This window comes from Rhodococcus sp. Chr-9 (assembly GCF_000801125.1).
GTDB classification, from domain to species: domain Bacteria; phylum Actinomycetota; class Actinomycetes; order Mycobacteriales; family Mycobacteriaceae; genus Rhodococcus; species Rhodococcus pyridinivorans.
In genome coordinates this window covers 1-114,343 of the sequence record NZ_JTIZ01000131.1, presented here as the reverse complement: position 1 = coordinate 114,343, position 114,343 = coordinate 1, and the positions used below count along the sequence as shown (strand labels likewise).

The window sequence follows — 114,343 nt, the reverse complement described above, 5'->3', positions numbered from 1 at the left end:
CGCCGGTTATCTGGCCGAGCATTTCGGTCTGCGCCCCGCACCCTTCCTGCTGGGGCTCGCGTACACCGCCCTGGCGTTGGTGTTGTCGGGTTTCTTCGTGAAGGAGACCCGGGATCACGCGTTGCTCGACGCCGGGCAACATGTGGCCCGCGCCGACGGAATCCACGATCACCTTCACGCCGACCTGACCGACCGTGAGATCGTGGTCCAGACCAGTCTTCGGGAACCCGCTCTGTCCTCGGCGAGTCAGGCGGGATTGGTCAACAACCTCAATTTCGGTCTCTCGTGGGGGTTGTTCCCCCTGTTGTTCGCCACCGCGGACCTCACCGTTGCACAGATCGGCCTGCTGTTCGCCCTTTATCCAGGAGTGTGGGGCGCGGGACAATTGGTCACCGGAGCCCTTTCGGACCGGATCGGCCGGAAGCACCTGATCACCGCGGGAATGGCCACGCAGGCGGTCGCCCTGGCGGTCATCGCGCTGAGCGACGCATTCGCGGGCTGGGCGACCGGCACCGTACTGCTGGGTGCGGGCACCGCCATGGTCTATCCCACCCTGCTGGCCGTGATCGGCGACGTCGCCCATCCGGTCTGGCGAGGCCGGGCCGTCGGCGTCTACCGCGTCTGGCGCGATCTGGGCTACGCGGTCGGGGCAGTCCTCGGCGGGATCGTCGCCGACCTGATGGGTCTGCACGCCGCGGTCGGAGTCGCTGCGGCCGTCAGCGCAACCTCCGCGCTGATCGTCGCTCTCCGGATGTACGAAACACACCGGCCGATGGACGCTGCTCGGTAGCAGTCAGGGCGAGCCGGGCACGTCCGATGACGAGTCGGCAGAGATCTCGGGCCCCGAACCGGTGGGGGCGGAGGCCGCGATACCGGCACGGTCGAGGGTGTCTTCGGTCAGTGAGCGACCCAGCGCGATCATGTCCGCAGCCTTGTGGAAGTCGAGGCTTCGACACGCGGTTCGTGGCACCTCGACGAGGATGTCGGGCGGATAGGCCGCCAACTGGAACCGGGACAGCGCCGACTGCATGATGTCGAGCGACCGGTTCATCACCGCGACGCGTCCGAACTTCGGGACGAGCGCATCGTCGGTGTCGACATCTCCGGCGTCCTCGGCAGCCACCTCCGGTGGCTCGTCGCTCGCCGCACCGGTCGAGAACCGGTTGACCACCGACCGCACGATGTCGGTGTCGAGCATCTGGTTGGCGCTGCGCCGGAAACGTGCCTTCCATTCCTCGATGGGACGTGCTTCCGAGCTTGCGTTCTCGGGTGAGTGCGCCGCGCCGTGTTCCTCCCCACCGAGACTGACCCCGATCGTGAGGTCGGCGGGCATGCCGACCGTCGGTGCGATCGGCAGAGGCGACAGGGTGCCGCCGTCGGTGAGGACACGGCCGTTGAGTATCACCGGCGTGATGACGCCGGGTATCGCGATGGACGCCCGGATCGCCGAGTGGACGGGACCTCGCTGGAACCAGACAGCGCGACCTGCGGCGAGATCGGTGGCGACCGCGGTGAAGGGAATCGGAAGTTCTTCGATCACCGCGTCGCCGAGGATCTCCCGCATCTTGGACAGGATCCGCTCCGCGCGGATCGCGCCGGGAGCCGAGACGGACAGGTCGAGCAGGCGCACGACATCCATCTGGGACAGGCCGGTGGCCCATTCGGTGTACGGGTCCATCGCGCCTGCCGCATAGACACCACCGACCAGCGCACCCATCGAAGCGCCTGAGACTCCGACGATTTCGAGACCGCGTTCCTCGATCGCCCGGATGGCGCCGATGTGGGCGTACCCGCGGGCGCCGCCACTGCCGAGGGCGAGCGCCACGCGTGTCCGTCCGGCCATGGGTCCGATGGTACGCAGCACCCTCGTCGATATCCGACGGGAACGCAGTCGTCGTGTCGCACACGGTGCCGGACTTCGGGAGGAATGTTCGGCGGTCGCACCGCACACTGGAACCCGTGGGGTGGATGGACGACATCGTGCCCGTACCTACCAGCGAAGGAGTCGCATGCGTTTCGGACTGTTCGTTCCTCAAGGTTGGCGCCTGGACCTCGTCGACATCGATCCCTCCGACCATTGGCGGGTGATGCGCGATCTCGCCGTCCGTGCCGACGCCGGGCCGTGGGAATCGATCTGGGTGTACGACCACTTCCACACCGTCCCTGCGCCCACCGATGAGGCCACCCACGAGGCATGGAGCCTCGTGTCGGCCTTCGCTGCCGTCACCGAGCGGGTGCGCATCGGCCAGATGTGCACCGCCATGGCCTACCGCAACCCCGCCTATCTCGCGAAGGTCGCCGCCACCGCCGACATCATCTCCGGTGGGCGCATCGAGATGGGGATCGGTGGCGGATGGTACGAGCACGAATGGCGTGCATACGGTTACGGTTTCCCGTCGGCGGGTGAGCGACTCCGCCGGCTCGACGAGGGCGTGCAGATCTTCCGCCAGGCCTGGACCACGGGTTCCGCGACACTCTCGGGCAGGCACTACACCGTCGACGGAGCCATCGTCCGTCCGCTTCCGCTGCAGGAGGGCGGCATTCCGCTGTGGATCGCCGGTGGCGGCGAGAAGGTGACCCTGAAGATCGCCGCGAAGTACGCGCAGTACACCAACTTCGACGGCACACCCGAAGGATTCGCGCGCAAGTCCGAGATCCTGCGCGAGCACTGCGCCGAGGTCGGCACCGACTTCGGCGCCATCGTGCGATCGGCCAACTACAACGTGGCGATCGGCCGCACCGAAGCCGAGGTGCAGGACCGGCTCGAGGCACTGCGGGCCCGTCTCGAACCGATCGTCGGAGCGGAGAAGGCCGACGGGGCGCTCGACGCCTTCCGGGGGATGCCCGCCGTCGGCACTCCCGAGCAGATCGTCGAGAACCTCACCGCACTGAAGAAGCAGGGGCTCGAGTACGCGATCTTCTACCTTCCCGAGGCCGCCTACGACACCTCGGGGCTGGAACTGCTCGAGAAGGAAGTGCTCCCGCACCTCGCGTGATCCCCACGGCCCCCGAGGGCCACAGCGCTGAGAACTACAGCGCCCGAGGACTACAGCGCCCGAGGACTACAGCGCTGAGAACTACAGGGGCCAGCCGTCCACGGGTCCGGGTGGGTCGTCGGCCGACAGTCCGGCGACCCACACGTCCCGCAGCACGCCCCGCTGGAGCAGGCCGTTGCGGGCAATGCCCTCGTACCGGAACCCGACCCGTCGCGCGACGAGCGCCGAGGCGTCGTTCCCGACGAATGCGCGCCAGGCGACCCGCGGGACGTTCATGCCGTCCTGCGCGAAGGCGAAGCCACATGCCAGTCGCACCGCGGCCGTCGCCGTACCCCGGCCTCGGGCCGTCGGTGCGATCCAGTAGCCGATCTCCGGATCGGCACTCTCACGCGGGACGAATCCGACCATGCCGCAGAACATCCCATCCGCGGAGCTTCGTACGGCCCAATCGGGGAAACCGTTCGCCCACTTGGCCGGAACGACGTCCTCGACGAAGTGCAGTGCGTCGGCCCGGGTGTAGGGGGAGGGCACGGTGGTCCACCGGGCGATCAGAGGATCCCGGCACGCCTCGGTGATGGCGTCGACGTCGGCCGGACCCGGTGGCGAGAGCACCACCGCACCGTCGGTCAGCGTGCGTACTTCCATGTCACCGCAGTCCTGTGTCACCGCAGCTCGGGCGGCAGTTCCTTGCTCGCCAGTTCGAGGCGACGCTCGTCGTTGGCGTCGACCTGGTCCACCATCTTCAGCTTGTCCTTCAGCACGCGCCACTCCACTTCGGGGATCTGCGCGACCGCGTCGGCGATGACCTTCTGATCACGGGTACCCCAGGCGATCGGCATGGGGCCGACCATCTGCCACACCCCCGAGTCGTTGCGGGTCGTGCGGTCGGAAAGGACCGCGGCACACGGCACGCGCTCACCGATCGCGATCCGGTGACCCGGCACCGCCTCCACGTTGCGGGTGACCAGGGCGAAGTGCCGGCCGGACGTCTCGGGCTTGGCGATGTCGACGAGCGCGAGCAGCGTCAGCCCGCGGGCACGCTCGGCGGCGACGACGGCCGGGACGAGAGGGCTGTCGCGGTAGAGCTGTTCGATGGTCCCCACCTTGCGCGGCGCCCACAGCGCCACCCACACCGACGTCGCGGCCGCGACCGCCAGCACGGCGGCGACGATGTACGCCCAGGCTTCGCCGAGCAGGAACAGACCCGCCGCACCCGCGACGCACACCAGGCCGACGAATATCGCCGACCACCGCAGACGACGGACATCCGCGAGGGTCTGGTTCACGGCCTTGGCATGGGGCAGGTCCACAGGGAAGTCGAAGCGGCGCACGCCGCCAGCTTATTGGAGCCCTTGGGCCGACCACTGTCGGCCTCCGGCGGCGAGCCCGACCACGACGGGCTCGAGCAGAATGCGCACAACGGCGCTTTCGCGCGCAACGGTGACTCGGTGAGGGACGTGGCCACACACTCTGCTGTAGCAGAGATCACACAACCCTCACGGCTTCGAGCCGGACCCCCACACCAGACCTCCGGTCGCGCCCGCGACCCGTGGTCGACGTGTGCCCGGACCGGCCCCGATCACGTCAGAAAGTGGGCACCGCCATGCTCGTCGTCCTCGGCTTCCTGATGGTCGCCACGTTCATGTACCTGATCATGTCGAAACGGGCCACCCCGGTCGTCGGCCTGATCCTGATCCCGGTCGCGTTCGGCCTGATCGCCGGAGCCGGCACCGACATCGGCGACATGATCGTCGACGGCGTCGAAAGTCTCGCCCCCACAGCGGCGCTGCTGTTCTTCGCGATCATCTTCTTCGGCATCATGATCGACGTCGGCCTGTTCGACCCCCTCGTGCGGCTCATCCTGCGGCTCGTGCGCGACGACCCGGCACGACTGGTGATCGGAACCGCTGTGCTGGCGATGGTCGTCTCCCTCGACGGGGACGGGTCCACGACGTTCATCATCACCACCTCCGCACTGTTGCCGCTCTACCTGAAACTGAAGGTCAGCCCGGTCGTCCTCACCGTCGTCGCGGGCCTGGCGAACGCCACGATGAACATCATCCCGTGGGGCGGGCCGACGGTCCGTGCAGCCAGCGCGCTCGGGTTGTCCCCGTCCGACGTGTTCGTCCCGATGATCCCGTCGCTCGTCGTCGGACTCGTGGTCGTGCTGGGCTTCGCTGCTCACCTGGGCTTCGTCGAACGTCGCCGTCTCGGAAAGCTCACGTGGAAGCCCGACCTGATGCCGCTCGGCGCTGGTCCGTCCGGAGTGGGTACGACGGTCGGAAAGGGCACCGATACGACCGACGGGGAGGTCGGTCGGTTGGCTGCCGGACTCGACCCCGACCGTCCGACCCTGCGTCCGCGTCTGCTGCCCTTCAACGCGATCCTCACGGTGGCGCTGCTCGTCGTCCTCGGCCTCGACATCCTGCCGATCCCCGTGCTGTTCATGATCGCCGCCGGTATCGCGCTGGCCGTGAATTTCCCTCGCGTCGTCGATCAGTCCGCCGCGATCGCACGCCATTCGTCGAGCATCGTGTCGGTCGTCGCGATGGTGTTCGCCGCCGCCGTCCTGACCGGCGTGTTCCAAGGCACCGGCATGGTCGAATCGATGGCGTTGTGGCTCACCGGCGTCGTCCCCGACGCACTCGGCCCGTTCCTCGCCGTCATCACCGGCCTGCTCAGCATCCCGATGACCTTCTTCATGACCAACGACGCCTTCTACTTCGGGGTGCTCCCGGTGCTGGCGGAGACGGCAGCGCAGTACGGCATCGAACCGGTCGAGATGGCGCGCGCATCGATCACCGGACAGCCCGTCCACATGCAGAGCCCGCTGGTCCCGGCGATTCTGCTGCTGGTGACCCTCGCCGGGGTGCCACTGGCCGACCATCACCGCAAGGTGCTGTGGCGCGCCGGAGTGGTGTCGGTCGTGATGCTCGTCGTCGGGGTGGTACTCGGGCAGATTCCGTTCGGATGAGATCGGCCCCGGGCCACACTGGACGGATGGGACGAACGGGAGCGACGCCGTGAAACTTCGCACCCAGGTACTTCTGCTCCAGTCCGCGGTGGTGGCGGTGGCACTCGGCATCGGATTCACGGTGTTCGCCACCACCACCGAGGACCGAGTCACCGACGAGCACGGTCAGCGGGCGCTCGCGATCGCACGGTCGGTGTCCGCGGACCCGACCGTGCGGGACGAGGTCGCACGCTATTCGGCCGCCGACGACGGGGTGGTTTCTCCGGACAACCCGGAACTCGCATCCGGTGCGGTGCAGGAGGCCGCCGAGGCCGTCCGCACCGCCACCGGAGCGTTGTTCGTCGTGGTCACCGACGACCAGGGACTCCGGCTCGCGCATCCCGATCCGGAGCAGCTCGGCCGGAGGGTGAGCACCGACCCCACCGAGGCACTCGCCGGACGGGAGGTCGTGACCAGCGAGTCGGGCACGCTCGGCGATTCGGTCCGGGCCAAGGTGCCGGTGAGCGATCCCGTCTCGGGCAGGGTGGTCGGGGAGGTGAGCGTCGGCATCGCCACCGACCGGGTGCGCGCCGACCTGCGCAGCGACCTCGCCGATGCCGTCCTGATCGCGCTCGCAGCACTCGTGTGCGGTGCTGTCGGATCGTTGCTGCTCGCCAACCGCTGGAAGCGGCTCACTCTGGGACTCGAACCCGAGCAGCTCACCGAGCTGGTCCGCGAACAGGAGGTCGTGCTGCACGGGATCTCCGACGGGGTCGTCGGCACCGACGCCCGCGGTATCGTCACCGTCGTCAACGCCGAGGCGCGTCGCCTGCTCGATCTCGACGACGGAATCGGTCGCAGTGTCGACACCCTCGGAATGACCCCGCGGTTGCTCGACGTGCTGCGCTCCGCGGAGGGCATCCCGGTCGCGGCGACCACCGGCGACCGGGTCGTCGTCGCCGTTTCGCGGCGTGTGGTGCGCGACGGCCGGGATCTCGGCACGGTGATGTCGGTGCGGGACCGGACCGACATCGAGGCGCTCACGCGCGAACTCGACGCGGTCAAGGCGATGAGTACGGCACTGCGGGCCCAACGGCACGAGTTCGCGAACCGGCTCCACCTGCTCGACGGACTGCTCCGCCGGGGGCATGCGGAGCAGGCGCTCGAGTACATCGAACAGATCCTCGGTTCGGGTCCGCTCGGTGAACAGCTCGAGGACATCGACGCGATCACCGACCCGTACCTGCACGCCTTCCTCGTCGCGAAGGCCGCGCATGCGCGCGAGCAGGGAGTCACGCTCGTGCTCGGCGAGAACACGTGGGCGCACGCCACCGTGCGGGCACCCGTCGACGTCACGACGGTGCTCGGCAACCTGCTCGACAATGCGATCGAGGCGGCACGCACGAGCGGGCGCGCTCCGGCCGAGGTCGAGGTGGAACTGATGGAGGACGGTGCCGACCTGCACGTGAGTGTCGCGGACACCGGCGACGGCGTCGATCCCGCGCTGCCCGACGTCTTCGCCGAGGGCGCAACGACCCGCAGCGATCCGACGGTGCCCGGTGGCCGGGGAATGGGGCTGGCGCTGGCACGGCGCATCGCGCGGCTGCACGGCGGCGACGTCGTGCTGGCGGACCGTGGCGGGCAGCGCACGCCGGAGAATCCGACCGGGGGTGCGGTCTTCCTGGCGACGCTGCCCGGGATGCTCGACGAAAGGGACACGGGATGGGCGGAACGGATCTGAAGGTCCTCGTCGTCGACGACGACTTCCGGGTCGCCGAACTCCACGCCTCCGTGGTCTCGGGTGTGGCGGGATTCGAGGTCTGCGCGGTCGCCGGGAGCATCGCGGCGGCCCGGGACGCCGTTCGGGCCGGTCCCGTCGATCTCGCCCTCGTGGACGTGTACCTACCGGACGGCTCCGGGATCGACCTGATCCGGAGCCTCGAATGCGACAGTTTCGTGCTCGGTGCCGCCGGCGAGGGCACGACGGTGCGCGCGGCACTCACCGCCGGTGCGCTGGTGTATCTGGTCAAGCCGTTCGCAAGCACCGAACTGGCCCGGCGGCTGGCGGCCTACGCGCAGTACCGCAGGGTCGTCGCGGGGGAGGAGCTCACCCAGACCGAGATCGACACGGCGCTGGCCGCACTGCGGCCGGTGTTGCCGGCCGCCCGCCCGGCACCCTCGCGTTCGATGACCGAAGAGCTCGTGATGCAGGCGCTCCGGGAATCACCGGAACCGATGTCGGCTGGGGAGGTGGCCGTGACGATCGGGGTGTCGCGCGCGACCGCACAGCGCTATCTCGCGGCGCTCGTCGCGAAGAAACGCCTGCGGATGCAGTTGCGCTACGGCACCACCGGCCGCCCCGAACAGGAATACCGGCCGCAGTGACACGAAGTCCCTGTGACGCGTCGCGCAGGGACGCTCCGCGTCAGCCGATCTGCGGTCCGAGCAGGTCGTCGGCGTCGGTGATCCGGTACGCGTAACCCTGCTCGGCGAGGAACCGCTGGCGATGCGCGGCGTATTCGGCGTCGAGGGTGTCGCGCGAGACCACGGAGTAGAAGTGGGCCTGCCCGCCGTCGTGCTTCGGACGCAGCAGCCGCCCGAGACGCTGGGCCTCCTCCTGACGCGAGCCGAAGGTGCCCGACACCTGGATCGCGACCGAGGCCTCCGGCAGGTCGATGGAGAAGTTCGCGACCTTCGACACGACGAGCACCTTCAGCTCGCCCGACCGGAACCGGTCGAACAGCGCCTCGCGTTCCTTCGTCTTCGTCGAACCCTTGATGACCGGGGCGTCGAGCGCTTCACCGAGCTCGTCGAGCTGATCGATGTAGGCACCGATGATCAGTGTCGGGGCGTCCTGGTGCTGCTCGAGGATCGACTTCACGACCGGGATCTTGGTGCGCGCGGTCGAGCACAGCTTGTACCGTTCCTCGGGCTCGGCGACCGCGTACGCCATGCGCTCGGCGTCGGTGAGGGTCACGCGGACCTCCACGCAGTCGGCGGGGGCGATCCAGCCCTGGGCTTCGATGTCTTTCCACGGCGCGTCGAACCGCTTCGGGCCGATGAGCGAGAAGACGTCGCCTTCGCGTCCGTCCTCGCGCACGAGGGTCGCGGTGAGACCGAGGCGGCGGCGGGACTGCAGGTCTGCGGTCATACGGAAGACCGGCGCCGGCAGCAGGTGCACCTCGTCGTAGATCATCAGCCCCCAGTCGCGGGAGTCGAACAACTCGAGATTGCGGTATTCACCCTTCGACTTGCGGGTGATCACCTGGTAGGTGGCGATGGTGACCGGGCGGATCTCCTTCTTCTCGCCCGAGTACTCGCCGATCTCGTCCTCGGTGAGGGAGGTGCGGGCGATCAGCTCGCGCTTCCACTGGCGCCCGGCGACCGTGTTCGTCACGAGGATGAGCGTCGTCGCGCCGGCCTTCGCCATCGCGGCCGCGCCGACCATCGTCTTACCGGCACCGCACGGCAGCACCACGACACCCGAGCCGCCCGACCAGAACGAGTCGGCGGCCAGTTCCTGGTAGTCGCGCAGGTGCCAGGGGTTCGTCTCGAAGTCCAGCGAGATCGAATGGGCCTCGCCGTCGACGTACCCCGCGAGGTCCTCGGCCGGCCAGCCGATCTTCAGCAGCATCTGCTTGACGCGTCCGCGCTCGCTCGGATGCACGATCACGGTGTCGTCGTCGATGCGCGCACCGAGCATCGGGGCGATCTTCTTGTTTCTCAGGACCTCGGCGAGCACCGCCCGGTCGAGGCTGACCAGGGTCAGGCCGTGGGCGGGGTTCTTGACCAGCTGGAGGCGCCCGTAGCGGCCCATGGTGTCGACGATGTCGACGAGCAGGGCCTGCGGGACGGCGAACCGGGAATGCGAGACCAGCGCGTCGACGACCTGCTCGGCGTCGTGACCGGCGGCACGGGCGTTCCACAATGCCAGCGGCGTCACCCGGTAGGTGTGGATGTGCTCGGGGGCGCGTTCGAGCTCGGCGAACGGTGCGATCGCCTGCCGCGCCTCGTTCGCCCGGTCGTGATCGACCTCGAGGAGCACGGTCTTGTCGGACTGGACGATGAGCGGTCCGTCGGCCACGAGTGCCTCCTGTGGATGGAAAGTAGAACTTTCCCATTCTCCAGGTTCGGGCCGTACCGCGCCACCACGACGGTGTACGGCCGTGCGTTCCCCCGTGGCGGGAACGCACGGCCGACCGGTTTCACGGCGTACTCACCGTGCGAGCGACTGCCGCACCTCCATCACGCACACCAGCGCCTCGGAGATACCGGACCGGTAGCCGGCGTCTTTCTCGGAGGTGGGAGGTCTCGAATCCAGCTCCGATTCGAGTCGTTCCTGGATCTTGTCCAGGGCATGCAGCGTCCGCTTCATTCCAGTACCGATTTTCTCTTTTCTCAGGCCGGCTGTTTCATCGCGCCGGCACGCTCGTCGAGAACGAACACCCGTGCACGCGCCAAGGCGGCGCGATATCCGTGCCGCTGTGCGTCGGTGCCCGTTTCCCGACCGGACAATCCACTTATCTTGTCGTACAGCGCTTCGAGCGCTGCGATTTCGAGATCCATGGCCTGCAACCGGATTCAGCTCCGCTTCCGCTTACGAATGAACTCGCCGGCTTCGGCGGCCTTCTGCCGCTTCTCCTGACGACGTTCCTTCAGGGACTTCGCTGGCTTCTTCGAATTCTTGCCCTTGTCGGCCATTGTCACTCCATCTTCGATGAACAACCACTCGACAAGACCACACCATACGTCATTTCCCGGAAAAAGCCAGTCGCTCGAATTATTCTGTGCGCCATCCGAACACGGCGCTGAAATGTTCCGTACTCCGGTGTCCGGAGTTGATTTCACCGTGCGCTGATCCCTGTCGGGAAGTTCCGCGCGGCCGATACCGTCACCGGCGATGCTGTGCAGACAGAGGACGTCCACAGCCCGGGCGGACGGGGGAGAGCGATGGGCCGGACCGTGATCGCAGGCCGCAGTGCCTCGCGTCGCGAACACCGTGGGTGTCGTGTCGTCCACCGATCGCGGTTCCGTGGCTGTCCGCACTGTCGCTGTTCTCCGTACCGTGACCGCTGATTTCGGGACTGCGGTTTCCGGGACTGCTGTCCTCGCGGTCGGGCCCGCGCTCGGGTTCCCGCTCGTCTTCCGGTGGCGCACGTCGGCGTATTCGCGCGATGTCGCGCCCCTCACTTTCGCAAGGAGTTCTCATGATCGTGTCCTCACTCGTGCGCTCTCGAAGATTGCGCGCTCCGATCGTCGTCGCGGCCGCACTGAGCGTCGTGCTCACCGGGTGCGCCGGCGGTTCGACCGGGGGATTGTCCGCCGACGCCGAAATCCCCGAGGAGATTCCACCGGGGACGTCGTTGAGCATTGCCGTCAAGCCCACCCGTATCCAGCTCGAAGCGACCGGTCGTATCGACGAGTTGCCGTTCACGGTGTCGGACTGGCCCGACGTCTCGGCCGGTCCCGACGTCATCCAGGCGTTCCGCGGCGACGCCGTCGACCTCGCGGTCAATGCGGCGATTCCTCCCATCCAGGCCCGTGCCACCGGGCTCGACGCCAGGATCGTCGCCGTACGCGAGAAGGATTCGCCGCAGTACTCGCTCGCGACGGCACCCGGTACAGACATCGATTCGTTGGACGACCTGCGCGGCAGGAAGATCGCGTTGTCGCCGGGGCAGGCCCAGGGTGTCGTCGTGCTCCGGACGCTGAAGTCGGCCGGAATCGGTCTCGACGAGGTGGAATTCGTCGAACTACCGAGCACGCAGTTCCTCACGGCGCTCCAGGCGAAGCAGGTCGACGTCGCACCGCTGGCGGAACCTACCCTCACGAAGTACCTGAACCAGTACGAAACCGAGGGTGCGCGAGGGGTGTTCACGCCCGAGGTCGACGCGTTGAGTGTTCTGTGGGCTCCGGTGTCCGTGCTCGAGGATCCCGCGAAGGTCGCGGCGATCAAGGAATTCATCCCTTTGTGGGCACAGGGTGACGTCTGGGCGTGGGAGAACCGGGACGAGTGGATTCGGAAGTACTACGTCGAGAGCGAGGGGGTGTCGTACGAGGACGGCAGGCGGATCGTCGAAACCGTCGGCCAGAAACCGGCATATCCCACCGACTGGGACTCCGCGATCGAATGGACGCAGGAGACCTCGGAACTGCTCGATGAGGCCGGATGGTTCGACGAGTTCGACGTCGAGCAGATCTTCGATCGCAGATTCGAAACGATTGCCGCGGAGTCGGTTCCGCAGGAGTACCGGAAGGGGTCGGATTCGTGACCGGCACACTGACACGGCCGGTGGAGGTCGGCGCCCGCCCACCGGACCCCACCGATCAGCCACCGACGGAGGGGATCAGGCCGCTCCGGCGGCTCGGTCTCCGCAAGGCCGTCCCGTTCTCGCGCATGACCGGCGTGGTTCTGCTGCTCGTCGTGTGGGCGATCGGGTCGGGTGCCGGATGGATCGACGACCGCAAGCTCTCCGCTCCCTGGACCGTGGTGACCAGCGCGGTCGAACTCGTCGCGGAAGGAACTCTGCAACAACACATCCTGGCATCGTTGAGCCGTGCCGTGCTGGGCTTCGTGATCGGATGTGTCATCGGCACCGCGCTCGCGCTCGCATCCGGCCTGACGCGCACCGGTGAAGCACTGATCGACGGCCCTGTGCAGTTCAAGCGTGCGATCCCGACGCTGGGTCTCATCCCGCTGCTGATCCTGTGGCTCGGCATCGGCGAGACCTTCAAGATCACGGTGATCGCACTCGGGACGGTCGTGACCATCTACATCCAGACGCACAACGCTCTCACGGCCCTCGAACAGCGCTACGTCGAACTCGCCGAGGTCCTCGCTCTCACTCGCGCACAGTTCGTGTGGAAGGTGGTGCTGCGAGGAGCGCTGCCCGGATTCTTCCTCGGTCTGCGCCTGGCGGTGACCGGTGCGTGGCTCACCCTGATCGTGGTCGAGAGCATCAACGCCGTGAGCGGCCTGGGCAAGATGATGTTCAACGCCCAGAACTACGGTCAGCCGGACGTCATCCTCGTCGGATTGCTCGTCTACGGCATCTTCGGTCTGGCATCCGACGCCGGTCTCCGGTTGGTCGAGCGTCGGGCGCTCGTCTGGCGGAAGACGCTGGGCGGATGAGCGCCGTACGCATCCGCGGCCTGATCCGCGGCTTCGGCGACCGGAACGTGCTCGACGGGCTCGACCTCGAGATCCCCGACGGACAGTTCGTCGCCCTGCTCGGCAGGAGCGGATCCGGGAAGTCCACCCTGCTGCGTGCGCTCGCCGGCCTCGACTACGACGTGGAGATCCGGGGCGGCGCCCTCGCGGTACCGGAGAAGGTCTCCGTCGCCTTCCAGGACTCCCGCCTGCTGCCCTGGCTGCGCGTGCTCGACAACGTCACGCTCGGGCTCGACAGGCAGGGCAGGAGCCGGGGATCCGAGATGCTGGCCGAGGTCGGCCTGGCCGGGCGCGAGGACGCCTGGCCGCTCGAACTCTCGGGCGGGGAGCAACAGCGTGTCGCGCTGGCCCGGGCCCTGGTGCGGGAGCCGCAGTTGCTGCTCGCCGACGAGCCGTTCGGCGCGCTCGACGCCCTGACCCGCATCAGGATGCACGGACTGCTCGACGACCTCGTCCGCGCGCACCGTCCCACCGTGCTGCTCGTGACTCACGACGTCGACGAGGCGATAGTGCTCGCCGACCGGATCGTCGTGCTGGACGAAGGGCGCCTCGCCGTCGACTGCCACGTGGATCTCGACAAGCCCCGTTCCATCACGGATCCCGGTTTCCGGGACATCCGTGAAGACCTCCACACCGCCCTCGGTGTCATCACGCAACTGTGACGAAAGACCTTTCACGACAGGAGAAGACATGACCGATCGTCGATTGCACCTCAACGCCTTCCTCATGCCCGTCGGCCATCACGAAGCGGCCTGGCGTCTGCCGGAGAGCGACCCGAACGCGAATCTCGACATTCAGCACTACATCTCGCTCGCCCGCACCGCCGAGCGTGGCAGGTTCGATTCGGTGTTCCTCGCCGACAGCCCCGTGCTGTTCGCGAATCCCGAACGGCGTCCGAGCGGCAAGCTCGAACCCACGATCATCCTCACCGCGATCGCGACGGCCACCGAGCGGATCGGTCTCATCGGGACCGCGTCGACGACCTACAACGAGCCCTACAACCTCGCGCGTCGATTCGCATCGCTGGATTTCGTCAGCGGGGGACGGGCCGGCTGGAACATCGTCACTACCGCCGGTGACGACGCCGCTCGCAATTTCGGTCTCGACGGCGTGCCGGCGCACAAGAGCCGCTACGCGCGGGCCGCCGAGTTCGTCGAGGTGTCGACCAAGCTGTGGGACAGCTGGGAGGACGACGCGATCGTCGCCGACAAGGAGGCGGCGATCCACGCCGACTCCGCGAAGGTCCACACCTTCGAACACGAGGGAGAGTTCTTCTCGGTGGCCGGGCCGCTCAACGTGCCGCGGTCGCCGCAGGGCTATCCGCTGCTCGTGCAGGCGGGCTCGTCGGAGAACGGCAAGGACTTCGCCGCGCTGTACGCCGAGGCGATCTTCACTGCTCAGCCCACCTTCGAGGAGGGCAAGGCGTTCTACGACGACGTGAAGGATCGGGTCGGCAAGGTCGGCCGCGACCCGCGGCAGGTGCTGATCCTCCCGGGCATCGTGCCCGTCATCGGCGATACGGAGAATGAGGCACGCGAACTCGACGCCGAACTGGCCCGGCTGATCTCGCCCGAGTACGCGCGCCACCAGCTCGCCGACCGGTTCGGGTTGCGGCCGGAGCAGCTTCCGCTCGACGAGCCGCTGCCGGAGAACCTGCCGTCCGAGGACGAGATCGAGGGAGCCAAGAGCCGGTACACGCTCATCGTGCAGCTCGCGCGACGGGAGAACCTCACGGTGCGGCAGCTCATCGAACGACTCGGCGGCGGTCGCGGCCATCGAACCTTCGCGGGCACGGCCGAGCAGGTGGCCGACACGATCGAGCACTGGTTCCACAGCGCCGCGGCCGACGGCTTCAACATCATGCCCGCCGTGCTGCCGTCGGGGCTCGAGAAGTTCGTCGACGGTGTGGTGCCGATCCTGCAGGAGCGCGGTCTGTTCCGCACCGAGTACACCGAATCCACCCTGCGTGGGCACTACGGGCTCCCACGGCCGGAGAACCAGTTCACCGTCGGCGGGGCGTTCGTGGGGTTCGCGACGCAGCGCTGAGCCTCTCCGCCCACGGGCCGGTGGTGGGCGGTTCCAGGCGATGCTCGATCAACCGCACCCGGGTCCGTCGTCAGTCGACCAGCGCCACCGACGTGACGCGGTGCAGGACGAAGCTGCGCACCGAGCCGGTCGCCGGGTCGAAGGCCTGCACCTGCCCGCCGCCCACCGACACCGGGTCGACGATGCGGCGCGTCGCCACACCCTGAGCGTCGACGTAGCCGAGGGTGACGCTGCGCTTGCCGTGCACGGCCAGTTGCAGCAGCGCGAGCGTCGCCGCACCGCCGGACCGGCTGCCGTCACCACGTGCCGAGGCCGTCGGTGTCGCGGACTCCGCACGGTCGCCGGCGCGCAGCGTGCGCACGAGGGTGTCGAGCTGCTCGTCGCTCGGCGCGGTGGGCCCGGCATAGCGGGCCCGGGCACGCGGCATCGCGACGCGGGCACCCCGGGGCCGTAGATCCACGATCGCTCCCGATGCGTCCTCCCCGGCGGGAGCGAAACCAGCGGCGCGCAGCTCGGTGAGCACCTCGGCAAGAGGCGCCTGCGAGATCGCGACGGTCGGGGCGACCGCGCGCAGGGCGAGCGTGGCGGCGACCGGGGCGGACAGTACCTCGGTGAGCAGAGCCGGATCGTCGGCGCGGACGAAGGACGTCGCCACACCGGCCCGCAGGCGTCCGTGGCGACGCGCGACGTCGTCGATCAGGTAGGTGAGCGACTGCGGCACCGGGGTGCGCGAATGCGTCGCGAACAGGCCGTGCAGGTCGCTCGCGCCGAGCCCGGCGTCGAGCGCGCGCCGGATACTGCTCTCGCCGATCCGGTAGACGGTCGCGGCACCGGCCGATTCGACGTCGGCGACGAGCGCGATCCGCTCGCCGAGTTCGGGGACGAGCGGTCCGGGGGCGACGACCGTGAGGTCGGCCTGGACGAGCACGTAGTCGACGGGTTCGGGGAGCACCGCTGCCATCTCGGCCTCGGCGTCGCCGCCGTGCAGCAGCGCCTTGCCCGGCGACGCGAGCATGCCGTGCGCGACGAGACCGAGTGTCGTCGCCTCGCGCACGGTCTCCACGACGCTCGTCGTGTCGAAGCGACTCGCCCAGCGAGGACGACGCCACGCCGCAGCGGTACGCAGGTCGGCGACGTCCGTGCCCGCCGCCGGCACGTCGGAGAGGGCGTCGAGCAGCAACCGTCGGTCGCGGGCGGCAGTAGGGGACTTCACCTCGTCGGACAGCGCGGCGACCGGCTTGTCGTTCTGGTCGCGCCGGCCGATCAGCCAGGGCCGGCGCGGCAGATCGAGCCAGGCACCGGCGAGCACGGCCCAGCGGTAGGCGGGGGAGGACGCGAGCCACGCGTCGGTGGCGGTGGTCGGTGCCCAGTGATCGTCGTCCCCCGGTGTCGGCGGATCGGGGAGGCCCCGCGCGATCAGACCGGCACCCGCGAGGACCTCGACGACGAGCGCCGTCTCGTCGTCGTCGAGTCCGACCGCCTTCCCGATGCGATGCAGTTCGCGGACACCGAGCCCACCGGCCTTGAGGACGGGGGCGGCTTGCGCACCGAGGGTGTCGAGAACGTCTTCGCAGTGCCGCAGCAGTTCGAGGGCGGCGCCGCCGGCGGTCGCATTGACGTCGGCGGTCGATCGGGTGGGTTTCGGTGCGCGCGGGGGAGCGAGCGCCGCCGGATCGAAGGGAGCGTCGTCGCGCAGTGCCTGGCCCACCCGGTGGGGGAGTTCGACGGTCTCGTCGTCGATGCGGAAGAGCAGTCCGGCGGCGAGCAGTTTCTGCACGGGCCGGTCGGCGGGGGTGTCCGGTGCGGCGTCGCGGGTCCGACCGATCGGGGACGTACGCGACAGGGTGTCGAGGATGCTGCGCTGCTCGGGCGGAAGAGCCGCGAGGAGGTCGTCGAGCTCCTGCCGGGACGGTCCGGTGACGTCGCCGGTGCGTCCGACGCGCCACGGAACGGCGTCCACGGCGGCGGCGACGAGACGCAGTTCGTCGGTGGACCCCCACACGAGCAGCAGCGAGCGCAGGGTGGACAGGATCCGGTCGAGATTCCTCGCGCTGATGCGGCCGGAGACCTCGTCGAGCACGGCGGCGCGGGAGACGGGGGTGTCCACCGCTCCGAGACGGGCCAGCACCTCGATGATCCCGAAGGCGGCGGTGTCGAGTTCGTCGGCCGCACGGAACACCGAGGCGCGTTGCTGAGCCCGGCTCGCGAGCACGTTCATGCTCGCCGGTGGCGGCACTACGAGATCCGGACGGGCGCGCAGCGTGGCGGCCAGATCCGTGTCGCGTCGACCTGCCAGCCAGCGGGCGAGGGAGTCCGAGGCGGTGTCGGGAGCGGGCGTGGTCGGGGACATCCCCTCCAGATTAGAGACCTGCGGTAGCAGGCCCCGAACTCACCTGCCAAAATGAGCGCATGGCTACCTCTTCGAAAAAGCATTACGTCGACCACGGATGGCCCGAGCTGGCCGACGGTGAGCACGCTGTCACCGAACTGTCGTCCACGCGTTCCGGTCCGCTCTCCCCGTACGGTGAGGACACCGTGTTCCCGTTGCCGGTCGAGGACCTGCCCTACACGCATCCGAAGACGGTGATCAACCGCTGATCCGATCGCGGATCACCGAACAGACTCTTCCGTACGGCGCCCGGTCCCTTCGTGGGGGCCGGGCGTCGTCGTGTGTGAGGGATGAACGAAGGTCGTCCGCATATGCGGAAGGGCCTCGCACCGTGAACGGTGCGAGGCCCTTCCGGGATGTTCGGGGTGTTACTGCGGGAGCACCGCGCGAACGGCGTCCAGGATGTTCGGGTCGAGCTCGACACCGGCGTCCTGGAGTGCGGTGACGCCCTGCTCGAAGCCGGCCAGGATGCCCTGGACCTCGGCGGGGACAGCGGGGGTCTCCGGAAGCTGCGGGACAGCGTTCTGGATGGCCGGCGCAGGGGTCTCGGCGGGCGCTGCGTCGACGGAGCGCTGCGTGGGCGCGCTCGACAGGCCGAGGCTCGACGAGCAGGAGGGCCATGCGCCCCAGCCCTGGCCGGCGAGGACACGCTCGGCGACGGCGATCTGCTGCTCGCGGCTGGCCTGGCTGGCCGAGGCGGCGTATTCCTGGCCGCCGTAGGCGTTCCAGGTGCTCGGCGAGAACTGCAGGCCACCGTGGTAGCCGTTGCCGGTGTTGATTCCCCAGTTGCCGCCGGACTCGCACTGTGCGAGGCGGTCCCAGTCGGAGTCGGGGGCGGCAGCGGCCGTGCCGCTGAACGCGACACCCGTGACGCCGAGGACTGCGCCCGTCAGCGCGAACTTCGCGACGGTACGACCGGTATTGGTGGGCTTGCGATGGCGTCCGCTCATGTCGGTTCCGTGTTCCTCTCCGTACGCACCTACGAGGTCAGCTGTCGGGTTCGGGCTGAAGAGGTCGCCCGGCCGTGTCGCTCCGTTGGGAGCGCCTTCGGCTTCACCCCGAGGACCGTCGCACTTGCGTCGGCCCGGGCCTCCTGGACACCGTCCGGCTGTGGGCCGATCGGTTCCTGGGAGACCGGTGGGTCCCCCGTTTCCTGTCCCCTGTGGATCGTTCGTCGGGACTTCCGGAACCACGGGACAGGAATTTGGCGCGGCGGTTCCGGACCGGTCGAGCCAGGCGGTTCGACCGGACATGACGGTAACGGTTCCGAGGGCGAAGTGTCACCAATTGATAACGCGCCGATTCGTGTGGCGACAGACGTGTGTGGCGCGGACCGGGGAATGAAGTCCCAGGTAGTGGGGTCCGGGTACCCGAAATTTCGTTTCGAGTCCTGCTCGTTATCGGCTCGTTATGTGAGAAAGATCACATGTAACTCGGACGGGCATCCACATGAACGATCTCCTTCCCCAGGGGCATCAGGGAGATCGGGATCATCTTCAGGTTGGCGACGGCGAGCGGGATGCCGATGATCGTGACGGCCATGGCGAGCGCGGTTGCGATGTGGCCGAGGGCCAGCCAGATACCGGCCACCAGGATCCAGATGACGTTGCCGATCAGCGACATGGTGCCGGCCGTCGGCTTGTCGACCGTCGTCTTGCCGAACGGCCAGAGCGCGTAGATACCGATCCGGAACGACGCGATGCCGAACGGGATGGTGATGATGAGGATGCAGCAGATCAGACCTGCCGCGAAGTAGCCGAGCGCGAGCCACAGCCCGCCGAAGATCAACCAGATGATGTTGAGCAGGATCCTCATGTCCGGTCTCCGTTCCGAGCGCGCCGGCCCGAGCGCAGCGCGAAGGCGATGGCGAGGGCGAAACCCAACGGCCATGCGAGGGTCAACAGATACAGCGCGAGTCCGGGCGTGCCGTCGGTGACCGCCGGAATGAGGAAGATGGCGACGACCGCCACCACACCGACGACGAAGCAGGCGATCGCGGCCTTCAGGAGGCCGTTACGCGGGGCGGCAGACGAATCCGAAGATGAAGTACCCACGTGACCACGGTAGTCGCCGCAAGGACGGACGGTGACGTCCGGGAGCGGGAAGACGATTCGGGGGCGGACCCACCTCTGCGGGTACACTGACAGGTGTCTACGCGTCCCGCTCGACCGAGCGGGGCGCGTTGTTTTGCATGGTAAACGGGTTGCCCCACTGTGGGGCACAGCTTTCGAGGAGCAGGTGAGCGCGGTGCCGACCGGCAAGGTGAAGTGGTACGACGTCGAGAAGGGCTTCGGCTTCCTGTCCCAGGACGAGGGTGAGGACGTCTACGTCCGCGCCTCGGCACTGCCGGAGGGAGTGGAAGCGCTCAAGCCCGGTCAGCGCGTCGAGTTCGGTATGGCGGTGGGCCGCCGGGGTCCGCAGGCGCTGAAGGTCGAGCTCCTCGAGCAGCCCACGTTGCGGCAGGGTCGCCGCGAGGCTCCCGCCCAGCAGAAGCGCCGCGCGCCGGACGAACTGCACGGCATGGTCGAGGACATGATCAAGCTGCTCGAAGCAGCGGTCCAGCCCGATCTGCGGCGCGGGCGTTACCCCGACCGCAAGACCGGGCAGCGCATCTCCGAGGTCATGCGGGCGATCGCGCGCGAGCTCGATCACTAGGGACGAACCACGACGGGCCGTCCTCGCCGTGTGCGAGGACGGCCCGTCGTCGTATGCGGGGTCGGGACTCAGAACGTCTTGACGGCCCACACGGCGTGCGCGATCGGTTCACCGGCCTCGTCGACGACGGCCGACGGCAGCTGGATCTCCACTCCGAGCAACTGCAGCTCCGGGGAGCTCTCCACGGTGAGGGTGCGGCGTGCACCGGCCTCGAACATCGCGCCGTCGATGTAGGTCTGCCCGGTCTGCGTGTCGCCGTAGACGGTGAGGATGCGCCACGGAGCATCGGCGATCTCGTTCGGAAGCGACAGCTGCAGCGGGTAGCCGGCCGGCACGTCGAGCTGACCGATCGGGTTCTCCACGCAGTCCTCGAGATAGAGATTGCAGTGCTGCGCGGGATCGACCGTCACGGTCTTTCCCCGTGCGTACGCGGTGATGGTGGGGAGCGTGGGCTCGGCCGAATCGACCAGTTTCCACACCGTGGCGGCGACTCCCGCTACCACGACCACCAGGGCCACCAGCAGCAGCGCGAGAGTCTTCTTCGTCCGGGCCTGCAACTCAACTGTTCCAATCTTCGGTGGGGGATCCACCGGCGCGCCTCCGCCCGGCAGCCGTCTCGGTGGAGACGCGTTCGGGTCGACGGCCGCCGAATCCCGGCAGCAATGTCCCCCCACGGTATGTCAGCACCGTCTGCGCGAATCCGAGAACCAGCACGACGGAGACCACAGCGAACCCGAGCCACAGTTCGGTCGGCAACAGCACACCCATCGCTCCGCCGAACACCCAGCTGAGCTGGAGAACCGTCTCGGACCTGCCGAATCCGGACGCGATGGACTCCTCGGGAAGGTCCTGCTGGAGCGATGCGTCGAGCGAGACCTTGGCCAGCGCGCTGGCGCACGCCGCCACGAGCGCCGCCAGCGCGGCGGCCAGGACGTTGCCGGTCGCAGCGACGACGGCGGACACGACGACGACCGCGGCAGTGCACCGCACGACGATGAGAGCGGGCCGTCCGAGCGCGAGTCGCGCTCCGGTCGCGTTGCCCGCGAAGTTGCCGACCGCGGCGGCGGCACCGACACCACCGAGCATCGCGGCCTGCATGAGCGGATCCTGTCCGGTGGTGTTCTTCGCGACGAACGCCATGAACAAGGTCAGGAAGCCGGTGAGGATGCGGATCGTGCCGTTGCCCCACAGTCCGGTCACCACCGCCCGTCCCAGCGGCTGCTTCCGTTTCCCGGACTTGGTGACGATCACCTCGGTCACGGTGTCGGCGTTCAGCACCTCGGTGCGCGCGTCGGAGCGGTGGTACGACAGCGTCGCCGGCACCTCACCCTCGGTGACCTCGACCCAGGCGGGGATACGCATGCTCAGATAGGCGCCGAATGCGGTAATCCCGGCGCACAGCCACAGTGCGCCCGACGAACCGAATGCCCATGCCGCGGCCGCCGCGATCGCGCCGGCACCGATCGTGCCGCCGACCAGGCCGAAGACCGTCAACCGGGAGTTCACCCGCACCAGATCGATCTCCGGTGGCAGGACTCTGGGTGTCACCGCGGATTTGAGCACCGCGAACGATTTGCTCAGCACCATCATGCCGAGCGCCGCCGGATACAACAGCCAGCTGTCGAAGTTGAACACCAGCACTACCGCGAGCACCGTGCGCAGCGCGAAGGACGTCGCCAGCGCGACGCGACGACCGTGCTGCAACCTGTCGAGCAGCGGCCCGATGAGCGGGGCGATGATCGCGAACGGCGCGATCGTGATGAGCAGATACAGCGCGACCTTCGTCCTGTCCTCACCGGTGGCCGCCGAGAAGAACAGGGTGTTCGCGAGCGCGACGGCGATGGCCGCGTCGGAGGCGAAGTTCGCCATCGTCGCGTAGGTGAGCGCCGTCAGGCCCGACTTGTCGGCGCCGTCGGCCGTGGCCGCTCGGCGGAAGGTCGCGATGCCCTTCGAGGTGAGTTCGCGGCTGCGCAGGGCCGCGACCCGCGTCACCGTCAGTTTCCGCGGCATGCGCGGAGCGCGCGGTGAGTCGGTCTCGGACGAGGACTCCGCCCGACCGGCCGCCGACGCACCCGGCGGTCGGCGCGGATGGTCGACGGGATGCAGGGGCGGCAGGGGAGTGCGACGGCCCGAGACGCGGCGCGGAGGCGGATAGTTGCTGTACCCCGGATGCTGCGAACCCGGGACACGGCCGTCCGCTCCCTCGGGGGCGGGTCGCTCGTCCGGTTCGGTCACGTCTTCGATTCTTCCCCACGCGATAGCGGCTGTAACACAAGGGCGGCACGTGGCCCGAGTGACGCGTGCCGCGATCGGTATGCCACCCGGATCACTCCACGAAACGCACTTCGAACAGCGTCGGCCAGTACTTGCCCGTCACCAGGAACCGATCGGTCCCGGGGATCCGTGCGATGCCGTTGAGGACGTCCACATCGGCTCCCGCGGGCAGCCGATCACGCAGCGGAGCCGCGTCGACCCGGGCCTCCACACGGCCCGAGGCCGGATCGATCAGCACGATCTCGTCCGTCTGCCACACGTTCGCCCAGACCCTGCCGTCCTCGGCGCACTCGAGTTCGTTGAGCTTCGACACGGCACGTCCGTCCCGGTGCACGGTGACGCGCCCGAGTTCGTCGAAGGTGACGGGGTCGCGGAAGATCAGCTCGGCCGAGCCGTCGCTCATCACCAGACGGCCGGGTTGCGCGCACAGCCCCCAGCCCTCGCCGTCGTAGTCGACCCGGCGCTTCTCGAGCAGGGTGTCGCGATCGCGGAGGACGGCCGTGCCGTCCTTCCAGGTCAGCTGCCACACCTCGTCGCCGACCACGGTGATGCCCTCACCGAAGAGGTCGTCGAGGACGGGTTCGCGGGTGCGCTCGGTCTCGGCGAGGGTGACGGTCCCGCCGTCGAGGTCGACCTCTCGGGCCGACACCCACGAGCGCCCGGCCCGGCCGGTGCCTTCGAGCAGTTCGCCCTCGTCGATCTCGAGGCCCTGGGTGAACGCCTCCGGATCGTGGGGGTGCGTGGCGACGACTTCCACACCGAGTTCGGTGGCGGGTGGACCGGGTTCGGCGACGAGATCGTCGCCGCATCCGGCGGTGGTGACGCAGACGACCGTCGCGACCGCGGCCGAGAGGAGAAGACGGGGCACGCGCCCATCCTGCACCTCGCGTGTGAGCGGTGCCTGTACGACCTTCCGCGACCCGCAGGCGCCGGAGCAGACAGGTCAGGCAGAATGGGGGTCGTGAGTGTTGCCTCTGCTTCCACTTCCCGAGGAACGAACCCCGTGGTCGATCCGGCGGTGCGTTCCGTGCTCGCCGACGCCGTCGACCTCGCTCGGGCCGCACTCGACGAACTCGGAGACGGTGGAGTCGGCGCCTATCTGGGCGTGACGCGCGAGGACGAGTGCTCGGCCACCCATCGTTTCGCCTCGGAGCTGCCGGGTTACCGCGGTTGGCAGTGGGCCGTCGTCGTGGCCGCCGCCCCGGATTCGGATCGGGTGACTGTGAGCGAACTCGTGCTCCTGCCCGGTCCCGACGCGCTCGTCGCCCCCGCGTGGGTGCCGTGGAGCGAGCGGATCCGTCCCGGCGATCTGGGTCCCGGCGACCTGCTGGCTCCCGCTCCCGACGACGTGCGCCTGGTTCCCGGCTACATGCTGTCCGGCGACCCCGAGGTCGATGAGACCGCCCTCGAGATCGGGCTGGGCCGCAAGCAGGTCATGAGTCTGGAAGGTCGCCTCGAGGCAGCGCAGCGCTGGTTCGACAGCGAATACGGTCCCGACTCGGAGATGGCGAAGGCCGCTCCGTCCTCGTGCCGCCTGTGTGGTTTCTATCTTCCGCTCGCAGGATCGCTGCGTGCGGCCTTCGGCGTCTGCGGCAACGAGTTCGCCGCCGACGGTCACGTCGTGCACGCCGAGTACGGATGCGGCGCGCATTCCGACACGACCCTGCCCACCGGCGCCGGTTCGCCGATCTACGAGGCGTTCGACGATTCGGCAGTGGAGGTCGTCGAGGTCGGACCGGCCGGCTCGGCGCCTGCGGAGTCCGCGACCACGGAGGTCGTGAGCACCGAGGTCGTGAGTACCGAGGTCGTGAGCACCGAGTCCACGCCGACCGATTCCACGGACGAGCTCGCCCCCGAGTCGTCCGCGTCCGAGCCGTCCCCGTCCGAGTCGGAACAGACCGACTGACGTGACCCGGCCGGACCCCGCGGATCCGTTCGGGACCGCGGCGTTACGCGAAGGGATCCTCGCGGCCTGGTCGTCGTCGCCCACCCGTCTGCGCGAGGACGCGGCGACCGAGGCCGATCATGTCCGCGCGGGTTACCGCGACCGCGTGTTGACCGAGCTCGCCCAGAACGCCGCCGACGCCGCCGCGCGTGCCGATGTACCGGGTGAGCTGCGTGTCTGGTTCGCCGACGGCCGTCTCCACGTCGCGAACATCGGTGAGCCGCTCCACGAGGGCGGTGTCCACGCGCTGACCGCACTGCGCTCGTCGAACAAGACCGGCGCCGGATCCACCGTGGGGCGGTTCGGTGTCGGCTTCACGGCGGTGCTGTCGGTCTCCGACGACATCGAGGTGCGTTCGCGCACCGGTTCGCTCCACTTCTCGGCCGAGCGCACCCGCGCGGTGCTGGCCGAGCGGAACCTGCCCGAGCCGGAGTCGGGTGTCCCGGCGCTGCGCCTCGTGTGGCCGACGGAGGCCCCGCCGGCGACCGGCAGCGACACCGAGGTCGTGCTGACCCTGCGCCCCGGGGTGGACCCGGTCGCACTGCTCGACGCCTTCCGATCCGAGGCCCACGACATCCTGCTCGAACTCCCGGGCTTGCACACCGTCCTCGTCGCCGACGACGAATTCACCCGTCACCGGCGCGAACTCGACAGCGGCCTGTGGGAGGTGCGGATCGGCGATCGCACCTGGTGGGAGTTCACCGGAGCGTCGGCGCGATGGCTGGTGCCCGTCGTCGACGGGCGGGTCGACCCGGTCCGCAGCGATGTCCTGCGTGCCCCCACCCGCTCCGACGAGGAGCTGTCACTTCCCGCGATCGTCGTCGCCGACGTCGCCATGCAACCCGACCGGAGGCGCGTGCTTCCCGGAGCCCACGTCGAGAACGTCGCCCGCGGATACGCGCGGTTCGTCGCGGCTCTGCCCGCCGAGCAGCGACTCGACCTCGTGCCCCTGCCGGGTTTCGCGCGCAGCGAGGTCGACGAACGCATCCGCGAGGCGATCCTCGACGAGTTGGCCGCCGGCGCGTGGCTTCCCGCCGCCGACCGCAGCGCCGATCTGGTGCCCGACCGGGCCGTCGCACTTCCCGGTCTCACCGACGACCTCGCCGACGTCCTCGGCGAGGTGGTCCCGGGGCTCGTGATCCCCGAGTTGTGCGGGCCGCGACATGCGTCCGCGCTGTCCGCCGTCGGCGTGCACCGGCTCGGTCTCGCGCGACTGGCCGAACTGCTCTCCGGGCACGAACGCGATCCGAAGTGGTGGAACCGCCTGTACGAGGCGCTCACTCCGCTCGTCGTCGACGCGGTCGCGGCCGAGGAACTCGCATCGCTGCCGGTTCCGCTGTCGGACGGACGGACCGTGACCGGCCCGCGTACGGCCGTTCTCGCAACGCAACTGCAGGATATCGGCCCGGTGTCCATGCCCTGGGTGCGTCTCGTCCATCCCGACGCCGCGCATCCGCTGCTCGCCCGGCTCGGAGCCGGCACCGTGACGGTCGAGGACCTGCTCGCCGACCCGGCGCTCGTCGCGGCCGTCGAGGACACCGATCCCGACGACCTCCACCCGGAGGGCGACCTCCCGGCCGGTGAGCTCGCCGACGTCGTGCTGCGACTGGTGCCGCTCGTGTCGCCCGCGGCCGTGCCCCGCGAACTCGGGGCGCTGCTGCTGCCCGACACCCACGGCGACCTCGTCCCCGCCGACGAACTCCTGCTTCCCGGTGCACCGCTCGCAGAAGTACTCGTCGAGGACGCGCCCTTCGGCACCGTCGACCCGTCCGTCGTCGACCGGTACGGGGCCGACGCCCTGCGGGCGATCGGTGTGGGCTGGGGATTCACGGTCCTGCGTGCGGAACTGCCGACCGGCCCCGACCACGATCTGCCCGACGAACACCTGTGGTGGGAGCGGCTCGACGACGATCCCGAGGTGCTCGTCGCGGTGCGCGACCTCGATCTCGTCGACGATCGCCGCTGGTCGCGGGCGTTGACCCTGCTGGCCGCCGAGCCCGCGACGGCCGAAGCGATCGCCGACCCCGCCGGATATACGGCGTGGTATCTGCGCACCCGCGCGTCGCTCGACGGCCGGCCTCTGGGCCACTACCGGTTCGCCGACGACACCCTTTTCGAAGGTCTGCTCGATCCCTGTACCCACCCCGACGCATCGGCCTTCCGCAGCGCCCTCGCCGGAACGCGGATCGACGACATCGAACTGGCACAGACACTGCTCGACCGGCTCGCGGACGACAGCAGGTCGCCGGGGCCGGCCGCGATCGTCGCCGCGCACGACGCGCTCGCCGCGGCGTTCTCGTCGGGTGGTCTCGATCCCGAGTCGGTCACTCTGCCCGACGGGGTGCGCAGCCTGTCGGGTGTCGTCGTCGACGCAGCCGACGCTCTCGTACCCGACCGTCCGTGGTTCGCGGCCGCGATCCCGCACGACCGCCTCGTCACCGGCGGCAGGGGAACCGCCCACGCGCTCGCGGACGTGCTCGACATCGCCGTGGCGTCCGCGGTGGTCGACGCCGAACCCGTCGAGCAGGGGAGGAGTTCGACGTGGGAGCGCGAACCGGCCGCGGTCCTGGCCGGAATCGTCGCCGGGGTGCCGCTTCCGCGCGGCGTACTCGCGCTGCACGACCGACTCGTCCTCCGCTGCTCCGGAGCCCTGACCGGTGAGGTCGAGGTCCCGTGGTGGGTCGACGCGGCCGGCACCGTCCACAGCACACCGATCGGCCTGGCCGCGGCACTCACCGCGCTCACGGCTCCGGACGTGAGAACCGAACCGTGACGCTCGATGCCGCGGTGCTCGACTGGATGGTGTCGCTCCGCGAGCCGTGGCTGACCACCGCGGTGACCGCACTCACCCACACAGGCGGGGGAGTCGCGACGAGCCTGATCGCCGCGGCGACGACGCTGCTGCTGGTGCGGGCCGATCGTCTGTCCGACGCCGTCCTCGTCGCCGGAGCGGTCCTCACGGGCTGGCCGTTGATGGTGTTGCTCAAGAATCTGTTCGGCCGTGTCCGGCCACCGGAACCCGAACGGCTCCTGGCCCTGCGCACCGAGTCGTTCCCGTCCGGACACGCGATGACCAGCGCAGTTCTGGCCACGGTGCTCGTCGCGGTCGTCGTGCGCACGTGGCCGCGCGGCGATCGCCGCCGGACCGCCGCGACGATCGCGCTCGCCGGTTACACCGTCGTGATCGGGCTCTCTCGCGTCTACCTCGCGGCGCACTGGTTCACCGATGTCGTCGCAGGCTGGATCTTCGGGATCACATGGGCCCTGCTGTGGGTGTGGTTGATCACTCGGGTGCGGATCCGTCGCTGACACCGCTGTGGGCTTGTCGCGGACGGCCGTGGGCGAGGGTCAGTCCAGCCCCGCCTGGGCACCCCGGTCACCGCGTCGGGCGGCGCGACGCTGCAACAGGAAGAGCGCAGTTCCCAGCAGCCCCACCACGATTCCCGCCACGCAGACCGGAAGCACATCGTCCCGGAGTTCGCCGCCCACCACCGCCACGACGACGGTCGCCACCACCCACAGACCGGTTCCCACGGCAAGCGCGGGGCGAGGGTCGGCGAGGCGTCGGATGCGGACTGCGACGAGCTGGGCGGGTTCCACGGTTTGCAGATTAGTTCCTTCGCGCTGCAATAATCGGTTCCCGTTGCGACGCCCCGTACTCGACGAGCGGATTTGTGGACATGGCCGTAGGCACCGACTCCAAGCGAACGTCCTTCCTGGACACCTATTTCAAGATCACCGAACGCGGTTCCACCGTGTCCCGAGAGGTGCGTGGCGGCATCGTCACGTTCTTCGCGATGTCGTACATCGTGGTCCTCAACCCGCTGATCCTCGGTAGCTTCTCCGCCGAGGACGCGAGCGCGAAGATCGACGTGATGGGCAACATCCTGCCCATCAACCAGGTCGCCGCCGTCACCGCGCTGGTCGCCGGCTTCATGAGCATCGTCTTCGGTGTGGTCGCCAACTATCCGTTCGCCATCGCCGCCGGCCTCGGCATCAACAGCCTGCTGGCGGTGACCATCGCGCCGCAGGTCACCTGGCCCGAAGCGATGGGCCTGGTGGTCATCGACGGCATCATCATCGTCGTGCTGGCCCTGACCGGTTTCCGCACCGCGGTCTTCAACGCGATCCCGGCAGAACTCAAGGCCGCCATCGCTGCCGGTATCGGCGCCTTCATCGCCATGATCGGCCTCGTCGACGCCGGCTTCGTCCGCCGCATCCCCGACGCCGCCGGCACCACCGTCCCTGTCGGCCTGGGCATCGACGGCTCCATCGCGTCGTGGCCGACCTTCGTCTTCGTCGTCGGTGTGCTGCTCATGGGTGTGCTCGTCGCACGCAAGGTGCGCGGCGGACTGCTGATCGGCATCGTCGCCACGACGATCCTGTCGATGATCATCGAGGCCATCGCCGACGTCGGCCCGTCGCTGGGCACCAACCCCAAGGGCTGGAACCTCAGCACCCCCGACGCCCCCGACTCCTTCTTCGGCATCCCGAACCTGAGCCTCGTCGGCAACGTCGACCTGTTCGGCGCGTTCACCCGCATCGGCGTGATCGCCGCGACCCTGCTCGTGTTCACGCTCGTCCTCGCGAACTTCTTCGACGCCATGGGCACCATGACCGGCCTCGGCAAGGAAGCCGGCCTGGCCGACAAGAACGGCACCCTGCCCGGCATCGGCAAGGCCCTCGTCGTCGAGGGCACCGGCGCCATCGTCGGTGGTGGCGCTTCCGCCTCGTCGAACACGGTGTTCGTCGAATCGGCCTCGGGTATCGCGGAAGGAGCCCGCACCGGCCTGGCCAACGTGGTCACCGGCGTGCTGTTCCTGCTCGCGATGTTCCTGACCCCGCTGTACGAGGTGGTCCCGATCGAAGCGGCCGCTCCGGCTCTCGTCGTGGTCGGTGCCCTGATGATCGGCCAGGTCCGCGACATCGACTTCTCGGTGTTCGCTGTGGCGCTGCCGGCCTTCCTGACCATCATGGTCATGCCGTTCACCTACTCGATCGCCAACGGCATCGGCGTCGGCTTCATCACCTGGGTGATCCTGCACGCCGCGAGCGGCAAAATCCGCACCATCCATCCGCTGATGTGGATCGTCGCAGTGCTGTTCGCCCTGTACTTCTCGGTCGATCCGCTCACGGAACTGCTCACCTAGGCAGCCGACGCGTGTTTCGGGCGATGTGACGTATTCTGCACGCCATGATCTCGGATACACGCGCACTCGCCGGTGACCTCTCACTCGCCGTTGTGCGTCTGACGCGTCATCTGCGGGGGAGACGCACCGATTCCCGAGTTTCTCTGACCCAGATCTCGGCAATGGCCACCCTCGCGCAGGAAGGTGCGATGACCCCGGGGGCACTGGCAGCGCGCGAACGCGTCCAACCACCCTCGATGACCAGGGTCATCGCGTCTCTGCACGAACTCGGTCTCGTCGAGCGGACGCCGCACCCGACGGACGGACGACAGATCATCGTGACGCTGTCCGAAGCCGGGAGGGAATTGCTCGCCGACGAGGCGCAGGCACGCGAAGTGTGGCTGACCGAACGGCTCGACAAACTCGATCCCGACTCGCTCGCCACATTGCGCGACGCCGTCGGAATCCTCACGGCGCTCGTCGCTGAAGACGACTGACCGCACCGCGGTCGATGACGACCGACCGCACCGCGGTCGATGACGACTGACCGCACCGCGGTCGTGACGACCGACCCGGTGCGGGAGGGTGCAGGGCCGCTGGGAGAATGACCCGGTGGTTCACGTCATCGACATCGACGATCCTTCCGACCCCCGGGTGGACGACTTCCGCGATCTCAACTCCGCGGACCGTCGGCCCGACCTTCCCGGTGGCAAGGGTCTGGTGATCGCAGAGGGTGTGCTGGTGGTCCAGCGCATGCTCGACTCCCGGTTCGCTGCGACGAGCCTGCTCGGCGTGAGTCGGCGGCTGGACGAACTCGCCGACGACCTGCGTGACGTCGACGTGCCGTTCTACCGCACCGATGCGGCGACCATGGCGGAGGTCGTCGGCTTCCACCTCAACCGCGGGGTGCTCGCCGTCGCGCACCGGCCCGAACCGCTCTCGCTCGACGACGTCCTCGACAAGGCGACCACGGTCGCGGTGCTCGAAGGGGTCAACGACCACGAGAACATCGGCTCGATGTTCCGCAACGCCGCCGGACTCGGCGTCGACGGTGTGCTCTTCGGGAAAGGATGCGCCGACGCTCTGTACCGGCGTGCGGTGCGCGTGTCGATGGGGCACGTCCTCCGGGTCCCCTTCGCGCACGTCGACCGGTGGCCGTACGACCTGGATCTGTTGCGCAGCAGAGGATTCCAACTGATCTCCCTGACCCCGGACCCACGGGCGATCCCGCTCGCCGAAGCGATGACGGGGGAAAAAGTCGCGCTCCTGCTCGGCGCCGAGGGGCCGGGCCTGACCGAACATGCGATGCGGGCGACCGACGTGCGTGCCCGGATTCCCATGGCTGTCGGCACGGATTCGCTGAACGTGGCCACCGCTGCGGCGATGGCGTTCTACGAGCGGGTGCGGCTTCCGCGATGAGCCGGACTCGCGGCCCCGTGCCCACACCCTGGGCGACGGGGCTCACGCTGACGGCATTCTCCTTCGTCGCCACCGTCATCACCGTCGTCGCCTGCGGGCAGGTGCTCGGCCGGATCCATCCGGCCCTCGCCGTCGTCGTCAATGTCGTGACGGTCGCGGGAGTCGCGCCGACCGTGTGGTCGTGGCTCCGGGTGCAGGTACTGCGCTGGCTCGCCGCCGGTTTCGTGGCCGGTGTGCCGTTCGGCTGGCTCGCGCTGCTCGTGTCCTGACCGCCTCCGCCGGAGAGTTCCTCCACTGGAGGCATTCCGCAGAACGCCTCCGAAGCGCACACTCGGAAATGTCGGGTGGGCCGGAAGGAGAGTCATGTCCCACGGTGCGAATGCCGAGCGGGAGCACATGTCGGTCGGTCAGGGTCTGGCGGCCGGAATGGCGGTGGGAGCCGCGATCATCCTGACCTTGATCGGGACGCTGCAGATCCTCCAGGGGATCGCTGCGGTCGCCGACGACGAGTTGCTCGTCGCCGGGCCGGAATACACGTTCGCGTTCGACCTCACGACGTGGGGTTGGATCCACATCGTCGTCGGCGTCGCGATGGCGGTGGTGGGAATCTCGTTGATCGCCGGCGCGACCTGGGCGCGGGTGGTGGCGATCGTCATCGCCGCACTGTCGATCGTGCTGAATTTCCTGTGGCTTCCGAACTATCCGGGCTGGGCGATCCTGATCATCGCGTTCGACGTGATGGTGATCTGGGCGATCTCGGCATGGAACCCCCGAGCGATCTACTCCTGAACGACCCGGTCGTGCACCGGGCGCACGATCAGCGAAAACACGTGCCCTCCACTCGTGATGGGCGTATGGTTTATGCGTTCCTTNTAGCGAGACCCGCCGACACCGGAGTCGGACAGATGCCACGGATTCGTTCCGGTGTCGAGCGGATGGGCCATGACTGGTGGTGGTGTCGGCAACGGCACGCCGCAGGGGACACAGGATTCGAGATCTTCAATCACCGGGCGGTTTCGCGGGCATCGTTCCGTCCCCCGGTCCGGCCGAGGAGGTTCGGCTATGGATTCATTCTGGGACTACGTGTGGTACACAGTCGTCGTATTCGCATTCGTGGCATACCTGATTGTCCTGTTCCAAATCATCGTCGACCTCTTTCGTGATCACTCCGTGTCCGGCTGGGTCAAAGCGATGTGGGTCATCGGACTGGTGATCCTTCCGTACCTCACGGCGCTGGTCTACCTGATCGCTCGAGGCCGCGGGATGGCACTGCGGGCGCAGCAGGCCCAAGCGGAGGCGAAGCAGGCCACCGACGAGTACATCCGGACCGTGGCAGTCGGGAAATCCCCGGCCCAGCAGATCGCCGACGCCAAGGCCCTGCTCGATTCGGGTGCGATCACACCCACGGAGTACGAACACCTCAAAGCGCAGGCGCTCGGCAACGTCACGACCGGACGCGACGGCGTGCCCATCGCGTGAACCATCGGTGCGGGAAGGGCATCCCGGACGGGTGCCCTTCCGTGGTCGGCTCGTGCGATCGTTGTATCGCGTCGGGGTAGCCGACGGTTGAAAGTATAAGGGCGTCAGCGTAACCCGTAGCGTCCTTGCTCCTCCGAATCGGATCGTGACCGCTCCTCGCGAGGGCCGGCGCACGACCGATGTCTCCTTCGTACACGAGAGGATCGTCATGTCTCATGACGTACGTCCCGACAGGGACGGAATGAGTGTGAAACAGGGCATCGCCGCAGGCACCTCGATCGGGGCCGCGATCATCCTGGCAACGGTCGGCGTCGTCCAGCTCTTCCAGGGCATCGCCGCGGTGGCCGAGGACGAAGTCTTCGTGCGGGGCGTGGAATACACGTTCAAGTTCGACTTCACCACGTGGGGATGGATCCACATCGTCCTCGGTGTCGTGATGCTGGTCGCCGGTCTCGCGTTGATGAGCGGCGCCACCTGGGCCCGTGTCACGGCGATCGTCCTCGCTGCGTTGTCGATCATCGCGAACTTCCTGTGGTTGCCGTACTACCCGTGGTGGTCGATCCTGATCATCGCGTTGGACGCGGTCGTGATCTGGGCGATCTCGACCTGGCAGCCACGCGCCGACTACTACTGACGCGACCGTGCAAGAAAACGGCCGCAGCGTCCGGGGTGATCCGGGTGCGAACGTCGCGACCGATGTTCCCCGATCGCGGGCACGGCGGTGGGCACTGCACCTCACACTTCCCGGGTGTTGGGGTGCAGTGCTTTTCGCGTGCCTGTCGTTCACCCCGTCGTTGCTTCCGCGCGGCGGGATCCTGCAGGGGATGATCTGCGGGATCACTGCCGCGATCGGATACGGCCTCGGCGTGCTCCTCGCGTTCGTGTGGCGCGCCTTCGCCGACCGGCCTCCTCGGTCTCCCAAGGCTGCGTCGTGGTGGATCTTCGGCGCCTGCGGGGCGGTCCTCTTCGCGGTCTTCTTCGGGCTCGGCCAGTACTGGCAGCACGAGATCCGTACTCTGATGGGGGTTTCCGAGTACAACCTGGCACTTGCGGTTCTCTCCCCGCTCGTCGCGGTCGTGATGTTCGCTGTGCTGCTGGCGATCGGACGTGGTATCCGCGCCCTGTACCACTGGGCGGCACGGACACTCGACCGGTGGATCGGGCAGCGGGCCGCGAACGTCGTGGGGTGGGTTCTCGTCGCGGGACTCGTGTACGCGATCGTCTCCGGAGTGCTCCTCGCCGGCTTCATCGACGCCGCCAATGCGGCGTTCTCGGCGCGGGACACGAGAACCGAGGAAGGTGTGCAGCAACCGACGACCGCACTCCGCTCCGGTGGACCGGATTCGGTCGTTCCGTGGGATTCTCTCGGGTGGCAGGGGCGGATCTTCGTCGGGCAGGGGCCGACCACCGAACAACTCGGTGAGTTCACCGAAGGTCCTGCCCTCGAACCGATCCGGATCTACGCCGGCCTGGCATCGGCGGACGACACCGAGGATCGTGCGTCCCTCGCTGTCGAGGACCTCACCCGGGCAGGAGGATTCGAGCGGAGCAACCTGGTCGTCGTGACGACGACGGGGAGCGGCTGGGTGGACCCGGCCCTGGTGGACTCCGTCGAGTACCTGACCGGCGGCGACGTCGCGACGGTCGCGATCCAGTACTCCTATCTGCCCTCGTGGATCTCCTATCTCGTCGATCAGTCGAAGGCGCGGGAATCCGGACGCGACCTGTTCGACGCGGTCTACGACGTCTGGTCGAAGCTTCCCCAGGACGCCCGCCCCCGACTGCTCGTGGCTGGGGAGAGCCTCGGTTCGTTCGGCGGGGAGACCGCCTTCAGCGGCGAGTACGACCTGCGCAATCGCACGTCGGGCACGGTCTTCGCCGGACCTCCGAACTTCAACGTCCTCTTCCGGGAGTTCAGCGATCGCCGGGAGGCCGGCAGCCCCGAGATCGAACCGGTCTTCCGGGACGGCCGCACGGTGCGGTTCACGAACGACCCACAGGCGGAGATCCCGCCGACGGACGAGCCGTGGGAGGGGAGTCGGGTGCTGTATCTGATGCACCCGTCGGACCCGATCGTCTGGTGGAGTCCGCACCTGATCACGAGTGAGCCGGACTGGATCGGCGAAGCCCCCGGCCGCGACGTGCTCGAGGACATGGTGTGGATCCCGTTCGTGACCTTCTGGCAGGTCACGGCCGATCTGCCCTTCTCCACGGGTGTCCCGGCCGGGCACGGCCACAAGTACAGCACCGAGTACGTCGACGCCTGGGCTCTCGTCCTGCAATCCCCGGAGATCACACCCGACGACATCGACGAGGTGAAATTCATTGTCGGAGCAGAGGAGTGACGAGTCCGACCGGGAGCGTCGCTCGACGGCACGTCAGTGCGCCGCGCGTCGCCGCCACCAGGAGGTCTTCGGTGCGGGGACGGAGATCTGCGGGACCGGGGTGCGCAGCGTGAAACTCCAGGTGTCGATGTTCCGCGGGTCGAGTTCGTCGTCGCGGCGCCCGACATAGCGGAACCCGAGCCACGCGCCGTGGGCCTCCTCGACGAGCTTGCGAGGGTGGAAGGGCAGGGACTCCGGGGGAGGGGGTACGTTCGGCGGCCAGCGGAGCGGATGCTCGCCCGCCCAGAACGGCCGCTCCCATACGAACGGGATTCCCTGGTCCTCGAAGAACTCGACGGTGTTCGCTCCGAAGCCGCGGCGCAGCCGGCCGCACTCCCACACGGCGAACGATCCCCACGCACCGGCCGGATCGGATGCCAGCAGGCACGTGCGTTCGGCGGCGGGCGTGCGCAACCACATCGTGGGCAGCTCCGAGGGGTGGCGTAGTGCGAATCGGGGGCTCGACACCACCGTCACACCGGGATAGCTACCGACCCGGAACTGTTCGGCGCCATCGTCCTCGCCGGTGCCCCCGGCGTCGGCGAGCGGTACCCGCGCGCCGGGATCGACCTGGAACTCCGGGAACAGACGCGACAGAAGTGCTCGCGCCGCATCGCGGTCCGGAGAGAACTCGCGCAGCACCGCTACGGGATCGGGTGCGTCGACGTACCAGAGCGTCGACACTGTCGCCGACATCGTCGACGACTTCCTCAGACGCGTCCGTTACTGCGCACACCGAGCAGCACGTCGTCCCACGAGGGGAGCGCGGGCTTGCCGCGCTTGTCCTTCGCGGGAGCCTGCGACGCGCGCGATGCATCGGCGTCGTCGGGCACCGTGACGGCGACGGTGGTCTCCTCGTCGGCGACCGGCTCCGGAGCCGGTTCGTCGGAAGCGGGAGCCTCCAGCGCGATCGGGGCGTGATGGTCGGCGTTCTCCACCTCAGTGGAATCGTCGACGTCGCGCGCCGAGTAGACCGGGGTCAGGTAGCGCAGGGGACGGCCGCAATCGGGATCGACGAGATCGGCGGCAATGTCGTCGAGCGCGGTGATCGTGCCGCCGTGAGCGTCGGGCTGGTAGCGCCAGTGCGCGCGGTTCGTGGAACGACCGGCGTGCCACCGCAACTGCGCGACCCAGAAGCCCTCGTCGTCGCGCCAGGCGTCCCACTCGGCTTCGTCGAGGCTGTGCCCGCGAGCGCGGAAGGCCTGCGTGACGATCTCGTGGAGGGTCTCGACGGCGGGACCGTCGGGGCGGACGGGATGGCCTTTCTTGGCCATGTCGGCGGCCCGGGACCGCTCGAGCAGGACGGGATAGGCGAACCGTTCGACCTTGGCGACCGGGACGCCGGCCTCGTCGGCCACCTGTTCGACCGAGGCGCCGCCGCGGATGCGGGCCTGGATCTCGCGAGGGCGGAGCTGGCTGGTCGTCTCGATCTGGATCTGGCCGAGACGGGCCAGATCTCCGCGAGCGGCCGCGCGCAGGGTGTCGTCGACGGGAATGCGGAACTTGTCCCCCGTCGTGGGATCGGCGAGCACCACATGCTTAGCATCGGGCTCGAGACCGACCACTCGAAGCTCTCGCACCTTGACCTCCTCGCGCCGATCGCGATTGACCCGCCCGACTGTAACCGACCTGGATATTTTTCGTGGCCGGACACGCCGCGCCACGCCGAGCGACATCGCAAGAAATCCGACGCGGCGCGTTATCGTCCAGGGTTCGCCGAAATGTCTCGATGCGGGGTCGAGACTATGACAACAACGGGGCCGGATCCGACATCGGACCCGGCCCCGCTGTGCGGCGTACTCAGAGCTGGGAGACGACCCAGTCGATGCACTTGGTCAGCTGCGTGACGTCCTCGGGATCGATGGCCGGGAACATACCGATGCGCAGCTGGTTGCGGCCGAGCTTGCGGTACGGCTCGGTGTCGACGATGCCGTTGGCCCGCAGAATCTTCGCGACTTTCGCCGCGTCGACGGAGTCGGCGAAGTCGACGGTGCCGACGACCTGCGAACGCAGCGACGGATCGGCGACGAACGGCGTCGCGTACTCGGAGGCCTCGGCCCACTCGTACAGGCGCGAGGACGAATCCTTCGTGCGCGCCACGGCCCAGTCGAGACCGCCGTTGCCGTTGAGCCACTCGATCTGGTTCGCGAACATCAGCAGGGTGGCCAGTGCCGGGGTGTTGTAGGTCTGGTCCTTGCTGCTGTTGTCGACGGCGATCGGCAGCGACAGGAACTCGGGGGTGAAGCGACCCGATTCCTTGATCTCGGCGACACGCTCGAGCGCTGCCGGGCTCATCAGCGCGATCCACAGGCCACCGTCGGCGGCGAAGCACTTCTGCGGGGCGAAGTAGTACACGTCGGTGTCGGAGATGTTCACCGGCAGGCCGCCGGCACCCGAGGTCGCGTCGATCGCGATCAGGGTGTTGTCGGAATCGGCGGGACGCTGTACCGGAACCGCGACACCCGTGGAGGTCTCGTTGTGCGCCCAGCCGATGAGGTCGGCCGATGCGTCGGCGACGATCTCCGGAGCCGAGCCCGGCTCCGAACCCACGACGATCGGATCGCCGATGAACGGGTTCTTCTTCGCGACCGTCGCGAACTTCGACGAGAACTCGCCGTAGGTGAAGTGCTGCGAGCGCTCCCGGATCAGACCGAAGGCCGCAGCGTCCCAGAAGGCGGTGGTGCCGCCGTTGCCGAGGACGACCTCGTAGCCCTCGGGCAGGGAGAACAGGTCGCGCAGACCCGAGCGGACACGGGCGACGACGTCCTTGACCGGCTTCTGCCGGTGGCTGGTGCCGAACACCGAAGCGCCGACATCGACCAGCGACTGCAGCTGCTCGGGACGAACCTTGGACGGGCCGCAGCCGAAGCGGCCGTCTGCGGGCTTGAGGTCGGCGGGAATGATCGGTGACGCGTCTGCCATCGGAATGCGTGTCCTAAGAGTCGAGGGACATGGTGCACAGGCAGTCTAGACCGCCCCCTCGGAGCCTCCGCCGGGCGCTGGTCGGCCCGGCCGAGGAAGAGGCATCAGCGATGCGTGATCGAATCCCAGCCCGTGACCTCGGAGGCAGGGCGTGGATCGGGGCCGGTGTAGATCGCCGCGGGACGCACGAGCTTGCCCAGACGCTTCTGCTCGAGGATGTGGGCGCACCAGCCGGCGGTCCGTCCGCAGGTGAACATCGCGGGCATCATCGCGGCGGGGACCTCGGCGAAATCGAGGATCACCGCAGCCCAGAACTCGACGTTGGTCTCGATCGCCCGGTCGGGACGACGCTCGCGCAGCTCGGTGAGGGCGGCCTGCTCGAGCGCGGCCGCCGCCTCGAAGCGCGGAGCGTCGAGCCGCTGGGCGGTGCTGCGCAGCACCCGGGCGCGGGGGTCCTCGGCGCGGTAGACGCGGTGACCGAAGCCCATGAGCTTCTCCTTGCGGTCGAGGATGCCCTTGACCAGACCGCGCGGATCGCCGGTGCGTTCGGTCTCCTCGATCATCGGCAGCACGCGGGCCGGCGCACCGCCGTGCAGCGGGCCGGACATCGCGCCGACCGCGCCGGAAAGCGAGGCGGCCGCGTCCGCGCCGGTCGAGGCGATGACCCGGGCAGTGAACGTCGAGGCGTTCATGCCGTGCTCGGCCGCCGAGACCCAGTAGGCGTCGATCGCCTCGACGTGCTTGGGATCCGGGTCGCCCTTCCACCGCACCATGAAGCGCTCGGTGACGGTGCTCGCCTCGTCGATGCGCTGCTGCGGCACGGCGGGCTGGTAGATGCCGCGGGCGGACTGCGCCACATAGGACAGGGCCATCACCGCGGCGCGGGCGAGATTGTCGCGGGCCGTGGCGTCGTCGATGTCGAGCAGCGGACGGAAGCCCCAGATGGGTGCGAGCATCGCCAGACCGGCCTGGACGTCGACACGCACGTCGCCGGTGTGGATCGGCAGGGGGAACGGCTCGGCCGGGTACAGGCCGCGACCGAACTCGCCGTCGACGAGCAGGGCCCACACGTCGCCGAAGGTCACTCCCTTCTCGACGAGCTCTTCGATGTCGACGCCGCGATAGCGCAATGCGCCACCGTCCTTGTCGGGCTCGGCGATGTCGCTCGTGAAGGCGACCACGCCTTCGAGTCCTGCGACGAAATCCTCGGGAACTGACGCGCGCGCTGCCATGACGGTTGGGCTCTCCTCGTTCGAGCACGGCCCGGTCCGAGCCGCGCTGCCGGTGGAATGAGGTCACCGTCAGGTGTGATCGGCGCCCCACTCGGGTCGTCGGGAAAACTGTAGCGCCCGTGGTCCGAGCGTCGCTGCCCGGATGCCGGGAGTACCGTCGTCGTTCGTGCCGTCCGACTTCCCGTTGCCGCGCCCCGAGGGTGACGACCTCGCGCGTATGCGTGTCGACTACAGCCCGTCCGGGCCGACCGACGAGTCCTCGGCCGACCGCGATCTCACCCCCGGCGATGTCGCCGAGGGCTGGCTTCCGCTGGTGCGTACGTGGTTTGCGAACGCGGTCGCCACCGCGGTGCCCGAGCCGAACGCGATGGTGCTCGCGACCGTCGACGAGCGCGGCCACCCGGCGACCCGCACCGTGCTGTGCAAGAAGATCGACGCCGACGGCCTGACCTTCTTCACCAACTTCGAGTCCGACAAGGGCCGCCATCTGGCCGGGCACCCCTACGCGTCGGCGACCTTCCTCTGGCTACCGGTCTACCGGCAGGTGACCGTCCGCGGACCGGTCGTGCGCGTGCCAGACGAGGAGACCCTCGCGTACTGGCAGACGCGGCCGCGTGGATCCCGCCTGGGCGCATGGGCGTCGCAGCAGTCGCGTCCCGTGGCCGAACGCGCCGATCTCGAGCACGCCCTCGTCGAGGCCGCCGAGCGCTACGAGGTCGACGACGACATCCCGGTGCCGCCGTTCTGGGGTGGATTCCGCATCGTGCCCGAGTCTGTCGAGTTCTGGCAGGGCCGGCCCAACCGGTTGCACAACCGGATCCGGACCCGCCTGGTGGACGGTCGCTGGATCGCCGAGCGTCTGCAACCGTGAGGCGCCTGCTCGCCGACACCACACCGCTGCGCAACAAGGACTACGCCCGGCTGTGGTGGGCCGGGATCGTCACCGTCATCGGTGCGCAGATGGCGGTCGTCGCCGTACCCCAGCAGATCTACGAGATCACCCGGAACTCCGCTTATGTGGGGTTGACCGGCGTGTTCGGGCTCGTGCCGCTCGTGGTGTTCGGCCTGTGGGGTGGAGCGCTCGCCGATGCGATGGACCGCCGGAAACTGCTCATCGTCACCTCCACCGGTCTCGGTGTCACGTCGCTGTTGTTGTGGGCGCAGGCCGCGATCGGTCTGAACAACGTGTGGGTACTGCTCTGTCTCTTCTCGGTGCAGCAGGCGTTCTTCGCCGTCAACCAACCCACCCGCGCGGCGGTGATCCCGCGGTTGCTGCCGGTCGGGCAGATCGCGGCGGCCACCTCGCTGAACATGACGGTCGTGCAGTTCGGGGCGATCGCCGGTCCGTTGTTCGCCGGCGCTCTCATTCCCGTCGTGGGTCTGTCCACCCTCTATCTGCTGGACGCGATCTTCCTGCTCGCCACGCTGTGGGCGGTGGTCCGACTCCCGGCGATCCCGCCGCTCGGTGAGGTCACCAAGGCCGGATTGCGCGCGGTCTTCGACGGTTTCCGGTACCTGTCGGGCCAGAAGATCCTGCTGGCGTCGTTCGTCGTCGACATCGTCGCCATGGTGTTCGGGATGCCGCGCGCCCTGTTCCCGCAGATCGCCCACGAGTCGTTCGGCGATCCGGCGCAGGGCGGCTTCGCCCTCGGTCTGCTGTTCGCGGCCATGTCGGTCGGCGCGGTGATCGGCGGCGTCTTCTCCGGATGGCTGCCGCGGGTGCAACGCCAGGGTCTCGCCGTGATCGTGTGCATCGTCCTGTGGGGCGTGGCGATGGTCGGCTTCGGTGTCGCGGTGTGGTGGGCCGAGCCCGACGGCAGCGGTCTGCTGCTGTGGGTCGCCCTGTTCTTCCTGGCGTTCGGCGGGGCGGTCGACATGGTGTCCGCGGCCTTCCGCTCGACGATGCTGCAGACCGTCGCCACCGACGAGATGCGTGGCCGCTTGCAGGGCGTGTTCATCGTCGTCGTCGCGGGCGGACCGCGCATCGGCGACGTGCTCCACGGCGCCGCCGCAGCGGCTGCAGGCACGGCCGTCGCGGCTGCCGGTGGCGGCGTCCTCGTCATCGTCGGCACGCTCGTGTGCGTCGTCGCCTTCCCTGCCTTCGTACGCTACCGGGTCTCACGCACTCTCGGATGACGCGCCTGCGGAGTCGCACGGCAAGGGAGCACGCAACTCCGTGACGGCGATGCGCGCGGCCTCACCGATCGCTGCATCGACGACCGGCAGTACGGGATCCGCGCGGGCGGCGCGGGTGAACACCGCGACGGCGATCGGATACTCGCCGGGGAACTCGACGACCGCCACCTCGTTGCGGATGATGCCGATCGTGCCGGTCTTGCCGGCGATCGCGACCCCGCGATGCGGGAAGCCCGACGCGATGCGGTGCGGCCAGACCTGGGCGCGCATCACCTGCTGCGCGAAGGCGGTGCTCTCGGGCGAGAGCACCGAGCCCGACCACACGGCCTCGAGCAGCCGGGTCATCTCCTCCGGGATGGTCGCGCTCGTGTAGGCCGGGTCGTACGCCGAGACCGTCCAGGCCGCGTCGATGTCGGTGAGCGCCCGGAACGCCTCGACGGTGGTGCGGGTGTCCGTCTCCTCGACGAGGCGCTGATAGACGTCCGCCGTGCCACCGATGATCCGGGTCCGCGTGAGTCCGAGGCGCGCGAGGAGTTCCTCGACGGTGGTCGTGCCGATCTCGCCGAGCAGCACATCGGCCGCCGCGTTGTCGGACACCGTCATCATCGATGCGGCCACGTCGCGTCGGCTCATCGTCACCGGATCCCGGAAGCTCGCGATCCCGGTCGGGCCGGGGGTGCAGTCCGACGGCACGATCCGCAGCTGCCCGGATGCGTCGAGTCGGCCGGCGTCCACCTCCGCGCAGAACGCGAGGAACAGCGGAAGCTTGTACACCGACGCGAGGACCACGCGTTCGTCCCCGCGCACCGACAGCGTCGCCGCACGTGGATCCGAACACCGACGGGCGTGCAGCCATCCCGTGCACCCGGCATCCGCGAACACCGCGCGGATCCGGTCGACCGCCGTGTCTCGCCGTTCTCCGCCTTTCACCGGACGCGTTCCTTGAACAGCACGCGGTCGAGGGCGTCGACGTGCGCACCGACGTCGGCGTCGGCACGTCGCACGATGCGCACCCGCAGGGCCAGCGCGGACGGAGCCCAGTCCAGCCAGGCCACGCCGGGCACCGAGCCGGGCGGTGAGGTCGACATCCCGAAGTGGGTACCGGCGGCCACGGCGGCGAGCACCGCGCGGTCGTCCGCCGCCGGGGTGGTCTCGACATCGAGTCCGCGTTCGCGCAGCAGATCCTGCGCCGCGTCGAAGGCCGCCGGGTTCCCCGTCCGCGGCGGCGCGGCGAACGTCAGGTCGGAGAGCATCGGCAGACGGGGCCGGTCGGAGCGGGCGCTGCGGTGGTCGGCCGGCACGACCAGCCATCGCCGGAGTTTGACCACCGGGCCGGCCTCGAGTCCTTCGGTCAGAGCCGGATGCTCGACGACGGCGAGATCGCACATGCCCGAGCGGACGGCGTCGACGAGTTCGACCGTGCTCGCGGAACGCGTCGCCACCGTCGCCTCACCGCGTCTGCTCAGAACGGTGACGCACAGGGTGACCAGGCGATCGGGTAGTACGCGGGTGGCACCCCAGTGCAGAAGACCCCGGGCGCGGGCGACGCGCCCGGCCTCGGCGAGGAAACGATCGGCGTCGTCGATGAGGAGACGAGCGCGGGGGAGCAGCTCCGCTCCGGCGGGCGTGAGGACCGCTCCCTGCCTGGTGCGATGCACGAGTTCGGAACCGAGATGCTGCTCGAGTTTCCGAAGTCCTTGTGACAGAGGAGGTTGCGTCATGTCGAGCACCGCCGCGGCCCGGCCGAAGTGTCCTTCCTCCGCGACGGTGACGAAGAACCGGAGGTGGCGGATCAGGTCCATGGCAGGGGATTCAATCAGCACGGGCGGACGATTCACCGACCCGGCGTGTCGCGCGGCCGGATCCCGTCCGTCGTCCCCGCCTCCAACAGCGGCGATAGTTCTTCCGACTCGTGCGGACGGCGGGTGGGTATTGGCGGGGCGACTCCCGTCGGTGGTGTCCTGTCGGCATGGCTTCCACCGATTCACTGCTCCGGAAAGGATTGTCGCGCAGGGGTTTTCTCCATTCCGCGCTCGCCCTGTCCTCCGTCGCCGCGGCGGCGGCCTGCGGGTCGCCGGACGGTCCGATCGCCAGGGGGCCGTCGACGACGGCCGATTCGGTACCCGGCACACATCTGCTCGCCGCCGGTGTCGACGAGCGTCTCCGGGAGATCGAGGACCGCTACGCCGTGCGGCTCGGTGTGGTCGCGCAGTCGCCGGTGACCGGGCGCGTCCACACCTATCGGGCCAACGAACGGTTCGCGATCTGTTCTCCGTTCAAGGTTTACGCCGCCGCCGCGATCCTGCGACTCGAGGCGGAAGGATCCCTCCGTCTCGACGAGACCCTCCCGATCGACCCGGAGGACATCGTCGTCAATTCGCCGGTGACCTCGGAACATCAGGGGCGCGTACTGCCGATCGACCGGCTGTGCGAGGCCGCGCTCACCCGCAGCGACAACACTGCCGGAAACCTGATGCTCCAACGGATCGGCGGACCCGGGGCCGTCACCGCCTTCGCCCGTTCCGTCGGGGACGAGACCACCCGGCTCGACCGCTGGGAACCCGAACTCAACGAGGCGGCACGGGGCGACGAGCGCGACACCACCACCGCTGCCGGACTCGCTCGCGGCTTCCGGGAGGTGCTCCTCGGCGCGGGGTTGCCCGCGCCGCAACAGCGGACACTGCTCGGCTGGATGCGCGCCACCACCACCTCGGACACCCGGATCCGCGGGGGATTGCCGCCGGGATGGACGTCGGCGGACAAGACGGGCGGGGGCAATCACGGGACGGTGAACGACGCCGGGGTGGTGTGGTCGCCGGACGGGCAACCGCTGCTGCTGGCGATCCTGTCGGACTCGACCACCGGCGACCCCGACGCACCCCTCGAGGGCGCGCCCGTCGCGGAGACCACCGCCGTGCTGGTCGACGCACTCTTCGCTGTGCCGTGAGTACAGTGGCCGGCGTGGGGCGCCGGATACGCGCAGATCCCCGCGTAACGACCTTGGTGAGACCCGGGTAGTATTGCCGCAGGTTATCGGCGTGTGCCGGCCTTGCGGCGCAGTCGCGGAGGGTGCGGGCGAGCGTTCGGAACCCACATGGACGACATACCGATCGGGGACCTTCGGCGGACCCTGCCGCAGCGCATACCCTGCGCTACGGCTAGGTTCTACGTGAATGTCCGGAAGTTTCTCGTAGGTCTGAGCTTGAGAGGGATCCTTCGTGCCCGCTGAGAATGACACCAACCCCACCCTCAGCTACCCCGGTGGCGAACACACGATGTCGATCGCCAAGGCGACGGAAGGCAATGACGGTATCGAGCTGGGCAAGCTCCTCGCGGCGACCGGGTACACCACCCTCGACCCGGGTTTCGTCAACACCGCCTCCACGAAGTCGGCGATCACGTACATCGACGGCGAGAAGGGCATTCTGCGGTACCGCGGATACCCGATCGAGCAGCTCGCCGAGAAGTCGACGTTCATCGAGGTCAGCTACCTGCTGATCTACGGTGAGCTGCCGACTGCGGAGCAGCTCGAGGTCTTCACCGACAAGATCCGCCGCCACACCCTCCTGCACGAGGATCTCAAGCGGTTCTTCGACGGCTTCCCGCGCAACGCGCACCCGATGCCCGTCGTGTCGAGCGCGGTCAACGCCCTGTCGGCGTACTACCCCGACTCCCTCGATCCGGACGACTCCGAGCAGGTCGAGCTGTCGACGATCCGTCTGCTCGCCAAGCTGCCGACCATCGCGGCGTACGCCTACAAGAAGTCGGTCGGTCAGCCCTTCCTCTACCCCGACAACTCGCTGTCGCTGGTCGAGAACTTCCTGCGCATGACCTTCGGCTTCCCGGCCGAGCCCTACGAGATCGATCCCGAGATCGCTCAGGCGCTCGACATGCTGCTCATCCTGCACGCCGATCACGAGCAGAACTGCTCGACGTCGACGGTGCGCCTCGTCGGTTCCTCGGACGCCAATCTCTTCACGTCCATCTCGGGCGGCATCAACGCACTGTGGGGCCCGCTGCACGGCGGCGCCAACCAGGCCGTGCTCGAGATGCTCGACGGCATCCACAAGTCCGACGGCGACGTCAAGGACTTCGTCCGCAAGGTCAAGAACAAGGAAGACGGCGTGAAGCTCATGGGCTTCGGGCACCGCGTCTACCGCAACTACGACCCGCGGGCCGCGATCGTCAAGAAGACCGCCGACCGCATCCTCAAGAAGCTCGGTGCGGGCGACGAACTGCTCGAGATCGCCATGAAGCTCGAAGAGGCCGCCCTCACGGACGACTACTTCATCGAGCGCAAGCTGTACCCGAACGTCGACTTCTACACGGGCCTGATCTACCGTGCGATGGGCTTCCCGGACCGCATGTTCACCGTGCTGTTCGCCCTGGGTCGCCTGCCCGGCTGGATCGCGCACTGGCGTGAGATGCACTCGGACCCGACCCTGAAGATCGGCCGTCCGCGTCAGATCTACACCGGTTACACCGAGCGCCCGTACACGTCCCTCGAGGAGCGCTGAACCCTCGGAGCGACCGGAAAGATCGACCGANAAAGCCTGAAATCGAGTTCCAGGAGGGTCCCGCCCCCACCCAGTTGGTCATCAAGGACCTGGTGGTCGGCGAAGGTGCCGAAGCGGAGCCCGGATCGAAGGTCGAAGTCCACTACGTCGGGGTCGAGTTCGATACCGGTGAAGAGTTCGACTCGTCGTGGAGCCGTGGTGAGTCCATCACCTTTCCGCTGTCCGGTCTGATCGCCGGCTGGCAGGAGGGCATCCCGGGTATGAAGGTCGGCGGCCGTCGCCAGCTGACCATCCCGCCGGAGCTCGCCTACGGTCCCGCCGGGTCGGGCCACCGCCTGTCGGGCAAGACGCTCGTGTTCATCATCGACCTGCTCGCCGTGCAGGTGCCGCCGGAGGTTCCGACGGTCGAGCCGGCGACCGGCCCGGCGCCCGCCGATCTCGTCATCGAGGACATCACCATCGGTGACGGCGACGAAGCGCAGCCCGGCGGCGTGGTCGACGTGCACTACCACGGCGTGGAGTACGACACCAACGATGTGTTCGACTCGTCGTTCGCTCGCGGCGACTCCGTCCGCTTCCCGCTCGGACGACTGATCCCGGGCTGGCAGGAAGGCATTCCGGGCATGCGCGTCGGTGGACGCCGCAAGCTCACGGTGCCCCCGCAGCTCGCGTACGGACCGGCCGGTTCCGGGCATCCGCTCGGAGGCAAGACGCTGGTCTTCGTAATCGATCTGCTCGGCGTCGGATAGCCGGACCTGCAACGACATCCGAGGCCCGCAACACCGGTGAGACCACCGGGGTTGCGGGCCTCGTCTTCGTTCAGTTACGGGGCGCCCCGAGCATCGACAATGCGAGGCCGACGTAGTTGCGGGCCAGATCGTCGACGTCCACGCGGCCGGGCCGGTACCAGCGGGCGACGTCGATCCCCAGCGACAGGATCGCCAGTGCTGCGGTGGGCACGTCGCCGACCCGGAACGCGCCGATGTCGACCCCCGAGGAGATGACCTCACGGACCACCGCGTCGGTGCGCCTGCGGATCTCCGCGATCTCGCGGTAGTGCTCCTCCGACAGCGCATGCAGTTCGTACTGCGCGACCCGGCAGGTGGTGTGGTGCACGGCGTGGATCCGCACGAAACGGTCGACGATGGCGCGGATCCGCTCGATCGGGTCGGTGGAACTCGTGGCGGCGCTCTCGACCTCCTCGAGGACGTGGAGGTGCCCGTTGCGGCCGGCCTCGAAGAGCACGGCCTCCTTGGACGGGAAGTGCACATAGAGCGCTGCGGGGCTCAATCCTGCGCCGACGGAGATGTCTCGGGTGGTGGTCGCGTGGTAGCCGCGGCGTGCGAAGGACTCCACCGCGGAGGCGACCAGCCGGCGCGCGACCTCGGATCCACCGCTCGGGAGCGCTGCGACAAGAGAGGCGTCGGGGGTCTGCTCGGGTGTGTCGGTCACGGGGTCCGTCCTGCGGGTCGCGGAGAAGGCGTCGTTGACATCATGCACCGTCGTTGGTCTACTGAGTGAGCGCTTAGTTCGTTCCTGCTGAGTTCGTTCCTGCTACGGCCGATATCCGAGTCGCCCGAAAGGATCCTCGATGCCTTCTCCAGTCCTGTCCCGCCGCGACCTGGACTTCCTCCTGTACGACTGGCTCGACATCGAGTCCCTCACCGCTCGCGACCGCTTCGCCGAGCATTCACGGGAGACCTTCGACGCCGTACTCGACCTGAGCGCCGACATCGCCACCAAGCACTTCGCTACCCACAACAAGAAGGGCGACGCTCAGGAGCCTCGCATCGGCGAGGACGGTCGCGTCGAGATCATCCCCGAGGTCAAGGACGCGCTCGACCTGTTCTGCAAGGCGGGACTACTCGCCGGCGGGTTCGACGAGGAGCACGGCGGCATGCAACTGCCGGTCGCCGTGCAACGTGCCTCGATGGCGTGGTTCCAGGCCGCGAACGCCGGCACCTCGGCGTATCCCTTCCTCACCGCAGCCAACGCGAACCTGCTGGTCACCCACGGCAGCGACGAGCAGATCGAGACGTTCGTGCCGCCGATGCTCGAGGGCCGCTTCTTCGGCACCATGTGCCTGTCCGAACCGCAGGCCGGTTCGTCGCTCGCCGACATCACCACCAGGGCCGTGCCCGCCGCCGACGGCACCTACCGGCTGACCGGCACCAAGATGTGGATCTCCGGCGGCGACCACGAACTCACCGAGAACATCGTCCACCTCGTCCTCGCCAAGATCCCCGGCGGGCCGGACGGGGTGAAGGGCATCTCGCTGTTCATCGTCCCGAAATTCCTCGTCGAGGCCGACGGCACGCTCGGCGAACGCAACGACGTCGCGCTCGTCGGCCTCAACCACAAGATGGGCAACCGCGGCACCACCAACACCCTGCTCAACTTCGGCGAGGGCGTCCACACCCCCGGCGGCGAGGCCGGTGCGGTCGGCTACCTGCTCGGTGAGCCGCACGAGGGCCTGTCGTACATGTTCCACATGATGAACGAGGCCCGGATCGGCGTCGGCTTCCTCGCCACCTCCCTCGGCTACGCCGGGTACCTGCAGTCGCTCGACTACGCCCGTACCCGCACGCAGGGCCGGCCGCTCGGCGCCAAGGATCCGGCCTCGCCGCAGGTGCCGCTCGTCGAACACGCCGATGTGCGACGAATGTTGTTGGCGCAGAAGTCCTATGTCGAAGGAGCTCTCGCGCTGGGGTTGTACTGCTCGAAGCTCGTCGACGTGCAGCGCACCGCCGAGAGCGACGACGAGCGCACCCGCGCCGGTCTGCTGCTGGACCTGCTCACGCCCATCGCGAAGTCCTGGCCGTCGCAGTGGTGCCTCGAAGCCAACAGCCTCGCGATCCAGGTGCTCGGCGGCTACGGCTACACTCGCGAGTTCGACGTCGAGCAGTTCTACCGCGACAACCGACTCAACCCCATTCACGAAGGCACGCACGGCATCCAGGGCCTCGACCTACTCGGCCGCAAGGTGATCATGCAGGGCGGTGCCGCTCTCGCGCTGCTCGGCGAAGCGGTGGGCGAGACGATCGCGCGGGCGACGCAGGCCGGGGGCGACGCCGCCGCCTACGCCCAGCAGTTGGGCGCGGCCGTGGCGCGCGTCGCGGAGACGACCGCGACGCTGTGGTCCACCGGCGATCCCGCTGTGGCCCTGGCCAACTCGTCGGTCTACCTCGAAGCCGTCGGGCACGTGGTGGTGGCGTGGATGTGGCTCGAGCAGCTTCTCGCGGTGGGCGACCGCGAGGGCGACTTCTTCGACGGGAAGCGCGCCGCCGCACGGTATTTCTTCCGTTTCGAACTGCCCAAGACCGGTCCGCAGTTCGATCTGCTCGCAAGCCTCGACCGCACGACCCTCGACGTGTCACCGTCGGTTCTGTAACGACACCTTCCAGGTNACCCGCCGACCGGTAGCGCATGCCACCGGTCGGCGTAGTCGTCGAAGGTGTCGACGATCCGGTCGACCACCGGGGTGACATCGTGCGCGGACACATATGCCGGAAGGCCCGACGCCAGGCCGCGTCGCGCCTCCCAGACGGGAACGGCGATGCGCGCCAGTGTCTCCGACCTGATCATGTCGGCCTCCGCGCGCGGCGGCATCGCATGCTTCTTCGAGCGCCGACGCCGACCCGCTCTGGTCCGCTCCGCATTGTCGACGGGCCAGAACATGCCGTTGTCGCCCGCGGCCAGCTGCCCGAAGACACCGAGTTCGATACCCGCCTCGTTCTCGACCAGCAGGTGCACGAGGTCGTGGGGGAGATAGGGGTGACCGCCCGGGCCGTTGCGCGGAGCGAGCTCCGGACCGATGTCGCGGTGCACCGCGATCTCGTACCCGATCCCGGGACCCTTCGTGAAGACGACGCGCATGTTCGTCACGTTAGGCCCCGCGGGTGGAAGATCGCATCCGATTTTCAGGCGGATGTGCGCTCGACGAGCAACGACAGGGCGTGACGCACCGTCCTCGCGAGCACGTCCTGGGGATCACCGTCGAAGCGCTGCTCCTCGCTGCGGGTGCCGTCCGGACCGGTCGTCGCGAAGCACACCGTGCCCGGCGGGCGGCCGTCCTGCGGGTCGGGCCCACCGGCTCCGCTCACGGCGACGACGATGTCCGCGCCCAGGAGGCGGGAGGTGCTCTCCGCCATCGTGCGGGCCGCGCTCTCGGACACGACGGGGCCCTCCGGAACCTCGAGCAGGCCGTACTTGACCTCGCGCGAGTACGCGACGATGCCGCCGCGGAACCAGTCGGAGCTGCCCTTCGCGGCACCCAGGCGGGCTGCGAGCGTGCCCGCGGTGAGCGACTCCGCGCAGCCGAGCGTCAGCTCCTTGTCGGAGGCGAGCTGTGCCAGCTGCTCGATCAACTCGTCGGAGGTGTCCGTCCCCTCCACCACGTCGTCATCGGCCATGCGTATCTCCTTCCAGAGCATCGGGTCGCACCCAGCGGGTGAGCAGGGTGCCGTCGTCGTCGCACACCAGGTGCGCACGTTGCAGGGGTGTCAGAGCGGCCGTCGGCGAATGCGCGATACGCGCGGCGCTGCCGGCGGCCAGGACCGGAGCCCAGGTCAGGCACAGCTCGTCGACGACGCCGTCCTCGATCATGCGGCCGAACAGATTCGGTCCGCCCTCGCACAGCACCCGGAGCCATCCCGCCTCGCCGATCGCCGCGAGCAGGGAGGGGCCGTCGATCACTGCGTCGGCGATGACGCGGACGTCGCCTCCGGCGGCCTCCACCGCGCGCCGGGCGGTCTCGGGGGCCCGTGCGGTCGTGAAGACCACGGGCGGGATCGTCGTGTCGGTGAACAGACGCAGGTCGGGCGGCAGGTCGCACGAGGCGGTCACCACCGCGACCGGCGGTATCGGAGCGAGTCCGGCCTCCTCGCGGCGCACGCGCAGGGCCTCGCTGGTCCTCGCGCCGCCGTAGTTCTCGGCCCGCACGGTGCCTGCGCCCACGAGGATCACATCGGCGAGTTCGCGCAGCAGCCCGAAGACCTTCTTGTCGGCGGGCGAGCCGAGGGCGCCCGATCGTCCCTCGACCGCCACGGCTCCGTCGAGGGAGGACACGAAGTTGATCCGCATCCACGGCCGGGACAGGTCGTCGGGATAGGCGTAGAGAGCGCGCAGCGCCGTGTCGTCCACGTGCTGCGTCGCATCGGTGCCGTCGAGTCGTCGCATGACGCCGATCAGACCACTCCCGCCCGCCGGATGCACGTCACGCGCCGTGCCCGGCGTCGAGGTCACCCACGGACTTGAAGGTCATGAGGCGGTCCAGGTCGCCACGGAGCTCACCGCGTTCGGGTTCGAGGAGGAAACCGCCGTGGTCGCCGGTCGTGAAGGTCTCGAGGATCCGGCCGACGAACCACGCGCGCGGGCCGTCCAGCACGGGTAGTGCGTGGGGTCCCTCGTGCCACGAGCAGCGGTCGAACTTGTCGATGTCGTCGCCGGTGTGCTCGCCGAACAGCGCTGCCAGTTCGCGGTCTGCCGGGGTCAGGACGTGCACGGCGAGGTGCTTCGCCTTCGACGCCACCCGGTAGGTCCGGTTCTTGTTCGACAGCGCCACCAGGAAGCGGGCCGGATCGATCGCGGACTGGGTCGCGAAACCGATCAGGCAACCGCTGCGTTCCTCGCCGTCGAAAGCGGTGACGATGAACATCGGGTAGTCGAGCAGCGAGGCGATGCCCGCGAAACCGTCGGCGGATCCTTCGAGTGGGGTGCCGGCCATGAGCGGAATCGTACGGCCGTCACACCGATGCGGCGGTGGTTCGGCCGCGGTGCGGATGTGAGTTTGGTCGGTGTGCGAGGTGGGGTACCCGCCGCAGTATGGACGCCGAGCACAGAGGTGATGGATCGTCGGGTGCCACCCTCGCCCCCGATGACCCGCGCAAACCCGACTCACCGACCGATCTGTCCACGCCGTCGTGGAAATATGTGCTGCGCAGGACGATTCGGGAGTTCAGTCGGGACCAGTGCACCGATCTCGCAGCCGCACTGACGTACTACGCCGTCCTGTCGCTGTTCCCTGCGCTGCTCGTCGTGGTCTCGTTGCTCGGCGTGTTCGGCCAGGGACAGACGACGGTCGACACCGTGCTCGGCATGGTCGAGGACCTCGGCCCGTCCTCCGCCGTCGACACTCTGCGAGGACCGATCGAACAGCTCGTGTCCGCACCGACAGCCGGATTCGCCCTGATCGTCGGTATTCTCGGCGCGCTGTGGTCGGCCTCGGGATATGTCGGCGCCTTCGGCCGCGCCATGAACCGGATCTACGAGATCGAAGAGGGCCGGCCCGTCTGGAAGCTGCGTCCGCTGATGCTGCTGATCACCGCTGTGGCCCTAGTGGCCGCCGGGACGACCGCCCTTATGCTTGTGATCAGCGGTCCGGTCGCACGCACGATCGGCGACGTCATCGGACTCGGCGACACCGCCGTGACGGTGTGGAACATCGTCAAGTGGCCCGTGATGCTTGCGCTGGTGGTCATGATCGTCGCGGTGCTGTACTACGCGACGCCCAACGTGTCCCAGCCGAAGTTCCGCTGGGTCAGCCTCGGATCGCTCATCGCGATCGTCGTGTGGATCGTGGCCTCAGTGGCATTCGCCTTCTACGTCTCGAATTTCGGCAGTTACAACAAGACCTACGGCTCACTCGCCGGTGCGGTGATCTTCCTGTTGTGGTTGTGGATCACCAATCTGGCCCTGTTGTTCGGTGCCGAGTTCGACGCCGAGATGGAACGTGGCCGCCAGCTGCAGGCCGGTATGCCTGCCGAGAAGACACTGCAACTGCCCGAACGTGATTCGCGCGCGAGCGAGAAGAACGCCGCCAAGCTGGAAGAACTCGTCGAGCACGGGCGGAAGCTGCGCGAAGCCCACAGCGCCGACGGCTCCTCCGGAGAGNGCACTGCACGAAAACAACGATCCGGATCGATTGCAGCTGAGCCGATGGACCCCGTGGGCCCTACCGGGCCCACGACGGAAAGGAATCCGCGATGACGACACCCGGCAATGCGCGCCCCGTAGCCGAGCAACCGAAGAACCTGTCCACTGTCGAACTCACCGAGCGGCTCACCGAACAGGTCTCGACCCTCGTGCGGACCGAGGTCTCGCACGCGCTCGAGGAAGTCAAGTCCAAAGGCACCCGCATCGGTGTGGGCGTGGGGATCTCGGGTGCGGGAGCGATCCTGTTGTTCCTCGGTCTGGCGACCCTGATCGCGACGGCCGTACTCGGCCTCGCCACCGCCGTCGAACCGTGGCTCGCGGCCCTCATCGTCGCGCTCGTGGTGCTCGCGGTCGGTGGCATCCTCGCCGCGGTCGGTGCCTCGAAGGCGAAGAACGCCGCACCGCCCGTGCCGGAACGCACGGTCGCCAGTGTCCGCGCCGACATCGACGCCGCGAAGGGAGCAACGAAGTGACCGCATCCGACAACGGTGGTCGTCCGGACGAGGTGGCCGACATCGAACGTCAACGGGCCGAACTCGCCGCGACCGTCGGCGAACTCACCGACAGACTCGACGTGCCCACCCGGGTCAAGCAGTCCGCGGCCGAACGGGCCCAGGAAGTCCGCAACCGGCCCGATCTGATCGCGGTGGCCGGCGGGGTCATCGCGGCCGTGCTCGTGCTGGTGCTTGTGAGGCGCAGACGGAAGAAGTGACGTAGGCGTACTCGAGCGGACGGATACTCGTGTTCTGCACCGAGTATCCGTCCGCTGCTGTGTGCAGGCTCAGCGGGGCGTCCCGTCAGCCGCCGAGCTGTTCCTTCAGCGCGTCGAGCACGGCCGGGTCCTCGATCGTCGACGGCACGGTGTACTCCTCGTGGTCGGCAATCTGCCGCATGGTCTTGCGCAGGATCTTGCCGGAGCGCGTCTTCGGCAGGGCCTGGACCACGGTCACGTCGCGGAAGGTCGCGACCGCACCGATCTGGTCGCGGACCATCGTGACGAGTTCCTGACGCAGGGTCTCGGGCTCGATCTCCACGCCGGCCTTGAGCACCACGTAACCCGAGGGGCGCTGGCCCTTCAATTCGTCGCGGATGCCCACCACGGCGCATTCGGCGACAGCGGGATGCGAGGCCACCACGGCCTCCATGCTTCCGGTCGAGAGCCGGTGCCCGGCAACGTTGATCACGTCGTCGGACCGGCCGAGGACGAAGACGTAGCCGTCCTCGTCGACATAGCCCGAGTCGCCGGTGAGGTAGTAACCGGGGAAGGTGTCGAGGTACGACCGGCGGTACCGGTCGTCGTCCTGCCACAGGCCGGCCAGTGTGCCCGGCGGCAACGGCAGGCGGATGACGATGTTGCCCTCGGTGTTCGGATCGACGGGCTTGCCCTCTCCGTCGACGATCTCGACCCGGTAGCCCGGCACGGGGACGGTGGGGGAGCCGGCCTTGAGCGGCATCGCCTCGAGCCCGCGCAGATTCGCCGCGATCGCCCAGCCCGTCTCGGTCTGCCACCAGTGGTCGACCACCGGGCGGTCGAGCACCTTCGTCGCCCAGTGGTAGGTGTCGGGGTCGAGGCGCTCACCGGCGGCGAAGAGCGTCTGCAGCGAGTCGATGGGGTACTTCTTCAGTTCCTCGGCGTTCGGATCCGCCTTGCGCACAGCGCGAATCGCCGTGGGAGCGGTGAACAGTGCCTTGACGCCGTTCTCGGCGATGATCCGCCAGAACGCACCCGCATCGGGGGTGCCGACGGGCTTTCCCTCGTACATCACCGTCGTTGCTCCGACCAGCAGCGGGCCGTAGACGATGTAGGAGTGGCCGACCACCCAGCCCACATCGGACGCGGTCCACCACACGTCGCCCGGATCGATGTCGTAGATGTTGCGCATCGACCACGTCAGGGCCACGGCGTGCCCACCGTTGTCGCGGACCACGCCCTTGGGCTTCCCGGTGGTGCCGGAGGTGTAGAGGATGTAGAGCGGGTCGGTCGCCGCGACCGGCACGGGCTCCGCAGGGGACGCGTCGGCGCACAGCTCGTCCCAGTCGAACCACGCCGCCGAGGACGTCTGGTAGTCGGCCGTCGATCCGGGGATCTGCTCGCGGTTCTTCACGATCACGGTGTGCGGCGGGGTCGGCGACAGGCCGATCGCCTGCTCGACGATCGGCAGGTACTCGACGGTGCGGCCGGGTTCGAGACCACCGGAGGCGGTGACGAGCACGACCGGCGTGGCGTCGTCGATGCGGGTCGCGAGTTCCTTCGCGGCGAACCCGCCGAACACCACCGAGTGCACCGCCCCGATGCGGGCGCAGGCGAGCATCGCGATGGCGGCCTCGGGGATCATCGGCATGTAGACGATGACGCGGTCGCCGGCGGCGACACCCTGGTCGCGCAGCACACCGGCGAACTTCGCGACCTCGTCGAGCAGTTCGGCGTAGGTGTAGGTGCGCTTGGCCGGAACCATCGCCGAATCCCAGATCAGGGCCGGGCGGTCGCCGTTGCCGGCGTCCACGTGCCGGTCGAGTGCGTTGACGCTGGTGTTCAGAGTGCCGTCCGGGAACCACTTGTACGACGGTGCCGCCGAGTCGTCGAGAGCTCGCGTCGGCGCGCTCTCCCACTCGACCGCGCGGGCGGCCTCGAGCCAGAATCCCTCCGGATCCTCGGTGCTCCGACGGAACGCCTCCTCGTACGAGCCCATCGTTCGTGTCCTTCCTCGACGGCGGTTGTGGCCCGAACCACTCTATGTGACCTGCAAGGGGGTGGCTGCAGGTCTGCGTCGGACGGACACGACCAGGCGACGAACGGACGAAGTGCCTACCCTGAGCCGCATGACCTCGATCGCGGAAGACCTGCTGCTCCTGCTTCTGGACGACGAATCGGGAAAGCCTCTCGTCGACGGAGTGAAACTGCCCCGCGTTCTCGCGGGTGCGGTGCTCCTCGAACTCGCCCTCGACGACGTGGTGGCGGTCGACACCGAGGGGGAGCAGGTGAAGAAGGGGCGGATCGCGATACGCACCGAGGCACGACCCGCCGATCCGATCCTTGCCGAGGCAGTCGAGCGTCTCGGCTCGGGCAGGCCGCTGAAGCCGACGTCGGCCATCGAGAAACTGCAGAAGGACCTGCAGGAGAAGCTTCTCGCGCGGGTCGTCGAGCAGGGCTGGGTCTCGGAGGAGCGCGGGAGGATCCTCGGCGTGTTCCCGACGAAGAAGTGGCCCGCGATCGATTCCACCCACGAGCAGCGCGTCCGCGACCTGATCCGCGCGGCGTTGATCGACGGCCTGACCCCGGAGCCGCGCACCACGGCGCTGATCGCGCTGCTGTCGGCGGCGGATGCGGCGCCGAAGGTGTTCCCGGACGCCGACAAGCGGGCAGTGAAGAAACGAGCGAAGGAGATCGCGCAGGGCGAGTGGGCGGCCGAGGCGGTGCGCGACGCCGTCGCATCCGTCAACGCGGCCATGATGGCCGCCGTCGCGGCCGGCGGGGCGGTGGCGGGTTCGAGCTGATCCGGATAGCGCCGGGTCAGGAGTGCACGCCGAGCTTGCGGTACCGCTCGATCCGTCGCCGGTAGCGGCCCTCCGCGGGCTCGTCGGTGAGGATCGCGAGTTCGCGGGCGACCGCAGCACCGACCCGCTTGACGAACGAGACGGGTTCCTCGGTGGCATCGGGGTGCTCGGGGACGATCGCGTCGACGACACCGTTGCGCAGCAGGTCGCGGGAGCGGATCCCCTGATCCTGCGCCATGGCCGGTGCGTGGGTGGTGTCGCGGTGCACGATCGCACTCGCGCCTTCGGGCGGGAGCGGGGCGAGCCAGCCGTGCTGCGCGCACAACACGCGGTCGGCGGGCAGCAGGGCGAGCGCGCCGCCTCCGGTTCCCTGACCGAGCAGCACCGACACCGTCGGGGTGGGCAGAGTGACGAGATCGGCGAGGCAGCGGGCGATCTCGGGTGCGAGTCCGCGTTCCTCTGCCTCCTTCGACAGCGACGCGCCGAGGGTGTCGATGACGAGCACGAGCGGCAGGCGCAGTTCGTCGGCGAGACGCATCGCGCGGCGGGCCTCGCGCAGTGCTCCCGGCCCCATCGTGCGTTCGGGTGACTGTCCCGCACGGTCCTGGCCGAACATCACACACGACACGCCGCGGAACCGGGCGAGGGAGAGCAGGACGGTGCGATCGGATTCGCCCTCACCGGTCCCGGACAGGGGGACCTGCGCGGAGGCGGCGTGACGCAGCAACTGCCGGATACCGGGCCGTTCGGGCCGTCGGCTGAGCATTACCGAATGCCAGGCCGGGATGTCGGGCACGTCGTCGACGGTGGTGATCGCCGGACTCGACGTCACCTCGGGCCGGTTGCCCTCGACGAGTACGCGCAGCAGCCGGTGCACGACCTGACGCACACCGCCGAGGGGCACGACCCCGTCGATCACGCCCTTGCGGTACAGGTTCTCCGCGGTCTGGACGTCCTCGGGGAAGTTCTCCTGGTAGAGCGCCTTGTAGACGCGCGGACCGAGGAACCCGACGAGCGCGCCCGGTTCGGCGGCAGTGACGTGCCCGAGCGACCCCCACGACGCGAACACCCCGCCCGTCGTCGGATTGCGCAGGTACACGAGATAACCGAGATGTGCGGCCTTGTGCGCAGCGACGGCGGCGGCGATCTTCACCATCTGCACGAAGGCGAGGGTGCCCTCCTGCATGCGGGTGCCACCCGAGGTGGGCGACGCGAGCAGGGGCAGTCCCTCGGCGGTCGCGCGTTCGACGGCGGTGACGATGCGTTCGGCGGCGGCGACACCGATCGAGCCTGCGAGGAAAGAGAATTCGCACACGATCAGAGCGACCCGGCGGCCGTGGACGGTGCCCGAACCGGTGAGCACGGATTCGTCGACCCCGGACTTCTCGGCGGCCCTGTCCAGATCGGCGAGGTACTTCTCGCCGGCCCCGACATCGATCGGCGGAACGTCCCAGGAGACGAAGCTTCCCGGGTCGAGCACCTTGTCGATGAACTCCTGCGCCGAGATCCTGCTACCGGCCACGTCGCCTCCACCTGTCCTCGTCCGTCGCGGTCAACCTATACCGGCGCGAACGAGGGGGAGGACATGTGCGTGTTCTTGCGACACACCGCATATATCCTCCCCCTCGTTGTGGGATCGGCTATCGGCCGAGCGCTTCCTTCCACGTGACCGTCCGGCCGATGCGCAGGATCGACCGCTGGTAGATGCGCGCGGCGATCACACTGAGCATCGCGATCGCGGCGACCATCAGCACGATGGTGCCGACGATCTGCACCGGCGTGGCCACGCCCGCCGCGATGCGCAGCGGCATGAGGATCGCCGAGAACGGCGGGATCCAGCTCAGCGTGGTGCTCCATCCGGCCTCGGGGTCGTCGACCGACGAGAACGCCGCGAAGAACATCGCGAGAATCAGCATCACCAGCGGACCCGAGGTGGAATTGACGTCCTCCTGCCGCGACACCATCGACCCCGCCGCCGCGTAGAGGACGGCGAAGAACGCGAAGCCGAGGACGAACCAGCCGAGGGTGCCGGCGAGCACGCCGAGGGCGGTGCCGGTGATCGTGAGGGTGTCGGTGGCGAGCGCCGTGCCGACACCGACCGCGCCGTAGGCGGTGAGTTGCAGGAGCCCGACCGCGCCGATGCCGAGGATCTTGCCCCACAGCAATTGCAGGGGACGCAGCGTGGACAGCAGCAGTTCGACGACACGCGAGGACTTCTCCTCGACGACACCCATCGCGACGTACATGCCGAACATCAGGATCTGCATGTACAGCAGGATCACCGCGATGATCGAGAGGATGATGCGTTGTCCCTGTTCGGGGTCCGGCGGGTCGAGGGCGTCGACGGTCACGGTCGCCGCCGAGACGTCGGCCGCGACCGCGGCGGGATCGACGCCGCGGTCGGTCAGCGCGGCGACCTGGGCCTGCTGCACGACAGCGGCCTCGACGACCGCGCGGACGTCGGTGTCGAGTTCCGATTCGGTGATCGCTGTGACGGATGCGCCGTCGCCGGGGACGAGCGCGACGTCGAGATCGCCGGAGGACACCTGCTCACGGGCGGTGGCGGCGTCGGGAACGTCGGAGACCTCGAGCGGAGTGCCGACGGTCTCGCCGAGCGACTCGATCGTCGTCTGCAGCGCGGGCGCCCCCACGACTCCGACGGTGGGGCGGTCGTCGTCGCCGCCGGACAGGATCGAGGTGGCGACGATACCGACGACGATCGCGACGAGGATGATCGCGTTGCTGATCAGGAAGCTCTTCTTCTGAACCTGCGTGACGAACTCGCGCGACGCGACGAGACCGACCGCGCGGGCGTTGCTCAACGGGGCGCTCATGCGGAAACCACCTCTCGGAACAGCTCGGTCAGGGATGGGCGTCGGAGCGAGAACTCGTGGACCGGGCCGGTGGCCAGGGCCGCCTTGAGGATCAGCTGGTCGTCGGCGCCGGGGGTGACGGTGAGCACGGTGCGCTCGTCCTCGTCCTCGTACTCGGCGTGCGTGACGCCCGGCAGACCGTGCGCCCAGCCTCGGGGTGCCTGCGGCGCGTGGACGACGAGGAGCGCGTCGCCCTTGGACCGCAGGTCGTCGACGGTGCCCACGGCGCGCATCCGACCTGCGCCGATGATGCCCACGCGGTCGCACAGGCGCTGGACGAGGTCGAGCTGGTGGCTCGAGAACACCACCGGCACGCCATCTTTCGCCTTCTCGAGCAGGACGTCGCTCATGACGTCGACGGCTACCGGGTCGAGGCCGGAGAACGGCTCGTCGAGGACGAGGACCTTCGGGTCGTGCACGAGAGCCGCGGCGAGCTGCACGCGCTGCTGGTTGCCGAGCGACAGGGCGTCGACGGTGTCGCCGAGACGTTCGGCGATGCCGAGCCGTTCGGTCCACCGTTGCACCGCCTCCGACGCCTCCGACTTCGAAAGGCCGTGCAGCCGAGCGAGATAGGACAGTTGCTTGCCGACCTTCATCTTCGGATACAGGCCGCGTTCCTCGGGCATGTACCCGATGTTGCGGCGCATCTCGAGGTCGACCGGCTTCCCGTCGATGCGGACCTCGCCGGAGTCGGCGGCCAGGACGCCGAGGGTGATCCGCATGGTGGTGGTCTTGCCGGCGCCGTTGCTGCCGACGAAACCGAACAATTCGCCGGGGCGGACTTCGAAACTCACGCCGTCGAGGGCGACCGTGTCGCCGTAGCGCTTCGAGAGATTGTCGATCGTCAGTGTCACAGCAGGTCCTCCGGATCGTCGTCGGGGCGGGTCCAGGCGAGCAGAACGGCGGGCAGGCAACCGCTGAACAGGATCGAGGCGAGAGCGAATCCGCCTGCGGAATAGGCGAGTGCCCGATGGTCGATCGAGTCGATCGCCGGGCTCCACAGCAACGCGAAGATCGGGATCATCAACAGGCCCTGCGCCACGGACAGGCCGATCGAGCGGGCGCTGTTGCGCTCGGCGATCTCGCGTTCATCGAGGGCGCGACGGGGTGCATCGGACTGCCTTCCCGACACGATCTGCAGACACGTCCAAGTGGGCAGGAACACCAGCGTCACCGGCAGCCAGGCGATCGCCGCCGCCATCGTGAAGTACGACGCGATCGACGCGACGAACATCAGCGCGATCAGCACCATGACGGCGACGGCGAGGATGCGGCGGCGACGGCGGGTACGCCAGTTCGGCATCCACCCCCCGGTGATCTCCTCGTTCTTCAGGAACCTGCGGGTGCGGTACTCCTCGTAGCGATCGAGCAGGGATTCTGTGGTCATCTCAGGCCTCCTTCCGGGGCTTGTACAGCTCGGTCGACAACGGCGTGAACTCGGTACGGGAGAAGACGGCTTCGACCGGTAGTCCGAAGACATCGCAGATGCGGAAGGCGAGATCGAGGCTCGGATAGTGGTCGCCGCGTTCGAGTGCTCCGACGGTCTGCGGGTTCACATCGATGAGCGCGGCCAGTTGTGCGCGGCTCATGCCACGCTCCGCGCGCAGGACGCGGATGCGGTTGTAGATGGGGAGAGCTTCCCCACGACGTACCGGACTCATGGAACAAAGTGTTGTGAAAACCCAACGCTTTGTCAATAGGAGAGGATGGATCGATATGTCGTAGTGTTGTCAGTCGTCGTCGGCGAAACCGCGGAGACGGTCGAGTTCGCGGCGTTCCTTCTTCGTCGGACGGCCCGCCCCGCGGTCGCGGCGGGGGAGCGCCGCGAGGATCTCCTTCGGTGGAGGCGGGGGACTGTGATCGATGTAGGCGGTCGCGGCGATCGGTGCACCCACGCGCTTGTTCACGAGCTGGGTGACCTCGACGATCTTCTCCGTTCCGTGCGCGCGTACGCGGACCTCGGCTCCGATCGTCACCGGCGTCGACGGCTTGGCCGTCACACCGTCGACGCGGACGTGCCCGGCGCGGCACGCGCTCGCCGCGGCGGACCGGGTCTTGAACAGCCGGACCGACCACGTCCAGCTGTCCACGCGCACGCTTCCACCCATCTACATCAACTCCTCGCTCAGCTTCCCGTCGTCGAGCATCCATCGACGTGTCGTCCGTGTGGTCTCCAGCATGCGGCGATCGTGCGTGATCAGCAGTAGGGTTCCCTCGAAACTGTCGACGGCCTGCTCGAGTTGCTCGATCGCCGGCAGATCCAGGTGGTTGGTGGGTTCGTCGAGCACCAGCAGATTGACGCCGCGTGCCTGCAGCAGTGCGAGTCCCGCGCGGGTGCGTTCGCCCGGCGACAGCGACGACGCCGTCCGCAGGACGTGGTGCCCTTTGAGGGCGAACTTCGCCAGCAGGGTCCGCACGTCGGCGTCCGGCCAGTCGGGCACGTTGCGCCCGAACGCCTCGACCAGCGGTTCGTCCCCCTCGAACAGGCTGCGGGCCTGATCGATCTCGCCGACGAGAACACCCGACCCCAGCGACGCGCGACCGGTATCCGGTTCGATCGTGCCGAGCAGCAACCGGAGCAGCGTAGACTTCCCGGCGCCGTTCGGGCCGGTGACGACGATGCGGTCGCCCCACTCGACCTGCGTGGTGATCGGCCCGAGGACGAAGTCGCCCCGCTGGACGACGGCCTCGCCGAGGGTCGCGACCACCGTGCCGCTGCGCGGGGCGGCGGCGATGCACATGCGCAGTTCCCATTCCTTGCGCGGCTCCTCGACGACGTCGAGCCGCTCGATGCGCCGCTGCGTCTGACGCGCCTTCGCCGCCTGCTTCTCGGTGGCCTCCGCGCGGTGCTTGCGTCCGATCTTGTCGTTGTCCTTGGACTTGCGGCGCGCGTTGCGGACGCCGTGTTCGAGCCAGTTGCGTTGCATCCGGGCGCGTTCCTCGAGCTGCGACTTGGTGTCGGCGAACTCCTCGTACTGTTCGCGCGCGTGTCGGCGCGCCACCTCGCGCTCGACGAGATACGCCTCGTACCCGCCCTCGTAGACCGAGATCTGCTGCTGCACGGGATCGAGTTCGACGATGCCCGTCACCGTGCGCGCGAGAAATTCGCGGTCGTGGCTGACGACCACCAATGCCGTGCGTGTCTCGTCCACGAAGCGTTCGAGTCGTTCGAGGCCGGCCAGATCCAGGTCGTTCGTCGGTTCGTCGAGCAGGAGCACGTCGTAGCGCGACAGCAGCAGTGCCGCCAGCCCGGCGCGGGCGGCCTGGCCACCGGAGAGCGCCGTCATCGGAGCGTCGAGGCCCGCTTCCAGGCCGAGGTCGTCGATCACCTTCTCGGCGCGCTCGGCGAGGTCGGCCCCGCCGAGCGCCAGCCACCGTTCGAGCGCCGGGGTGTACTCGTCCTCGTCGGAGTCGCCGAGTCGCTCGGCAGCGGCGTTCATGACGTGTTCTGCCGCCGCGACACCCGTGCGACGTGCGAGGAAACCGAGGATCGTCTCGCCCGGCACCCGTTCGGGTTCCTGGGCGAGATAGCCGATGGTGGCGTCGGGCGGGCTGAGGACCACCGAGCCGGTGACATCGGCGTCACCGATCCCCGCGAGGGTCGTGAGCAGCGTCGATTTCCCGGCGCCGTTGGCCCCCACGAGGCCGATCACATCGCCGGGTGCGACGGTGAGATCGAGTCCGTCGAACAGGACACGTTCCCCGCGGGAAGCCGACAGGCCGTTGATACGAAGTGTTGCGCTCACGCTCCGAGTATCCCGGGCGCGACGAATCCGAGGTCCGGCGCGGGTCGGTACCGGCCACGAGCGGCCCCTCAGCCACCGCACTCCGCGGGCACGATCCCATCGTCGCCCACCGGGACGGCGTCGAGTGGATTGTCGATCTCGTCGCGCCGCGTCCGGGCCGCGACGATCACGATCACCGCGGCGACGGCCGGCACCAACCCGGCGATCGCGAAGGTCGGCGCGAGCCCGACCGTGAGGGCCAGCGGCCCGGCCACGGCCATGGACAGCGGCATGAACACGATCGAGACGAAGAAGTCGAGACTCGAGACCCGACCGAGCAGGTGCGCGGGCACCCGCCGTTGCAGCAGCGTTCCCCACACCCCCGGGTGACCGATCAACCGATTTTTCCGTGAGCGTCGCCGTCAGCGTGCGGGTCCGACTTCGAGAACGATTTCTGCGGAACGTCTTTCGTCGTTCTCGGTGGTCCACTCGATCGACACGACGTCGCCGGGACGGTGACGGAGCAGACGTTCCTCGAGTTCTCCGGTCGACGAGACGCGCTCCCCGTCGAACGACACCACGACGTCGCCGGCGTCGAGACCGGCGTGATAGGCGGGACTGTCGTAGGACACCCACAGCACCTCGGCCCCGAGATCCTGCCCGTCCTTGCGGGCGGTGGTGACGCTCGCGCCCAGCCGGGGCGTCGGGCCCACGTGCACCGACCCTTCGCTCACTCCCGTCCGCACCTGCTCGACGACGGTGATCGCCTCGGTGATGGGCACGGCGTACGCCTCGGGGGTCGTATCGGGCGAGGTGTCGATGTTCCGCTGCACCGCACCCGCGGTGTTGATCCCCACGACCGTTCCGTACTCGTCGACGAGCGGCCCGCCGGAATCACCCGGCCGGATCGGGGCATCGGTGCGGATCATCCCGGTGAGGCGGTGACGTGAACCGTCCGTGGCGTCGCGCACCACCACATTGCGGTCGAACTCGACGATGGTGCCGGGGGTCGCCACGACGACCCCACCGCCCTGGGAATTGCCGAAGGCCGTGACCCGGCTGCCCACCGGCGGCAGGTCCTCGGCGATCGCGGCGGCCGGAAGATCGCTCGCGGTGCCGAGCCGCAGGACGGCGAGATCGCGCTCGCGGTCGTAGCCGAGGACCTCCGCGTCGTAGATCAGACCGTCCGCGCCGCTCACCGCGCTGATATCGGTGGCTCCGCTCACCACATGATGGTTCGTGACGACCGTGCCGTCGGGGGTGATCACGATCCCGGTGCCTGTCATGCCCGTCCATCCCGCGCTCGCGTCGATCGTCACGACGACCGGCAGGGTGCGCGCGGTGAGTTCGTCGGCGGTCAGCGGTGTCGGGGAAGGAGCGACCGGCGCCGGCGGTGGGGGAGGGAGTGCGACGTCGACCAGGGCCGGTGCCGATGCGACGAGACTGGCGGTGGTCGCGAGCGCGACCAGCAGCACCGATCCGCCCCGCCCGCTCACTGCTGCGGCACCTCGCCGGTGAGATGGTCGACCAGTTCCCGGGCCGCGGCGCGACCGGCGCGGTTCGCTCCGATCGTGGACGCCGACGGGCCGTAGCCGACGAGATGGATGCGCGGATCCTTCGCGACGCGGGTCGCGAGCCGGCCGTCCATCGTGATGCCGCCACCGGCGTTGCGCAACGACAGCGGTGCGAGATGGTCGAGGGAACTCCGGAATCCGGTGCACCACAGGATGACATCGACGTCGAGTGTCCGGCCGTCGCTCCAGCGGACGCCGGTCTCGGTGATCTCGGAGAACATCGGGGACCGCTCCAGCGCGCCGCGTTCGCGCGCGGCCCGCAGCGCCGGGGTGAGCGGAAGCCCGGTGACGGAGACGACCGATCCGGGTGGCAGTCCGCGTCGTACCCGATCCTCCACGAGCGCGACGGCGGCGTGGCCACGCTCGGCCGTGAAAGGTTCCTCGCTCCAAGCAGGTTCGCGTCGCGTCACCCAGGTGGTCTCGGTGATGCGGGAGATCTCGTCGAGGAGCTGGACCGCGGAGATGCCGCCACCGACGACGAGCACGTGCTGCCCGGTGAACTCCTCGGCCGTTCGGTAGTCCTTGGTGTGCAGTTGCCGTCCGGTGAATCGCGCGGCGCCGGGATACCACGGGACGAAGGGGCGCTCCCAGGTGCCGGTCGCGTTGATGATGCCGCGTGCCGCGTAGACGGCCGATTCGGTCTCGACCCGCAGTCGCTCGCCGCGGTCGCACACGACCCGCACGGTGGTGGGGCGGTGGACGGGAAGGTCGAACTCCTTCTCGTAGGCGGCGTAGTACTGCGGTACCGCAGAGGCTGCCGGAACCTCGCCCGCGGAGGTGTCGACGACGTCCGCGAACGCGAGGCCGGGCAGGTCGTGGACGCCGTTGACGGTGCTCAGTGTCAGTGATGGCCAGCGGTCCTGCCATGCCCCGCCGGGGCCGAACGAGCGGTCGAGGACGACGAATCCTGTTTCGGGTGCGACTCCGAAGCGGGTGAGGAAGTAGGCGGTCGACAGGCCGGCCTGCCCGGCGCCGATCACGACGATGTCGACCGGCGCCGCATCGGCGGTCTGTACCTCGGCCGCATCGAGTGCCTCGTCGGCGAGCATCGCGAGCCTCCCTCTCGGATCGTTGTCCTTCATCATGCCGCGATCGCGGCCGGTGCGCGGAGGGAACGCTGTTCGCAGCCGTAGAAATGTGATATCACTTTAATATCGCTTTGATCCTGGGAGGTAGGAACATGGATGTCGTGCAGTCGCCCGTGACCGTCGAGCGGCCGGGTGCCTCGTCCAACGGCTGGTCGGTACTGATCGTCGCTCTGGTCGCAATCGCCGTCGGCGCCGGTCTGATCGGCTGGGGATTAGTGGATGTCACCGTTCCGCTGATCGTCGTCGGCGCCGTCATCGTGGTGCTCGCCCTCGTGCCGCTCGCCGGACTCGTCCTCGTCGAACCGAACGAGGCCCGTGTCCTCCAACTCCTCGGCAGCTCGTACACCGGCACCCTGCGCGAACCCGGTCTGCGCTGGATGAACCCGCTCAACACCCGCCGCAAGATCTCCACCCGCATCCGCAACCACGAGACGGGCAGAGCCAAGGTCAACGATGCCGACGGCAACCCCATCGAGATCTCGGCGGTCATCGTGTGGCAGGTCGAGGACACCGCGCGCGCCGTCTTCGACGTCGACGACTTCGAGGAGTTCGTCGCCGTGCAAACCGAGGCCGCGGTCCGCCACATCGCCGGTTCGTACCCATACGACGCTGCGCCGGAAGTGATGTCGCTGCGTCAGAATGCCGACGAGATCACCACCAAGCTCTCGGCCGAGGTCCACGACCGCGTGCAGTCCGCCGGTATCCGCGTCATCGAGACCCGCATCAACCAGCTCGCCTACGCACCCGAGATCGCCCAGGCGATGCTACGACGTCAGCAGGCCGGCGCTGTCATCGCCGCCCGCGAACAGATCGTCAAAGGTGCCGTCTCGATGGTCGGCACCGCCCTGGCCCGCCTCGAGGCCGAACACACGGTCGAACTCGATGAGGAACGCAAGGCCGCGATGGTCTCGAATCTCCTCGTCGTGTTGTGTGGAGACCAGAGTGCTCAGCCCGTCCTCAACACGGGATCGCTGTACCAGTAGGGATCATGCGGCATGGTCGAACGTAAGAAGGTGCTGCTGCGCCTCGACCCGGCAGTCCACGACGCGCTCGCGCGGTGGGCTGCCGACGAGTTGCGCAGCACCAACGCCCAGATCGAGTTCCTGCTCCGGCGGGCCCTCACCGAGGCCGGCCGGATGCCGCGCGAGGTGGGGCGCATACGCGGACCGGGCCGTCCGCGTGCCGATGCCCACGACGAGGAGTGAGCAGACATGGCCGGCACGGCACGACGGGGAGGCACCACCGACGAGACGGGTCGCTACGCGGTGCTCTATCCCGCGCTCGCCGAGGCGGCCCACCGCGTAGGCGCGACCGCGATCGGTCTGATCGACGTGGGACGCCCCGCTGCGCTGAACCTGTGCGTCGACCGCGTGGGCATCACCTACAGCGACGGGGTGTTCCTGGGCGACCCGGATTCTCCTGTGCAGGAGAGTTGTTCGATCGTCCACGGCGGGGCGGTTCCCGACCGGACGATGCCTCCGGTGGTCAGGCGCGTCGCCGTGACACGGCACCGCCCCGACGTCGAGGACGCCCTGCTCGCCGAGGACCCACCCGTCCGGTTCTACGGCGACGTCGTGGAACTGCTGTCCGAGGCGATCGCGGCGGTACCCGAGGATGCCCTGGTCGTCGTGACGACTACCAGGGCTCTGTCACGTCTGCCGATCCCGCGGCGCCCGTCGTTCGTCGACCGCCTTCGTGACGCGGCCACGGGACGAACGGTCGCGTGGGTGTCGGCCGAGGGTGTAGGTGTCGCGCCGTCGGTCCCGACGCTCGGTGATCGTCCGGCCTCCGGCCACAGCATCGTCGGCATCGCGTTGTACGAGGGCGCCGAGCATCGGGTGGACGCGGTGGCGCGCTGCTGGTCGCGAGGCCGAATTCTCGACTGGTTCCACTGATCTCGATTCCACTGTTTCGGTGGTTCCACCCCCGCTCTGCGGGGTCGGATCCACCGAAATCGGATCAGGCGGCGAAGGTCGGTAGCAGGGTTCGCGTGATGCGAGCGGGCCAGTCCTCGTCCACCTCGCCGCGAAGCGCCTGCTCGGCGAAGTAGGCTCCGACCACGCAGTCCGGGAAGGTCTCCACATCGAGATCGGCGCAGACGGTTCCGTCGTCGCAGTGGCGTCGGATGGCCTCGGCGAGCATCTGCCGGTGGCGCATCAACAGAGATCGCATCAGCTCGGTGAACCACAGTTCCTGTTCGGTGACGAGCGCCGCGAGCCCACCGAGCCCGATGCCCTCGTCGACGGAGAGACGGGACTGCTCCACCACCCACCGCAGGAGCTCTTCGACCGTGGCCTCCGGTTCCGGGGGTGCCGATCGGGTGAGGGGTTCCATCACCGCCTCAGCATCTCGCTGCGATCCCGGTACCGGCGGTAGATCGTCGTCCGGGCCATGCCGGCGACGTTCGCGACCGCTTCGATCGTGACGGCCTTCGGCCCCTTCGTGCGCAGCAGCAGGAGCACCGTGTCGGCGATCCGCTGTTCGGGTGAGGTGTCGTCGCGGCGTCCATCGGCCTTCGGCCTCTTCTTTCGGGTGTCGGGTCGGCCGCTCTGGCGAGCATCTTCGCGCCGTGGTCGTTGGTCGATCCGGCGCCTCGCCCACACTCGCGGGGAGGGTGGAATGATGCGGGGTGTTCGGTGACGAAGGGATGGGGCGACACATGATCGGGATCAGCCGCGACGGCGACGTCGTGACCGTGGAACTGCAACGCGAAGAGCGTCGTAACGCGCTCAACACGCAGCTGTGCGTGGAGATCCGCGAAGCGGTGGACAAGGCCGTGGCGGACGACGCGCGTGTCGTGGTGATCACCGGGCGGGGCACGAGCTTCTGCGCCGGGGCCGATCTCTCCGGCGACGTCTACGCCGAAGGGTTCACCGACAGCCTCGCCGAGATGCTGCGCACCATCGTCGAGGCTCCGATCCCGGTGATCGCGGCCGTCAACGGCCCGGCCATCGGTGCCGGCACCCAACTGACGCTCGCGGCGGATCTGAGGGTCGTGGCGCCCACTGCACGATTCTCGGTTCCTGCTGCGCGCCTGGGTATCTCGGTGGATCGATGGACGGTCCGGCGACTCGCCTCGCTCATCGGCGGCGGGCCGGCACGCGCAGTCTTCCTCGCCGCCGAACCCGTCCACGCCGAGGAAGCCCTCGCGCGTGGACTCGCCAATCGCATCGGCGACCTCGCCGACGCGCAGGCATGGGCGCACGAGATCGCGAAGCTCGCGCCGCTGTCGCTGAACGCGATGAAGTTGTTCCTCAACGACGACGGCACCCGCGACGAGGCCACGCCCGAGCAGACCGCCGCACTCGCCGCGGCGTGGCTCAGCGAGGACGCCCAGGAGGCCAGGCTCGCTCGTGCCGAGCGCCGCGACCCGACCTTCCGCGGACGATGAACATCCGGTCCGCCGTCTCGGCAGCGCTCGCCGGAGCAGGCACGCTGTGGGTCGCGCGCGCCGTGAACGGCCTGCCCGGTTCCATCGGCGCCTCGGTCTCCGACATCCGTCCCTACGCCGCCGCGTCGCCCCGCTACCGCGACGGTCGTTTCCACAACACCGACCCTGCGTCCGTGCTCGGCGCCGAGGCGGCGGGCGGTTTCGCGAAAGACCTGCTCACCCGCGGGTCGCGGGGGAGACCTCGCACCGAGGTGCCGTTGTCGACCTATCTCGCGCCGGTCGACGCGGCGGAACTCGCCGTGACGTGGTTCGGGCACTCGACCGCCCTCGTCGAGGTCGACGGCTACCGGGTGCTGTGCGACCCGGTGTGGAGCGAGCGCGTGTCACCCTCACCGACTGTCGGCCCGGCACGTCTGCATCCGGCGCCGGTCGAACTGCAGACCCTGCCGCGCCTCGACACGGTGGTGATCTCGCACGACCACTACGACCATCTCGACCGATTCACGGTCGAGAGCCTCGCCGTGCTGCAGCCGACCGTCCGGTTCGTCGTGCCGCTCGGGGTGGGCGCGCACCTGCGCCGCTGGCGGATCGCCGAGGAACGCATCGTCGAACTCGACTGGGACGAACACGTCGAGGTGGACGGCCTGCGCATCACGTGCACCGAGGCCCGGCACTTCTCCGGGCGCGGCCTGCAGCGCAACATCACGTTGTGGTCGTCGTGGGTGTTCACCGGGCCGACGCGCCGGGTGTTCTTCGGCGGCGACAGCGGGTACACCCCGCGGTTCGCCGACGTCGGCGAGGCCTACGGCCCGTTCGACCTGACATTGCTGCCCGTGGGCGCCTACGACAAGCGATGGCCCGACGTGCACATGAACCCCGAGGAGGCGGTGCGCACGCATCTCGACCTCGGTGGCGTCGACCGTCACGACAGTCTGTTGGTCCCCGTGCATTGGGGAACCTTCGACCTCGCCTTCCACGCCTGGTCGGAGCCCATCACCCGGCTGCTGCCCGCCGCGCGGGAGTCGGAGGTGACCACCGCGGTGCCGATGCCGGGTCAGCGGATCGACGTGTCGAAGTCCGATGCGTCGAAGTCCGTCGCGGTCGATCCGTGGTGGCTCACGTCGAGCTGATCCCCCTGCCACGGCACCGGTTGTTCGCTTTCGTGCCCTAATCTGGTTCGTCATGGCAGTAGAAGAGCCCACGACGGTGGTGGGAACGGGCGAGGCACCGGTCCTCGCATCCGACCATGCAGCCACGGGGCTGTCCACCGAGCAGGTCGCCGAGCGTGTGGCACGTGGCCTCACCAACGATGTCCCCGACCGCGCGTCCCGATCGGTCAAGGACATCGTCCGGGCCAACGTGTTCACCCGGATCAACGCGATCCTCGGGGTGCTGCTGCTGATCGTGCTGGCCACCGGCTCGATCATCGACGGCATGTTCGGTCTGCTGATCATCGCGAACAGCGGCATCGGCATCATCCAGGAGGTGCGTGCCAAGCGCACCCTCGACAAGCTGGCCATCGTCAGCCAGACGAAACCCGTCGTGCGCCGGGACGGCATCGCCGCACCGATCGCTCCGCGCGAGGTGGTGCTCGACGACATCATCGAGCTCGGCCCCGGCGACCAGCTGGTCGTCGACGGCGAGGTGGTCGAGGCCCAGGGTCTCGAACTCGACGAGTCGCTGCTGACGGGTGAGTCGGATGCCGTGCACAAGGTGCCCGGCTCGACGGTGATGTCGGGCAGCTTCGTCGCCTCCGGCTCCGGCTCCTACCGTGCGACGAAGGTCGGCCGCGACGCCTACGCGGCGCGACTCGCGGAAGAGGCGAGCAAGTTCACGCTCGTGAAGTCGGAGCTGAACGCGGGCATCAACAAGATCCTGCGTTTCATCACCTACCTGATGATCCCCGCAGGTCTGCTCATCATCTACAACCAGCTCTTCTCCAGCGGCGAGTCGCTCGGCCCCGCGCTGAGCGGCATGGTCGCCGCCCTCGTGCCGATGGTGCCCGAGGGTCTCGTGCTCATGACGTCCATCGCGTTCGCGGTCGGAGTCGTCCGCCTCGGACGTCGTCAGTGCCTCGTGCAGGAGCTGCCGGCGATCGAAGGCCTCGCGCGCGTCGACGTGGTGTGTGCCGACAAGACCGGCACGCTCACCGAGAACGGCATGCGCCTGTCCGATCTCGAGTCCCTCGACGGCAGCGGCCTCGACGAGGCCCGCGCCGCCCTGGCCGCGCTCGCGGCCGACGACCCGCGTCCGAACGCCAGCGTCCTCGCGATCGCCGAGGCGTTCCCCACCGCCCCCGGCTGGGGCGAGCCGACGGCGGTCGCGCCGTTCTCGTCGGCGAAGAAGTGGAGCGGCCAGTCGTACGGCACCCACGGCAACTGGCTGCTCGGCGCACCCGACGTGCTGCTCGACCCCGGCACCGAGGCGGCGCGACGCGCCGAGGAACTCGGCTCGAGCGGGCTGCGGGTGCTGCTCCTCGCATGCAGCGACCGCCCGGTCGACGACGAACTCGCCCCCGGCACGGTCACGCCCGTCGCGCTCGTCGTCCTCGAACAGCGGGTGCGCCCGGACGCGAAGCCGACCCTCGAGTACTTCGCCGGCCAGCAGGTCGACGTCAAGGTCATCTCCGGCGACAACGCGATCGCCGTCGGTGCGGTCGCCTCGTCGCTCGGCCTGCCGGGTAGCGCGTCTCCCATCGACGCGCGTTCCCTGCCGGAGGGCGAGAACGAACTCGCCGACGTCGTCGAAGGCTCGACGACCTTCGGCCGGGTCCGTCCCGATCAGAAGCGCTCGATGGTCGGCGCGCTGCAGTCGCGCGGTCACACCGTCGCGATGACCGGCGACGGCGTCAACGACGTGCTCGCCCTCAAGGACGCCGACATCGGAGTCGCGATGGGGTCGGGCAGTCCCGCGACCCGCGCGGTCGCACAGATCGTCCTTCTCGACAACAAGTTCGCGACGCTGCCCTACGTGGTGGCCGAGGGTCGCCGGGTCATCGGCAACATCGAACGCGTCTCCAACCTGTTCCTCACCAAGACGGTGTACTCGGTGCTGCTCGCCTTCCTGGTGGGCGTGTCGGGTGTGCTGTCGCAGGTGTTCGACTTCGAGCCGTTGCCCTATCCGTTCCTGCCCCGGCACGTGACGATCGCGGCGTGGTTCACCATCGGCATCCCCGCCTTCCTGCTGTCGCTGGCACCGAACAACGAGCGGGCACGCTCGGGCTTCGTCTCCCGCGTGATGCGACTGGCGATCCCCTCGGGCGTGGTCGTCGGTGTGGCGACCTTCGTCTGTTACGTGCTCGTCTACGGCGGCCCGGAGCAGACCGAGCAGCAGAAGATCCAGGCCGGCACCTCGGCCCTGATCACCCTGCTGATCATCGCGCTGTGGGTGCTCGCCGTGGTCGCCCGCCCGTACCAGTGGTGGAAGATCGTGCTGCTCGCCGGTTCGGTGCTCGGTTACGTGATCCTGTTCTCCGTGCCGTTCACCCGGGAGTTCTTCGCGCTCGATCCGTCGAACGTCGCGTACTCGACGATCGCGGTGACGTGTGGGCTGATCGGAGTCGTCCTCGTCGAGGCCCTGTGGTGGGTGTCGGGACGTCTCCACGGGGAGCATCGCCGCCTGTTCGCCGCCTCCGGCGATCTGCTCCCGGGCGTACACTGACCCGCAGCGCACGGATCGGTGCGCCCGAACCTCACAGCGATCCGACGAGGGAAGGACCGAACGATGGGTTTCATGGATTCGGTGAAGGGCCTTGTGAACAAGGGCAAGGACTACGCCTCGAAGAACCCCGACAAGGCCGATCAGTTCATCGAGAAGGTCGGAGACCAGGTGGACGGACGTACCGGCGGGAAGTACACCCAGCACGTCGACAAGGCGCAGGACGCCGCCCGTCAGCATCTGGGTACCACCGACAATCCCGAACCGGGCGCGCAGCCCGGACCCGGCGGGGAGCCCGGTCCGGAGGGTGGTCCCGGACCCGAAGCGCAACCGGGTCCGCGTCAGCCCTGATCGAGGCAGGGGCGGCAGCCCCGTTCACGGCAGGTATGGCAGTACGGCGTCGCCGAAGGTGTCGATGAACGGGCGCTGATCCGGCCCCACATGGTGCAGATAGATCTCGTCGAAACCGAGTTCGGCGAATCCGCACAAGCGGTCGACGTGTTCGGCGGGATCGTCGGACACGATCACCGCGCCCTCGAGAGCGCCGTCGTCGAGTTCGGCGGCGTGGGCCTCGAATTCCTCGGGCGTGGCGAGTTCTGCCATGAGTTCCGGCGGTAGGGCGTTCGTCGCCCACTGTTCCCGCGCGATCTCCCGAGCGCGTTCCCGCGTGGGCGCCCAACTCAGATGGACCTGCAGCACGGTCCGTCCGCGTCCGCCCCCGTCGCGGTAGGCGCCGAGGATCCGCCGCAGGTCCTCGAGCGGGGCGTTCACGGTGACGAGACCGTCGACCCGGTCGGCGAAACGACCGGCCGTCTCGGGAGTCAGTGCGGGAAGCAGAATGTCGGGAGGAGTCTCCGGCCGGTCCCAGACCCGTCCGCGGTCGACCTTCACCGCGCCGTCGTGGTCGACGACTTCGCCTGCGTGCAGGCGTCGCACGATGTCGAGGTTCTCACCGAGGAGTTGCTGCCGTTCCTCCTTGGATGGCCAGGCGACTCCGGACATGCGTTCGTTGCAGTGCTCGCCGCTGCCGAGTGCGAACCAGAAGCGCTGCGGGAACATCGATGCCAGAGTGGCGGTGGCCTGGGCGGTGACGACCGGGTGGTAGCGGAAGCCGGTCGCGGTGACGACACCGAAACGTAGGTCCGTGGTGGCCAGGGCCGCTCCGAGCCACGACCACGCGAACCCCGAGTGCCCCTGGCGACGCGACCACGGTTCGATGTGGTCCGAGCACATGGCCGCCCCGAAACCGGCCGCTTCCGCGAGCCGGACGTCCTCGAGCAGGCGGGATGGGGACGCCTGTTCGTGTGAGGCGTGAAAACCTATCAGCGTCATACCTGTCCGCTCCTCCGGTCGATCGGCGATCAGTACTTCTTCGATGAGGGTCAGTGCAGCCGTCATGAGTGCGAGATTGGCTCAGTCCCTGGGGGGAGATTGCCGAGGAAGGTGCCGTCCTCGGCAATCATCTCCGAGTACAGGCCCGGGCGAACACCTTCGCGTCGGCGCCCCGATCGCGCACCACGCGGAGCAACCAGCTCATCGCGGCGTGCACCTCCTCGCGATCGCCGAGACGGATCAACGCGTGCAGGGTGTAGGCGGCGTCGCGCACCCAGGCGAAACGGTAGTCCCAGTTCTTCTCGCCGTCCGGGATTTCCGGAACGGACGAAGCCGCCGCCGATCGAGCGGCGGGCGAGCTCACCCCACGGCAACCGCCCGGCGACGCCCGTGTCGATCGAATCGGTCACGCGGACCCGGTCCTGCGCGGTGGTGAAGACGGTGCTCAGCACGTTCGTACCCGTCACGTATGCGCGTTCTACGGTGAACTCGGCGACAGGCTGCAACTCGACGGAACCGCCCGCCGGTGCATCGAGCAGTCGTGCGAAGACCGGGTGCGAATCGAGGAGCGGAACCGGATACCAGTCCACCGAACCGTCCTCGGCGACGAGGGCGACGGTGTCACCGTCACCCAGCGCGGCATAGGTGCGCAGGTCCGCATAGCCGTCGTCGTCGCGGGCTGGGATCACACGCACTCCTCGCTGGGGCCGGGTACACGGCGGTCGATCGGTTGCATACCCCGGCTGCGTCGGGGCAAACGACCTGCCGGTCTCGCTGCGAGATCGGGTGTGCGGGCGCGTCGTGGAAGCAGGAGGGGCGGGGCGAACGGCATCCGGCAGGGTGGCCGAAGAAGAAGACGTGGCCGCCGTGTATCCGGGATTCGTTGTGCCACAGCGAATTTTTCACATCTTCTCGACATTGTGCAGGTAAGGGCGTGCAGCTATCGTGCGCCGTATACGTGGTGCAGACATCACCCGTCGTGCGACGACGAAGGGATCGGACGATGACCGCAGCGGCCTATGCCGAGTTCCTGCCCGAGAACTACCGATCGGCCTGTCGAGAACCGGAGTCCACCTGGTGGGACTGGCGCGGTCGCCGCGTCCACATCGCCCGCAACCCTCGCCCCGATGCTCCGGTGCGCGTGATGGGAATCCACGGCGCGGGCGGCCATTCCGCGGCGCTCTGGTCGTTCGCCTCGCTGGCCGCGGACGACGACGTGGACATCCTCTTCCCCGACATGCCCGTCTACGGACGGACCGTCGAACCCCGTCCCTCGCAGGTCCGGTACTGCGATTGGATCGACCTGCTCTGCGACCTCGTCGCAGCCGAACGCGCCGACGATCCCCGGCCGCTGGTCCTCTTCGGCGCGAGTATGGGCGGGATGATGGCCTACGAGGTCGCGGCCCGCACCGGACAGGTGGCCGCGGTGGTCGCGACCTGCCTCCTCGACCCCGGCGACCCCCAGGGGCGGGTAGCCGCAGCCCGATGGGGCTTCGCCGGAAAGGTGGCACCGTCGCTTCTGCCGCCCGTGGCCCGGGTGGCAGGTGATCTCCGACTGCCGATCAGATGGCTCGTGCGGATGAACCGGATGAGCAACGACCCCGACCTCACGCGCATGTGCGAGTCGGACCCGCTCGGGGGAGGAGTCCGGATCCCGCTGGGATTTCTGGCCGACTGGTTCACCTACCCGCATGCCGCGCCCGAGGACTTCACCGCAGCCCCGGTCACGCTCGTGCACCCGGCCGCCGACCGCTGGACCCCACCGGAGCCCAGCCTGCGGTTCCTCGACCGCATCTCCGCGCCGACGCAGGCCGTCCTGCTCGAGAACTGCGGGCACTGGCCGATCGAGGAGCCCGGACTCACTCGGCTGATCGCCACGACGCGTGCCGTCATCACCGGGGTGGCCGCACAAGGGTGATCACGGATCCGGCACCCGACTGCGGGTTCGCTTCGGCCGGCCGCCGGCTGTGTCACCATCACACCGTGAACCGGACACCTGGCACGGTGCCGTCGCGATGAACGGCGCGTGGATCCTGCTGGTCGTCATCGCCGGAATCGCGGTGACGGCCGTCGCGTCGCGACGCGACCTGCAGGCCCCGCTCGTGCTCGTCACCGTCGGAGCACTGGTGTCGTTCGCACCGGGTCTGCCGCGGCTCGAACTGGACCCGGACATCATCCTCGGGGTCGTCCTGCCGCCGCTGCTGTATTCGTCGGCCCTGCGGTTCTCGGTTCCCACCTTCCGGCAGTACCTGCCGTCGATCCTGCGGCTCGGCATCTACACCGTGCTCGTCACGGCGTTCGTCGTGGCGTGGACGGCGTCCGCGATGATGGCGACGCTGACCTTCGGTGCGGCACTCGCTCTCGGCGCGGTCGTCGCACCGACCGACGCGGTCAGTGCCGTCGCCGTGGGACAGCGACTCGGACTGCCGAAACGGGTCATCGCGGTGCTGACCGGGGAAGGTCTGGTCAACGACGCCACCGCCCTGACCCTGTTCACCGTGGCGATCTCGGCCGTCACCGGCACACACATCCTCGCCGACTCCCCGTTCCTGTTCTTCCTCTACGAGGTCGCGGGCGGGATCGCCGTCGGCCTGGTGCTCGCGTACGCCGTCCACCTGATCCGCGCCCGGATGTACGACTCGCCGCTCGAGACCGTGCTGGGGCTGGTGCTGCCGTTCGCGGCCTATCTCGCCGCCGAGGAGGTCCACGCCTCGGGAGTGCTCGCCGTCGTCGCCGCCGGACTGTTCCTCGGGCACCGCGCCACCGAGGTCTCGGTGAGCACGCGGCTGCAGGAACGCGCGGTGTGGAAGAGCGTCGACGTGGTGCTCGAGACCTTCGTCTTCGCCTATATGGGTCTGCAATTCCGGTTCGTCCTCGACGACGTCCGCGACAGCGGTACCGACCTGCATGTCGCGTTGCTGGGCGCGGTCGTGATCCTGCTCGTCGTCATGCTCGTGCGACCCGCGTGGGGTCTGCTGCACTGGGGCCGGCGCGCACTCGTGCGCCGCGCCGGATCCGAACGTCTCGGCCGCGACCAGCTGAATTTCCGGGAACACGTCGTGGTGTCCTGGGCGGGCATGCGGGGAGTTGTCACTCTCGCGGCCGCCGGCGGGGTGCCCGTGGTGATCGCGTCGGGTGCCGACTTCCCCGGTCGCGAGATGATCCAGATCTCCGCGCTGGTCGTCGCCATCGGCACACTGCTCATCCAGGGAGCGACCATGCCGTGGCTCATCCGCAGACTCGACGTCACCGACCCCTACGAGCGGCTGCGGACCGAGGAACAGATGGCGGTGGCCCGCAGGATCTCGGCGGAGTCCAGCGACCGTGTGCTCACCGAACTCGCCGCGCAGCCGCCCGACGGTGTGGATCCGGAGATCTACGACAGGCTGCTGGCCAAAGCACGCACGTCGCTGCGGTCGCGGCAGGAGGCGGAGACCGTCGAGGACACCGCGGAGGACGCCGGAACACGACTGGCCGCGTTGTTCGACGACATCCGGCGGGCATCCCTGCAGGCGCGACGCCAGGCCCTCATCGACGCTCGCGATCGGGGTGAACTCGACGACGAGATCCTCCGCGACGTGCTCGAGAGCCTGGACATCGACGAAGCGGCGGTGGAGGAGCGCATCCGCCGCCGTCGTTGGGACGACAGTGCACAACGGTAGGACGAGACAGTGCACAACGGTAGGACGACAGTGCACAACGGTGGGACAACCGGGCGCAACGGTAGACTTTCCGCAAGTGAACACCCCGCACGGCCCGGAACAGGTGCCGCACGATCCCCGCACCGACGTCTCCGTTCGGTTCGCTCTCCGGTCACCTGCTCGTCTGAAGACCGAACTCCTGGCCGGCCTGGTCGTGGCGCTCGCCCTGATCCCGGAAGCCATCGCCTTCTCCGTGATCGCCGGCGTCGACCCCCGGGTCGGGCTGTTCGCCTCGGTGACCATGGCCATCACCATCGCGATCGTCGGGGGACGGCCCGCGATGATCTCGGCGGCGACCGCGGCCGTGGCACTCGTGATCGCCCCGGTGTCCGAGCAGTACGGGGTGGACCATCTCATCGCGACGGTGATCCTCGGCGGCGTCTTCCAGGTGCTGCTCAGCTTCCTCGGCGTCGCCAAGCTCATGCGGTTCGTGCCGCGCAGCGTCATGGTCGGCTTCGTCAACTCGCTCGCGATCCTCGTCTTCGTCGCCCAGATCCCGCACCTCGTGGACGTGCCGTGGATGGTCTACCCGCTGGTGGCGGCAGGTCTGCTGGTGCTGGTGTTCCTCCCGAAGATCACCGAGGCCGTGCCGGCTCCGCTCGTCACGATCGTGCTCCTCACCGTCGTGACCGTGGCCTTCTCGCTGAACGTGCCGGACGTCGCGGACCAGGGTGAACTTCCCGAGAGCCTGCCCACCCTCTTCTTCCCGGACGTGCCGCTGACCTTCGAGACCCTCCGGATCCTCGCGCCGTATGCGCTCGCGATGGCCTTCGTCGGCCTCATGGAATCGCTGATGACGGCCAAGCTCGTCGACGACATCACCGACACCCGGTCGGACAAGACCCGCGAGGGCTGGGGCCAGGGCGTCGCCAACATCGTGACCGGGTTCTTCGGTGGCATGGGCGGCTGCGCCGTCGTCGGCCAAACCATGATGAACGTCAAGGTCTCCGGGGCACGGACCCGTCTGTCCACCCTGGCGGCCGGCGTGTTCCTGCTGATCCTCGTGGTCGCGCTCGGCGACATCGTCGGTCTGGTTCCGATGGCCGCCCTCGTCGCCGTGATGATCATGGTGTCGATCGCGACGGTCGACTGGCACAGCGTGCACCCGCGGACGCTGCGGTTGATGCCGCTCAGTGAGACCGTCGTCATGGTCGTCACCGTCGTGGCCACGGTGAGCACCGGCAACCTCGCGATCGGGGTGTCGCTCGGAGTGCTCACCGCGATGGTGCTGTTCGCCCGCCGGGTCGCGCACATGACCACGGTCGAGAGGACCCTCACGAGCGACGACACGTGCACCTACCGGGTCACGGGGGAACTGTTCTGGGCGTCGAGCAACGATCTCGTCTTCCAGTTCGACTACATCGGCGACCCGGAGAACGTCGTCGTCGACCTCACCGCCGCCGACATCTGGGACGCGTCCACCGTCGCGACCTTCGATGCGATCCAGCAGAAGTACGCGGCCAAAGGCAAGACGGTCACCATCGTCGGACTGGACGGCGCGAGCCTAGAACGCCTCCGCCGGTTGTCCGGCCGACTCGGTGGGGAGAACTGACTGCGCATCCCGGGAGCAGACTGCCGTTGTCGAGGCGCAACTCGACGGCGATCGATTCGACGTAACGTGAGCGCATGATCGCGATCGAGCTCGCCGCGGTGGTACTGCTCCTGGTGCTGGTCGTGGTCTCGGTGGTGCTGTGGACCCGGCGGGTGGTCACCACACCCGCCGAACGCGCGGTCCACGCGACCCTGCACACGGCGTCCCTCGCGGCGCGCCCCCTGCGCGCCGGGCTCGACGCGTCGTCCGCGAAGGAGGCCGCTCCGCACCTGCGGATGCTGCTGGCCGAAGCGCGCGCGGTGGCGCTGCTGGACGAGAACGGCGCCCTGCTCGCCTGGGACGGCCCGTTCGAGGAACTGACGGACGCGATGATCACCGCCGCGGGCCGTGCCGTCGCCGACAAGCGTCGCGTGCTCGTCGGGCACCACGACCTGCGACGAGACCACGGCGACCTCGCGGCCCGCGCACTGATCGCCCAGCCGCTCGTCGTGGAGGAGATGGGTGTGGCGGGGGTGCTCGGCGTCGTGACGACCGTCGAACCCGGCCCGGCGCTGCTCGGCGCGATCACCGAGGTGGCGCGGTACGCGTGCAGTCAGATCGAGCTGGCCGAACTCGATGCCTCCCGCGCCCGGCTCGACCGCGCGGAGGTCCGCGCGCTGCGCGCCCAGATCAGTCCGCACTTCATCTACAACGCGCTCAACACGGTGGCGTCGTTCGTCCGGACCGACCCGGACCGGGCCCGCGAACTGCTGCTGGATTTCGCCGACTTCACCCGCTACTCGTTCCGCGCGGCCGGTGAGTACACCCTGCTCGCCGACGAACTGCGCAACATCGACCGGTACCTGACGCTCGAACGTGCCCGCTTCGGCAACGCCCTCGAGGTGCGCCTGCAGATCGCGCCCGAGGTGCTCAACGTGACGCTGCCCTTCCTCGCTCTGCAGCCGCTCGTCGAGAACGCCGTGCGGCACGGGATCGCGGGCAAGGAAACTCGCACGGGCACGATCACCATCACCGCGGCGGACGAGGGCACCGACTGCGTCATCAGCGTCGAGGACGACGGGATCGGCATGGACCCGGACCTGCTGCGATCGGGCACGCTCGACGCGATCGCCGAGAGCGAGCACGGCAGCGGTGTCCGCGAGTCCGCGCACGTGGGTCTCGCCAACGTCGACGACCGGCTGCGTGCGGCCTTCGGTAACGACTACGGCCTCGTCGTCGAGACCGCGCCGGGGGCCGGCACCCGGGTGAGCATGCGCGTGCCGAAGTTCAGGGCGGGTATCCGGCCGTGAGGAACACCGGGCATGGCACGATGGATTCGCCGTGAACGAGATCACAGACAACCTGACCGTGCTGGCGGTCGACGACGAACCGCCCGCCCTCGACGAGCTGGCCTACCTGCTGCGCGCGCAGGAGGAGATCGGCGTCGTCCACACCGCGGGAGACGCGACGACCGCTCTGCGCGTGCTGCGCGACGGAGGCATCGACGCGGTTTTCCTCGACATCAACATGCCCGGACTCGACGGGCTGGAACTCGCAGGCATCCTGCGCAATTTCGCGGTGTCCCCGGCCGTGGTGTTCGTGACCGCGCACGACGATCGCGCGGTCTCGGCGTTCGACCTCGGCGCCGTCGATTACGTCCTCAAGCCGCTGCGGGAGGAACGACTCGCCGAAGCGGTCCGGCGGATCGCCGAACGTAGCCGACCCGCGGCGCAGGCCGCATCCGACACCGGCCAGAGCGACGACGTGATCCCGGTCGAGCTCGGCGGTGTCACCACGCTCGTGCCGCGCTCGTCGGTCCACTGGGTCGAAGCCGAGGGCGACTACGCGCGACTGCACACCGCGACCGGTTCGCACCTGGTGCGGATCCCGATATCGACGCTCGAGAGCCGCTGGGCCGATGCCGGCTTCCTGCGCGTGCACCGCTCCTTTCTCGTGGCGCTGCCGCTCGTCACCGGTATCCGCAGTGTGGGTTCGGGTCTCGTCGTGTGCCTGCGCAGCGACAGCAACTCCCCGCCCGTCGAACTGCCGGTCAGCCGCCGGCACACGCGGGAACTCAAGGACCGGCTCATCCGCGGTCCGATGCAGTCGTGGACGTCGCGATGAGCACCACCGGCGGATCGCCCCCGCAGCGGCAGCGTGTTGTCCTCGCCGAACGGCGCGGGGCGCGCATGGTCCGCACCCGGGTCGAGGTGCAGCAACAGACCGAGGTGGGCGACGCGATGGTCCGCGGGCTGGTCCGGGCACAGCTCGGGCTCGCCCTGCGGGTCGCGCTGTTCACCGTGTGCCTGCTGGGCAGCATTCCGGTGCTGTTCCATGTCGCTCCCGGTCTCGCCGTGGTGACGGTCCTCGGGATCCGCCTGCCGTGGGTGTTGCTCGGTGTGGTCGGTTATCCGATCCTGCTCGGTATCGCGTGGGTGTATCTGCGCCTCGCCGAACGCAACGAGCAGGATTTCACCGACCTCACCGACGATTGACGACCCCGTGAGCGGATCGATTCCCGTCGTCACCGTCGTCGGTCTCGTCGCCGCGGCGATCGCCACCGTCGCGATCGGTGTGTACGGCGTGCGGATGGCGCGCACCACCTCGGACTTCCTCGTCGCCTCCCGCAGCGTCGGGCCACGCTGGAACGCCGCAGCCATCTCCGGTGAATACCTCTCGGCGGCATCCTTTCTCGGGGTGGCCGGGCTCGTCGCGAAGTTCGGTGCCGATGCCCTGTGGTATCCCGTCGGTTTCACGGCCGGCTATCTGGGTCTGCTGCTGTTCGTCGCTGCGCCGCTGCGACGTTCGGGTGCCTACACCGTCCCGGACTTCGCGGAGTTCCGGCTGGGGGAGAAGTGGCTGCGCACGCTGTCGATGATGGTCGTGGCGATCATCTGCATCCTGTATCTGGTGCCGCAGTTCCAGGGCGCGGGACTCACGCTCAACATCCTTCTGGGAGTGCCCGACTGGGTGGGCGTCGCCGTGGTCGGGGTGATCGTCGTGGCCAACGTGGTCGGCGGTGGGATGCGCTCGATCACGTTCGTGCAGGCCTTCCAGTACTGGCTCAAGCTCACCGCGGTCGCCCTGCCCGCACTGGTCCTCACGTTGCACTTCGTCGGCGACCACCGGGTCGTCGACGAACCCGTGCCGCCCACCGTCGCGGAGATCACGACCGTCGACGTGACGATCGACGTGGTCGTGCAGGTCGCCGAGCCGTTGCCGGTCGTGGTGACCGGGGAGATCGACGGCCGATCGGTCGCAGGTGACTTCGAACTCGAGCCGGGAGAGCACGTCCTCGGGGCAGGCACCGAACTCGTCCTCGATGCCGGTTCTCCGGTGCCGGTGGTGGCCGGTGCGCCGACCGACAACGACAGCTGGGCGTCGCCGGGGGCCGGATTGGGGGCGAGCAGCGAACATCCGTTGTTCCAGGTCTACTCGCTGATGCTTGCGACCTTCCTCGGAACCATGGGTCTGCCGCACGTGCTGGTGCGCTTCTACACGAACCCGGACGGTCGCGCGGCGCGCATGACGTCCTTTGCCGTGATCGGGCTGCTCGGGCTGTTCTATCTGTTCCCGACGCTGCTCGGAGTGTTCGCGCGCCTGTACGTCCCACAGTTGCTCATCACGGGACGGTCGGACGCCGCGGTGCTCTTGCTGCCGGGATCGGTGCTGTCCGGCTGGGGAGGGCAGTTGCTCGCGGCCCTCGTAGCCTCGGGCGCGATCGCGGCCTTCCTGTCGACCTCCTCCGGGTTGCTGGTCAGTGTCGCGGGCGTGCTGTCCACGGACGTGCTGCGCGGACGGGTGCGCGACTTCCGGATCGCCGCGGTGCTCGCGGGCGTGGTGCCGCTCGTGCTGGCGCTGTCGGTGACCTCGCTCGACCTGTCGCGTTCGGTGGGACAGGTCTTCGCGATCGCTGCGTCGACGCTGTGTCCGCTGCTGGTCCTGGGGATCTGGTGGCGTGGCCTCACCGCGATCGGTGCCGCGGCAGGGATGGTCGTCGGTGGTCTCGTTGCGGGGGGCGCCGCCCTGGCCACCGTACTGCTGCCGATCGATCCGTCGGTGGCCGCAGGGTGGCCGACGGTGCTCTCTGCCTATCCTGCGGCGTTGAGCGTGCCGCTGGCGTTCGTCACGATGATCGCGGTGAGCGTGCTGACGCGTCGCCGGATCCCGCGCGACGTCGGCAGGACCTTCTCTCGCATGCACGTGCCCGAGCGGCTCGGCATGGGCCGCGACCGCGAACTCGGAGCGTTCGGCGACCGGGGGCGGGGACCCGGGGAGAGGCGCCGTTCGTCGCGGTGACGTGACCGTTCGTCGCACGAGGACACCCCTCGTCGTTCCATCTCTTGCCTCCTCTGTTCGTGTGACAGCCGTCTCATTAGCGTTGTGATCATCCTCACCTCACACGACGACCAAGGAGTCGGTAGTGACCACAGCACCACTCAGCGAGAGTGGCGTACCCCAGCAGCGACGGATACCGACGCCGCAGGAGTTCGTCACGATGCAGGAGAGCCCGGAGTTCCAGGAACTGCGCAGCCGTCTGCGCCGTTTCGTGTTCCCGGTGACGGCGTTCTTCCTGGCCTGGTACGCCCTGTACGTCCTGCTCGCCACCTACGCGGACGAGTTCATGGCGACGAAGGTCATCGGCAACATCAACGTCGGGCTGATCCTGGGTCTCGGCCAGTTCGTCACGACCTTCGTGATCACCGCCGTCTACGTGAAGTTCGCCGGCCGTGAGCTGGATCCGCGTTCCGCCGCGATCCGCGAGGAACTGGAAGGACCGCAGCAGTGACCGTTCTCGCGCAGAGTGGGGCCGACGTCGGTAACCCGATCCTCAACATCGCCATCTTCGTCGCGTTCGTCGTCGTGACGATGGGCCTGGTCATCAAGGCCAGCCGCACGACGAAGAAGGCCTCCGACTTCTACACCGGCGGTGGCCAGTTCTCCGGGCCGCAGAACGGCTTCGCCATCGCCGGCGATTACCTGTCGGCCGCGTCGTTCCTCGGTATCGCCGGTGCGATCGCCGTCTACGGATACGACGGCTTCCTGTACTCGATCGGCTTCCTCGTCGCATGGCTCGTCGCCCTACTGCTCGTCGCCGAACTGCTCCGCAACACCGGCCGGTTCACGATGGCCGACGTGCTGAGCTTCCGGCTCAAGGAACGCCCCGTCCGCATGGCGGCGGCGCTCTCGACCCTCGCGGTGTCGCTGTTCTATCTGCTCGCACAGATGGCCGGCGCCGGCGGACTCGTCGCGCTGCTGCTCGACATCGAGGGCAAGGCCGGCCAGGCGATCGTCGTCGCGGTCGTCGGTGTGCTCATGATCGTGTACGTGCTCATCGGCGGCATGAAGGGCACGACCTACGTGCAGATGGTCAAGGCCGTGCTGCTCGTCGCCGGGGCGGGCCTGATGTTCGTGCTCGTCCTGTTCGCGGTGCGGGGCAACTTCTCGCAGCTGCTCGCCGACGCTCAGGCGATGGTGTCGAGCTCGTCGAACGAGGCCGTCGCGCAGCGTGACGTGCTCGCTCCCGGTGCCAAGTACGGCATCAGCAACATGACGCAGATCGACTTCCTCTCGCTCGGTCTCGCGCTGGTCCTCGGCACCGCGGGCCTGCCGCACGTGCTGATGCGCTTCTACACCGTGCCGACCGCCAAGGAAGCACGTCGTTCGGTCACCTGGGCCATCGCCCTCATCGGCGCCTTCTACCTGTTCACCCTGGTGCTCGGTTACGGTGCCGCGAAGATGGTCGGCCCCGACGCGATCCTCGGCGCTCCCGGCAAGGAGAACTCTGCGGCTCCGTTGCTGGCCTTCGAACTCGGCGGCACTCTGTTCCTGGCGATCATCTCGGCCGTCGCCTTCGCCACGATCCTTGCGGTCGTCGCCGGCCTGGCCATCACCGCCTCGGCATCCTTCGCCCACGACATCTACGCCAGTGTCATCAAGCGTGGCAACGCCACCGAGGACGAGCAGGTGCGGGTCTCGCGGATCACGGTCGTCGTGATCGGTCTGGTGGCGATCGTCCTCGGTATCCTCGCCATGGGACAGAACATCGCCTTCCTGGTGGCCCTGGCCTTCGCGGTCGCCGCCTCGGCGAACCTGCCCACCCTGCTGTACTCGCTGTTCTGGCGGAAGTTCAACACGACCGGCGCCCTGTTCAGCATCTACGGCGGTCTGATCAGCTGCCTCGTGCTCATCGTGTTTTCCCCGGCGGTGTCCGGTGCACCCTCGGCGATGTTCCCGAACGTGGACTTCTCCTGGTTCCCTCTGTCGAACCCGGGCATCGTGTCCATCCCGCTCGCGTTCGTCCTCGGCATCGTCGGCACCTTCGTCGGACGCCGCAAGCAGGAGGACCGGTACAAGCAGGCGGAGATGGAGGTCCGCTCGCTCACCGGCGTCGGTGTGGAGAAGGCCGTCTCCCACTGATCCTCTGCGCCGCGTGGCNCGAGCCGGGGGCGGGCCACCGTCGTGTCGGGGCGCCCCGCCGGCGGAACGGACCGTCTACTGTTGCGGACCATGGCGAAACTCGAAGTGTCCACCGACCTTCCGCTCGACCCACACGCAGCGTGGGAGCACGCCTCCCGCCTCGAGTCGTTCGGGGAGTGGCTGAGCATCCACGACAGGTGGCGCAGCGACCTGCCGGACACCCTCGCCGAGGGCACCACCCTGCAGTCGGTGGTATCCGTCAAGGGCATGCGCAACCGCGTCACGTGGACCATCGTCGAACTGGACGCGCCGCACCACGTGGTGCTGAAGGGGACCGGCAAGGGAGGTACGAAGTTCTCCATGCGACTCGCCGTTGCAGCTCGCGGGGACGGTTCGACGCTGTCGATGAAGATCGACCTCGGCGGTGCGCCCCTGTTCGGTCCGATCGGATCGGGGGTTGCGCGCGTCCTGCACGGCGACCTGCAGTCGTCGCTCGACACCTTCGCACGCCGCTACGGCGGGAACTGACGCCTCTGGCGCAGCGTGAACCACGGACGGCTTCGTGGTGGCCCCACCCGATCTCATCGAGTCGGGACATGATGATCCGATGCGGCTGCGCTCCGACGGTGCAGCCGCTCCACGCCGCTTGCGTACCAACGCTTACCGAAGATCAGCGCCACGATCGCGAGTGCGTACACCAGCGGGGTCAGTTGCAGCGCGGCGAGTAGACCCAGACGGTCGGCGAGGATCCCGACGACGAACGGTCCGGTCGCCAGCCCCAGGACGTTGTTGGCGACCGTGAGGGTACCGAGCGCGGAAGCGCGCACCGACTCGTGCGTCAGTCGTGCCACCATGGCTGCAGTGGGACCCGAGGAGCCGGCGGCGAAGAATGCGCCGATCCCGATGAGGATCAATTGCGCCGGGCCGGGTGCCAGCTGGAATCCGATGCCGAGTGACGCGAGCGAGACGACGCAGAACGCAATAGCGCTGGTCCACTTCGCCGACGGGTTCGTGCGGCTGACCCGGTCGGTGATCATCCCGCACATCACCATGCCTGTGCCGATCAGCAGGACGAAGATCGACGCGACCATCCCCGCCTTGTCGGGGGCGAGGCCGTACTCGCGATTGAAGAAGCTGGGCGTCCAGGCCAGCAACACGGCGGCGGTGAACATCTGCAGGCCGCCACCGAGGTAAGCGCACCACACGGCGGGGCTGGTGAACAGCGTCGAGATCGGTACCCGGACGTTCGGTCCATCGGGACGAACGGATGGTTCGGACGGCGCTGAGTCCTGACCGACCTTGTGCGCTGACAACCTGTCTTCGGTGACCAGGGCGCGGAACAGGGCGACGAGGATCAGGCCCAGCACCGCCATGGCTGCGAACGACCACCGCCAGCTCAGGTGCACCGCGATGACGCCACCGAGCGCGACGCCGATGACCGAACCGAACGAGCCGCCGGCCATGAAGGCACCGCTGAGTGCGGAATGGACGCGCGGGACGAAAACGCTCAGGATCACGGCGATTCCGACACTGCCGTAGGCGGCTTCGCCGACTCCGACCAGGAAGCGGGCGATGAGGAGCTGTTCGTAGTTGGCCGCCACGGCACAGAACAGTGTCGCGATACTCCAGATCACCGCCATCAGGGTGAGGCTCCGTACCCGGCCCCACCGATCGGCGAGGAGGGACAGCGGAAAGGTCAACAGGCCCACCATCAGTGCGACGATGCTGGTGAGCGATGCGAGTTGCGAATCCGTCAGTGCCCAATCCGCTCTCAGGAACGGGAAGACCGCGCTGAGCACCTGACGCGACATATAGTCCGAGAGCAGCAGTGCGAACGTCAGCGCGAAGACCAACCAGGGGTATGCGACGCGCCGGCGTCGGTTCTTCTCGGGTGTCGAACCACCGGAATTCGTTACCTCGTCCGGAGATTCGAGGGTGAGTTCGGCAGAGGTGCCGATCGGGGTGGGGAGAATTCCCATAGGAGCTCCTCGATAGAAAAGGGGCGGGTCGGAACCCGAGCAGTTCCACGGGTCTCGCGCGGGGATGGGGGAGGACGGCGGGGCCTGCGCCGGTCCGCAATTGCCGTGGTGCACATCACAGTAGTCGGGATGCGTCGTACTCACTTATCTCGAGGGGACACAGCTCTGTCCATTTCGGGACACTCAGGCTTCGGAGCGCGTGCGCCACTCCCGGGGAGTCATGCCGAATCGGCGCGTGAACCAACGCGAGAACCCGCTCGGGGCCGAGAACGACAACATTTCCGAGATTTCGGCGAAGGTGTGGCGCCCGCTCGTCACCAGCCGCTGGGCGAGTTCGGCCCGGGTGTCGTCGACGACCCGGGTGAAGGTCTGTCCCGATCCGGCCAGGTGCCGGTGAACGGTGCGGCGATCCACACCGAGACTCGCTGCCACCTGGTCGACCGAACAGCGCCCGGTCGGTAACAACAGTTCGACGAGCTCCCGGACCCGCCGCTCGAGCGCGGGGGTCTCGGATGCCGAGAGGTCGTCGAGGACCTGTTGCGAATAACTGCGGAGGACAGGATCGGAGAGGCGATTGGGTAGATCCAGATCGCCGGTGTATACGACGATTCCGGAATATTTGCCGTCGAAAACGAGGGGCGCGTCGAAGACGCGACGGTGCGTGCTGTCGTCGCCGGGCCGGCCGTGTTCGAAACACACCGACACGGGCCGCCAGCGGTCGCCGAGCAGATACTGCAGAAGTTGGTGGATGACGGCGACCGCAAGTTCCGTGGCCTGGCGCACGGGCATGGGTTCGCCCGGTTCGACGCGAAGCACGATCGTCGACAGCCCGTCACGCTCGGTGACGTCGATGAACAGCGCCTCGTTGTACGTGTGCTGGAAACGGATCAACATGCGCAGGGCGCTACGGGCGTTCGGTTCGTCGCGGATGGCCACGCTCAAGGGGCCGAGGGCCGAGAGGCGTCGCCGTTCGGCGAGTCTCAGCGCGAAATCCTGATGGGCGGTGACGGCAGCGGACAGTTCCAGCAAGCGGACGATCGACGCCGCCGGTACCCACCGGTCCTGCAGGTCGAGTCCGGACGGATCCAGCTCGACGCTGCGCAACAGCTCGATCGGATCGACCGAGAGCGAGCGGGCCAGTTCGACGAAACCCGTCAGTCTTGCGTAGCGCGCCAACGGCTTCGGCAGCGTCATCGCGCATCTCCTCGATCTCCCGGCGACCTGAAGGACTGTCCCCGAATGACAACGAATATGTCCCGCAGGGATAAGTATTCCGGATCTGTGCTCGTTAGTCTCGTGTTATCGGCGTCACACCCACTCTGCGCTAGCAGAACGCTCGACATCCAAGGAGAACACAGATGGCACACGCGATCCGCTTCCACGAGACGGGCGGCCCCGACGTCCTCGAATGGGAAGCCGTCGAGGTCGGCGACCCCGGCCCCGGCGAAGTGCGGATCCGGCACGAAGCCGTCGGCCTGAACTTCGCAGACACCTACTTCCGTACCGGGCTGTACCCGGCGCCGTTGCCGGCGGGAATGGGCGTCGAGGCCGCCGGTGTGATCGAGGCGGTCGGCCCCGGCGTCACCGATTTCCACGAAGGCGACCGCGTCACCTACACGGGAAGCCCGCTCGGTGCATACAGCACCGAACGAGTGATGGACGCGGCACACCTCATCGCACTGCCGGACGCAATTCCCTTCGACACCGCGGCCGCGATGACCATGCGCGGCCTGACCGCGGCGTACCTCCTGCGCCGCATCCACCCGCTCGAAGCCGGCGACACGGTCCTGCTGCACGCCGCAGCCGGGGGCGTCGGCCTGATCTTCTGCCAATGGGCGAAACGGTTGGGAATCAACGTCATCGGAACGACGTCCACTGACGAGAAGGCGGAGGTCGCTCGGTCCTACGGTTGTGCCGAGGTCATCGTCCACACCCGTGAGGACATCGCAGAACGAGTGCGCGAGCTGACCGACGGAGCCGGCGTGCCCGTCGTGTTCGACAGCGTCGGGGCCTCGACCCATCGTTCCTCGCTCGATTCCCTCGCCCGCCGAGGCCTGCTCGTCGCGTTCGGAACGGCCTCCGGCCCGATCCCACCGATCAGCGCCATGGACCTCGCGGTCAAGGGCTCGCTGTTCGTCACCCGGCCCGCGCTCGCGGACTACATCGCCGATCCGGTCGAGCGAGCCGAACTGGCGAACGAGCTGTTCGCGCAGGTCGCGGCCGGAGATATCGAGATCGAGATCAACCAGCGATACGCACTCGCCGACGCCGAACGAGCGCACCGCGACCTCGAAGCCGGCATCAGCGTCGGCTCGTCGGTGTTCTCGATCTGACCTTCGGCCCGATCCACCCCCTCACGCTCAGGAGACCGTCATGACCACCTTCGACCACGCCCACGTCCGGGACGAGACATGTCGCCGATTCTCGATGGACGTACGACCGCTGACCGGCAGCATCGGCGCAGAACTGCACGGCGTAGACCTCGCCGAGGTGGCCCGTGACGACGAACGGTTCACAGAACTGAAGGCGCTGCTGCTCGAACACAAGGTGTTGTTCTTCCGGAACCAGGAGATGAGCAGGGCCGAGCACGTCGCGCTCGCCGAGCGTTTCGGCTCGCTCGAGGACCATCCGGTACTCGGCAGCGATCCGGAACATCCCGGCCTGGTTCGCATCTACAAGGACCTCGACAGCCCACCCGAGGCGTTCGAGAACTCCTACCATTGCGATGCCACCTGGCGGGAGAACCCACCCATGGGATCGGTGCTCCGATGCGTCGAAGGTCCCGCCGTCGGTGGCGACACGATCTGGGTGAACATGGCACTCGCCTACGAGCAACTCCCGGGGCACGTGAAGGAACAGATCGCCGGGCTGTGCGCGCGTCACAGCATCGAGGCATCTTTCGGTGGGCGACTGCCGATCGACAAGCGACTCGCTCTGAAGGACCGGTTCCCGGACGCGGAGCACCCCGTCGTCCGCACCCATCCCGAAACGGGGGAGAAGGTCCTCTTCGTCAACAGCTTCACCACACACTTCACGAATTTCCATACGGCACAAAACGTCCGCTGCGGTATCGACTACGCCCCCGGGGCGGGCGAGCTGCTCCGGTACCTGCAGAGCCGGGCGACGATCCCCGAGTACCAGGTCCGGTGGCGATGGACGCCGAACAGCGTGGCGATCTGGGACAACCGGTCCACCCAGCACTACGCGGTCCAGGACTACTGGCCTGCCGTCCGGAGGATGGAGCGCGCCGGAATCGCCGGCGATCGTCCCTTCTGACCTTCGAGAACTTCCTTCCCTCATCACGCACGACCCGATCCACAGGAGACCACGATGCACTTCCACGACGATGCCTTGTTCCCCGAATGCCAGGAGAAGCTGGTCATCACCGCGGCCCCGTACGGACCCGAATGGGAGCCGGAGGATTTCCCGGAAGACCTGCCGCTGACGATGGACGAGCACGTCCAGCAGGCGGTGGACTGCTACGAGGCCGGAGCCACCGTGCTGCACATCCACGTTCGCGAACTCGACGGCAAGGGCAGCAAGCGCCTGTCGAAGTTCAACGAACTGCTCTCCCGCCTGCGCGAAGCGGTGCCGGACATGATCCTGCAGGTCGGAGGATCGATCTCCTTCGCGCCGGAAGGTGAAGGTGCCGAGGCGAAGTGGCTCTCGGACGATGTTCGGCACATGCTCGCCGAACTGGATCCCAAGCCGGACCAGGTGACCATCGCCATCAACACCAGCCAGATGAACATCATGGAGCTCATGACCGCGGACGACATCGCCGGCACCTCGATGGAGCGTCCGGAACTCGCGGTGACCTACCGGGAGATGACCGTGCCCGCCGGGCCGGAATGGGTCGAGGAGCACCTGCGACGCCTGCAGGCCGCCGGCATCCAGCCGCACTTCCAGCTGTCGTCGATCCCGCAGCTCGAGACCGTCGAACGCCTGATTCGACGCGGCATCTACACCGGTCCGCTGAACCTGACCTGGGTGGGGATCGGCGGCGGTTTCGACGGACCGAACCCGTACAACATCATGAACTTCATCCAGCGTGTCCCGGACGGTGCCTGCCTGACACTCGAAACCCTCATGCGTTCGGTGCTGCCGGTCAACACCATGGCCATCGCTATGGGTCTGCACACCCGATGCGGCAACGAGGACACCCTCTGGGGACGCAAGGGCGAGAAGATGACCTCGGTCGAACAGATCCGGCAACTGGTCCGTCTCGCAGACGAACTCGGCCGTGAGGTCGCCACAGGCAAGGAAGCCCGCGAGATCTACCGGATCGGCGAGACCTACCGTGACGCCGACGAGACGCTCGCGAAGCTCGGCTACGCCCCCAACCGCCGCCCGGGTCAGGTCGGCTTCACCCACCACGGCTGACACCCGGCGGCTCGCACCTGCATGGGAATGCTCCGTACGAAGGGAAGTTTCGGAGAGATGAACGACGACACCGAACCGACCGTCATCATCGTGCCCGGCCTGCGCGACCACGTCGCCGACCACTGGCAGACACTGCTCGCAGATCGACTCGACCGGGTACGCACCGTACCTCCGCTCGACCACGACCGGCTGAGCCTGGATGCGCGAATCGCCGCGCTCGACGCGGTCGTCAGCGACGTCGACGGTCCGATCGTGCTGGTCGCGCACAGCGCCGGTGTCCTGATCACCGCGCACTGGGCCCACACATCGAACAGGCCGGTCCTCGGTGCNACACCGGCCGACGTCGAGAAGCCGCTACCCGAGGGGTATCCCACGATCGACGATCTCGACAGGGGCGGCTGGCTTCCGATACCGCGTCGCCGCCTGCCCTTTCCCAGCATCCTCGCGGCGAGCAGCAACGATCCGCTCGCCGACCGGCGTCGGGTCGCGGGATTGGCAGAGGCGTGGGGCAGCCGGTTCGTCGACCTCGGTGCGGTGGGACATCTGAATCCTGCCTCCGGCTTCGGCGACTGGCCTGCCGCCGACGTCCTCCTGCGGGAGCTACTCGGGCGTCCTGCGGCAGCACAGTCCGAGATTACCTCTGTACCGTCCGAACTCTGAAAGCGAGCACGATGCTCAATCTGTCCGTTCTCCTGGAAGATTCCGCCCGCCGGTATCCCGACCGGGACGCCTTGGTGCTGGGGAACACCCGGATCGGCTACGGCGAACTCGACGCCCGAGCGAACCGGGTGGCCAACCTGTTGATCGCGCGTGGAATCGCGCCGGGCGACACCGTGGCGATGTCGATCCCCAACGTGCCGGAGTTCGTGATCGTCTACTACGGCATCCTCAAGGCCGGCGCCGTCGTGGTGCCGTTGAACATCATGCTCAAGGGACATGAAATCGCCTACCATCTGCAGGATTCCGGCGCCCGGGCGTTCTTCTGCTCCGAAGGTGGACCTGACCTGCCTATCGGTGAATACGGTCGTGCCGGTTTCGCCGCAGCACCGAAGTGTCGCGACATGTTCGTCGTCGGCGGACTCGATGGTGCGGACAGTCTCGATACTGCGCTGGGGGAAGTATCGGATGTCCGTTCGTCGGTGGTACGTGATCCGCAGGACACGGCGGTGATCCTCTACACCAGCGGAACCACAGGAAAACCGAAGGGAGCCTGCCTTTCCCACTCGAACATGGTGACGAACGCGCTCACCGCGAACCGTCTGTTCGACAGCAGTCCGATGTGTACCGACACGTACCTGGTGACCTTGCCGCTGTTCCACTCCTTCGGTCAGACCGTGACCATGAATGCGGGACTGTCGGTCGGGGCCACGCTGGTTCTCCTGCCGCGTTTCGATGCCCGCACCGCACTGACACTGATGATCGAGGAGGACGTCACCGTTTTCGCCGGGGTCCCGACGATGTACTGGGCTCTGCTCGATGCGGTGGACGAGACGGTCGACGTGCAACCGATCGCCGCGACGATGCGCCGGGCGATCTCCGGTGGCGCCGCCCTGCCCGTCGACATCCTCACCCGGTTCTCCGAGCGCTTCGGTGTCCGGATCCTCGAGGGCTACGGGCTGTCCGAGACGTCTCCGCTCGCGTTGTTCAGCGATCCGGAACGTGACCCACGTCCCGGATCGATCGGAGTCCCGGTGTGGGGAGTCGAGGCCCGCCTCGTCGACGCCGACTGGAACACCGTCACAGCTACCGACACGATCGGGGAACTCGCCCTGCGCGGACACAATGTCATGTCCGGATATCACGGCCGGCCGGATGCCACCGCCGAAGTGATGCGGGACGGTTGGCTGCGTACCGGCGACCTCGCTCGCAGGGATGCGGACGGTTTCTACTACATCGTCGATCGCGCGAAGGATCTGATCGTGCGCGGAGGCTTCAATGTCTACCCCCGAGAGATCGAGGAAGTGCTGATCACCCACGAAGCGGTGTCACTCGCGGCGGTCGTCAGCGTTCCCCACGAGGTGTACGGCGAGGAGGTCGGCGCCTTCGTCATCCTTGAGGCAGGGGCGCAGATCACGGAAGAGGAATTGATCTCCTGGTGCCGCGACCGAATGGCGGGATACAAGTATCCGCGCTCGATCGAGATCGTCACGACGCTTCCGACGACCGCGACGGGCAAGATTCTCAAACGCGAACTCGTCGCCACGGTACGGACGAGCACGGTATCGGCAGGCGTGGTATCGGCGAGCACGACATCTACGGGTCAGGGTTCGCCGGATGTCGGGTGAGGTCGAGGTGACATCGACGCCGCAGGACGTCGTCCGGCCGGAGGCGACGCCGGTGGGTCCGCGTTCCCGCGCGGTTGTCCTCGTCGCAGGTATCGGCGTGTGCGCGGCCGGCGCTGCGATCGCGATCGTGCTCGGTCGGTTGTTTCCCGCCGTGAACCCGATGTTGATCGCGATCGTGCTCGGAGCGCTGGTGGCCAATCTGGTTCCCGTCCCGGCGTGGATCGGCCCCGGCGTGGACTTCTCGACCAAGCGGCTGCTGCGCCTCGGCATCGCCGTGCTCGGCCTCCAACTGGTCTTCCACGACATCCTCACCCTCGGGTGGGGTGTCATCGCGCTCGTCGTGGTCATCGTCGCGGCCGGGATCACCGGGACGATGTACCTGGGGCGGGTCCTCGGACTTTCGTGGACTCAGCGGGTCCTCATCTCGTGCGGATTCTCGATCTGCGGCGCCGCGGCGGTGGCTGCCGCAGACGGAGTCGTCGACGCGAAGCGCAAGGAGGTGATCACCTCGATCGCGTTGGTCGTCGTCTTCGGCACACTGATGATTCCGGGGATTCCGCTGCTGGTGGGAGTTCTGGGGATGGACGACCTGCAGTCCGGCATCCTCGCCGGTGGGTCGATCCACGAGGTCGCGCAGGTGGTCGCTGCCGGAGGCATGATCGGCGGTGGAACTCTCGCGGTCGCCACCGTGGTCAAGCTTGCCCGGGTCCTGATGCTGGCCCCGGTGATGGCATATCTGGGCGTGGTCCGCCGACGGCGCAGTCGCGAGACGGGCGTCCACGAGGACACGGTCGGCCGGCAGCCGCCTCTGGTGCCGGTGTTCGTGATCGGATTCCTGGCAGCGGTGGCGGTGCGGTCCTCCGGACTGCTTCCCGACGTCGTGCTCGAGCACGCCGCGCTCGTGCAATCAGCGCTGTTGACCACGGCCATGTTCGGGTTGGGTCTCGGGGTCCGGGTCGGACTGCTGCGCTCGATCGGGCTGCGACCGTTCGTGCTCGCTGCTGCCTCCACGCTGTGGGTGGTGCTGATCGCCCTCGTCGGTGTCCTCGTGCTGAGCTGACCCCGACCCATACTGTCGGCATCGCCGACGCAGCGAAACATTCGGTGTCGCAGAAAATTCTGCAACGGCAAAACACTCCTCACCCGCACACGATCGTGCCAAGCTCGGAAGAGGTGGTCGGTCCTCGACCCGAGAAGTCCGTCCGGCCCGCGAGGTCGGCTGCCCGGGCGCGCAGGAACGATTGCGAGGTCGAGTCGATGGCCGAGGAACACGAATCGCACCGGGACCCGGTGCCCGCCGATTCCCGCCGGTGGGCGTGGACCGCCGTGGTGGTGCTGATCGTTGCCATCGTGCTTCCGATCGCCGAAGCCGGTCTGCGCGGTGTCGTCGCGCTGTTGCTGGTCGCGGCGGCCGGTGCAGCCCTGGCCGTTGCCGCGGCTTACTGGTTCCTCACCCACCGGGGCGTGATCCGCGGGGCGGCTCTGGCCGTGACCGTCCTCGCGCCTGTGGTCGTGATCGTCGTCTTCGCGGCGTCGGGTCACCTGTGGGTTGCGATCGCGTCGGTGCTGCTCGTCGCCGTGGCGGTCGCGTGCGGGCGCCGCGCCCTGCGGGCCGATCGCGTGAGTCCGCAGCCGGAGTTCCCGGCCGTTCCCGTGCAGCACCCGTTCTTCGTCATGAATCCACGCTCAGGCGGGGGCAAGGTCGTCCACTTCGACCTGCAGCGCAAAGCCGAGGAACTCGGCGCCGAAGTCGTGTTGCTGAGCGGACCGCAGCAACTCGACGTCACCGAACTGGCGGAGAACGCAGTCGAACGAGGAGCGGACCTGCTCGGCGTCGCGGGTGGCGACGGAACGCAGGCCCTGGTCGCCGCGGTCGCAGCGGAACACCGTCTTCCGTTCGTGGTGATCAGCGCCGGAACCCGGAACCATTTCGCCCTCGACCTCGGGCTCGACCGGGACGACCCGGCTGCGGGTCTGGACGCCCTCCGCGACGGGGTCGAACTGCGCGTCGATCTCGGCCGGATCAACGGTCGCCCGTTCGTCAACAATGCGTCCTTCGGCGTCTACGCGGAGGTGGTGCGGAGCCCGCAGTACCGTGCAGACAAGACGGCGACGGTGTTGCAGATGCTGCCGGATCTGCTCGGTGAGCAGGGTAGGCCGGGGTTGCGGGCGCGAATCGATACCGAGACCGTCGAGGGACCGCAGGCAGTCCTGGTCAGCAACGGCCCGTACACATTCGACGACCTGGCGGGACTCGGGCGAAGAGCCCGTCTGGACAGTGGGCGGCTCGGTGTCGTCGCGATCTCGGTCTCGAACGCCCGCCAGGCCGTCGGCCTGTTCCGTCGCACTCACGACCGAGGACTGTTGCAGCGCACTGCGACGGAGGTGGTCGTCGATGCGGACGTGCCGGAGATTCCCGTCGGAGTCGACGGTGAGTCGGTGATGTTGTCGACACCCGTTCGATGCACGATCTCCACCGGAGCGCTACGGGTTCGAGTTCCCCGCGACCGTCCGGGTGTGCGGCTGCCGCCGCCGAGGCCGGACTTCGCCCGGTTACGGGAAATATTGTGGCCGAATTGAATTCTTCTATCCCCGCATTCCACGTGTCCGACGCTTTCAATGGAGGGATGTGCAGATGGATGGCATATTCCGGTGATCCGGTCCTCGTGGAGGACCTGCTCTTCCGTCCGGTTCATTCGCTGATCGATCAGAGCCTGCACTCCCGGATGGGCGCGACGACCACGAACGGGGACGGCTTCGGGATCGGGTGGTATGGGGAGGGGCCGAAACCAGCGGTGTTCAAATGCATCGAACCTGCCTGGAACGAGAGGAATCTTCGGGAGATCGCCTCCCAGATCCGGACTCCGCTGTTGTTCGCGCACATCCGTGCCTCGACAGGAACTGCGGTGCAACGCAGTAATTGTCATCCCTTCCGGCACGAGAACTGGATGTGGATGCACAACGGCGCGGTGCACGGCTTCCACGTGATGAAGCGTGATCTGGCAATGGCCGTGGATCCGAGTCTCTACGACGGGATCGAAGGCTCGACCGATTCCGAGATGTTGTTCTTCCTCGCGCTGACCTTCGGTCTCACCGATGATCCGTTCACCGCTGTGGCGAAGGCTGTCGGTTTCGTGGAGGACGTCGGCGCCCGTCGCGGTGTCGAGAATCCCATGCAGGGAACGATTGCGACCACGGACGGCATCTCGGTCTGGATTTTCCGGTATTCGACGGAGCGACAGACGCGTTCGCTGTTCTACTCGGCCGACATCACGGCGGTAAGGGCGCAACATCCCGAAGTGGAGGTGTTGTACAGGCTGGGGGACGACACCCGTTTCGTGGTGTCCGAACCCCTCCGGGATCTCGAAGGGGCCTGGCTGGAGGTGCCGGAGTCGAGCGCGGGCATCATTCGGGGCAGGGAAGAGCAGTTCCGGGCGTTCGAGCCGGTTTCGCCTGTGCGATCGACCTGATCGCCACGGATTCCCCAGCGTCGATCACGATCTCACGGGTCGGCCGGACCGGTACCCGATGCGCCGAGCGCGTCGCCCGGGTTCAGCTCCACGGTATCGATCCCTGCGTGCTCGGCCCGACGGACGAACTCGGCACCGGGCCCGAAGAACAACCGGGGGCGGACGGCGTCGAGACCGATCGGCCACAGCGTGCCGTAGTGGATCGGTACGGCCAGACCCGCCTGCACCAGACGGGCGACGACAGCGGCCCGGCCGGGATCGAGGTGGCCGTCGCCGAGGGTGGGCCCCCAACCTCCGACGGGTAGCAACGCCAGATCCACGGGCCCGACATGGTCGGCGAGACCCGGGTACAGATCCGTGTCGCCGGCGAAATAGGTGCGGCGGGCTCCCTCGACGACGTACCCGACCGCCGGCGCGAGTTCCGGGCCACGGCGCCAACGGCGGCCATCGTGCCGGGCGGGCACGGTGCGCACGGTGACCGTGCCGATCCGTATTCCCTCGCCGGGACGCAACGGCACGAGGCGGTCGGCGAACCGACGCAGTGCCGGAAATCCGTCGGTGGCTCCCCAGGGGACCACGATCGGAACGTCCGGATCGAGCAACCGCAACGACCTCAGGTGGGTGTGGTCTGCGTGCAGGTGCGAGAGCAGGACGGCATCCGGGTCGTGCACGTGGGGTCCGGTAGGGGTGGGTCCCCGGCGGCGGTGCAGATGCGCGACGCGGTCGGTGAGCACCGGGTCGGTCAGGACGACCGTCCCACGGTCCTCGATCAGCGTGGTGGCATGCCCGAGCCAGCGCAGACCGGATACCGGGGCATTCACCCGCGGTGGCGTGCTCATGAACCTTACGATTCCAGACGTGGGAAGGGGCCCGCGATGCGTACGGTGGGCGGCTTGTTGCGGATACTCGTCGAGTTCCTCGTGTTGTGGGGATCGTCGGCGCTCGCGCTCGTCGTGCTCGACCGGGTCCTCGACGGCGTCACGCTCGACCGGTCCGGCTTCGCTCCGATACCGACGCTCCCGGCCGCGCTGGTACTGGCGCTGGTGTTCGGTCTGCTGAACGCAGCGCTGTGGCCGGTGATGATGCGGTTGATGTCGTGGATCGGCCCGGTATTGCTGTTCGTCGGAGTTTTCCTGGCCGGCGGTGCGATCATGCTGCTGACGCTGTACCTGGTACCGGTCGCCACGGTGGACCGTCCGGGCGATGCGATCGTGCTCGCCGCGCTGGTTTCGCTGGTCACTTCCGTCATCTCGGGCGCGATCGCCTCCCGCTCCGACACCGCCTACCGGTTGATGCAGGTGCGGCGGCACCGGTTTCGATTGCGGCGCAACGCGACGCTCGTGGGTGCACCTCCGGGGTTGCTGTGCATCCAGATCGACGGGCTCGGGTACGACGTACTGCGGCGGGCGATCGCCGACGGTGTCACGCCCCGCCTGGCGACGCTGGTGCGTGAGACCCACCGGCTGGTGCCGTGGTACACCGATTGGAGCAGTCAGACCGGAGCGACCCAACTGGGCGTGCTGCACGGTTCCAACCACAACGTGCCCGCATTCCGCTGGTACGACAAGACCACCGGGCGTATCTCCGTGTTCAGCAACCCGGCCGACAACGAACAGCGCGAACTCGAGCGGGCGGACCGGCCCGGGCTGCTCGCCCACGACGGTGCGAGCCGGGGCAACCTGTTCACCGGTGGTGCGCAGGACAACGTACTGGTCGTCAGTCGTATGCGCGGTGCCCGGCTCGGTGGGGGTGCCGGCTACAGTGCCTATTTCGCCGATCCTGCGAGCGCACTGCGCACCTTCATCAGGATGATCGCGGAACTGCAACGGGAACTTCGTCAGTCGCTGCGGCAGAAGCGGAAGGACGTCCGTCCACGGGTTCCGCGCGGCGGAATGTATCCGTTCGTCCGCGCTTTCGCGACCGTACTCGCCACCGACGTCACCGCTGCCGCAGTGGTCGGTGATCTGATCAAGGGGCGTGCCGTCGTCTATCTCGATCTGATCGGCTACGACGAGGTGTCGCACCACTCCGGGATCTCTCGGCCCGAGACACTCTCCGTGCTCGCGAAAGTCGACGACATCGTCGCGATGTTGCTCGCGGTGACGGAACAGTCCGACCGGTCCTATCACGTCGTCGTGCTCTCGGATCACGGGCAGAGCCAGGGCGCGACGTTTCTGCAACGCTACGGAGAGAGCCTGGGACAACTGGTGATCCGGTTGGCTGCACGGAGCGAGTCGGCCGATCGTCACCGGCACGAGCGGAGGGCGGATACCTTTGCCCAGCCAGGAGGGGAGGGGCGCGCTTATGCCGCAGCCAGCATGCACGCCGCACCGGCCGAGGAGCAGGCGCACACCGTCGCCGGTGAACCGATCGTGCTCGGCTCGGGCAACCTCGGTCTGGTGTACTTCCCGCACCTGCCCGGCCGCGCCGACATCGACACCATCGAAGCCGCGCACCCAGGACTGCTCACCGCTCTCCGGGCGCATCCCGGAATCGGCTTCCTTCTCGTCGCCGCCCCGGGCGGATCCGTCGTGCTCGGACCTCACGGCCGGGTGGACGTGACGACCGGTGAGGTCACCGGCCGGAATCCCCTCGAGGTGATGGGTCCCGATGCGCTGGCGAAGGTCCGGCGCACCGACACCTTCGACAACGTCGCCGACATCATGGTCGGCGGTGCATACTGGCCAGAGACCGACGAGGTTGCAGCGTTCGAAGAGCAGGTCGGCTCGCACGGCGGTATGGGTGGTCCGCAAAGCACTCCGTTCCTCCTCTATCCCGCCACGCTGCCCCCACCCCCGGAGCCGCTGAAGGGCGCCGAGAACGTGCACGAGGTGCTCGCCGGGTGGCGGGATCGATCGGCGGGACCGCCCACAGCAACGACCGATCACCACGCGACGATCAGAGGTGGGTGACCGGGCCCAGGGAGAACGAAAGCTCTTCGGGACAGGAGATTTCGGTCGGTTCGGTCAGTGGTTTCGTTCGGTGTCGCGAAGGTCGACGGCGATACCGGTGGTCTTGGAGACGATCCGGCGGGCTGTTTTCATCTCGGCGGCGATCCGGTCGGTGAGGTCGGCTGCGTACACCACGACGACACCGGCCTGCCCCTGTTCGAGAGCCTCACCGAGCTCTTGGACGTCTCTGCGGTCCATCCGGTCTCCCGCATGCCCGAGCAAGGCTCCGATGCCTGTTCCACCTGCGGTGGCGCCGACGAGACCGATACCCACGGGTGGGAACAAGGCGGCCACCACCCCGACGGCCAGACCCCAGCCGAGACCGACCGCTGCCCCGTGACGAGTGGGGTGCTCGTGCTTCTCGACGAGACGGATCTTCCCGTTCTCCTCCTTGACGATGACGGATGCGTCGAAGCCGTGGGAGGGGCGTACCTCACGGTGGAGACGCTCGAGTCCCTCGAAGTCGGCCACAGCGTCCTCGATCCGGTCGTACGCTGCGGCGCTCACGGACAGGGTGCTGTTCTCGTGCTTGCTCACGTTCTACCTGCCGAGATTCGGAACCGCAGGCGGAAGAGTCGAATCGAGCATCGGGTGTCCGGTGAGCTCGCGCTTCACCGCCCTCTCGACGAGTAGCGGAACGAAGTCTCGAACTCTGCTCGTAGCGAATCGGAGGTGGACGCCGTGCACCGCACGTTCGATGTCGTCCGGAGGAACAAGCGGATATCGAATGACCAGACGTTCGATCACCTGTTGTATCTGACGGAACTCGTCGTCACCGCTCATCGGCCAAGCGTGACGTCGGCCCCGAGATCCGTCAAGGCTCGAAACGGTATCGGATGCACCGCTTTCGGGCACGATTCGGCAACACCTCTGGTACGTGGTGGCCGGTCCGCGTCCATCGCCCCGAACCGATCGTTCTCCCACGAACGCGGGATCGGAGGCGGACAATGGGTGAACGTCCGAGGGGGAACCGTGGGACACAAGACGGGGCACGAGAAGCACCGGAAGAGATCGCCGGAGAAATCGCTCACCGCGCGTTCCGATTCCGGCGCCCTTCGTCCCCCCGGTCCACCGCAGCAGGGCGCATCGCCGGTCCGCGAACCCATGAAGAACAAGGAGTACCGTCGCCTGCTCCGTCCGCTGCACGCCGAACTCGTCGCCGTGCAGGACTGGGTGAGATCGTCCGGAGTTCGTATCTGCATCCTGTTCGAGGGCCGCGACACCGCAGGTAAGGGTGGTGTCATCAAGGCGATCACGGAACGAGTGAGTCCCAGGGTCTTCCGCGTCGTCGCGCTGCCCGCACCCACGGAGCGTGAACGGTCTCAGATGTACATCCAGCGCTACGTACCCCACCTGCCGGCCGGAGGTGAGGTCGTGATCTTCGATCGCAGTTGGTACAACCGCGCCGGCGTCGAACGAGTGATGGACTTCTGCACGGAGGAGGAGGCACAGCATTTCCTCCAGATGATCCCGACGGTCGAACGCGCGATCGTGGACTCCGGCATCATCCTTCTGAAGTACTGGCTGGAAGTGAGCCCGGAGCAACAGACGCTGCGCTTGCAGAGTCGCATCGACGATCCTCGTAAGACCTGGAAGCTGTCGGATCTGGATCTGGAGTCGTACACACGCTGGTACGACTACTCCCGGGCACGGGACGAGATGTTCCACTTCACGGATACCGGTTGGGCTCCCTGGTATGTCGTCGACAACGACGACAAGAAACGTGGTCGGCTCAACGTCATCGCCCATCTGCTCGACCGGATCCCCTACGAGCCGCTCGAGCGCCCCGATCTGGTTCTGCCGCAGCGGCAGGACGCCGATGGGTACACGGCACCAACCCAGCCTCTTCACTGGATACCCACGCTCTACTGAGGCTCTTCCGGTAGGGAAGGACGAACCGCGATGGCCACTACGAGATCCGGACCGGACCGAGCGAAGCATTTCGTCCCCGGTCGGGAAGAACCGTCCTGGTATGCCACAGACGCCGCCGACGTGATCGCAGCGCTGTCCTCCGACGAACGATCCGGTCTCACCACGGCAGAGGCGGACGAACGTCGCCGACGCTTCGGACCCAATACGATCGTGTCCGAACCCGCACCGTCCACGTGGACGGTCGCACTGCGGCAGGTACGGGATCCGATGAACCTGATGTTGATCGCCGTGACGGCGGTCAGCATCGTGATCGGGGAGATCTCCACCGCACTCGTCGTCGTCGTCCTGGTCGCACTCAATGTGGTGCTGGGCACGCGGCAGGAAGTGAAGGCCCGTGCGAGCGTGGACGCCCTCGCGAGAATGCAGACTCCGCAGGCGCGAACGATCCGCGACGGAGTGTTGAGCGAGATCGGGGCCACCGACCTGGTGCCCGGCGACATCGTGCAACTCGAAGCCGGCGACCTCGTGCCCGCGGACGGACGTGTGATCACGTCGGCGACGCTCGAGACGCAGGAAGCAGCGCTCACCGGAGAAAGTGCACCCGTTCCGAAGGACCCCGCGACCCTTCCCGTCGGTGACGTGCCCTTGGGCGATCGCTCCGACATGCTGTTCCAGAACACATCCGTCACTCGTGGTACCGCCAGGATGGTGGTGACGGAAACGGGCATGGACACAGAAATGGGCCGGATCGCGTCGATGCTCTCGGCCGTTGCTCCGAGCAAGTCACCGCTGCAACGCGAACTCGACTCGCTGACCCGGCTGCTCGGGGTCATCGCGTGGACCGCGGTTGCCGTCATCGTCGTCATCGGCGTGATCCGCGGGCAGGATCTGACCACGGTGCTGTTGCTGGGCATCGCCATGGGGGTGTCGGCGATCCCGACCGGCCTGCCGACCTTCGTGCAGGCGATGCTCGCTTTCGGTGCCCGGCAGCTCGCCGAAGCGAAGGCCGTCGTCAAGAACCTTTCCGATGTCGAGACCCTCGGTGCCACGAACGCGGTCAACTCGGACAAGACCGGTACGCTCACGATGAACCAGATGACCGTGCGCTCGTTGTATTTCCACACCCGGTGGTACACCGTGGACGGTGAGGGATACAGCAAGACCGGGCGGATCACGCGTGCCGCCGGCGACGAGCTGCCCGACTTCACTCTTCTCGCATACGGATTGTGCCTCGACAGCGATGCCACGGTGTCCGACAGCGGAGTGGTTGTCGGAGATCCCACCGAGGCGGCTCTGGTCGTGCTGGCCGCCAAACTCGGCATCGACGCCCCGCTCACCCGCCGGTCGTACCCCCGCATCGCCGAAGTGCCGTTCGACTCCGCGTACAAGTTCATGGCGACGTTCCATCACCTTCCGGTCGACGGAGCCACGCGATTGGTCGAACTCGTCAAAGGTGCCCCGGACGTGATTCTGGCACTGTGCAGCACCGCCTATCGCCCCGGGCGACACGCGGTTCCACTCGACGAGGCTCGTGACGAACTCGTCGCCGCGAACCGGACTCTGTCCGAGAAGGGGCTGCGGGTGCTGGCGTTCGCGGCCCGCATCGTCGACGGGCAGGAGGAGGTGGTCCGGGCAGACCCGATGTCCTTCGTGGACGATCTCACCTTCGTCGGGATGGTCGGCATCATCGACCCACTCCGGCCCGAGGCGGTCGAGGCGGTACGAACCGCGCACGCGGCAGGTATCGATGTCCGCATGATCACCGGTGATCATGCGATCACAGCGTCCGCGATCGGAGCCGAACTCGGTCTCGGCCCAGGGGTCGTCAGCGGACCCGACCTCCGAGCGATGTCCGACGAGGCTCTGGCGGCGGAGCTTCCGAACCTGCACGTGTTCGGCCGTGTCACTCCCCAGGACAAGCTCCGCCTCGTCGATCTCATGCAGAAGGAGGGCGCGGTCGTCGCGATGACCGGAGACGCCGTCAACGACGCCGCAGCGCTGAAGAAGGCCGACATCGGAGTTGCGATGGGATCGGGCAGCGAAGTGACGAAGCAGGCCGGGAGAATCGTGCTGACCGACGACAACTTCGGAACGCTGGTCACTGCGATCCGGCTGGGGCGAAACATCTACGAGAAGATCGTGTCGTACATCCGGTACCAGATGTCGAAGCTGTTGTCGCTCGTTCTGCTCTTCCTCGTCGCGAGCATCTTCGACATCAACGACGGCGTCGCCCTGACCCCGTTGATGGTGTTGTTCCAGCACTTCTTCATCACGTTGTTCCCGGTCGCCGTCATCATGCTCGACCCGCCTTCACCGGATCTCATGAGCAAGCCGCCTCGTGACCCGAATACACCCATCGCAAACAGAGCCGCTTTCGTGCAGTGGACGGTCTACGGAACCCTTCAATTCGCCGTGGCTCTCGCGGCCCTGCTCCTCGCCCCGGGCGAAATGAGCACGACCGAACCGTCGGTGCCGATGACGACCGCCTTCGTCGTGCTGTCGTTCGGCTCCGTTCTCGCCGGATTGTCCATGCGGCGCGATCCCGAATCCGGATTCGCCGCGCCGATCGTGGGCGCCCTCCGGATCCTGTCGATTCCGGTGGTGGTCACCGTGCTCGCCGTCGAGTCGGACTTCCTGCAGGACCTTCTCATGACGACGTCGCTGACGGGCGCTCAATGGCTGGTCTGCATCGGTTGGTCGGTGATCGTTCCGGTCGTCGTGGAAGCGGAGAAGGCGATCCGGCGTCACCGACACACACCGGACCTGTCGATCCCCGCGCCGGTGGCGGTTGCTCCTGCGCGTGCTCACTGAGGCCGGGTCATGTCACGAATCCAGGGCTTGGGGGCGCTTCCCGGAATCGCAACAGCTCGTGCCTATCGCCGGGAGTGGCTGCGTCCGGACATCACTGCCGGTCTCGTCCTCACCGCACTGCTCATCCCTGCCGGAATGGGCTACGCGGAAGCGGCGGGTCTGCCTGCCTATGCCGGCCTCTATGCAACCATCGTTCCTCTCTTGGCCTATGCGGTGGTCGGCCCGTCGAAGATCCTCGTCCTGGGCCCGGACTCGTCGCTCGCTCCGCTCATCGCAGCGGCCGTCCTTCCGCTCGCCGTCGCAGACGATCCGGAGAGCGCCTTGGTCTTCGCCGGGGTACTCGGTGTGCTCGTCGGCGTGATCCTGCTCGTCGGAGGATTCCTCCGTCTCGGCTTCGTCACCGAACTGCTGTCCAAACCGATCCGGCTGGGTTACCTGAACGCCATCGCACTCGTCGTGATCGTCGGACAACTTCCGAAACTGCTCGGCTTCTCGGTCGACGCGCCCGGCCTCCTGGGGGAGATCCGAGAGATCGGGGAAACCGTGGTAGGTGGTGGGATCGACCCGGTCGCAGCCGGTATCGGGCTCGCCTCGCTCGCGGTCATCGTGGGTTTCCGATTGTGGTTGTCGCGGATACCGGGAGTCCTGGTCGCGGTCGTCGGAGCGATCGTGGCCTCCGCTGCGCTGGATCTCACCGACGACATCGGAATGGTCGGCGCGCTGCCCGAGGGACTCCCGCTCCCGTCGTTCGGCGGGGTCGAGTGGTCGGACGTCGCCCGTCTCGTCGGACCTGCAGCCGGTATCGCGCTGATCGCTTTCGCCGACACCGGAGTGCTCTCCCGCACCTTCGCCGCGCGACGGGGTGAGAACGTGAACGGGAGCACGGAGATGAAAGCGGTGGGTGTCGCCAACATCGCCGGAGGACTCTTCGGAGGGTTCCCGATCTCCGCAAGCGGATCTCGGACGCCGGTCGCCGAGCAGAGCGGCGCGCGAACCCAATTCGCGTGTGTCGTGGGAGCGGTCGCCGTTCTCGTCTTCGTTCTCGTCGCTCCGGGGTTGACCACCTATCTACCCGATGCGACTCTCGGTGCTGTAGTGATCGTCGCCGCCACGGCCCTGGTGGACGTCCGGGGCATGGTCCGGATGTGGAGGATGAGCTCGGTGGAGTTCGGGCTGGCCGTCGCGGCCTTCCTCGGGGTCGCTCTGGTGGGCGTGCTGCAGGGCATCGTCGTCGCGATCGGTCTGTCCTTCGTCTCGGTGGTCGCGCGCGCCTGGCAGCCGTATCGCACCGAGCTCGTGCGGACCGCCGATCGTCCGGGATTCCACGACGTAGAACGTCATCCCGAGGGCAGTCGTATCCCGGGTCTGGTGATCGTCCGGTTCGACGCCCCGCTGTTCTTCGCCAACGGGGAGATCTTCGATCAGTACGTGCGGTCGGTGGTGGCCCGAACCGAAGCGCCGGTCGAATGGGTGGTCATCGCGGCCGAACCGATCACGGGACTGGACACGACCGCCGTCGACGAGCTCGTCGACCTCGACACCTATCTGGAGGGCAACGGCATCCGCCTCGTGTTCGCCGAGATGAAGGGGCCGATCAAGGACCGGCTCATCAGATTCGGGGTCGGGGACAGGTTCGACCCGACTCGCTTCCATCCGACCGTCGAGGACGCGGTGAACGCCTTCATCGGCAGGACCGGTCGAAGCGACGATCAGATCGTCGGCTGATCCTCGATCGTCGGTCGGTCCTCGACGGTACGGGCGGGCCTGATCACCAGTTCCAGGACCAGCAGCGCCAGTACCGCACCCAGCACGATGAGCGCGACCACGAGCCCGGTCGGGTAGCGCCAGAACATCACGAGCAGTGCAGCCACTCCGATGACGACCGCCCGGATCGCGACGCGGGCACGGAAGGCCGCTTCTTCGAACGCATTCGGCGGGCGGGGCCGACGTAGCCGCTGGACGGCACCGAGGCTGCGGCCGAACCCACGCCGAACGGTCCGGGCGGAGGACGAGCCACCGGTGAGGTAGGCACCGAGAGCGATCACCAGTCCGAGCACCGCGACCGCCCGAAGGCTGGTCCGCAGCGGCATCAGCACGGCATCGATGATGGCTGCTGCCGCCTCCGGCGACAGGACGTCGGGCGGGACATCGTCGAGATACAGCGACCGGACGATGATGAGCGCGACCGCCAGAACGAACATTCCTACGACCAGTGCGAGGCCGACGAAGGCGAGTGCGCGTAGGCGACGGCCCGGCGGCGCGACGGCGACTGCGCCGGCAGCAGCGGCGAGGGTGATCCAGGGCAGCACATCCGAAATGTTGTCGAGAGTGTTCACGGCTCGCTGCGCCCGGACCAGTTCCGGTGATCGGAACAGGACCAACTGCTTGTCGACACTCGGGATCTTCTCCGCGAACGTGAAACCGCGGTCGAGGAGACGGCCCTTCACGTTGTCGATCACCGTGCCGAGCGAGATGCTCACCGTGCCCGAATCGTCGACCGTCACCGACGACGGCCCGACGTTGCCGGTCACCACCGCGACCAATGCGTTGTGGGCGGCGCGGTGGGCCTGGATCCACAGATCCTCGAACTGCTCGCTCTGCACCAGTGACAACACCGTCTCGTTGACGAAGTTCCGCGCCTGTCCGGTGATCACCGGTGCCAGTCCCTCGACGGCGCGGTCGACGCGCGGCGCGTTCTCTGTGGCCGGAACGGCGTCGGTGAGAGCGACCAGAGCGTCGGTCGTCAGACCTTTGACGTCGACGCGTGTGAAGATCTCGTCGGTGACGGAATTCGCGATCTGCGTCTGGATGGCGGGGTTCGAGCCCAGCGGGGCGACGGTTGTCACGTACCGGTCGGTGTCGAGGATCTCGCTGCGCACGAACCGTGCGGTGACCGAGAGGACGGCCAGGACCGCGACCAGCACGGCGAGCAGTGCAAGGGCAGCCCAGCGCCAGCCGTGTCTCGCAGGCCGCGGCTCGGGAACGGGCTCCACCCCGACAGTGGCTCGTTCGCGAAGCGTGGCGACTTCCGCACGCAACCGATCGAGTTCGGCGCGCTCGTCGTCGTCCAGTCGGTCGGGTCGGGGACCTTCACCGCCTGTGCCGATGTTTGTGGTCATCCCTGCATCGCCCCCTTTCGGGGCCGGACCCATTATGCGCCGTTGCCGACAACTCCGGTTGGAATTTGGATCCTATTCCCTTCAGAAGTGGACTTCGAGTGGTCATACTCGACAGGAGGGGATCTGTTGTCGACGACACCGACGGAAGTCCACTCCCGGCTTCCGCCAACGATCTTTCATCGAAAAGAGGCTTCAGGTGACCGATTCGGATATCGACGAGATGGGCCCGGTCGACTATCTCGTCATCGAATTCCCCGCCGACCGACCACCGAACGGTTCTGCTCTACCGCTGCTGCTCGACCTTGTCGAGCGAGGCATCATCCGGGTGCTCGATCTCGCGTTCGTCCGCAAGGACACCGACGGTTCGGTCGCCGGGATCGACATCTCCGAGGTCGGGCTCGAAGGAGAAGTCGACGTGACGTTGTTCGCGGAGGCGTCGTCGGGCCTGCTCGGCGACACCGATTTCGACGAAGCGGGGGCTGCGCTCGAACCCGGCTGCTCGGCGGCCGTGCTCGTCTACGAGAACACCTGGGCTGCTCCGCTGGCGCGGGCACTGCGTCGCAACGGCGCCGAACTCGTCGCGTCCGGGCGTATCCCGGTCCAGAGCATCCTGGCTTCGCTGGAGAAGCTCGACGTCGAAATGTGACTCGAGCGAACGAAATACACGAGGAGATCGACATGCCAGGACTACTCCGCGGGGTGGCTCGCACCGCAGTCGTAGCCGGGACGGCGACGGCCGTCTCCAACCGCGTCTCCCGCCGGCAGGGAGAACGATGGGCATCGCAGGGCCAGGCCGTCTACGGGCGTCCCGCCCAGTACGCACCCGAACCCGAACCCATGCCCGCGCCGCCTCCGGGTGGAACGGATCGCATCACCGCGCTGAAGGACCTCGCCGAATTGAAGGCCCAGGGTGTGCTCACCGAGGCCGAGTTCGAGAGGGAGAAGGCGCGAATTCTCGCATCCTGAGCCCGAGTCCGGCCTCTGCGTCGAGCGGACACGACCACTCCCACGCGCCGCCGACGGGTCGAGGAACGAGCTTCATGGGCGACTGGAGGTGTACGGTACACCGGATCGACGAGCCGACCGACTACGTGGCGAGGCTGTCGCTGGTACTGGCGGACGACCTCACCCCGACGGAGGTGCAGGACCGCGCTCGTGTGCTGGCCCGTCAGCTCTTCGGGCACGACGTCGACGTCGGGGAGGTCGAGCCGGAATACTGGTCGGCCCGTCGGCCGCCGTCGACCTGAGATCGTAGCGGTGACGCACTGTATCTGTTGAAAGAGAGCGTATTCCGTGTGTCTCGGGCCCTCTCCTCGCGACACGGTCGTCACTGGGCTCCGGAGGCGGAAGGCGTGGCACTCGAGGTCGCGGGAAGGAGCGCGGACGCGACGAGTCCGACGAGCCCGATGCACGCCAGCACGATCATCGCGGCCGCATACGACCGGTCCGGCGTGGCCAGGCCGACGACGAGGACGGTACCTGCCACGGCAGTGCCCAGGGACGAACCCAGATTGGACACGCAGCGCGACAGACCCGAGATCTCACCCTGCTGTTCCTCTGGGAACGCCGACTGCACGACGTTCACGGACGGAGTGAGCATCGCACCCAGTCCGACGCCGATGAGGAACAGGCCCGGGGCGAACGCCCATGCGCTGGTCCATGCACGGACCATCAGGAGCAGCACCACGATGCCGCCGAGGGTGACGACGAAGCCGCTCATGATGAGGGCACGCTGTGAATGCCGGGCGGCCAATCGTTCCGCCAGCAATGAGGAACCGAGAATGCCGGCGGTGGCGGCGGTGAAGATGATGCCCGTCTCGATTGCGTTGTAGCCGCGGACCACCTGCAAGAATGCCGAGACGACGAACGCGACGCCCATCAGCAGCAGCCACTGGATGTTCTGGGTGACGAGCGCGAGATTCGATGTGCGATTACGGAACAGGTCGGTCGAGAGGAGCGGCACTCTGCCGGCCCGTTCGAAGCGTCGTACGTGCAGGAAGAACCCGACGACGAGCAGGATTCCGATACCGATGAGGCCGGCGGATACCGAGAGTGCGTTGTCCGCCTGGAGAATCCCCATGACGATACAGACGAGACCTGCGGCGGACAGGACGGCACCGATCCCGTCGAAGGGTGTGGTCGGATCCGGGGGCAGGGGATCCTCGAGTCCTTTGCTCAGAACGACTATGGCGGCGACGATCAGTGCCTGGAAGACGAAGGCGGCCCGCCAGTCGATCGCAGTAGTGATCAATCCACCTATCAGCGGCCCGGCTGCGGCGCCTATCCCACCCATGCCGGTGATCACGCCGAAGGCCCGTGCCCGGGACTTCATATCGGTGAAGAGCATCGTCGTGAGGATGTACACGGGCGGGATGAGCAGTGCGGTGCCGATTCCTTCGAAGATCGAGTTGCCCAGGATCAGGATTCCCAGACCCGGTGCTGCCGCACTCAGGAGGGCGCCCACGCCGTACAGTACGAGTCCGGCGACGAAACACCGCTTGCGACCCCATCGGTCCGTCAGTTTCCCACCCGGAATCATAAAAGCTGCCATGACCAGAAGGAACACGGTGATCGCGGTCTGCACACCCTGCACCGTGGTGTCCAGGTCGACGCTGATGTCGTTGATCATCACGTTCATGTTCGAACCTGCGAAACTGCAGATGAACTGAGCGAGGGCGAGTGGGAGCAACATTCGCCGAATAGGGGCGGAAGGTTTCGCCACCGGATTCTCGGTCATCTCGTACTTCCCGTCGCGAAGGACGTCGCCGAAACTCTGAACGTCATGATCCACCGCGGTGGTGGACGGTGGCGCCGACGAGTCGAAACCGTGACCTTGACCTGATATCCGAGACCGGAGGAAGATCGAAGAACTCGACTCCTCTTCTCGCGAGGTAACGTCATGCTTCTCGAGGACTACGGCTTCATCGGTGACCTGCAGACCTCCGCGCTCGTCGGCCGGAACGGCTCGATCGACTGGCTGTGTATGCCCGCGTTCGACTCCGGGTCGTGTTTCGCGGCCCTGCTCGGCGGCCCGGAGCACGGACGCTGGCTCGTCGCGCCTGCGGCGGAACCCGTGGCGGTCACCCGTCGCTATGTCGACGACACCCTGGTGCTCGAGACCGACTTCGAGACTGCAGAGGGCGCCGTCCGTCTGATCGACTTCATGCCTCGTCGGGGATCGGGTCCACCTCGGCTGATCCGTATCGTCGAGGGGTTGCGGGGCCGTGTGCCGATGCGAATGCACTTGGCGATACGCCCCGATTATGCGGCGGTCACACCGTGGGTCGAGGCGGTGACCGACGGTGCTGTCGCGACGGCCGGCCCGGACGCCTTCCACCTGTGCACGACGGTGCCGTTGGAGATCCGTGCCGGGACCGTCGAATCCGAGTTCGTCGCCGTGGAGAGCGGCCGATACCGATTCGCTCTGGACCGGTACCCATCCTTCGAACCGGCCCCCGTCGTCGAGGATGCCGAATCCGCGCTCGCGCGCACCGTGGAGTGGTGGCGCGAGTGGACCGGCCGGTGCACCTACAAAGGGGCATATCGCGACGAGGTGATCCGCTCTCTGATCGTCCTCGAGGGGATGACCGACGAGACGACCGGTGCGATCGTGGCGGCCCCGACCACCTCCCTGCCCGAAGCGCTCGGCGGGGTACGCAATTGGGACTACCGCTACTGCTGGTTGCGCGACTCGGTGTTGGCGCTCGAAGCGCTGCTCGCCGGGGGATACACCGGCGAGGCTCTGGCCTTCCGCGACTTCCTGCTCCGGGTGGGAACGGGTGATCCTGCCGATGTGCAGATCATGTACGGGATCAGGGGAGAGCGTCGACTGACCGAGTTCGAGGTGGAACATCTGCCCGGTTACGAAGGGTCGGCGCCCGTCCGGGTCGGAAACGCCGCAGCCGAACAGTTCCAGCTCGACGTGTACGGCGAGGTCCTCAGCGTGGCGTACAAGGGAGCCGAAGCGCTCGGTAGGATCGAGCCGCACATGTGGCCCCGCTGGCAGGCCGTGATCGAATACGTCGAAGGAATCTGGCAGGAACCCGACGACGGGATCTGGGAAACACGCGGCCCCCGGCGCCATTTCACGCAGTCCAAGGTCATGGCCTGGGTCGTCTTCGACCGCGCGGTCCGGCTCGCCGAGGGATTCGGGCTCGACGCACCTCTCGACCGGTGGAGGCGGACCCGCGACGAGATCCACGACGAGATCTGCGAACGTGGATACGACCCGGTCCGTGGCACGTTCACGCAGTACTACGGCTCCACGGAACTCGACGCCAGCGTTCTGCTGATTCCGCTCGTCGGCTTCCTGCCCCCGACCGATGATCGGGTCACGTCCACGATCGACGCGATCCGGAACGAACTCGGCCGCGACGGCTTCGTATCCAGGTATTCGACGACGGATACCGACGACGGGCTTCCCGGGGACGAAGGACAGTTCCTGGCCTGCTCGTTCTGGCTGGTGAGCGCGTTGGCGCTCAACGGCCGGGTCGACGAGGCCCGCGCGTTGTTCGAGCGGTTGCTCGGACTCACCAACGACCTCGGACTGCTCGCCGAGGAATACGACGTGCAGGCGGGACGACAGGTCGGCAACTTTCCCCAGGCATTCAGTCACCTCACTCTCGTCGGCGCGGCCTGCGCGATCACCGTCGCCGAACGGGCACGGGCAGTGGATCCGGCCGACGGAGCACCGGCCGTCTGATCCGACATCCTCCGAATGCCATGTCTCCGCGAGATCTTCGTCCACACCGTGCGTGCTGTATGTATCCTGTGGGTACATGCTGCCCCGCATACGCACCCGTGTTCGTCGGTGTCTGTCCATCGAACGAACCACATTGGCGCGCCTGAAAATCGGTAGAAATCGTACGAATGTCGCCGATTCGGCGCGCACGCTTCCCCGGACCCGCCGAGCACGTTTCAATGACAGGTGCAGAGGGGCTGTCGGGAGCGCAGGGGATACGCTTCCGCGTCGCTTGCTCCGTCGGGGAAGTTCGCGAACGGTGGCAGGGGAACAAGATGGAACACGGTGTTGTGTTGTGGTTCGACGCCGGTCTGGGTCACGGCTTCATCCGTGACGACGACGGTACGGAGATCCTGGTGCACTACTCACAGATCGACGGGAGCGGCTACCGCTTCCTGACCGGGGGTCAACGGGTCCGATTCGAGATCGGTTACGGGATCTTCGGTCGACATGCGGTCAACGTGCAGGTGTGCTGACATACGGGACGTTCGGATGGTGGGATCGGGAGATGGACACACGGGCGAACGAGTGGGCGGAGGAGACCCACCTCGCTGCTGCAGCTCCGACCGAGGAGCAGATGTGGGCCTCGCGGGCCAAGATCTGCAGGCCGCCGACCCGAACGATGAGACGGTCGCGTCGATCGCTGCGCGGTGGGGCTTCTCGTCGCCCGGACGATTCGCGACGCAGTACCGGTCCGTCTACGGCCGGGCGCCTCGTGGGACCCGGTCGGGCAGGCTGTGGTCCGATCGAACTACTGCCGATCCTGTAGAAAACGAATAGACTGCACCGGAAGCGAACGATGCGTTCGCTGTCGACTCTGTCGGCGGGGCGCGAGACTTCCGCCGCAGGGGGTCGGATCTGTCGACCTGCCCCGTCGGCAGTGCCTCGAGTACGCACAATCGGTCCCGGTCAGGGCATTTCGGCGTATGCTCAGGACATCGGTGATCGCCTGTCACCCCCTGCGCGGACGATCGCCGGCGCCGGGTGGATCAGAGGTAGGCCACTCGGGCGATGCCGAACCCTGTCGCCCATTTCCCCCTGCTCGGGTGGCAGGGTTTCGGCGCGCCGCAGGTCGTTCGGCGCGCGGGCGTCATCACTTCAGCGGTCGGAATCCGGCCCCGTTCCTCGTGATTCGCCGGGATCGTCGTCGCCGTCGTCCACTTCGGGAGGGACGCGGGGAGTTCGGCTGCATAGGCTGCACGGGGTGGGGCGACCCCGTCGAGGCGTTCGTTGATCGCATGGGCGATCAGATCGTGTTGCACACGGGAGATCAGATCGTGTTGCACACGGGAGAGGGGAAGCAGGCCGTCGAGATACGCGGCTCTTCGCACTTGGTAGGGGCTGGTGCCGATCGACCCCGTTGCC

111 protein-coding genes, 6 pseudogenes and 1 riboswitch (1 of these 118 cut by a window edge) are annotated in these 114,343 nt (G+C 68.0%); of the genes and pseudogenes, 68 read left to right on the top strand and 49 right to left on the bottom strand.

From position 1 onward, the window contains the following. Window positions 1-790: the 3' portion of an MFS transporter gene (locus tag QR64_RS23615; RefSeq protein ID WP_039587574.1), read on the top strand. The gene continues 491 nt to the left of window position 1, outside the view; only the last 790 of its 1,281 coding nucleotides appear in the window; the start codon falls outside the window, past its left edge; its stop codon occupies window positions 788-790. 3 nt (window positions 791-793) lie between these two features. Here QR64_RS23615 and QR64_RS23610 read toward each other — a convergent pair whose 3' ends face one another. Beyond that, window positions 794-1,843, bottom strand: a complete 1,050-nt coding sequence (locus tag QR64_RS23610) for a patatin-like phospholipase family protein (protein ID WP_039587572.1) — start codon at window positions 1,841-1,843, stop codon at window positions 794-796. Between the two features lie 166 nt (window positions 1,844-2,009). On the opposite strand from QR64_RS23610, the gene QR64_RS23605 reads away from it, so the two are divergent. Beyond that, on the top strand, window positions 2,010-2,996 hold the full coding sequence (locus QR64_RS23605; protein WP_039587570.1) for an LLM class F420-dependent oxidoreductase: 987 nt from the start codon (window positions 2,010-2,012) through the stop codon (window positions 2,994-2,996). An 81-nt stretch (window positions 2,997-3,077) separates the two neighbouring features. Here the strand turns inward: QR64_RS23605 and QR64_RS23600 are convergent, their stop codons facing one another. Continuing rightward, the gene (locus tag QR64_RS23600) at window positions 3,078-3,641 is read right to left on the bottom strand and encodes a GNAT family N-acetyltransferase (protein WP_039587568.1); all 564 of its coding nucleotides are present in this window, start codon (window positions 3,639-3,641) and stop codon (window positions 3,078-3,080) included. A gap of 17 nt (window positions 3,642-3,658) precedes the next feature. Continuing rightward, entirely contained in the window at window positions 3,659-4,327 is a 669-nt protein-coding gene (locus QR64_RS23595; protein ID WP_006551690.1) for a DUF3239 domain-containing protein, read from the bottom strand. A gap of 272 nt (window positions 4,328-4,599) precedes the next feature. Between QR64_RS23595 and QR64_RS23590 the strand changes: the two genes are divergently transcribed. From QR64_RS23590 to QR64_RS23580, 3 genes are read left to right on the top strand one after another with little or no spacing between them, the layout of a single operon-like run. Next, a complete protein-coding gene (locus QR64_RS23590; RefSeq protein ID WP_024103076.1) occupies window positions 4,600-5,970 on the top strand; it encodes a CitMHS family transporter in 1,371 nt (456 codons plus the stop codon). Window positions 5,971-6,019: 49 nt separating this feature from the next. Next, window positions 6,020-7,690: a sensor histidine kinase gene (locus QR64_RS23585; RefSeq protein WP_039587566.1), complete on the top strand. Its 1,671-nt coding sequence runs from the start codon at window positions 6,020-6,022 to the stop codon at window positions 7,688-7,690. Continuing rightward, a complete protein-coding gene (locus QR64_RS23580) occupies window positions 7,672-8,334 on the top strand; it encodes a response regulator (protein WP_006551688.1) in 663 nt (220 codons plus the stop codon). The genes QR64_RS23585 and QR64_RS23580 overlap by 19 nt, the downstream gene beginning before the upstream one ends. 40 nt (window positions 8,335-8,374) lie before the next feature. Here QR64_RS23580 and QR64_RS23575 read toward each other — a convergent pair whose 3' ends face one another. The 4 genes from QR64_RS23575 to QR64_RS27090 all read right to left on the bottom strand — a co-directional run bounded on the left by QR64_RS23575 (window position 8,375) and on the right by QR64_RS27090 (window position 10,968). Continuing rightward, a complete protein-coding gene (locus QR64_RS23575; RefSeq protein WP_039587564.1) occupies window positions 8,375-10,033 on the bottom strand; it encodes a DNA repair helicase XPB in 1,659 nt (552 codons plus the stop codon). 132 nt (window positions 10,034-10,165) lie between these two features. Further along, window positions 10,166-10,324, bottom strand: a complete 159-nt coding sequence (locus QR64_RS27220) for a hypothetical protein (RefSeq protein ID WP_019289943.1) — start codon at window positions 10,322-10,324, stop codon at window positions 10,166-10,168. Window positions 10,325-10,347: 23 nt separating this feature from the next. Next, entirely contained in the window at window positions 10,348-10,515 is a 168-nt protein-coding gene (locus QR64_RS27215; RefSeq protein ID WP_019289942.1) for a hypothetical protein, read from the bottom strand. A gap of 15 nt (window positions 10,516-10,530) precedes the next feature. Continuing rightward, on the bottom strand, window positions 10,531-10,968 hold the full coding sequence (locus QR64_RS27090; RefSeq protein WP_152641002.1) for a hypothetical protein: 438 nt from the start codon (window positions 10,966-10,968) through the stop codon (window positions 10,531-10,533). Between the two features lie 188 nt (window positions 10,969-11,156). Between QR64_RS27090 and QR64_RS23570 the strand changes: the two genes are divergently transcribed. The 4 genes from QR64_RS23570 to QR64_RS23555 are packed head-to-tail and all read left to right on the top strand — an operon-like array spanning window position 11,157 to window position 15,166. Beyond that, a complete protein-coding gene (locus tag QR64_RS23570; protein ID WP_019289940.1) occupies window positions 11,157-12,221 on the top strand; it encodes an ABC transporter substrate-binding protein in 1,065 nt (354 codons plus the stop codon). After that, complete coding sequence (locus QR64_RS23565) at window positions 12,218-13,081, top strand: ABC transporter permease (protein ID WP_039587562.1); 864 nt, start codon at window positions 12,218-12,220, stop codon at window positions 13,079-13,081. The genes QR64_RS23570 and QR64_RS23565 overlap by 4 nt, the downstream gene beginning before the upstream one ends. Beyond that, entirely contained in the window at window positions 13,057-13,782 is a 726-nt protein-coding gene (locus QR64_RS23560) for an ABC transporter ATP-binding protein (RefSeq protein ID WP_039587705.1), read from the top strand. Before QR64_RS23565 ends, QR64_RS23560 begins: the two co-directional genes overlap by 25 nt. Before the next feature lie 28 nt (window positions 13,783-13,810). Next, window positions 13,811-15,166: an LLM class flavin-dependent oxidoreductase gene (locus tag QR64_RS23555; RefSeq protein WP_006551683.1), complete on the top strand. Its 1,356-nt coding sequence runs from the start codon at window positions 13,811-13,813 to the stop codon at window positions 15,164-15,166. 70 nt (window positions 15,167-15,236) lie between these two features. Here QR64_RS23555 and QR64_RS23550 read toward each other — a convergent pair whose 3' ends face one another. Then, window positions 15,237-17,516 (bottom strand): helicase-associated domain-containing protein, encoded by a 2,280-nt coding sequence (locus QR64_RS23550; RefSeq protein ID WP_006551682.1) that lies wholly within the window; start codon window positions 17,514-17,516, stop codon window positions 15,237-15,239. A gap of 59 nt (window positions 17,517-17,575) precedes the next feature. Between QR64_RS23550 and QR64_RS23545 the strand changes: the two genes are divergently transcribed. Then, the gene (locus QR64_RS23545) at window positions 17,576-17,764 is read left to right on the top strand and encodes a hypothetical protein (protein WP_006551681.1); all 189 of its coding nucleotides are present in this window, start codon (window positions 17,576-17,578) and stop codon (window positions 17,762-17,764) included. Between the two features lie 159 nt (window positions 17,765-17,923). Here QR64_RS23545 and QR64_RS23540 read toward each other — a convergent pair whose 3' ends face one another. The 3 genes from QR64_RS23540 to QR64_RS23530 form a co-directional block, all read right to left on the bottom strand. Beyond that, complete coding sequence (locus tag QR64_RS23540; protein WP_006551680.1) at window positions 17,924-18,505, bottom strand: transglycosylase family protein; 582 nt, start codon at window positions 18,503-18,505, stop codon at window positions 17,924-17,926. 10 nt (window positions 18,506-18,515) lie between these two features. Continuing rightward, window positions 18,516-18,650, bottom strand: a riboswitch (cyclic di-AMP (ydaO/yuaA leader). A 327-nt stretch (window positions 18,651-18,977) separates the two neighbouring features. Next, window positions 18,978-19,370: a YccF domain-containing protein gene (locus tag QR64_RS23535; RefSeq protein WP_006551679.1), complete on the bottom strand. Its 393-nt coding sequence runs from the start codon at window positions 19,368-19,370 to the stop codon at window positions 18,978-18,980. Further along, on the bottom strand, window positions 19,367-19,609 hold the full coding sequence (locus QR64_RS23530) for a hypothetical protein (protein WP_024103084.1): 243 nt from the start codon (window positions 19,607-19,609) through the stop codon (window positions 19,367-19,369). Before QR64_RS23530 ends, QR64_RS23535 begins: the two co-directional genes overlap by 4 nt. A 193-nt stretch (window positions 19,610-19,802) precedes the next feature. Here QR64_RS23530 and QR64_RS23525 point away from each other — a divergent pair, with 193 nt between their 5' ends. After that, complete coding sequence (locus QR64_RS23525) at window positions 19,803-20,210, top strand: cold-shock protein (protein WP_006551677.1); 408 nt, start codon at window positions 19,803-19,805, stop codon at window positions 20,208-20,210. 68 nt (window positions 20,211-20,278) lie between these two features. On the opposite strand, the gene QR64_RS23520 is transcribed toward QR64_RS23525, so the two are convergent. From QR64_RS23520 to QR64_RS23510, 3 genes are all read right to left on the bottom strand, one after another. Next, on the bottom strand, window positions 20,279-20,767 hold the full coding sequence (locus QR64_RS23520; protein WP_006551676.1) for a DUF2771 domain-containing protein: 489 nt from the start codon (window positions 20,765-20,767) through the stop codon (window positions 20,279-20,281). A 1-nt stretch (window position 20,768) separates the two neighbouring features. Continuing rightward, complete coding sequence (locus QR64_RS23515) at window positions 20,769-22,445, bottom strand: MFS transporter (protein WP_006551675.1); 1,677 nt, start codon at window positions 22,443-22,445, stop codon at window positions 20,769-20,771. Window positions 22,446-22,536: 91 nt separating this feature from the next. Then, window positions 22,537-23,352, bottom strand: a complete 816-nt coding sequence (locus tag QR64_RS23510; protein ID WP_006551674.1) for a glutaminyl-peptide cyclotransferase — start codon at window positions 23,350-23,352, stop codon at window positions 22,537-22,539. 135 nt (window positions 23,353-23,487) lie between these two features. Between QR64_RS23510 and QR64_RS23505 the strand changes: the two genes are divergently transcribed. The 3 genes from QR64_RS23505 to QR64_RS23495 are packed head-to-tail and all read left to right on the top strand — an operon-like array spanning window position 23,488 to window position 27,738. Continuing rightward, the gene (locus QR64_RS23505; RefSeq protein WP_039587559.1) at window positions 23,488-24,390 is read left to right on the top strand and encodes a DUF3027 domain-containing protein; all 903 of its coding nucleotides are present in this window, start codon (window positions 23,488-23,490) and stop codon (window positions 24,388-24,390) included. Window position 24,391: 1 nt separating this feature from the next. Further along, a complete protein-coding gene (locus QR64_RS23500; RefSeq protein WP_039587557.1) occupies window positions 24,392-27,202 on the top strand; it encodes a sacsin N-terminal ATP-binding-like domain-containing protein in 2,811 nt (936 codons plus the stop codon). Further along, the gene (locus QR64_RS23495; protein WP_039587555.1) at window positions 27,199-27,738 is read left to right on the top strand and encodes a phosphatase PAP2 family protein; all 540 of its coding nucleotides are present in this window, start codon (window positions 27,199-27,201) and stop codon (window positions 27,736-27,738) included. Before QR64_RS23500 ends, QR64_RS23495 begins: the two co-directional genes overlap by 4 nt. Before the next feature lie 39 nt (window positions 27,739-27,777). Here QR64_RS23495 and QR64_RS23490 read toward each other — a convergent pair whose 3' ends face one another. Then, entirely contained in the window at window positions 27,778-28,029 is a 252-nt protein-coding gene (locus QR64_RS23490; protein WP_039587553.1) for a DUF2530 domain-containing protein, read from the bottom strand. 80 nt (window positions 28,030-28,109) lie between these two features. On the opposite strand from QR64_RS23490, the gene QR64_RS23485 reads away from it, so the two are divergent. The 8 genes from QR64_RS23485 to QR64_RS23450 all read left to right on the top strand — a co-directional run bounded on the left by QR64_RS23485 (window position 28,110) and on the right by QR64_RS23450 (window position 34,801). Continuing rightward, window positions 28,110-29,579, top strand: coding sequence for an NCS2 family permease (locus tag QR64_RS23485; RefSeq protein ID WP_039587704.1), 1,470 nt, complete (start codon window positions 28,110-28,112; stop codon window positions 29,577-29,579). Window positions 29,580-29,623: 44 nt separating this feature from the next. Further along, on the top strand, window positions 29,624-30,055 hold the full coding sequence (locus QR64_RS23480; RefSeq protein ID WP_006551668.1) for a MarR family winged helix-turn-helix transcriptional regulator: 432 nt from the start codon (window positions 29,624-29,626) through the stop codon (window positions 30,053-30,055). A 115-nt stretch (window positions 30,056-30,170) separates the two neighbouring features. Beyond that, window positions 30,171-30,977, top strand: a complete 807-nt coding sequence (locus QR64_RS23475) for a TrmH family RNA methyltransferase (RefSeq protein ID WP_039587701.1) — start codon at window positions 30,171-30,173, stop codon at window positions 30,975-30,977. Beyond that, on the top strand, window positions 30,974-31,246 hold the full coding sequence (locus tag QR64_RS23470; RefSeq protein ID WP_039587551.1) for a DUF2537 domain-containing protein: 273 nt from the start codon (window positions 30,974-30,976) through the stop codon (window positions 31,244-31,246). The genes QR64_RS23475 and QR64_RS23470 overlap by 4 nt, the downstream gene beginning before the upstream one ends. Before the next feature lie 94 nt (window positions 31,247-31,340). Then, on the top strand, window positions 31,341-31,766 hold the full coding sequence (locus tag QR64_RS23465; protein WP_039587550.1) for a hypothetical protein: 426 nt from the start codon (window positions 31,341-31,343) through the stop codon (window positions 31,764-31,766). Between the two features lie 273 nt (window positions 31,767-32,039). Further along, window positions 32,040-32,456: an SHOCT domain-containing protein gene (locus QR64_RS23460; protein WP_006551664.1), complete on the top strand. Its 417-nt coding sequence runs from the start codon at window positions 32,040-32,042 to the stop codon at window positions 32,454-32,456. A 208-nt stretch (window positions 32,457-32,664) separates the two neighbouring features. Continuing rightward, complete coding sequence (locus QR64_RS23455; RefSeq protein WP_039587697.1) at window positions 32,665-33,090, top strand: hypothetical protein; 426 nt, start codon at window positions 32,665-32,667, stop codon at window positions 33,088-33,090. A 127-nt stretch (window positions 33,091-33,217) separates the two neighbouring features. Further along, entirely contained in the window at window positions 33,218-34,801 is a 1,584-nt protein-coding gene (locus tag QR64_RS23450) for an alpha/beta hydrolase (protein WP_006551662.1), read from the top strand. 33 nt (window positions 34,802-34,834) lie between these two features. Here the strand turns inward: QR64_RS23450 and QR64_RS23445 are convergent, their stop codons facing one another. The 4 genes from QR64_RS23445 to QR64_RS23430 all read right to left on the bottom strand — a co-directional run bounded on the left by QR64_RS23445 (window position 34,835) and on the right by QR64_RS23430 (window position 38,994). Further along, window positions 34,835-35,536, bottom strand: coding sequence for a DUF6928 family protein (locus tag QR64_RS23445; RefSeq protein ID WP_039587548.1), 702 nt, complete (start codon window positions 35,534-35,536; stop codon window positions 34,835-34,837). 14 nt (window positions 35,537-35,550) lie between these two features. Further along, window positions 35,551-36,420 (bottom strand): septation protein SepH, encoded by an 870-nt coding sequence (sepH, locus tag QR64_RS23440; RefSeq protein WP_197483268.1) that lies wholly within the window; start codon window positions 36,418-36,420, stop codon window positions 35,551-35,553. Between the two features lie 220 nt (window positions 36,421-36,640). Next, on the bottom strand, window positions 36,641-37,762 hold the full coding sequence (gene serC / locus QR64_RS23435) for a phosphoserine transaminase (protein ID WP_039587547.1): 1,122 nt from the start codon (window positions 37,760-37,762) through the stop codon (window positions 36,641-36,643). 104 nt (window positions 37,763-37,866) lie between these two features. Then, window positions 37,867-38,994, bottom strand: coding sequence for a citrate synthase 2 (locus QR64_RS23430; protein WP_019289920.1), 1,128 nt, complete (start codon window positions 38,992-38,994; stop codon window positions 37,867-37,869). A gap of 184 nt (window positions 38,995-39,178) precedes the next feature. Here QR64_RS23430 and pdxH point away from each other — a divergent pair, with 184 nt between their 5' ends. Next, window positions 39,179-39,865, top strand: coding sequence for a pyridoxamine 5'-phosphate oxidase (gene pdxH, locus QR64_RS23425; protein WP_197481817.1), 687 nt, complete (start codon window positions 39,179-39,181; stop codon window positions 39,863-39,865). Continuing rightward, window positions 39,862-41,130, top strand: coding sequence for an MFS transporter (locus tag QR64_RS23420; protein ID WP_006551656.1), 1,269 nt, complete (start codon window positions 39,862-39,864; stop codon window positions 41,128-41,130). The genes pdxH and QR64_RS23420 overlap by 4 nt, the downstream gene beginning before the upstream one ends. Here the strand turns inward: QR64_RS23420 and QR64_RS23415 are convergent. Beyond that, window positions 41,113-42,060 carry a serine hydrolase gene (locus tag QR64_RS23415; protein WP_019289918.1) on the bottom strand — a complete coding sequence of 316 codons (948 nt, stop codon included), beginning with the start codon at window positions 42,058-42,060 and terminating at the stop codon, window positions 41,113-41,115. The genes QR64_RS23420 and QR64_RS23415 overlap by 18 nt on opposite strands. Further along, window positions 42,057-42,932, bottom strand: coding sequence for a LysR family transcriptional regulator (locus tag QR64_RS23410; protein WP_039587545.1), 876 nt, complete (start codon window positions 42,930-42,932; stop codon window positions 42,057-42,059). The genes QR64_RS23415 and QR64_RS23410 overlap by 4 nt, the downstream gene beginning before the upstream one ends. A gap of 167 nt (window positions 42,933-43,099) precedes the next feature. On the opposite strand from QR64_RS23410, the gene bla reads away from it, so the two are divergent. From bla to QR64_RS28465, 4 genes and pseudogenes are all read left to right on the top strand, one after another. Then, window positions 43,100-44,077: a class A beta-lactamase gene (gene bla, locus QR64_RS23405; protein ID WP_039587543.1), complete on the top strand. Its 978-nt coding sequence runs from the start codon at window positions 43,100-43,102 to the stop codon at window positions 44,075-44,077. Between the two features lie 271 nt (window positions 44,078-44,348). Beyond that, the gene (locus QR64_RS23400; protein ID WP_006551650.1) at window positions 44,349-45,647 is read left to right on the top strand and encodes a citrate synthase; all 1,299 of its coding nucleotides are present in this window, start codon (window positions 44,349-44,351) and stop codon (window positions 45,645-45,647) included. A 31-nt stretch (window positions 45,648-45,678) separates the two neighbouring features. Further along, window positions 45,679-46,024: pseudogene (locus QR64_RS28470) on the top strand (FKBP-type peptidyl-prolyl cis-trans isomerase); the annotation flags it as partial. 6 nt (window positions 46,025-46,030) lie between these two features. Next, a complete protein-coding gene (locus QR64_RS28465) occupies window positions 46,031-46,396 on the top strand; it encodes an FKBP-type peptidyl-prolyl cis-trans isomerase (protein ID WP_039958015.1) in 366 nt (121 codons plus the stop codon). Window positions 46,397-46,466: 70 nt separating this feature from the next. Here QR64_RS28465 and QR64_RS23390 read toward each other — a convergent pair whose 3' ends face one another. Then, window positions 46,467-47,099: a TetR/AcrR family transcriptional regulator gene (locus QR64_RS23390; RefSeq protein ID WP_037217077.1), complete on the bottom strand. Its 633-nt coding sequence runs from the start codon at window positions 47,097-47,099 to the stop codon at window positions 46,467-46,469. Window positions 47,100-47,238: 139 nt separating this feature from the next. Between QR64_RS23390 and QR64_RS23385 the strand changes: the two genes are divergently transcribed. Next, a complete protein-coding gene (locus tag QR64_RS23385; protein WP_039587542.1) occupies window positions 47,239-49,038 on the top strand; it encodes an acyl-CoA dehydrogenase in 1,800 nt (599 codons plus the stop codon). A 529-nt stretch (window positions 49,039-49,567) separates the two neighbouring features. Here the strand turns inward: QR64_RS23385 and QR64_RS23380 are convergent. Genes QR64_RS23380 through QR64_RS23370 form a run of 3 tightly spaced genes read right to left on the bottom strand, consistent with a single transcriptional unit; the run spans window position 49,568 to window position 51,372 of the window. Further along, window positions 49,568-50,059, bottom strand: a complete 492-nt coding sequence (locus QR64_RS23380) for a CinA family protein (RefSeq protein WP_039587541.1) — start codon at window positions 50,057-50,059, stop codon at window positions 49,568-49,570. After that, window positions 50,049-50,825 (bottom strand): pyrimidine reductase family protein, encoded by a 777-nt coding sequence (locus QR64_RS23375; protein ID WP_024103101.1) that lies wholly within the window; start codon window positions 50,823-50,825, stop codon window positions 50,049-50,051. Before QR64_RS23375 ends, QR64_RS23380 begins: the two co-directional genes overlap by 11 nt. 37 nt (window positions 50,826-50,862) lie before the next feature. Then, window positions 50,863-51,372: a flavin reductase family protein gene (locus QR64_RS23370; protein WP_039587536.1), complete on the bottom strand. Its 510-nt coding sequence runs from the start codon at window positions 51,370-51,372 to the stop codon at window positions 50,863-50,865. Window positions 51,373-51,470: 98 nt separating this feature from the next. Here QR64_RS23370 and QR64_RS23365 point away from each other — a divergent pair. The 3 genes and pseudogenes from QR64_RS23365 to QR64_RS23355 all read left to right on the top strand — a co-directional run. Next, window positions 51,471-52,538, top strand: a pseudogene (locus QR64_RS23365) (YihY/virulence factor BrkB family protein); the annotation flags it as partial. Between the two features lie 92 nt (window positions 52,539-52,630). Next, window positions 52,631-53,053, top strand: a complete 423-nt coding sequence (locus tag QR64_RS23360; RefSeq protein ID WP_006551639.1) for a phage holin family protein — start codon at window positions 52,631-52,633, stop codon at window positions 53,051-53,053. Further along, window positions 53,050-53,292 (top strand): DUF3618 domain-containing protein, encoded by a 243-nt coding sequence (locus tag QR64_RS23355; RefSeq protein ID WP_006551638.1) that lies wholly within the window; start codon window positions 53,050-53,052, stop codon window positions 53,290-53,292. Before QR64_RS23360 ends, QR64_RS23355 begins: the two co-directional genes overlap by 4 nt. Before the next feature lie 85 nt (window positions 53,293-53,377). Here QR64_RS23355 and QR64_RS23350 read toward each other — a convergent pair whose 3' ends face one another. Continuing rightward, window positions 53,378-55,270, bottom strand: coding sequence for a propionyl-CoA synthetase (locus QR64_RS23350; RefSeq protein WP_039587534.1), 1,893 nt, complete (start codon window positions 55,268-55,270; stop codon window positions 53,378-53,380). A gap of 130 nt (window positions 55,271-55,400) precedes the next feature. On the opposite strand from QR64_RS23350, the gene QR64_RS23345 reads away from it, so the two are divergent. Beyond that, window positions 55,401-56,075 (top strand): GOLPH3/VPS74 family protein, encoded by a 675-nt coding sequence (locus tag QR64_RS23345; RefSeq protein WP_033096774.1) that lies wholly within the window; start codon window positions 55,401-55,403, stop codon window positions 56,073-56,075. A 16-nt stretch (window positions 56,076-56,091) separates the two neighbouring features. Here QR64_RS23345 and QR64_RS23340 read toward each other — a convergent pair whose 3' ends face one another. The 10 genes and pseudogenes from QR64_RS23340 to QR64_RS23295 all read right to left on the bottom strand — a co-directional run bounded on the left by QR64_RS23340 (window position 56,092) and on the right by QR64_RS23295 (window position 65,296). Further along, window positions 56,092-57,597: a carboxyl transferase domain-containing protein gene (locus QR64_RS23340; protein ID WP_039587531.1), complete on the bottom strand. Its 1,506-nt coding sequence runs from the start codon at window positions 57,595-57,597 to the stop codon at window positions 56,092-56,094. 118 nt (window positions 57,598-57,715) lie between these two features. Next, window positions 57,716-58,909, bottom strand: coding sequence for an ABC transporter permease (locus QR64_RS23335; protein ID WP_039587530.1), 1,194 nt, complete (start codon window positions 58,907-58,909; stop codon window positions 57,716-57,718). Beyond that, window positions 58,906-59,802, bottom strand: a complete 897-nt coding sequence (locus QR64_RS23330; protein ID WP_024103108.1) for an ABC transporter ATP-binding protein — start codon at window positions 59,800-59,802, stop codon at window positions 58,906-58,908. The genes QR64_RS23335 and QR64_RS23330 overlap by 4 nt, the downstream gene beginning before the upstream one ends. Further along, the gene (locus QR64_RS23325; protein WP_006551632.1) at window positions 59,799-60,335 is read right to left on the bottom strand and encodes a hypothetical protein; all 537 of its coding nucleotides are present in this window, start codon (window positions 60,333-60,335) and stop codon (window positions 59,799-59,801) included. Before QR64_RS23325 ends, QR64_RS23330 begins: the two co-directional genes overlap by 4 nt. A gap of 1 nt (window position 60,336) precedes the next feature. Next, window positions 60,337-60,609, bottom strand: a complete 273-nt coding sequence (locus QR64_RS23320; protein WP_033096769.1) for a helix-turn-helix transcriptional regulator — start codon at window positions 60,607-60,609, stop codon at window positions 60,337-60,339. A 69-nt stretch (window positions 60,610-60,678) separates the two neighbouring features. Beyond that, the gene (locus tag QR64_RS23315; protein WP_006551630.1) at window positions 60,679-61,056 is read right to left on the bottom strand and encodes an RNA-binding S4 domain-containing protein; all 378 of its coding nucleotides are present in this window, start codon (window positions 61,054-61,056) and stop codon (window positions 60,679-60,681) included. Continuing rightward, complete coding sequence (locus QR64_RS23310) at window positions 61,057-62,694, bottom strand: ABC-F family ATP-binding cassette domain-containing protein (RefSeq protein WP_006551629.1); 1,638 nt, start codon at window positions 62,692-62,694, stop codon at window positions 61,057-61,059. 68 nt (window positions 62,695-62,762) lie between these two features. Next, window positions 62,763-63,053: pseudogene (locus QR64_RS23305) on the bottom strand (MFS transporter); the annotation flags it as partial. Window positions 63,054-63,095: 42 nt separating this feature from the next. Beyond that, entirely contained in the window at window positions 63,096-64,169 is a 1,074-nt protein-coding gene (locus tag QR64_RS23300; RefSeq protein WP_039587527.1) for a S1C family serine protease, read from the bottom strand. Beyond that, a complete protein-coding gene (locus QR64_RS23295; RefSeq protein WP_052227410.1) occupies window positions 64,166-65,296 on the bottom strand; it encodes an NAD(P)-binding domain-containing protein in 1,131 nt (376 codons plus the stop codon). Before QR64_RS23295 ends, QR64_RS23300 begins: the two co-directional genes overlap by 4 nt. A gap of 131 nt (window positions 65,297-65,427) precedes the next feature. Here QR64_RS23295 and QR64_RS23290 point away from each other — a divergent pair, with 131 nt between their 5' ends. From QR64_RS23290 to QR64_RS23280, 3 genes are read left to right on the top strand one after another with little or no spacing between them, the layout of a single operon-like run. Then, a complete protein-coding gene (locus QR64_RS23290) occupies window positions 65,428-66,318 on the top strand; it encodes an SPFH domain-containing protein (RefSeq protein ID WP_039587526.1) in 891 nt (296 codons plus the stop codon). A 12-nt stretch (window positions 66,319-66,330) separates the two neighbouring features. After that, entirely contained in the window at window positions 66,331-66,540 is a 210-nt protein-coding gene (locus tag QR64_RS23285) for a hypothetical protein (RefSeq protein ID WP_006551624.1), read from the top strand. A 6-nt stretch (window positions 66,541-66,546) separates the two neighbouring features. Then, entirely contained in the window at window positions 66,547-67,230 is a 684-nt protein-coding gene (locus QR64_RS23280) for a DUF2332 family protein (protein WP_019289900.1), read from the top strand. Between the two features lie 64 nt (window positions 67,231-67,294). Here QR64_RS23280 and QR64_RS28460 read toward each other — a convergent pair whose 3' ends face one another. Beyond that, window positions 67,295-67,672, bottom strand: a complete 378-nt coding sequence (locus tag QR64_RS28460; protein WP_235367313.1) for a TetR/AcrR family transcriptional regulator C-terminal ligand-binding domain-containing protein — start codon at window positions 67,670-67,672, stop codon at window positions 67,295-67,297. Further along, window positions 67,669-67,938 (bottom strand): TetR/AcrR family transcriptional regulator, encoded by a 270-nt coding sequence (locus QR64_RS28455; RefSeq protein ID WP_232512397.1) that lies wholly within the window; start codon window positions 67,936-67,938, stop codon window positions 67,669-67,671. The genes QR64_RS28460 and QR64_RS28455 overlap by 4 nt, the downstream gene beginning before the upstream one ends. A 56-nt stretch (window positions 67,939-67,994) precedes the next feature. Between QR64_RS28455 and QR64_RS23270 the strand changes: the two genes are divergently transcribed. The 4 genes from QR64_RS23270 to QR64_RS23255 all read left to right on the top strand — a co-directional run bounded on the left by QR64_RS23270 (window position 67,995) and on the right by QR64_RS23255 (window position 72,734). Continuing rightward, complete coding sequence (locus tag QR64_RS23270) at window positions 67,995-68,726, top strand: enoyl-CoA hydratase (RefSeq protein WP_033096765.1); 732 nt, start codon at window positions 67,995-67,997, stop codon at window positions 68,724-68,726. Continuing rightward, on the top strand, window positions 68,723-69,856 hold the full coding sequence (locus QR64_RS23265) for an MBL fold metallo-hydrolase (RefSeq protein WP_024103115.1): 1,134 nt from the start codon (window positions 68,723-68,725) through the stop codon (window positions 69,854-69,856). Before QR64_RS23270 ends, QR64_RS23265 begins: the two co-directional genes overlap by 4 nt. 52 nt (window positions 69,857-69,908) lie before the next feature. After that, window positions 69,909-72,386 (top strand): HAD-IC family P-type ATPase, encoded by a 2,478-nt coding sequence (locus tag QR64_RS23260; protein WP_024103116.1) that lies wholly within the window; start codon window positions 69,909-69,911, stop codon window positions 72,384-72,386. Window positions 72,387-72,449: 63 nt separating this feature from the next. Beyond that, window positions 72,450-72,734: an antitoxin gene (locus QR64_RS23255; RefSeq protein ID WP_019289896.1), complete on the top strand. Its 285-nt coding sequence runs from the start codon at window positions 72,450-72,452 to the stop codon at window positions 72,732-72,734. A 24-nt stretch (window positions 72,735-72,758) separates the two neighbouring features. On the opposite strand, the gene QR64_RS23250 is transcribed toward QR64_RS23255, so the two are convergent. The 3 genes and pseudogenes from QR64_RS23250 to QR64_RS28445 form a co-directional block, all read right to left on the bottom strand. Next, entirely contained in the window at window positions 72,759-73,715 is a 957-nt protein-coding gene (locus QR64_RS23250; RefSeq protein WP_039587523.1) for a TIGR03885 family FMN-dependent LLM class oxidoreductase, read from the bottom strand. Between the two features lie 127 nt (window positions 73,716-73,842). Continuing rightward, window positions 73,843-74,079: a glycoside hydrolase family 15 protein gene (locus QR64_RS28450; protein WP_235367311.1), complete on the bottom strand. Its 237-nt coding sequence runs from the start codon at window positions 74,077-74,079 to the stop codon at window positions 73,843-73,845. Between the two features lie 88 nt (window positions 74,080-74,167). Further along, window positions 74,168-74,305: pseudogene (locus QR64_RS28445) on the bottom strand (hypothetical protein); the annotation flags it as partial. A 413-nt stretch (window positions 74,306-74,718) separates the two neighbouring features. Here QR64_RS28445 and QR64_RS23240 point away from each other — a divergent pair. From QR64_RS23240 to QR64_RS23195, 10 genes are all read left to right on the top strand, one after another. Continuing rightward, the gene (locus QR64_RS23240; RefSeq protein WP_039587520.1) at window positions 74,719-75,633 is read left to right on the top strand and encodes an alpha/beta hydrolase; all 915 of its coding nucleotides are present in this window, start codon (window positions 74,719-74,721) and stop codon (window positions 75,631-75,633) included. A 97-nt stretch (window positions 75,634-75,730) separates the two neighbouring features. Next, a complete protein-coding gene (locus QR64_RS23235; RefSeq protein ID WP_039587688.1) occupies window positions 75,731-77,377 on the top strand; it encodes a Na+/H+ antiporter in 1,647 nt (548 codons plus the stop codon). Window positions 77,378-77,453: 76 nt separating this feature from the next. Continuing rightward, complete coding sequence (locus QR64_RS23230) at window positions 77,454-78,968, top strand: SulP family inorganic anion transporter (RefSeq protein WP_052227409.1); 1,515 nt, start codon at window positions 77,454-77,456, stop codon at window positions 78,966-78,968. A 74-nt stretch (window positions 78,969-79,042) separates the two neighbouring features. After that, on the top strand, window positions 79,043-80,257 hold the full coding sequence (locus QR64_RS23225; protein ID WP_039587518.1) for a sensor histidine kinase: 1,215 nt from the start codon (window positions 79,043-79,045) through the stop codon (window positions 80,255-80,257). Window positions 80,258-80,288: 31 nt separating this feature from the next. Continuing rightward, window positions 80,289-81,071 (top strand): LytR/AlgR family response regulator transcription factor, encoded by a 783-nt coding sequence (locus QR64_RS23220; protein WP_006551612.1) that lies wholly within the window; start codon window positions 80,289-80,291, stop codon window positions 81,069-81,071. Continuing rightward, window positions 81,068-81,442, top strand: coding sequence for a hypothetical protein (locus tag QR64_RS23215; RefSeq protein ID WP_033096946.1), 375 nt, complete (start codon window positions 81,068-81,070; stop codon window positions 81,440-81,442). The genes QR64_RS23220 and QR64_RS23215 overlap by 4 nt, the downstream gene beginning before the upstream one ends. Before the next feature lie 7 nt (window positions 81,443-81,449). Next, window positions 81,450-83,246 carry a cation acetate symporter gene (locus QR64_RS23210; protein WP_039587517.1) on the top strand — a complete coding sequence of 599 codons (1,797 nt, stop codon included), beginning with the start codon at window positions 81,450-81,452 and terminating at the stop codon, window positions 83,244-83,246. Between the two features lie 124 nt (window positions 83,247-83,370). Beyond that, window positions 83,371-83,736, top strand: a complete 366-nt coding sequence (locus tag QR64_RS23205) for a DUF485 domain-containing protein (RefSeq protein ID WP_019289889.1) — start codon at window positions 83,371-83,373, stop codon at window positions 83,734-83,736. Beyond that, complete coding sequence (locus QR64_RS23200) at window positions 83,733-85,367, top strand: cation acetate symporter (protein WP_006551608.1); 1,635 nt, start codon at window positions 83,733-83,735, stop codon at window positions 85,365-85,367. Before QR64_RS23205 ends, QR64_RS23200 begins: the two co-directional genes overlap by 4 nt. A gap of 90 nt (window positions 85,368-85,457) precedes the next feature. Beyond that, window positions 85,458-85,895, top strand: a complete 438-nt coding sequence (locus QR64_RS23195) for an SRPBCC family protein (protein ID WP_039587515.1) — start codon at window positions 85,458-85,460, stop codon at window positions 85,893-85,895. A 53-nt stretch (window positions 85,896-85,948) separates the two neighbouring features. Here the strand turns inward: QR64_RS23195 and QR64_RS23190 are convergent, their stop codons facing one another. Both QR64_RS23190 and QR64_RS23185 read right to left on the bottom strand, forming a co-directional pair. Beyond that, a complete protein-coding gene (locus QR64_RS23190; RefSeq protein WP_039587514.1) occupies window positions 85,949-87,346 on the bottom strand; it encodes an MFS transporter in 1,398 nt (465 codons plus the stop codon). 183 nt (window positions 87,347-87,529) lie between these two features. Further along, window positions 87,530-88,540: an AraC family transcriptional regulator gene (locus QR64_RS23185; protein WP_039587512.1), complete on the bottom strand. Its 1,011-nt coding sequence runs from the start codon at window positions 88,538-88,540 to the stop codon at window positions 87,530-87,532. Between the two features lie 164 nt (window positions 88,541-88,704). On the opposite strand from QR64_RS23185, the gene QR64_RS23180 reads away from it, so the two are divergent. From QR64_RS23180 to QR64_RS23145, 9 genes and pseudogenes are all read left to right on the top strand, one after another. Next, window positions 88,705-89,679 (top strand): quinone oxidoreductase family protein, encoded by a 975-nt coding sequence (locus QR64_RS23180; RefSeq protein WP_039587511.1) that lies wholly within the window; start codon window positions 88,705-88,707, stop codon window positions 89,677-89,679. Between the two features lie 40 nt (window positions 89,680-89,719). After that, window positions 89,720-90,622 (top strand): TauD/TfdA dioxygenase family protein, encoded by a 903-nt coding sequence (locus tag QR64_RS23175; RefSeq protein WP_039587508.1) that lies wholly within the window; start codon window positions 89,720-89,722, stop codon window positions 90,620-90,622. Window positions 90,623-90,676: 54 nt separating this feature from the next. Next, on the top strand, window positions 90,677-91,729 hold the full coding sequence (locus QR64_RS23170) for a 3-keto-5-aminohexanoate cleavage protein (RefSeq protein WP_039587506.1): 1,053 nt from the start codon (window positions 90,677-90,679) through the stop codon (window positions 91,727-91,729). Between the two features lie 57 nt (window positions 91,730-91,786). Then, window positions 91,787-92,058, top strand: a pseudogene (locus tag QR64_RS28440) (RBBP9/YdeN family alpha/beta hydrolase); the annotation flags it as partial. Window position 92,059: 1 nt separating this feature from the next. Beyond that, window positions 92,060-92,389: RBBP9/YdeN family alpha/beta hydrolase (locus tag QR64_RS28435; RefSeq protein WP_235367310.1), on the top strand; the 330-nt coding region annotated here is incomplete at its 5' end. A gap of 11 nt (window positions 92,390-92,400) precedes the next feature. After that, window positions 92,401-94,014, top strand: a complete 1,614-nt coding sequence (locus tag QR64_RS23160) for a long-chain-fatty-acid--CoA ligase (protein ID WP_039587503.1) — start codon at window positions 92,401-92,403, stop codon at window positions 94,012-94,014. Next, window positions 94,004-95,074 carry a YeiH family protein gene (locus QR64_RS23155; protein WP_039587502.1) on the top strand — a complete coding sequence of 357 codons (1,071 nt, stop codon included), beginning with the start codon at window positions 94,004-94,006 and terminating at the stop codon, window positions 95,072-95,074. The genes QR64_RS23160 and QR64_RS23155 overlap by 11 nt, the downstream gene beginning before the upstream one ends. Window positions 95,075-95,271: 197 nt before the next feature. Continuing rightward, complete coding sequence (locus QR64_RS23150; protein ID WP_039587499.1) at window positions 95,272-96,594, top strand: diacylglycerol/lipid kinase family protein; 1,323 nt, start codon at window positions 95,272-95,274, stop codon at window positions 96,592-96,594. A 59-nt stretch (window positions 96,595-96,653) separates the two neighbouring features. After that, window positions 96,654-97,484 carry a class II glutamine amidotransferase gene (locus QR64_RS23145; protein WP_039587497.1) on the top strand — a complete coding sequence of 277 codons (831 nt, stop codon included), beginning with the start codon at window positions 96,654-96,656 and terminating at the stop codon, window positions 97,482-97,484. Between the two features lie 32 nt (window positions 97,485-97,516). On the opposite strand, the gene QR64_RS23140 is transcribed toward QR64_RS23145, so the two are convergent. Beyond that, a complete protein-coding gene (locus QR64_RS23140) occupies window positions 97,517-98,323 on the bottom strand; it encodes an MBL fold metallo-hydrolase (RefSeq protein ID WP_039587496.1) in 807 nt (268 codons plus the stop codon). 36 nt (window positions 98,324-98,359) lie between these two features. On the opposite strand from QR64_RS23140, the gene QR64_RS23135 reads away from it, so the two are divergent. Further along, the gene (locus tag QR64_RS23135) at window positions 98,360-100,396 is read left to right on the top strand and encodes a phage holin family protein (RefSeq protein WP_039587494.1); all 2,037 of its coding nucleotides are present in this window, start codon (window positions 98,360-98,362) and stop codon (window positions 100,394-100,396) included. A gap of 54 nt (window positions 100,397-100,450) precedes the next feature. Here QR64_RS23135 and QR64_RS23130 read toward each other — a convergent pair whose 3' ends face one another. After that, on the bottom strand, window positions 100,451-100,972 hold the full coding sequence (locus tag QR64_RS23130; protein ID WP_052227408.1) for a DUF1269 domain-containing protein: 522 nt from the start codon (window positions 100,970-100,972) through the stop codon (window positions 100,451-100,453). 3 nt (window positions 100,973-100,975) lie between these two features. After that, window positions 100,976-101,218, bottom strand: coding sequence for a three-helix bundle dimerization domain-containing protein (locus QR64_RS28950; protein WP_039587493.1), 243 nt, complete (start codon window positions 101,216-101,218; stop codon window positions 100,976-100,978). A 189-nt stretch (window positions 101,219-101,407) separates the two neighbouring features. Between QR64_RS28950 and ppk2 the strand changes: the two genes are divergently transcribed. The 3 genes from ppk2 to QR64_RS23110 are packed head-to-tail and all read left to right on the top strand — an operon-like array spanning window position 101,408 to window position 106,843. Next, window positions 101,408-102,307, top strand: a complete 900-nt coding sequence (ppk2, locus tag QR64_RS23120; RefSeq protein WP_039587491.1) for a polyphosphate kinase 2 — start codon at window positions 101,408-101,410, stop codon at window positions 102,305-102,307. A gap of 30 nt (window positions 102,308-102,337) precedes the next feature. Beyond that, window positions 102,338-105,118 carry a cation-translocating P-type ATPase gene (locus tag QR64_RS23115; RefSeq protein WP_039587490.1) on the top strand — a complete coding sequence of 927 codons (2,781 nt, stop codon included), beginning with the start codon at window positions 102,338-102,340 and terminating at the stop codon, window positions 105,116-105,118. 9 nt (window positions 105,119-105,127) lie between these two features. Then, window positions 105,128-106,843, top strand: coding sequence for a SulP family inorganic anion transporter (locus QR64_RS23110; RefSeq protein ID WP_039587489.1), 1,716 nt, complete (start codon window positions 105,128-105,130; stop codon window positions 106,841-106,843). Here the strand turns inward: QR64_RS23110 and QR64_RS23105 are convergent. After that, the gene (locus tag QR64_RS23105; protein WP_039587487.1) at window positions 106,828-108,237 is read right to left on the bottom strand and encodes a hypothetical protein; all 1,410 of its coding nucleotides are present in this window, start codon (window positions 108,235-108,237) and stop codon (window positions 106,828-106,830) included. The genes QR64_RS23110 and QR64_RS23105 overlap by 16 nt on opposite strands. 196 nt (window positions 108,238-108,433) lie before the next feature. On the opposite strand from QR64_RS23105, the gene QR64_RS23100 reads away from it, so the two are divergent. The 3 genes from QR64_RS23100 (at window position 108,434) to QR64_RS23090 (ending at window position 109,484) form a co-directional block, all read left to right on the top strand. Beyond that, window positions 108,434-108,883, top strand: a complete 450-nt coding sequence (locus QR64_RS23100; protein WP_006551605.1) for a DUF6325 family protein — start codon at window positions 108,434-108,436, stop codon at window positions 108,881-108,883. Window positions 108,884-108,915: 32 nt separating this feature from the next. After that, window positions 108,916-109,203, top strand: coding sequence for an SHOCT domain-containing protein (locus QR64_RS23095; protein WP_039587683.1), 288 nt, complete (start codon window positions 108,916-108,918; stop codon window positions 109,201-109,203). A 74-nt stretch (window positions 109,204-109,277) separates the two neighbouring features. Then, complete coding sequence (locus QR64_RS23090; RefSeq protein WP_039587485.1) at window positions 109,278-109,484, top strand: hypothetical protein; 207 nt, start codon at window positions 109,278-109,280, stop codon at window positions 109,482-109,484. 80 nt (window positions 109,485-109,564) lie between these two features. Here QR64_RS23090 and QR64_RS23085 read toward each other — a convergent pair whose 3' ends face one another. After that, window positions 109,565-110,929 (bottom strand): MFS transporter, encoded by a 1,365-nt coding sequence (locus tag QR64_RS23085; RefSeq protein ID WP_268814383.1) that lies wholly within the window; start codon window positions 110,927-110,929, stop codon window positions 109,565-109,567. Between the two features lie 207 nt (window positions 110,930-111,136). Here QR64_RS23085 and QR64_RS23080 point away from each other — a divergent pair, with 207 nt between their 5' ends. Beyond that, window positions 111,137-112,939 (top strand): glycoside hydrolase family 15 protein, encoded by a 1,803-nt coding sequence (locus QR64_RS23080; protein WP_039587484.1) that lies wholly within the window; start codon window positions 111,137-111,139, stop codon window positions 112,937-112,939. 314 nt (window positions 112,940-113,253) lie between these two features. Continuing rightward, a complete protein-coding gene (locus QR64_RS23075) occupies window positions 113,254-113,454 on the top strand; it encodes a cold-shock protein (RefSeq protein ID WP_039587481.1) in 201 nt (66 codons plus the stop codon). 513 nt (window positions 113,455-113,967) lie between these two features. On the opposite strand, the pseudogene QR64_RS27085 reads toward QR64_RS23075, so the two are convergent. Then, a pseudogene (locus QR64_RS27085) lies at window positions 113,968-114,343 on the bottom strand (hypothetical protein); the annotation flags it as partial.

Excerpts from the sequence above, each read along its gene's own strand:
- QR64_RS23610 (WP_039587572.1), bottom strand. The coding sequence starts at position 1,843 with ATGGCCGGACGGACACGCGTGGCGCTCGCCCTCGGCAGTGGCGGCGCC.
- QR64_RS23605 (WP_039587570.1), top strand. The coding sequence starts at position 2,010 with ATGCGTTTCGGACTGTTCGTTCCTCAAGGTTGGCGCCTGGACCTCGTC.
- QR64_RS23600 (WP_039587568.1), bottom strand. The coding sequence starts at position 3,641 with ATGGAAGTACGCACGCTGACCGACGGTGCGGTGGTGCTCTCGCCACCG.
- QR64_RS23590 (WP_024103076.1), top strand. The coding sequence starts at position 4,600 with ATGCTCGTCGTCCTCGGCTTCCTGATGGTCGCCACGTTCATGTACCTG.
- QR64_RS23580 (WP_006551688.1), top strand. The coding sequence starts at position 7,672 with ATGGGCGGAACGGATCTGAAGGTCCTCGTCGTCGACGACGACTTCCGG.
- QR64_RS27220 (WP_019289943.1), bottom strand. The coding sequence starts at position 10,324 with ATGAAGCGGACGCTGCATGCCCTGGACAAGATCCAGGAACGACTCGAA.
- QR64_RS27215 (WP_019289942.1), bottom strand. The coding sequence starts at position 10,515 with ATGGATCTCGAAATCGCAGCGCTCGAAGCGCTGTACGACAAGATAAGT.
- QR64_RS23570 (WP_019289940.1), top strand. The coding sequence starts at position 11,157 with ATGATCGTGTCCTCACTCGTGCGCTCTCGAAGATTGCGCGCTCCGATC.
- QR64_RS23555 (WP_006551683.1), top strand. The coding sequence starts at position 13,811 with ATGACCGATCGTCGATTGCACCTCAACGCCTTCCTCATGCCCGTCGGC.
- QR64_RS23550 (WP_006551682.1), bottom strand. The coding sequence starts at position 17,516 with ATGTCCCCGACCACGCCCGCTCCCGACACCGCCTCGGACTCCCTCGCC.
- QR64_RS23545 (WP_006551681.1), top strand. The coding sequence starts at position 17,576 with ATGGCTACCTCTTCGAAAAAGCATTACGTCGACCACGGATGGCCCGAG.
- QR64_RS23540 (WP_006551680.1), bottom strand. The coding sequence starts at position 18,505 with ATGAGCGGACGCCATCGCAAGCCCACCAATACCGGTCGTACCGTCGCG.
- QR64_RS23535 (WP_006551679.1), bottom strand. The coding sequence starts at position 19,370 with ATGAGGATCCTGCTCAACATCATCTGGTTGATCTTCGGCGGGCTGTGG.
- QR64_RS23485 (WP_039587704.1), top strand. The coding sequence starts at position 28,110 with ATGGCCGTAGGCACCGACTCCAAGCGAACGTCCTTCCTGGACACCTAT.
- QR64_RS23480 (WP_006551668.1), top strand. The coding sequence starts at position 29,624 with ATGATCTCGGATACACGCGCACTCGCCGGTGACCTCTCACTCGCCGTT.
- QR64_RS23470 (WP_039587551.1), top strand. The coding sequence starts at position 30,974 with ATGAGCCGGACTCGCGGCCCCGTGCCCACACCCTGGGCGACGGGGCTC.
- QR64_RS23465 (WP_039587550.1), top strand. The coding sequence starts at position 31,341 with ATGTCCCACGGTGCGAATGCCGAGCGGGAGCACATGTCGGTCGGTCAG.
- QR64_RS23460 (WP_006551664.1), top strand. The coding sequence starts at position 32,040 with ATGGATTCATTCTGGGACTACGTGTGGTACACAGTCGTCGTATTCGCA.
- QR64_RS23455 (WP_039587697.1), top strand. The coding sequence starts at position 32,665 with ATGTCTCATGACGTACGTCCCGACAGGGACGGAATGAGTGTGAAACAG.
- QR64_RS23445 (WP_039587548.1), bottom strand. The coding sequence starts at position 35,536 with ATGTCGGCGACAGTGTCGACGCTCTGGTACGTCGACGCACCCGATCCC.
- serC (WP_039587547.1), bottom strand. The coding sequence starts at position 37,762 with ATGGCAGACGCGTCACCGATCATTCCCGCCGACCTCAAGCCCGCAGAC.
- QR64_RS23430 (WP_019289920.1), bottom strand. The coding sequence starts at position 38,994 with ATGGCAGCGCGCGCGTCAGTTCCCGAGGATTTCGTCGCAGGACTCGAA.
- QR64_RS23410 (WP_039587545.1), bottom strand. The coding sequence starts at position 42,932 with ATGGACCTGATCCGCCACCTCCGGTTCTTCGTCACCGTCGCGGAGGAA.
- bla (WP_039587543.1), top strand. The coding sequence starts at position 43,100 with ATGGCTTCCACCGATTCACTGCTCCGGAAAGGATTGTCGCGCAGGGGT.
- QR64_RS23385 (WP_039587542.1), top strand. The coding sequence starts at position 47,239 with ATGCCTTCTCCAGTCCTGTCCCGCCGCGACCTGGACTTCCTCCTGTAC.
- QR64_RS23380 (WP_039587541.1), bottom strand. The coding sequence starts at position 50,059 with ATGGCCGATGACGACGTGGTGGAGGGGACGGACACCTCCGACGAGTTG.
- QR64_RS23375 (WP_024103101.1), bottom strand. The coding sequence starts at position 50,825 with ATGCGACGACTCGACGGCACCGATGCGACGCAGCACGTGGACGACACG.
- QR64_RS23370 (WP_039587536.1), bottom strand. The coding sequence starts at position 51,372 with ATGGCCGGCACCCCACTCGAAGGATCCGCCGACGGTTTCGCGGGCATC.
- QR64_RS23360 (WP_006551639.1), top strand. The coding sequence starts at position 52,631 with ATGACGACACCCGGCAATGCGCGCCCCGTAGCCGAGCAACCGAAGAAC.
- QR64_RS23350 (WP_039587534.1), bottom strand. The coding sequence starts at position 55,270 with ATGGGCTCGTACGAGGAGGCGTTCCGTCGGAGCACCGAGGATCCGGAG.
- QR64_RS23345 (WP_033096774.1), top strand. The coding sequence starts at position 55,401 with ATGACCTCGATCGCGGAAGACCTGCTGCTCCTGCTTCTGGACGACGAA.
- QR64_RS23335 (WP_039587530.1), bottom strand. The coding sequence starts at position 58,909 with ATGAGCGCCCCGTTGAGCAACGCCCGCGCGGTCGGTCTCGTCGCGTCG.
- QR64_RS23325 (WP_006551632.1), bottom strand. The coding sequence starts at position 60,335 with ATGACCACAGAATCCCTGCTCGATCGCTACGAGGAGTACCGCACCCGC.
- QR64_RS23320 (WP_033096769.1), bottom strand. The coding sequence starts at position 60,609 with ATGAGTCCGGTACGTCGTGGGGAAGCTCTCCCCATCTACAACCGCATC.
- QR64_RS23315 (WP_006551630.1), bottom strand. The coding sequence starts at position 61,056 with ATGGGTGGAAGCGTGCGCGTGGACAGCTGGACGTGGTCGGTCCGGCTG.
- QR64_RS23295 (WP_052227410.1), bottom strand. The coding sequence starts at position 65,296 with ATGCTCGCCGACGAGGCACTCGATGCGGCCGAGGTACAGACCGCCGAT.
- QR64_RS23290 (WP_039587526.1), top strand. The coding sequence starts at position 65,428 with ATGGATGTCGTGCAGTCGCCCGTGACCGTCGAGCGGCCGGGTGCCTCG.
- QR64_RS23285 (WP_006551624.1), top strand. The coding sequence starts at position 66,331 with ATGGTCGAACGTAAGAAGGTGCTGCTGCGCCTCGACCCGGCAGTCCAC.
- QR64_RS23280 (WP_019289900.1), top strand. The coding sequence starts at position 66,547 with ATGGCCGGCACGGCACGACGGGGAGGCACCACCGACGAGACGGGTCGC.
- QR64_RS23270 (WP_033096765.1), top strand. The coding sequence starts at position 67,995 with ATGATCGGGATCAGCCGCGACGGCGACGTCGTGACCGTGGAACTGCAA.
- QR64_RS23265 (WP_024103115.1), top strand. The coding sequence starts at position 68,723 with ATGAACATCCGGTCCGCCGTCTCGGCAGCGCTCGCCGGAGCAGGCACG.
- QR64_RS23260 (WP_024103116.1), top strand. The coding sequence starts at position 69,909 with ATGGCAGTAGAAGAGCCCACGACGGTGGTGGGAACGGGCGAGGCACCG.
- QR64_RS23255 (WP_019289896.1), top strand. The coding sequence starts at position 72,450 with ATGGGTTTCATGGATTCGGTGAAGGGCCTTGTGAACAAGGGCAAGGAC.
- QR64_RS23250 (WP_039587523.1), bottom strand. The coding sequence starts at position 73,715 with ATGACGCTGATAGGTTTTCACGCCTCACACGAACAGGCGTCCCCATCC.
- QR64_RS23240 (WP_039587520.1), top strand. The coding sequence starts at position 74,719 with ATGACCGCAGCGGCCTATGCCGAGTTCCTGCCCGAGAACTACCGATCG.
- QR64_RS23235 (WP_039587688.1), top strand. The coding sequence starts at position 75,731 with ATGAACGGCGCGTGGATCCTGCTGGTCGTCATCGCCGGAATCGCGGTG.
- QR64_RS23225 (WP_039587518.1), top strand. The coding sequence starts at position 79,043 with ATGATCGCGATCGAGCTCGCCGCGGTGGTACTGCTCCTGGTGCTGGTC.
- QR64_RS23215 (WP_033096946.1), top strand. The coding sequence starts at position 81,068 with ATGAGCACCACCGGCGGATCGCCCCCGCAGCGGCAGCGTGTTGTCCTC.
- QR64_RS23195 (WP_039587515.1), top strand. The coding sequence starts at position 85,458 with ATGGCGAAACTCGAAGTGTCCACCGACCTTCCGCTCGACCCACACGCA.
- QR64_RS23190 (WP_039587514.1), bottom strand. The coding sequence starts at position 87,346 with ATGGGAATTCTCCCCACCCCGATCGGCACCTCTGCCGAACTCACCCTC.
- QR64_RS23185 (WP_039587512.1), bottom strand. The coding sequence starts at position 88,540 with ATGACGCTGCCGAAGCCGTTGGCGCGCTACGCAAGACTGACGGGTTTC.
- QR64_RS23180 (WP_039587511.1), top strand. The coding sequence starts at position 88,705 with ATGGCACACGCGATCCGCTTCCACGAGACGGGCGGCCCCGACGTCCTC.
- QR64_RS23175 (WP_039587508.1), top strand. The coding sequence starts at position 89,720 with ATGACCACCTTCGACCACGCCCACGTCCGGGACGAGACATGTCGCCGA.
- QR64_RS23170 (WP_039587506.1), top strand. The coding sequence starts at position 90,677 with ATGCACTTCCACGACGATGCCTTGTTCCCCGAATGCCAGGAGAAGCTG.
- QR64_RS23160 (WP_039587503.1), top strand. The coding sequence starts at position 92,401 with ATGCTCAATCTGTCCGTTCTCCTGGAAGATTCCGCCCGCCGGTATCCC.
- QR64_RS23155 (WP_039587502.1), top strand. The coding sequence starts at position 94,004 with ATGTCGGGTGAGGTCGAGGTGACATCGACGCCGCAGGACGTCGTCCGG.
- QR64_RS23150 (WP_039587499.1), top strand. The coding sequence starts at position 95,272 with ATGGCCGAGGAACACGAATCGCACCGGGACCCGGTGCCCGCCGATTCC.
- QR64_RS23145 (WP_039587497.1), top strand. The coding sequence starts at position 96,654 with ATGGCATATTCCGGTGATCCGGTCCTCGTGGAGGACCTGCTCTTCCGT.
- QR64_RS23140 (WP_039587496.1), bottom strand. The coding sequence starts at position 98,323 with ATGAGCACGCCACCGCGGGTGAATGCCCCGGTATCCGGTCTGCGCTGG.
- QR64_RS23135 (WP_039587494.1), top strand. The coding sequence starts at position 98,360 with ATGCGTACGGTGGGCGGCTTGTTGCGGATACTCGTCGAGTTCCTCGTG.
- QR64_RS28950 (WP_039587493.1), bottom strand. The coding sequence starts at position 101,218 with ATGAGCGGTGACGACGAGTTCCGTCAGATACAACAGGTGATCGAACGT.
- QR64_RS23115 (WP_039587490.1), top strand. The coding sequence starts at position 102,338 with ATGGCCACTACGAGATCCGGACCGGACCGAGCGAAGCATTTCGTCCCC.
- QR64_RS23110 (WP_039587489.1), top strand. The coding sequence starts at position 105,128 with ATGTCACGAATCCAGGGCTTGGGGGCGCTTCCCGGAATCGCAACAGCT.
- QR64_RS23105 (WP_039587487.1), bottom strand. The coding sequence starts at position 108,237 with ATGACCACAAACATCGGCACAGGCGGTGAAGGTCCCCGACCCGACCGA.
- QR64_RS23095 (WP_039587683.1), top strand. The coding sequence starts at position 108,916 with ATGCCAGGACTACTCCGCGGGGTGGCTCGCACCGCAGTCGTAGCCGGG.
- QR64_RS23090 (WP_039587485.1), top strand. The coding sequence starts at position 109,278 with ATGGGCGACTGGAGGTGTACGGTACACCGGATCGACGAGCCGACCGAC.
- QR64_RS23085 (WP_268814383.1), bottom strand. The coding sequence starts at position 110,929 with ATGTTGCTCCCACTCGCCCTCGCTCAGTTCATCTGCAGTTTCGCAGGT.
- QR64_RS23080 (WP_039587484.1), top strand. The coding sequence starts at position 111,137 with ATGCTTCTCGAGGACTACGGCTTCATCGGTGACCTGCAGACCTCCGCG.
- QR64_RS23075 (WP_039587481.1), top strand. The coding sequence starts at position 113,254 with ATGGAACACGGTGTTGTGTTGTGGTTCGACGCCGGTCTGGGTCACGGC.